The organism is Salinispora sp. CH2A1_6 (genome assembly GCF_056820975.1).
Genome location: NZ_JBXEDG010000003.1, coordinates 740,326 through 853,205, shown reverse-complemented (window position 1 = coordinate 853,205; position 112,880 = coordinate 740,326). Strand labels below are relative to the sequence as shown.

Sequence of the window (112,880 nt, the reverse complement as noted above, 5' to 3'; positions counted from 1 at the left end):
CGGCGGCGGCATCCTCAACAGCGGCGGAACGGTGAACCTGAACACCGCCACTGGCACCGTCGTCATCAAGAACCGGCCCAACAACTGCGTAAGCGTTCCCGGGTGCGCGGGCTAGCCCAGCGCCTGACCGTCACGAGGGGTTCCGCCCGGCCGCTGTTGGCGGCAGGGCGGAACCCCTCGCCCTCCTCCCCCAATCCACCGGCCGTGCTCAGGTGGTCTGTACAAGCTGGATCAGATTGCCGCAGGTGTCGTCCAGGACCGCCGTGGTGACAGCACCCATCTGCAGGGGCTCCTGGGTAAACCGGACCCCCAAGCCGTGAAGTCGTTCGACTTCTGCGCGGACATCCTCGACGGCGAAAGACGCGGCCGGAATCCCATCGTTGACCAGCGCCTCCTTCCACGGCTTGGCCGCGGGGTGGGCCTCCGGTTCGAGCAGCAGCTCGCAGCCGCCCGGATCCTCCGGCGAGACGACCGTGAGCCAGCGATAGTCGCCGAGCGGAACCTCCGTCTTCTGCACGAATCCCAGCACCTCGGTGTAGAACCGCAGTGCCACCTCCTGGTCGTGCACCAGAACGCTGGTGAGATAGATGCGCATCAGCTCTCCTTCGCTTCGCGGTTGCGCCATCGATCGGTAAGGCGCTCCAAGGGCTCGGTGTTGAGGTGGTGAAACTTGTAACGACCCGCCCGCCGGCTGACGACCAGGTCCGCCCTGATCAGCACCTCCAGGTGCTGTGAGATCGCCTGGCGGGACGAACCGAGCTGGTGCTTCATGGCCAGTCGTGAGCAGATCTCGAACAACGTCTGGCCATCCCGCTCCGCCAGCTCGTCGAGGATCTTCCGGCGGGTCGGGTCGGCCAACGCCTTGAAGACGTCGCCCGTTGCCGCCGGATGGCCTTTGTCTGCGCCAGCATCACTCACCCGCCAATGATAGGCAAGCAGATACTTGCCTATCAAGCCGCCACCGTCAACCGCGCACAGCCACGGGAGTCAGCCCCCGCCACCTCGCCCCCGCACCCTGCGACGCCACGCGCTCTATGTCGATCTATCGATCCCGTGAGAACCTGAAACCCTCGCGCGATCGCACGGCTACCTACGGCTACCTCCGCTGGAGGCGCGCATGGTCCAGATGTCACTCTTCGGTCCCAGTGGGGCCGACCCCGGCCCGAAGCCGGCCGACGACCGCATCGTTCGACTACAACTTCTGATCACGGTGAAGGCTGCACCGAACCCCTCAGAAAAGTATGGAGAGACCGTCTGTGTGGCGGGGCTGCGGACGAACATGTGGAGACCGACATGGGTCCGCCTCTACCCGATCAACTTCCGGCACCTCGACAGCGACGAGGCGTTCAGGAAATACGACATCATCTCCGTGGACGCCAAACCCGCGCGGCAGGATCAGCGGCGTGAGAGCTGGAAGCCGATCATGGACAGGATCCAGAAAGAGCGCCATCTCCACGGCTGGAGGTCGCGACAGCCGTTGCTTGACCCGGCTGTCGAGGATTCGATGTGTCGCCTCAACCGCGAGGCTCAGGATCACGCAGACGCGCAATCTCTGGCCCTCGTGCGCCCCAAGGAGGTTCGCGCTCTCAAGGTCACACCGCACCCCGGCTGGGACGCTGACGAGCAACGCAAGACCGAGGCGTACGCAAGCCAGCCAGACCTGTTCAGCGGCCGAAGCAGGACCCCACTGGAGGCTCCCCGCTTCAGGGCTGCGTACCACTACCGCTGCCACGAGCGCGGTTGCAAAGGACACAAGCAGCACGTCATCGACTGGGAGTTGGTAGCGCTACAACGCCGACTCGCTGGCTACTCGGATGCCGCTCTACAGGAAGCGCTGGAAGCCAAGTTTCTGGCAGAGATGTGCGCGCCGAACCGTGACGTCGCCTTCTACGTCGGCAACCAGGCCAAGCGCGTGCGCGCCTTCAGCGTGCTGGGCGTGTACTGGCCGAGGCGATAGGGATCCGCTCTTCGAGTGCGCGCATCACGACCTGGCGGTGACACCGACTTTCATCCGCCTCGAAACAGAGCAGCGCTACCAGTTCGCGTTGCGCCGTCTCGGCGAGCGCGTCGAGCACTGCCAGAGACTCGGCGTGGTGCAGCCGAGAGGCGTACACCGCCCGCGCAGATCGCAACTCCTCGGGGTTGCCACCGAATCCGGGACGGTTTTCTTTCGGGTTACCGAGTTCCCGGCGATGCTCGTAAACGATGCCCTGCGCCGCGAGCGCCTGACTGAGGGCCGACTTGCTGAAGCCCCGCTTGCGGGAGATCGGCGTCATCCGGACATCCACCAGGCGTGTAACACCTATGTCCGCGAGGTCCGTCACAAACTCATCGATGGAGCGGCCCTCGTAGCCGACACCCAGGACGCCGGCCCGGTTACCCACAGCTGAGGTGACGCTCATCGGGACACCCTTTCACGACTGGCCTGCCAAGACCATCGGGACAGCCGAGGAAAGTGCCGCCCTATACGCACAGTGCCGCTACCACTACGAATGAGGTAGAGGAGCACGCACGACCGCGATCCCCCGCGTATGCATCATCCGAACTCCTCCACATCAGACGCTCCCGTCGATGCAAGGATCTCCGGCGCGCGGCCGCGCGGATCTTACCGATTGCCTACGGCTGCGTGCCGGTGATCAGGTCGGCGGCGCGTTCGGCGACGGCCAGCACGGTGGCGTTGGTGTTGGCCGACACCTGACCCGGCAGCACCGAGGCGTCCGCGATCCGCAGCCCGTCGAGGCCGTGCACGCGGAGGTCGAGGCCGACCACCGTGTCGTCGCCGGTGCCGAGGCGGCACGTGCCGATCGGGTGGAAGTAGGTCATCGCCGAGACTGGGACGTAGTCGTCGAGGGCCGCGTCGGTGGTCACGCCGGCGCCGGGCAGCGCCTCGTCGCCGCGCCACGGGTCCAGGCTCGGGCGCAGGGCCACGTCGCGGGCGATCCGCAGCCCGTGCCGGAGCCGGGCCACGTCGCGGCGGTCGGTGAGCATGCCGGGGTTGATCAGCGGCGCCGCCGTCGGGTCGGCGCTCGCCAGTTCGACCGAGCCGTGACTGTACGGCGTGACGAGTCCCACCGCGATCGAGAACCCGGCCGGCGGTCCGGTGAGCTCCGGCGGGTGGTAGGGCAGATGGGCCACCATCAGTTGCAGGGCCGGCTCGCCCGGTTGGTCCGGGGACACCGTGGCCGACACCGACGCCACGCCGTAAACCGTCGTGGGCAGTTCCCGGCCGGCCGCGAAGGTGATCGTGCTGTGCACGTGGTCGCGCAGGTTGGCGCCGACGGCGGGCCGGTCGGCGACCACCTCGATCCGGTGCGCCCGCAGCTGATCGGCCGGCCCGATGCCGGAGCGCAGCAGCAGGTGTGGCGAGCCGATGGCCCCGGCGGCCAGCACCACCTCGCGGTTCGCGGCGATCCGGCCGGCGGGCACTTCCACCCCGGTGACGCGCCCTCGATCGACGGTGAGACGCAGCACCGGGGTGTCGGCCCGGATGGTCAGGTTGGACCGGTCGCGCGTCCTGGAGTCGAGGTACGCGTCAGCCGCGCTCTGCCGCTCTCCCCCAGCCATGGCGATCTGGTGGAAGGCGACCTGTTCCAGGCGGGGATCGGCACGCATCGCGGCGACGGCGGCGTGCTCGAAGGACGTGCCCGCGGACCTCGGCAGGGCGAACTTCGCCTCGGCCCGCTCGACGTACGGCAGCAGGTCGGCCGCGCCCCACCCCTTGGCTCCGGCGGCTGCCCAGGCGTTGAAGTTGGCCGGGGGGGCCCGCAGGTGGGTGAGGCCGTTGATGGCGCTCGACCCGCCGATCGCCCGGCCGCGCGGGTAGTACAGCACCCGGCCGCCCAGGCCCGGCTGCGCGACGGTGCTGAACCGCCAGTCGACCTCGGTGCCGAGCAGGAACGGCCAGCGACCCGGGACGACCATGTCCGGGGGCCGTTCGTCCGGACCGGCCTCCAGCAGCAGCACGGTGGTTGCCGGGTCGGCGGACAGTCGGTGGGCCAGCACCGACCCCGCGGTCCCGCCACCGACGACGAGGAAGTCGAACCCCATCGGTCAGGCACCGGCCGGGTCGGCGGCGGGCTGCTTGACCACTTCGGGGGCGGGCTCGCCGGCCGGGAAACGGTACGGCCCGGCGAACTGCAACGCCACGGCGGCGAGCACGGCGCCCACGGCGGCGACGGTGATGATCGGGTCGTAGCTGCCGAACAGGTCGTAGGTCGCCGAGAAGACGATCGCGCCGAGCAGCCCGCCGATGAAGTAGGCCGAGTACAGGACGGCGAACACCCCGGTGAAGTGCCGGGAGCCGAAGTAGCGCCGGGCCAGGTAGGGCATCAGGTCACCCTCGCCGCCGATGGACAGGCCGACCAGCACCGCCGAGATGGTCACCGTGGTCAGGCTCACCGGAAGGAGGACCAGGATCGCGTACCCCGACGCGCCGAACGCGATGAAGGTCCCGCCGACGACGGCGGCGTGGATCCGGTCCATCACCAGACCGGCGGTGAGCCGGCCGAGGAGCAGGCCGAGCCCGGCCGCGGTGGCCGCGCCGGCCGCCTGCTGCAGGGTGAGCCCGTTGTCCTGGCTGAACGCGGCGGCGTTGACCGAGAAGCCCAGCCCGAGCGCGTAGGCCACGAACAGCACGCCCCACAGCAGCAGGAACTTACCGCTGCGGATCGCCTCACGCACGGTCTGCCCGGCGCCGACCAGCGCCGTGGTCACCTTCGGCTCCGGGCCGCCGGTGCCCTTGGGGAAGCCGATCACCACGCTGAGCAGGCCACCGGTGGCGGCGATGACGGCGAGCACGACGTACGCGTTGCGCCAGCCGACGCCGGTAATCAGCGCGCCGGTGAGGATCGGGATCAGCGACGCGCCGACACCGACACCGGTCATCGTGATGCCCAGGGCCAGGCCGAGGCGCTGGTCGAAGTAGCGCGGCATCAGCGACAGGTAGGCGACGGCCGACGAGCCACCGGCCACCGCGCCCATCAGCAACGCCAGGATCAGGAAGTACTCGGTGCGGGCGGGGGCCGCGGCCATCAGCAGCATGCCGAGCGACACCAGCAGGACCGAGCCCAGCACCGTCCAGCGGGCACCGAGCCGGGCGATCACCCGGCCGACCAGCAGGGTGGCGACGGCCGCGCCGAGCAGGGACAGCGCGCCGGCCGAGGCGAGTTGGGTGCGGTTCCAGCCGAAGTCGTCGGTGATCGGCACCAGAAACAGCGCCAGGGTACTGAAGTAGACCGGGGTGAATCCGGTGCTCAGCCCGAGCACGGCTCCGAGGACGATACGGATCTGGTGGCTCCGTGGTGCCGGCGTCGTCGACATCGTGGCATTCTCCTCGGCCTTTCTATCAGTGTCAATAACATTGACATACGTCATTGCAAAATGGTCAGGAATGGCGACTGCGCGTCAGGATCTCTGACGCATGGGCGGATCATTCGTGGCGACCGCATAGGACGCGCACGTGACGGCGGCCCGGGCGGCGGCCAGGGCCTCCTGCCGGTGGGCCCGGGCATCACCCGGTTCGGTCACCGCCCGCGCCGACTCCAGGGCGCACTCGATCAGGCAGAGCAGCGTCTCGCCGGCCGGGTCGGAGCGGTCGCCGCCCTCGCCGAGGCGTCGGGCGGCCGCCTCCAGCAACGCCCGCGCCTCGGTCACCTCGTCCACGGCCCGCCCGTCCGATCGTGCAGATCCGTCGCGTACCGGCGGATGAGGTCGCTGGTCAGGTGCGGTATCTCCCCGGCCACCGCCCGGAAGCGCTCCGACGGCAGGGCCGACCCGGGCACCGCCGGCTCCGGTTCGCGGAAGGCGTGCAGCAGCGGCAGGACCGAGTGCTGCCGGTGCGTCTCGGGCAGCGCGCGCAGGGCGGCCTCGGCGCGGGCGAGCCAGTCGGCGTGCTCCGGGATCCGCTCGATGCGGCGGCCGTCCTCGATCAGCCACGTCACCACGGTGTCCAGGGAGATGCCGTCGTCGTGCGGGTTCACCACGTGCCGGGTCCGGAATCCGGGTGCGCCGGAACCCAGGCCGACGATCGCGGCCGCGGTGAAGTCGACCGGCAGCCCGTCGTAGTGTGCGCGACCGGGCTGATAGAAAGACTCCGGTGCCATCCCGGTGGCGAGGACGCTGAACACCAGGCGGCTGAACAGGTCGCCCGCGTTCAGTTGCCCGGCGTACCTACGGTGGGCCAGGAGCATGCTGGCCCGGAAGACCGTGACCGGCAACGCGAACCGGTCGTGCGCCTCCCGCAGCAGCACCTCGCCGGCCCACTTGCTGGTCGCGTACCCGCTCGCGTAGCCGCCGTCGACCGGCTGCACCGGCAGGGCGACCCGCACGTCGGCGTCCTCGTCGAGCGGCGGCCCGGTCCCGGCCGCGAGCGGAGCGGCGGCGACGGCCACGCTGGAGACGTAGGTGACCGGCTTGATCCGGGTGGTCAGGGCCAACCGGATCACCTCGGCGGTCCCGGCCACGTTGGCCTCGAACAGGTGCGGGTACGGCAGCACGTGGTTGACCAGCGCGCCGGCGTGCACAATCAGATCCACTTCGGACGCGAGCCGGGCCCAGGTCGCCTCGTCCAGGCCCAGCCGGGGTTCGGCCAGGTCGCCGGCCACCACCTCCAGGTGCTTGGCCGCCTCCGGTTCCGGATCGACGCCCGCGAAGGCGTCGGCCAGTCGCTGCCCGGCGGCCTCGGCGTCCCGGCCGCGGACCACGGCGATCAGCCGGCCGCCGTCCGGGGCCAGCCGGCGCAGCCACTCCAGGGCGAGGAAGCGGCCCAGGTAGCCGGCCGCCCCGGTGAGCAGAACGCAGTGGGGCACCCCGGCCGGGCCAGGGAGTCGGGCGGCGGTCTCGCGGATCCCGGCGTCCAGGAACCGATCGAGGGTCAGATCCCGGGCGTACGCCTGGGCAGCGCCCGCTCCGTGCACCGACCCGAAGGTGGGCCGTCCGGTCGTACCATCGCGTTTGGACTCGATGAACCCGGCCAGCTGCCGCAGATCGTGACCGGGCCGCAGCACGACGTCGACCGGCACCGGCACGGCGAAGATGTCGTGCAGCAGGTTGGCCAGGGTCACCGCCGACAGCGAATCGCCGCCCAGGTCCCGGAAGCACGTGTCCGGGCGCATCTCGGCCGCCGTCCCGCCGAGCAGCGCCCGCACCGCCCGCTGGACCGTCTCCAGCGCCGGCCGGTCACCGCCGGTCCGGCGCAGATCGAGCAGCTCCTGCTCCGCGCGGGCGGCGATCCGGTCGTACAGCTGGTCGAGCTCCGCCCGGTAACGCTCGACCAGCCGGGGGCGCAGCAGCTTGCGATTGTCCGAGAGCAGGCCGTTGCGGTGACTGAACGGCTCGGTCTCGATCAGCTGCCCGCGCGGGATCTCGTAGGAGTTCAGGCCGGCGTCCCGGGCCACCCGCCGCAACGACTCGCCCAGCAACTGGTCCAGCCGGTCCGGGTCGTCCCCGTGCGCGGCCAGCGCCTCCGGGGTGGGCACCACGACGGCCAGCAGGTGGGAGCGTTCGCTGTCGCCGTAGACGAAGATCTGCCGCACCAACGGGCCGGCGCCGAGCACCGATTCCACCCGGGAGGCGGCCACGAACTCGCCCTGGGACAGCTTCAGCACGCTGGTGCGGCGGTCCACGAAGGCGATCCGGCGGGGGCCGAGCTCGGCGACGATGTCACCGGTCCGGTAGTAGCCGTCCGCGTCGAACAGTTCTGCGGTCAGCTCGGGATGCCGGTAGTAGCCGGGGATGCCGGTCGCCCGTAGCAGCAGCTCGCCGCGCGGGTACGGGACGTCGGTGCCGAAGTAGCCGAGTTCGGGCACGTCGACCAGCCGGTAGTCGAGCACCGGCGGGTTCATCAGGGTCCCGTTGACGGCGATGCCGGCCACCTCGGTGGAGCCGTACATGTCGTGCAGCGGGACGCCGAGCAGCGTTTCCATGAAGCCGGTCAGCGCGGCCGACAGCGGCGCGGAGCCGCACGTGGCGAACGCGACCCGCCCGCCGAGAGCCTCGGCCCGGGCCCGCTCGTCCGGCTCGCCCCGATAGCGCTGGTGCAGCATCTCGCAGACCCGCGGCACCAGCGACATCTCGGTCGGCCGGACCAGCGCGAGGTCCTCGAACAGGGTGGACAGGTCGGCGGCGGCGGTGAAGCAGCTGAGTCCACCGCGGGCCAGGGTGTTCATCAGCGTGAAGTGGCCGCCGATGTGGCTCAGCGGCATGTAGTGCACAGTGCTCAGCCCCCCGTCCGGCGTCCGCCGCGCCCGGTCCTCCCACATCACCCGGGCCAGCCACTCGGGATACATCGCGCCCTTGGGTGTGCCGGAGCTGCCCGAGGTGTATACCAGCATGGCGAGCGGGTCCTCATCGTCACCGGGCACGTACGGCGGCGCCTCGGGGAGAGTCACGCCCAGGTCGAGGAGATCGGACAGGGCGACCACCCCGACGTCCCGGGCGGCGGCGAACCGATCCGCCTGGTCGTCGTCGCGCGGGTCGTAGTCGAACACCACCACCCGCCGGATCGAGGACGACCCACGGGCCAGCTCGGCCGCCACATCCAGACGATCGATGGCGGTGGCGAGCAGGACCGGCTCGGTCTCAGTCAGGATGGCGGCCAGGTTCGCCGGCGACACGCTGGTCTGCAGCGGCACGCTGACGACGCCGAGATAGCCGCACGTCAGCTTCAGGGTCGCGTAGTCCCGGCTGGTGAAGCCGAGCAGCGCCACCCGATCCCCGGCGGCCAGAGGGTGCTCCGGGTGGTGGTGCCACTCGGCCGCCACCGCGCCGACCCGGCCCCACAGTTCGCGATAGGTGATCGTCTCGAAGCGGGGCAGCAGCCGGGCCGAGACCCGCCCGGTGCGGTCGTCCCGGATGTACTCCCGGGCGCGCTCCCCGACGGCGGGCCGATCGCCGAAGCGGGCGAAGACATCTGCCATTACCTGCGCGAGTCGCAATGTATTCATTTACCGACACATGCTAGCAGGAACCCGTTCCGGCAGTCACGGCCACAAATCGATGACTAGGGGTTTTGATAACAGAATTGCCGGGCCCGGAGGCAGTTGATAACAATTTATGGGTGCCGATCGAACTGGACGAGGCGTTCGTGCAGGATCCCTACGCGGTGTACGAGAGGTTGCGCGCCGAGGGCCCGGCGCACCGGGTCCGGATGCCGCCCGGGGTCCCGCTGATCGGCGGGCTGCCGGTCTGGCTGATCACCGGGTACGACGCCGTGCGGGCCGCGCTGGCCGATTCCCGGCTGAGCACCGACCTGCACCGGATCGACGGGCTGTTCGCGCAGAAGGACCCCGACCGCAGCCACCGCGGCGGCTTCTCGTCGGCCCTGGCCAGCCACATGATGCACACCGATCCGCCGGACCACACCCGACTGCGCAAGCTGGTCAGCCAGGCCTTCACCCGGCGGGCCATCGAGGCGCTCCGGCCGCGGATCCAGCAGACCACCGACGAACTGATCGCGGACCTGGCCGGACACGACACGGTGGACCTGCTGGACGCCTTCGCGTTCCCGCTGCCGATCCGGGTGATCTGCCTGCTGCTCGGCGTGCCGGTCGCGGAGCAGGAGAACTTCCGGTCCTGGTCCCGGGCACTCGTCTCGGGCCACTCCCCCGAGGCGGCGGCCACCGCCGCGACCGAGGTGGCCGCCTACCTCGGCGACCTGGTCGAACGCAAACGCCAGGCCACCACCGACGACGTCCTCACCGCGCTGGTCACGGCGCACGACGTGGACGACCGGCTGACCCACACCGAACTCGTCTCGACCGCCTACCTGCTGTTCATCGCCGGGTTCGAGACCACCTTGAACGCCCTGGGCAACGGCACCCTGCACCTGATGCTCCACCGGGACCAGTGGACGGCGCTGCGGGCCGACCGGGCGCTGCTCGACAACGCGGTCGAGGAGTTCCTGCGGTTGGAGAGCCCGCTCAAGCACGCCACCTTCCGGTGTGCCACCGAATCGCTGCGGATCGGCGACGCCGAGATCGCGGCCGGCGACTTCGTCCTGCTGGCCATCGCCTCGGCTAACCGGGACCCGCGCCGGTTCCCCGATCCGCACACGCTGGACGTCCGCCGACCGGCCGCCGGCCATCTCGCCTTCGGCCACGGCATCCACCACTGCCTCGGCGCGCCGCTGGCCCGGGTCGAGGTGCGGATGGCGTTCGACGCGCTGCTCGACGCGTTCCCGGACCTGCGGCTCGCCACCGACCCGGCCGGCCTGCGCTGGCGCAACAGCACGATCATCCGCGGGCTCGACTCCCTCCCGGTCCATCTGAACAACTAGAGAGGTGCGGCGCGATGCGCATTTGCGGGATCAAGGCCTCACACGACGGCGGCGTCGCCGTCATCGAGGACGGCCGCCTGCTGTTCAGCTACGAGATCGAGAAGCTGGGCAACAGCGAACGGTACAGCTCGCTCGGTGACCTGGACCGGGTGTCCGCGATCCTGGCGATGGAGGGCCTGTCGCCGGCCGGCATCGACCAGTTCGTGGTCGACGGGTGGTACACCACGGACGCCGCCGGCGACCCCGCCGTCGCGGTCGACGCGGGCGGGCGGCCGGTTCAGCTCCGGGTCGCGCCGTACGTGGAGCACCCCGGCCCCCTGCAACGGCATTCGTTCCACACACCCGGGCTCGGCAACTACGTCAGCTATTCGCACGTCGCCAACCACCTCATCGGCACGTACTGCGCGAGCCCATTCGCCGCCCGGGGCGAGGACGCGTTCGTGCTGGTCTGGGACGGCATCATCCACCCGCGCCTCTATCGGGTGCGGGCCGCGACCCAGGAGGTGAGCCTGGTCGAGGTCCTGCTGCCGGTCTTCGGCGGGAGCTTCGCGGCCTTCTGCGCGCGGTTCGAGCCGTACCTGCGGCCGACCGAGGACATGGCGTCCGAGCGGGCCATTCGGCACCACCTGTCGGTGGCCGGCAAGGCGATGGCGTACGCGGCCAAGGGCCGGGTCGAGACCGGCGCGTTCGCGGTCTTCGACGACCTGGTGACCGAATACCGCGACTATCCGGTCGACCGGGTCGGCATGCTGGGCGACAAGGTGGCCGTCAACCGGGACGAGCTGCTGCCCGGCCTGACCAACGCCGACCTGATCGCCACCTATCAGGCCTACCTCGGCGACCGGCTGCTGGTGCGGCTCGTCTCGGCGATCCGCAGCCGGTTCCCGGACGGACGGCACAACCTGGTGATGGGCGGCGGCTGCGCGCTGAACATCAAGTGGAACACCGCGATCCGGGCCACCGGGATGTTCCGGGAGGTCTTCATCCCGCCCTTCCCGAACGACGCAGGGGCGGCGATCGGAACGGCGGCCTGCGAGATGTTCCGGGGCGGCCGCACCGCCCTGGAGTGGGACGTCTATCGCGGGCCCCGGATCACCACCGGCGAGCTGCCCGCCGGGTGGACGGCCCGGCCCTGCAACGAACGGGAGCTGGCCGCGCTGCTGCACACCGAGGACGAGCCGGTGGTGGTGCTATCCGGCCGGGCCGAGCTGGGCCCGCGGGCGCTGGGCAACCGGAGCATCCTCGCGGCGGCCACCAGCACCCGGATGAAGGACCGGCTCAACGACATCAAGAACCGGGCCGGATACCGTCCGGTGGCGCCGATCTGCCTGGCGGACCGGGCACCCGAGGTGTTCGAGCCGGGCACCCCCGACCCGTACATGATCTTTGAGCACCGGATGCGGTCGGGCTGGGCCGAGCGGGTGCCGGCCATCGTGCACCTGGACGGCACGGCTCGTCTGCAGACCATTGAATCCACTCAGGACACCACGACGGTGCGCATTCTCCGGGCGTATGCCGAGATCAGTGGCATTCCGGTGCTGTGCAACACCAGCGCCAACCTGGAGGGGCGGGGATTCTTCCCGGACGTCGAGTCGGCCGCCCGGTGGGGTGGCACGCGCTACATCTGGTCGGAGGGGACCCTTTACACGCGCTGACCCTCACACCGAGAAAGGGGCAGGGCAGCCAGGGCCTTTGCGTGGTCGATTAAGGTGCGTCTGACCTGGCCTGACTAGGTGGCGTGGCCCGTGTGGAGGGTGACGTGGAACGGGTGTGGTACCGGCACCGGACCCGCCGTCGCGGCCGTCCTGCGCAACACCACCATCGGATTCCACCGCGGCAACGGCGAGACCAACATCGCCAGGGCCAACCGCCGCCCCCACGACCTCATCACCACCGTGACCAGCGGCTACCCAACTACGCAATGACCCTGGCAGGGCGCCCGATCGGCGCCTTGCCCCCTTCGTACGCGATCAGCTGAGCAACCCGGCGACCAGCGCCGCCAGCACGATCCAGCCGAAATAGGTGTTGGCCACGAAGGCGTCCCAGCACGACTTCGGCTTGTCCAGGTCGACCCGGGCGATCAGATAGGCCAGGTATCCGCCGGCCAGCGCGGCGACCGGATAGAAGGCCCAGTCGGTGGCCACCAGGGAACCGGCCCACAGCACGCCGCCGACGCTCAGGACGGCGAAGACCGCGAGCCACACCTTGGTGGCGTCGCCGAACAGCAGGGCGGACGACCGGACCCCGATCCGCCGGTCGAACTCCTTGTCCTGATGGGAATAGATGGCGTCGTGGATCAGGGTCCAAAACGCGCCCCCGGCGTAGAGGGCATAGACCGCGAGCGGATAGTCCGCGCTGCCGGTCACCGCCGTCCAGCCGACGAACACGTAGATGCTCATCACCAGGGCCAGGAACGCCGACGGCCAGACGAAGATGCGCTTCATGTACGGGTACGCGAAGATCAGCGGGTACGAGGCCGCCACCACCACGGCCGTCGCCACGTTGGCCACCGCCAGGACCAGCAGCGCCACCACTCCCTGGGCGACGGCGAACAGCAACGCGTTCCGGACACCGATCGCGCCCGACGCGACCGGCCGTGACACGGTGCGCGCGACCCGGGAGTCCACCTCGCGGTCGACCACGTCGTTGATCGCGCAGGCGGCGCCGCGCACCAGCACCGCGGCCACGGCGAGCACCACCAGGGCCCGGACGTCCGGGCGGTTCCCGGAGGCGAGCACCACCGCCCACAGCCCGGGCAGCAGGTACAGCACGTACCCGGTCGGCCGGTCCAGGCGCATCAGCAGCAGGTAGTCGCGGATCGAGTCGGGGCTCCGGGTGACCACACCTGCAGAAAGTTTGTGCAGCATCAGGATCCCATCACCGGTGGACGACGCGATTGAAAAGTGCGGCCAGTCCGGCCGATGCCGCCGGGTCCAGTTCGGCCCTTGCGAGGTGGTCCAGGGCCTCGTCGAGGTGCCGTCGGGAGCGTTCCTCGGCGGCACGCCGGCCACCGGACTCCTCGATCAGGGCGGCCATCTCGGCCAGGTATGCCGCCGTCGTCCCGTCGCCCGCCCACAGCCCGCACAGGCGCTCGCCGGCCGGGTTACCGGCGGTCAGCCCGGCCAGCACCGGGAAGGACGGGTTCCGCCGTTCCAGGTCACCCCGCACCGGCTTGCCGGTCACCGCCGGGTCACCCCAGATGTCCTCGACGTCATTGGCGATCTGGAAGGCCAGACCCAGATGGCGGCCGGCCCCACGCAGGGCGTCCCGGACCGGCTCCGGCCGACCGGCCCGCAACGCCGGGGTCACCAGCGCGCACTCCAGCAACGCGGAGGTCTTCTCGGTCACGATTCGGTTGTACTCGGCGACCCCCGTTCCGGCGCCGAGCCGGACGGTGAGCTCGCGGGACTGGCCGGCCAGGACCAGCCGGAGCGCCTCGGCGAACGCGGCGGCGATCTCGGCCCGCCCGGCGCCCGGGTCGTCGACGACCATCTGCAGACTGAGCGCCTGCAACGCGTCCCCGGCCAGGATGGCCGGGCCGGCGCCGAACACCTGCCACGCCGCCGGGCGGCCGCGGCGCAGCTCGTCGGCGTCGATGATGTCGTCGTGGATCAGGGTCGAGTTGTGCAGCAGCTCCAGGGCGACGGCCGGGGACCGGACGTCCTCGGGCCACAGACCCAGCCCCTCGGCCGCCAGCGTCATGAGGCCGGCGCGGGTCAGCTTGCCACCGGTTTCGTGATCACTGGTGAACCCCAGGTGGTAGGCGCAGATCCGGGCCAGGGTCGGCTCCAGGGCGGACACACGCTGCCGGATGACGGACGACACCGCCCCCGGCGATGTTTCGAGTGTGCTCATCGACGATTCCCCTCCGGGGGTCGCGAAATGGAATTCCCCAGTCCTGAGGCTCACCTGCGTTTCCGGACTTGTCAAACGATTCCGTCGCACCTTAGGAAAAACCTCAAAGCTTCTCTTCAGATGCGCCCATGTGGACTATTGTTCAGCCGAACAGGGAGGTGGCTAAATGCCTATCTCGGCTGATTCCGAGCAGGTGCAGGGCAGACCATTCGACCCGTACGGCGCGCATCGCGACGACCCGTACGCCTTCTTGGCCGGCCTCGGCGTCTTTTATGCCCCACTGCTGGATGCCTGGTGCGTCACCCGGCGCGAAGACATGGTGGCGGTACTGCGTGACGATCGGAGTTTCTCGGCCCGCGACCACAATCCGCGTCCCGCGGTGGCCCTGCCAGACGACGTGAATCAGATGTTCCGCACCTGGCGCGGCGCCGGCGCGGTGGCCGTCGGATCCCTCGACCCGCCCGCCCACGCCAAGATCAGGGACGTCCTCAACATCGGCTTCACGCCGGCCCGGGTCCGCGCCTTCGAACCGACCATGCGGGCGGTCGCCACCGATCTCGCCGACCGCATCGGCGACGCGCCGGAGTTCGATTTCATCGCCGACTTCGCGGTGCCGTTCGCCCTGGAGGTGATCGGCCGCCGCCTCGGCGTCCCGGACGATTATCTCGACCGGTGCCGCACCTGGTCGGAGCAACGCATCGAATTGATGATGGCGCAGGGCGACGCCGACCACGACCGGCTCCGGGAATTCGCCCGCGGGCTGATGGAATTCGGAGAATTCGCCCGGTCCCTGGTCCAGGACCGGGTGGCCGACCCGCGCGACGACCTGATCAGCGAACTGCTGCACGACGGCAAGGCGGGCCGCACGCTCACCGCCGACGAGGTCGCGGTGCAGATACCCACCCTGATCTTCGCCGGCCACATGACCTGCGCCGAGGCACTGGGCACGATCTTCTATCAGCAGCTGCGGTCACCGGGCGGCTGGGCCCGGGTGGTCGACCGGACGATCCCGGTCGGGGACCTGGTCGAGGAGGGGCTGCGGTTCGACAGCCCGCTGGCCGGCATGTACCGGACCGCGACCCGGGACGTGACGGTCGGCGGCATCCGGCTGACCGCCGGGAGCCGGCTCCTGCTGCTGTACGGTGCGGCTGGCCGGGACAGTCGCGCCCATGCCTGCCCGGCCGCGTTCCGCCCGGGCGACGGCTCGTCCGGGCATCTGGCGTTCGGCCACGGGATCCACTTCTGCCTGGGCGCCGGTTTCGCCCGCGCCGAACTGCGGGTCGCGGTGGAGGTCCTCGCCGCCCGGATGCCCGACCTGGGGCTGGCCCCGGGCCGGCCACCACGGTTCCGGCCGGTGTTCCCGTTGCGGGCCCTGACCGAGTTGCGGGTCACGCGATCCGGCGGAGGCTGCGGACCGTAAGCCGGACTGGCGCACCTGGTGGTGCTCGGCGCTGCCCTCAGGGCCGAGTCGGCGCCGCACCGGACGCCGTCTGTAGCGGGCGGGTCCCGGACCGTAACGGTGGTGACCACCGTGCCGTCGGCCTGCCGGACCTCCTTGGTCAGCACCCAGCCGCCGGCCAGATCGCCCTGGCCGTCGTCACCGCTCGCGATCGGCCGCTCGTCGGTGACCGGCGCCATGTAGTACGGCCCGGCCAGCAGCGCGGTGGCCAAGGCGCCGACCCCTGGCCGCCCCTCGACGAGACCTTCGAGCTCCAGCTCGCGGTAGGCCTTCGACACCGTGTTCGGGTTGATCGCCAGCGACCGGGCGACGTCACGCACCTTGGGCAACCGGTCGCCCGCAAGGCCGAACCGGCCCGGTCCACGCCAAGGGGCGCGAGCCGGGCTGGCTGGCTGGCTGGCTGGCTGGCTGGGGGGACGATCAGGCGCGGGTGGCGGTCAGGATGAGGTAGCCGCTCTCCGCCGCCGCCGCGGCTCGCCGCATGAAGTCGAGCAGCGAGGCGGTCTGCTCCTCGCCGACCAGGGCGACGAGATCGGCGCGCCGGGTCTCGACGGTGTCGGCCATCAGCGCCGTGGTCCGGGCGCAGTTGTCGGTGATGTCGCGAATCTCGACGTCGACGAAGCCGTTGGCGGCCAACGCGTTCCGGTACTCCTCGATGGTGCCCAGCGACTTGACCGCGTAGTTCTCGCAGATGTGGTCCAGGACCTTGCGACCCTCCTCGCTGACCGGGCCGCGCTCGATCACGTCGGCCACGGCAAGCCGGCCGCCGGGGCGCAGCACGCGGGCGGCCTCGGCGAGCACCCGGCCGCGGTCGGGCATGTGCCACATCGACTCGAACGCCCAGGCCGCATCGAACGAGCCGTCCGGGAAGGGCATGTTCATCGCGTCGGTGAACTGGAAGGTGGCCTGCCCGGCCAGCCCGGCCGCGTCCGCCCGGCCGTTGGCTTCGGCCACCTGGACGTGGCTGACCGAGATGCCCAGGACGTGCGCGCCGGTCGTTCGGGCGAGGCGCAGCGCGGGATGGCCGATGCCGCAGCCGATGTCCAGCACCCGCTGCCCCGGCGTCGCCGCCAGCCCCGCGATCATCATGTCGGTCAGCCGGTCGGTGGCGACCTCGATGGAGCTCTGGTCAGCGTCGTCGTCCCAGTAGCCGTAGTGGAAGTTGGGGCCCCAGGTGGACCCGTAGATCTGACCGATCCCGTCGTACACGTCGGCGACGTCGCCGGGGGCGGGAGACTGCTCGAGCGTCACGCGGAACTCCTCATAAGAACGGGCCGGACGTCACGTCAGTTCGAAACGCAGGAAGGACAGGCGCAGGCCGCCGGCTCTCCACTCGGTGCCCTGGGCCTGATTCGCCATCAGCGAGATCCGCAGGTGCCGGCGGTCCACCGGGGACAGGCTGGTGTCGGTGTCCAGCACCGCCTTGGTCCAGGCGGCGCTGGCGTCCCAGAACGGCGCCGTCTCAGCCGTCGCGTCGACCTCGTCCACCAGCCGGAAACCCGCGGACGCGGCGGCCTCGGTGTAGTCGTGCACCGTGGCCGGTTTGCAGTAGAAGTATTCGGTCCACACGTCGGCGCCGTGCGGGCGGGCGGTGAACACGTCTTCGATGCACACGCTCGCGCCCGGGCGCAGCACCTGGGCCAGCCGCTGGAACCAGCGCGGCCGGTCGAAATAGCCGCTGCTCTCGATGGCGACCGCCGCGTCGTAGGGTGCCTCCACCGGCAGGTCCATGGCATCGCAGACGAGCGCCCGGACCCGGTCGTCGACGCCGCACTCCCGGGCGAATTCCGTCACGATCGGCGCGTGGTCCGGCGCGTTGGTCACCGCGGTCACGTCGGCACCGTACTCCTGGGCCCAGAACAACGAGCCGCCGCCGAGACCGCAGCCGACGTCCAGGATCCGCCCGGACAGCCGGCTCTCGGCTCCCCAGGCCTCGGCCGCGAACCGCAGCAGACCCTCCTGGTGCCGCCGGATGCCGGCACGGATGGCGTCCGGCGTCAGGTCCTCGAGCACCGGCGCCGATCCGGACGGGTAGTAGCCCACGTGGTAGTGGATCTTGGGACCGGGGCCGTACTTGCGAACCAGTCTCGTGGTCTTGTCGTCGTAATACTGGCCGACAATTCTGACCTCATCCGGAAAGACCGATGCTTCTTTCGGGGAAATTGACATAGTCACTTCTCCAGGGGCCGATGCCGACGACGTAACTTTCATCGTCGTGGACCTTCTACGACCATGTCAACGAACCTGATCGGCTTTAGGAAAAACCCCAGAGAAGCGTCAATCAACGGTTTCGGCGGGCCACTCGCGGTGGCCACGTATCCGTCCGCAGAATCTCGAGGACGAACGCTCTGGACACCAGCGCGACCCGATTCGGCGCCTGCAGCTTGTCGGACATGACGCGGACGTGATAGTCGATGGTCTTGGGACTGAGATACAGCGCCCGGGACAGCCGATCGCTGGAGAAACCGGCCGCCACGCCCTCCAGGATCTGTGCCTGCAGGGAACTCAGCCACCAGCAACAGCCGTGCCGGCGGGCGCAGCCCGGGTGATACTCGCAATCGCGCACGTGGTTCGGCCGGTCCTCGGTCATCACCCTCACCCCACCCGATTCCGCCTGGTCGCCCGGACCTTCTCGGGCTCACAGATCAGCAGCTCGGCCGGGTTGCAGTCGAGGACCGCGCAGATCACCTCCAGGTCATCCAGGCGGATCGTCGTCGGGGTGCCGGCCCACAGCCCCGACATCTTCCCAGCGCTGATCTCCAGCCCGGCCTCGGCCAGCAACCGGCGCATGTCGGCCGACTTCCAGATCCCCATCTCGGCCGCACGCAGCCGCAGGTTCCACCGCACCGGTTCAGCCCTCCGTCGATTCGGGACTTCGACCCCCTATCGCGAACCCTGGAGTTTGTTCATGAATCCTGAATTTCCGCGTCCCCATCACCGGCACCGGCACCGAGCCATTCTCCCCGCGTCGTTCCGATCCACCCAACCCGTGAGTAACCCTATCCCCATCCCGTCGCACCCGCGATATGTGATGACGTAAATAAATTGGTCGTTGACACCGTAGCCGGAGATCCCGCAGGATGAAACCGGCATATGCAAGGGTGCCCTCGAAGACATCCCGAAAGTGTACCTTCTCACCACGTACGGGAGGTCGCCCGTGAACACCGTCGCCCAGTTGCCCTTCACGCAGACGCACGTGCTGGACGTCGCGCCGGCGCTGCGCCTGCTCCAGTCGCGCGGGAAAGTGCACCGGGTTCGTACCCCCGAAGGGGTGCCCGCGTGGCTGGTCACCGGTCATGCGGAGGTCCAGCAGCTGCTCGACGACGACCGGCTGAGCCGGTCCGATCCGGGCGGCCGGGACGGCGGCACCGCGTTGCTCAACAAGCTGCTGGGCCCGCTGGCCGACGACCACCCCCGGCTGCGGAGCCTGCTGGAACCGCAGTTCACCCCCGAACGGCTGGAACCGTTGCGGGCGATCGTCGAGAAGCTCACCGAGCAGCACCTGGACGAGCTGGCCACCCGGACCCCACCGGTCGACCTGCGCCCGGCCCTGGCCATGTCGCTGCCGATCCTGGTGCTGTGCGAGTGGCTCGGCGTGCCGGCCGAGGACAAGGACCGGTTCAGCGCCTGGACCCAGGACGCGGCCGGCGTCCAGGATCCGGAGCGGTCCCAGCGCGGCCTGGCCGAGTTGTTCGGCTACTGCCGGCAGCTGGTCGCGGCCAAGCGGCAGGACCCCGGCGACGACGTGATCTCCCGGCTGATCGCGACCGCGGGCATCGGCGACACGGAGGTTGTGGCGCTCACCGCACTGCTGCTGTTCGGGGGGTACGAGACGACGGTGGCCCGGATCGGCACCGGCGTCCTGCTGCTGCTGACCAACCCGGACCAGTGGGCCGCCGTGCGCGCCGACCCGGCCCTCATGCCAGCCACAGTGGACGAACTGCTGCGCCGGTCGATGCCGAACCCGCACAACGGCGGGATGCCCCGGTTCGCGCTGACCGGGTTCGAGATCGACGGCGCCGCCATCCGGGCCGGTGATCTGGTGCTGCTGAACATCATCGCGGCCAATCATGACGAGACCGCCTTCCCCGACCCGGACCGGCTCGACGTCACCCGCCCGACCGCGGGGAGTCTCGCCTTCGGGTACGGGCGGCACTCCTGTGTCGGCGCCCCGCTGGCCCGGATGGTGCTGCGGGTGACGCTGTCCCGGCTCATCACCCGCTTCCCGGACCTGTGCCTGGCGGTCGGCGTTGACGAGCTGAAGCTGCGCCACGAGACCCTGGTCGGCGGGCTGGTCGAGCTGCCGGTGACCTGGGGACCGCGATGACCGGCACCCGCTGGCAGGGCGACGCCGTCGACCTCGATGCCTACCTGGCCCGGATCGGGCACCACGGCGACGTGGCGCCGGACCTCGCCACGTTGCGCCGCCTGCACGCCGCGCACGTCGACGCGATCGCCTTCGACAACCTGGACGCGCTGCTCGGCCGGACCACCGTGCCGCTCGACCTGGACCGGGTCCAGGACAAGATCGTGCGGCAGGGTCGCGGCGGCTGGTGCCTGGAACAGGTCGTCCTGGCAGCGGCGGTGCTGGACCGCATCGGGTTCCGCGTCTCCGCGTTCGCGGCCCGGTCCCGCGTCCGCACCGGCAACCGGCACGGGCCCGCCGTGCACGTCGCCCTCCGCGTCGACCTGGCCGGCGACAGCTGGCTGTTCGACATCTCCTTCGGGGGGTACGGCCCGCACGAGCCGATCCGCCTGGCCGACGGGGCCCGGCTGGACGGCGACTGGTCGTTCGACCTGACCCGGGAACCGCACGGCGAGTACCGGCTGCGGTTCCTACACCCGGAGGGGCCGGCCGAGCTGTACGGCTTCACCACCGACCCGCGTTACCCGGCCGACTTCGAGGTGCTCAACCACTGGTGCCTGACGCACCCGAAGTCCCCGTTCAACCGGCAGATCGTGCTGCAGCGCACCCGACCCAAGGTGCGGCACCTGCTGATCGGCACCGCCCTCACCGAGCTGCGGCCCGGGCAACCGGGCACCGTCCGCGACCTCAGCCGCGACGACGCGCTCGCGGCGATCTGGGACGTCTTCGGAGTGTCCCTCGCGCCGAACGACCTCCGTGCCCTGCGCCGCACCATGGCCGGTGCCGCATGACGCGCACCCTGCTGGTCGACAACCACGACTCGTACACCTACAACCTGTTCCAGCTGATCACCGGGATCAGCGGCACGGAACCGACCGTCGTCGTCAACGACGATCCGGCCCTGCCCCGTCTGCGGCCGGCCGACTTCGACAACATCGTCGTCTCACCCGGACCGGGACGGCCGCAGAAGCCTCGCGACGTCGGCTTCGCCGGTGACCTGTTGGGCCGCACCACGTTGCCCGTGCTCGGGGTCTGTCTCGGCCACCAGATGATCGGGTACCTGGCCGGTGCCACGGTCGCTGCCGCCCCCGAGCCCCGGCACGGCCACCTGGCCCGGATCTTCCACGACGTGGACCCACTGTTCGCCGGGGTGCCCCGCGAGTTCACCGCGGTCCGGTACCACTCGCTGTGCGTCCGGGAGCCGCTGCCCGATGAGCTGATCGCGACGGCGTGGGCGGACGACGGCGTACTCATGGCATTGCGCCACCGCGACCGGCCGCAGTGGGGGGTGCAGTTCCACCCGGAGTCGGTCGCGTCGCGCTATGGCCGGGAAATCATCGGGAACTTCATCGAGCTGACCCCACGGCGCCGCCGTTTCTCGCGACCGCCCGCCCCCGCTGCGCCCATCTCCCCTGGTTCGCCGGCCGAACTCGGGATCGTCAGCACCGTGGTGCCGACCGCGGCCGATGCCGAGGCCGTCTTCCTCGACCTCTTCGGCGACAGCCCATACTCCTTCTGGCTGGACAGCAGCCGCGTGCAGGAGGGCCTGTCCCGGTTCTCGTTCCTCGGCGACACGTCCGGACCGCTCAGCGAGGTGCTGACCTACCGCGTCGGAAGCGGTGGCGTACACGTACGCGATGGCAGCGGCACCCGCACGGAGAGCGGCAGCGTGTTCGACGTCCTGGCCGAACGGCTGCGCCGGCGCCGGCTGCCCGCGGACGATCTGCCGTTCGACCTCACCGGCGGTTACGTCGGCTACTTCGGGTACGAGCTGAAGGCCGAGTGCGGCGCCACCGCCCGCCACACGGCCGAGACACCGGACGCGGTCTGGATGTTCGCCGACCGGATCGTCGCGGTCGACCATCAGGAGGGGCTGACCTATCTGGTCGCCGTGCACGACGAGAAAGGCCGGCCGGAGGCGCAGGCGTGGCTGGACCGGACGGCGGCGCGGCTTCGCCCTCTGCGCATCGCTGATACGGATGTTTCCGGCTTATCGGATGAGTTCGAAGATCATCTGACTCGGGACCGGAGTCGATACCTGGCCGACATCGCGGAGTGCCGGCGCCAACTGGCCCTCGGCGAGAGCTACGAGATCTGCCTGACCAACCGGCTGCACCTGCCCTTCCACGACGACGACACCGCCTTCTACCGCCGCCTCCGGAGGGCCAACCCGGCCCCGTACGCCGCCCTGCTGCGCCTCGGCGACGTGACCGTGTTCAGCTCCTCGCCGGAACGGTTCCTGCGCATCGAACGGGACCACACCGTCACCAGCAAGCCGATCAAGGGCACCGCACCCCGCGACGCCGACCCGGTCCGCGACGCCCGCAACGCGGCCGGGCTGGCCGCCGGAGCCAAGACCCAGGCCGAGAACCTGATGATCGTCGACCTGCTGCGCAACGACCTTGGCCAGGTCTGCGAGACAGGCAGCATCCGGGTCGACCCGTACCTGGCGGTGGAGAGCTACCAGACCGTGCACCAGCTGGTCTCCACCGTGCACGGGCGGCTCCGCGACGGGGTGAGCGCGATCGACTGCGTCCGGCAGTGCTTCCCGGGCGGCTCGATGACCGGCGCCCCGAAACTCCGCACGATGGAGATCATCGACCGGCTGGAGACCGAGGCCAGGGGCGTCTATTCGGGAGCGCTCGGCTACTTCGGACTGTCCGGCGGCACCGACCTGAACATCGTCATCCGCACCGCGGTCCGGGTCGGCGACCGGCTGTCGATCGGCGCCGGCGGGGCGATCGTGCTGGGCTCCGACCCTGCCGAGGAGTACGACGAGATGCTGCTCAAGGCGGCAGCGTCCCTGCGGGCGTGGCGGGCGCCGGCGGTGTCGGACGTGGGCGGGGCACCTCGATGACCGTCACCATCGAACCGGGAAGCCGCCGGTGGTGGGACGCCGACGGCGGTTGGACATCGGCGCCCGGGGCGGTGGCCGGGACGGTGCTGGTCGTCGACTCCTGGCTGGTGGAGGACGGACGAGTGCGAGGGCTCGACCGGCACGCCCGGCGATTCGGGGCGTCCTGCGCCCGGTTCGGCGTGCCCGTGGACGCATTCATCCGGGCGGTGGCCTCGGAGTCATGGCGCCCAGATACGACAACTTTCGGGACCTTTCCACCGACCCAGCTGCGACTGTGGCTGCGACCAGCACCACCCCGCACCGCCGCCGTCCGGCTCTGGACCGCCCCGCACCCCGACCGCCGACGCCACCCCGCCATCAAGGGCCCCGATCTCGACCACCTGGCCGCCCTCCGCGCCGCCGCCATCCAGGCCGGCGCCGACGAGGCCCTCCTCCTGACCCGCTCCGGCCACGTCCTGGAGGGCTCCACCACAAGCATCGTCTGGTGGCGCGGCGAAACCCTCTGCACTTCTCCGGCCGCGCTGCCCGGAGTCACCCTTTCGCTGCTGACCGACCTGGCCACCGCAGCTGGCCACCCGGTGGTCCTCGAGTCCGCCACGCCGGCCGATCTCAGCAACTGTCCGGTTTGGGGCGCTCAACGCGCTGCGCGGCATCCGACCGGTCGCCGAAGGGCTGGGCCGATTCCAAAGAGCCGATCGATGGCAGTCCGGGCTGGAGGCGCTGGCTCTACCCGTACGACCGGGAGGAGCGCACCCTGATGTCCGCGCCTGACTACGAGCGTGACCTGCTGGTCCAGCTGACCCGCCGGTGGGGCCGCCGGGTGGCCGTCAAGAAGAACGAACTCGACCTGGACGGGCACTTCGACGTGACCCGGCCGGACTTCCCCGAGCATCTGGTCCCGGTGCTGAACCTGCCCGGCGCCGAGCGGCTCGACCGGGACGCCCGGGAGCGGATCCTGTCGGCCGCCTGGATCGCCTACAACGCCAAGACGGCGGCGATCGAGGACGAGATCATCCTGCCCGCCTGCCGGCTGATGCTGCTCGACCGGATCCCGGTGCGCCGGGACGACGTCGCGGTCGCGGCGTTGCACCAGACCATCATCGATGAGCACTACCACATTCTGATGTGCCACAACGCGGTCGGCGTGACCCGACGGCGGCGGGATCTGGGCGACGTCCGGTTCGCGCCGGACGTCTGGTCGGTGGTGCGGGGGCGGGCGGCGGCCCGGTCCGGGCTGTCCGGAATCGATCGGGACATCGTCGACATCGCCTTCTCACTGGCCGCCGAGACGACGATCAGCGGGTTTTTGTCAGCATTGTCCACCGCGGCCGACATCCAGCCGATGAACCGGATCACCACCGATCTGCACCGGCGGGACGAGAGCGGGCACGCGGTGGTGTTCCGCGAGTTGTGCGGGTCGCTCTACCGGAGTCTGAACGACGGACGGCAGCGGATGTTCCGGGAGGCGCTGGTCCACGGGCTGGCCGCGTTCCGGTCGGCCGACCTGGACCCGTGGGTGACGGTGGCGGCCCAGGGCGGTTTCGCGGTCGGCGCCGACCAGCTGCGCGAGTGGGCGGCGTCCCGGCCGGTCCCGCCGCGGGACACCGGGCCGTTGCAGCTTCTCCTCGACGATCTGGGCATCAGCCGGGATCTGGCCGAGCCGCTCCGGGTGCACCCGGCGGGCTGAGAGGATCCGATGACAGAGCCAGCGGCATCGTGGCGCGCCCGCACCGTCCATCAGCGTCCACAGTGGCCAGCACGCGAGCTCGAGGTGGTCGTCGACCGGCTCGCGACCGCACCGGCCCTGGTCGCGCCGCGCGAATGCGACGCGCTCACCGAGCGGTTGGCCGCGGTGGCCGAGGGCCGGGCATTCCTGGTGCAGGGTGGCGACTGCGCCGAGCGCCTCGGCGAGATCCCGGCGGTGCGCGGCAAGCTGCGGCTGCTCCGCGAGATGGCCCGGATCATCGCGTACGCCGTGCGGGTCCCGGTCGTCCCGGTGGGCCGGATGGCGGGTCAGTACGCCAAGCCACGCTCCCGGCCGACGGAGACGGTGGCCGGCCGCACCCTGCCGGCGTATCGGGGCGACGCGGTCAACGGCACCGGTTGCGGCCCGGGCGACCGCCGGCCGGACCCGGCCCGCCTACACCGGATCTACGAGGCGTCCCGGGCGACCCGCGGTGTCATGCGGACGTACGCCCCGGAGGTCTACGCCAGCCACGAGGGCCTGCTGCTCGACTACGAGGAGGCGCTGACCCGCACCGACGAGCAGGGCCGGCGGTACGCGACCAGCGGGCACCTGCTGTGGATCGGCGACCGGACCCGGCAGCTCGACGGCGCGCACGTGGCCTGGTTCGCCACCGTGGCCAACCCGATCGCGGTGAAGCTGGGCCCGGCCACGACCCCGGAGCAGGCGCTGGCCCTGATCGACCGGCTGGACCCGGACCGACGGCCGGGACGGCTTACCTTCGTCGTCCGGTTTGGGGCGCGCGGCGTCCGCGATCTGCTGCCGGAGCTGGTGGCCAAGGTAACCGCTTCGGGCGCCCCGGTGTCGTGGGTTTGCGATCCGATGCACGGCAACACGTTCGCGGCGCCGACCGGGCACAAGACCCGGCGCTTGGCCGACATCATGGCCGAAACGGCCGCCTTCGTCGAGGTGCACCGCGCGCTGGGCACCCAGGTCGGCGGGCTGCACGTGGAGATGACCGGCGAGAACGTGACCGAGTGCGTCGGCGGCGGAGTGGGTTTCGCCGACCTGCCCCGCCGCTACGAGTCGGCCTGCGACCCGCGCCTCAACCGGGGCCAGGCGCTCGAGCTGGCCACCGCCCTGGCCGACCTGCTCCCGCAAGGGGTACGCGATGCGACCGACTGACCTACGCCCCCGACCCGGCCGCGGGGTTTCCGCGGACGCGCCCGGGGTCGGCCACGCGCACGGCAAGGCGATCCTGCTCGGCGAGCACGCCGTGGTGTACGGCGCCCCGGCACTGGTCCTCCCGCTCCCCCGGCTGACCGTCACGGCGACCGCGACCCGGTTCCCCGGCACGAATTCCGGCCCCGACCGGATCACGGTGGCCGTCGGTGAACCCGGCCGGGCGGCGGTGACCCCGGTGGCTGTCGGCGGGCCAGGCCGGGCGGCGGTGACTCCGGTGGCCACGGACGGCCTGCGGCACCTGGTGACCGAGTTCAAGAAGCTGGCCGGGCGGACCGGCGGGCTGTGCGCCGACATCGTCATCGAGTCGGCGGTCCCGCCCTCCCGCGGGCTCGGGTCCAGCGCCGCCTGCGGACGGGCAGCCGCCCTGGCGCTGGCCGAGGCGTACGGCTATCGGCTCGACCCGGGCCAGGTGTACGACCTGGTGCAGTCGTCGGAGCGGGTGGCACACGGCCGGGCGAGCGGCATCGACGCCGTCGCCACCGGCGCGGCATCGCTCCTGGTGTTCCGGTCCGGCACCGCCGGCGAACTCCCCCTCGGCCATCCGCGAGCCACCTTCGTGATCGGGGACAGCGGCGCCCCGGGCAACACCAAGGAGGCGGTCGCCCTGGTAGCCCGCCGCCCGAGCAGGCGTGACTCCTTTACGGACGAGGTGGCCGCGCTGACCACCAGAGCCCTGGGCGACCTCGACCGCGGCGACCTGCCCGGGTTTGGCAGCCGCCTGACCGAGAATCACCGGCTGCTGCATGAACTCGGGGTCAGCACCCCTCGAATCGACAGTTTGGTGGGAGCAGCGCTGAACTCCGGCGCCCTGGGCGCCAAACTCACCGGCGGTGGCCTCGGCGGCTGCATGCTCGCGATGACCGATGAACCAACGGCAGCCGAGGACGTGGCGGCCGCCCTACGCGCGGCCGGCGCCGAACGCACCTGGATCGTCCGGATGCCGGGGACGGCGAGCCATGGCTGAGGCGGCGACCGCGATCGCGCACCCGAACATCGCCCTCATCAAGTACTGGGGCAAGGCCGACGAGCGGCTGATGATCCCGGCGGTGGACAGCCTGTCGATGACCCTGGACGTCTTCCCGACCACGACCACCGTCCGGCTCACCCCGGGTGCAGGCACCGACACGGTGCTGCTCGACGGCCGCCCGGCCGACGGTGCGACGACCAAGCGGGTGGCGACCTTTCTGGACCTGCTGCGGGAACGCTCCGACCGGCCGGCCCCGGCGGTGGTCGACACCCGCAACACCGTCCCCACCGGGGCCGGGCTAGCCTCCTCGGCGAGCGGGTTCGCCGCGCTGGCCGTCGCCGGGGCGGCCGCCTTCGGCCTCGACCTCGACCGCACCGAGCTGTCCCGGCTGGCCCGGCGCGGTTCGGTGTCGGCCGCCCGGTCGGTCATCGGCGGCTGGGCGATCTGCCATCGAGGCACGGGCGCCTTCGCCGAGCCGCTCCCGGTGAGCGGGATCGACCCGGCCATGGTCATCGTGGTGCTGAACGCCGGGCCCAAGGCCATCTCCAGCCGGGGCGCCATGCGCCGGACCACCGAGACATCACCGCTCTATCAGGCGTGGGCCGAATCCAGCCGGGCCGACCTGGCCGAGATGCGGGCCGCCCTGGACTCCGGCGACCTCGACCGGGTGGGTGAGATCGCCGAACGCAACGCCCTCGGGATGCACGCCACGATGCTGGCCGCCCGGCCGGCCGTGCGCTATCTCGCGCCAGCCACCCTGACCGTGCTCGACCGGGTGCTGCAGCTGCGCGGGGCGGGTGTCCCGGCGTACGCCACGATGGACGCCGGCCCGAACGTGAAGATCCTCTGCCGCAGCGCGGACGCCCAAAAAGTCGCCGAAGCGTTGCGCGCCACGGCTCCCGGCTGCCCGATCGTCACCGCCCACTGCGGACCGGCAGCACGACTGGCGGCGCAGCGATGATCCGGCGGAGCGCGCCCGGCAAGTTGTTCATCGCCGGCGAGTACGCGGTGATGGAGCCGGGCCACCCGGCCATCCTGATCGCGGTCGACCGGCGGGTCACCGTCACCGTGTCGGAGTCCCGTGGCGAGACTCCCGGCTCACCCCATGTGGAGTCGGCGATCGCCGTGGCCCGCGAGTTGCTGGCCGCCCGAGGCGCCGAGGTGCCGCCGTTCCAGGTGACCGTCCAGAGCGACCTGCACCACCACGGGACCAAGCTGGGGCTGGGATCCAGCGGAGCGGTGACCGTGGCCACGGTGGCCGCCGTGGCCGCGTACGCCGGGATCGAGCTGACCCGATCGGAACAGTTCCGGCTGGCCCTGCTGGCGACGGCCCGGATCGACGCCCGCGCCTCCGGTGGTGACCTCGCGGCGAGCATCTGGGGTGGCTGGATCGCCTACCGGGCACCGGACCGCACGGCCGTCCTCGCGCTGGCCGAGCATCAGGGCATCGAGGCGATGCTGCGTGCCCCATGGCCGGACCACGCCGTGCGCCCGCTGCCGCCGCCGCGCGGACTCACCCTGGCGGTCGGCTGGACCAGCGAACCGGCCGGCACCCCGGCGTTGACCGGCAGGCCACAAGACTTTCTCGCCCGCAGCGACGACTGTGTGCGGGCCGCCATCCGCGCCCTCGATCGGGGGTCGGACGGCGACGTGATGGAGCAGATCCGCGTGGCCCGGCTGGTGCTCGCCGAACTGGACGAACACGCCCGGCTGGGCATCTTCACCGATCGCCTGACCGCGCTGTGCGAGATCGCCGAAACCGCCGGTGCCGCGGCCAAGCCATCCGGCGCCGGTGGCGGCGACTGCGGGATCGCCCTGCTGGACGCCGCCGCGCCACGGGAGCAGTTGTACGCCGGGTGGACCGCCGCCGGGGTACGGCCCCTGTCGATCCGAGTCGAGCCGACGAACGGGAGCGCGCCATGATCGCCGAACGCAAGGACGACCACGTCCGGTTCGCCCACGAGCAGCAACGCCGGCCCGCCGGCGCCAACGAGTTCGACGACGTGACGTTCATCCATCACGCGCTGGCCGGCATCGACCGGGCCGAGGTGTCGCTGGCCACCCGGTTCGGCGGCATAGAGTGGCCGGTTCCGTTGTACATCAACGCGATGACCGGCGGCAGCGAGATGACCGGCCGGATCAACCGGGACCTGGCGACCGCGGCCCGGGAGACCGGGGTGCCGATCGCCGCGGGGTCGATGAGCGCCTATTTCGCCGATGAGTCCACGGCGGACACCTTCCGGGTGATGCGGCGCCAGAACCCGGACGGCTTCATCATGGCCAACGTCAACGCGAACGCCACTGTGGACAAGGCGCGCCGTGCGATCGACCTGCTACAGGCGGACGCCCTGCAGATCCACGTCAACTGCGTGCAGGAAACCGTGATGCCCGAGGGCGACCGATCGTTCGGCGCGTGGGCGACCGCGATCGAGAAGATCGCCGCCGGGGTCGACGTCCCGGTGATCGTCAAGGAGGTCGGCTTCGGGCTCAGCCGGGAGACCCTGCTCCGGCTCGGTGATCTGGGCGTACGCGTGGCCGACGTCGCCGGCCGGGGCGGCACCGACTTCGCCCGGATCGAGAACGACCGGCGTGACCGGGCCGACTACTCATACCTGCTCGGCTGGGGCCAGTCCACCCCGGCCTGCCTACTCGACGCCCGGGGCGCCGGCCTGCCCGTGCTGGCCTCGGGTGGTGTCCGCAACCCGCTCGACGTGCTGCGCGCACTGGCCCTGGGCGCCGCCGCGGCCGGTGCGTCCGGGCTGTTCCTGCGGACCGTCCTGGAGCACGGGGTGCCCGGCCTGGTCGCGCTGATCGCCACCTGGCTCGACCAACTGGCCGCCCTGATGACCGTCCTCGGCGCGCGGACACCGGCCGACCTGGCCCGCTGCGACGTGCTGATCGGCGGGAGCCTGGCCACGTTCTGCACCCGGCGCGACATCTCCCTGACCCGGTTTGGCACCCGGTCCGGGGTCACTGCGGACAGCGAAGGAGACATGCGATGACACTCGTCGCCGGGGTACCGATGAACTGGGTCGGGCCGATGCGGATCACGGGCAACGTGGCCGAGATCGAGACCGAGGTCCCGCTGGCCACCTACGAGACACCGCTCTGGCCCTCGGTCCGGCGCGGCGCCCGCATCTCCATGACGGTTCCCCGCGGCATCGTCGCCACCTTGGTCGACGAGCGGATGACCCGCTCGGTGCTGGTCCGGGCGGACGACGCGCACACCGCGCACCAGGCCGTGCGGCAGGTCGACGCGCGCCTGGACGAGCTGCGCGAGGTGGTCCGCAAGTGCGGCCGGTTCGTCGAGCTGCTCGGCTTCCACCACGAGATCACCGCCAACCTGCTGTTCCTGCGGTTCGACTTCCGCACCGGCGACGCCTCCGGGCACAACATGGCCACGCTGGCCGCCGACGCGCTGCTCACCCACCTGCTGGCCACCGTCCCGGGCATCGCCTACGGCTCGATCTCGGCCAACTACTGCACCGACAAGAAGGCCACCGCGGTCAACGGCATCCTGGGCCGGGGCAAGAACGTGGTCACCGAGCTCGTCGTCCCCCGGGACACCGTGCGGGCCCGGCTGCACACCACGGCGGCCGCGATCGCCGAGCTGAACGTCCGCAAGAACCTGATCGGCACCCTGCTGGCCGGTGGCATCCGGTCGGCCAACGCCCACTACGCCAACATGCTGCTCGGTTTCTATCTGGCCACCGGGCAGGACGCGGCCAACATCGTCGAGGGATCGCAGGGCGTCACCGTGGCCGAGGACCGCGACGGCGACCTCTACTTCTCCTGCACCGTCCCGAACCTGATCGTCGGCACCGTCGGCAACGGCAAGGACCTCGGATTCGTCGACGACAACCTGACCCGGCTCGGCTGTCGCGCCGACCGGGCACCCGGCGAGAACGCCCGCCGCCTCGCCGTCATCTGCGCCGCCACGGTGCTCTGCGGCGAGCTGTCGCTGCTGGCCGCCCAGACCAACCCGGGCGAGCTGATGCGGGCCCACGTCCGCCTGGAGCGCCCCACCACGATCGGAGCTGACGATGTCCAGTGAACTCGCGGTCGGAATCCACGACCTCGCCTTCGCGACGACACTGGGCGGTGGACAACCGAACACCTTCCGGCTGGCTGGGCGCGCCAACATCGCCCACGCCCGCCGCGACCTCCACGACCACGCCGACACCCTCGCCGTCTACGACATCTAACAAACCCTGATCGGACCGGGCATAGAAGAACAACGCCGGGGCTGTGACCAGCACCCCAGTTCCAGGAGCCATTTGTGAGTCCTGTATAGACTTAACCGTACGATGGTGTGGCAGCAACTACTGAACCGCCGTAAGGGAAGTTACCATGCGCAATAGTGCTATCCCGCACCTTTTGGGTGCGGTTGCGGCCTGGTCGATATTCGTCGCACAGGGGGTAGTTGTCTACTTCGGGCTGATCGCCTTCGCGCTGTGGACCAATGCACCGCTAGGTGGTCCGCTCGGCGGACTAATGATGGTGTTGCTTGCGGCCCAGCTGGGCGCCATCTTAGTGCCATTGCTGTTCTTCCCAGCCAGCTTGGTCGGCGAGGTCGCGACGAAGCACGCACGCCTCTTCCTGAAGTTGCTGACCACATTCGCCGTCGCCGCCGCGCTGGCCACGATCTATGCTGCCGTCGTGGCCGTGGCGACCGACGTGTCGGCAACCGGCACAATGTTGGCGAGTCTCGGCAGTGTGGTCGCTGTGCTCATCCCCACCGTGATCCAGGTCGTCGTTACTCAGGCCATTTTGAGGGCGAATTCAATGCGGCGTCATGTCCAGTCGCCAGCACTCGCCTCGGTTAGCACCTAACCCCATCTGGGTGGGGCGCATGTCGTGAAACTGCGGCGAGACGATATCGCCGCAGCCGCCGGTATGGCATCGGCCCGGCTATACCAGATCCTCAACGGGCACCGATGGGCACGGACGAAGCGGCCCCCGTCCTACAGATCGGAGCGCTCGCGTTGCAGGTCGGCGTCGGCCGGGACGTCACCGGCGGTACCGCATCGACGACCCTACCCGGCGTGTGCTGCATGGTGGCGTCGGTGAGCCGCTGCCGTGCGATCTGGGCGTAATGGTTGGTGGTCTCGATCCCGATGAACGGGTGGCCAGCGGCGGCGACGCCGGTGGAGCCGGAGCCGGCGAAAGGGTATCGGGTGTGGCTGGGTCGGCAGGACTTGCCCCAGAACTTCCGACGGTAGTAGCCGGAAACCGACCGGCTACCCCGCTGCGGGGCCGAAGTAGTAGCCGCCCGGCAGGGGGAACGCCACCGGTGATCCCGGAGCCGGCACGCCGAGCGTATGGGAAAGCGGCTGTTCGGAACGCCAGGTACACCCTGATCTTGGCATACGCCAGCTTTTACCTGGTGGGCCGGAGGTACCACCATGCGAACCACACCGCCACGATCGCCGGTGACCCGCTACCGCTGACTTTGCCCAGCTCACGGGCACCAGGCGGCACCCGATGAACCCGGGCCACCCGACCGAGCCGCCGGTGCGGTTCGCCGATGCGAAAGAGATTAACCCGTTCCAACTCCTTCTCGATCTTCATGACCATGCCGTCGCTCTGACCCCGGAATCCGGACTCGATGACGTCCTGGCGGAGCTGGCGTTGCCCGCTGCGGTGGTGTCCTGGTGGACTCGCTGGCAACCCTCGACGATCCACTCCGCTTTACGGGCGGGCGCGGACCTGACGGACATCACGAAGCGACCGGTCTCGACGCGGGTCACGCCGTCCGGCGGTGGCGTCGATGGGCTGATATCCAGACGCGGCTGGACATCGGCGAATGTCCGTCAATGGACCCCGGACTGACGAGTCCGGGGTTGCCCGTATTCGAGTTGGCGACGCCGGCACGTTTCGGGTAGAGGAAAGGTCGACCCGGTCGATTTTTCCCGGTAGCGCCTGCGTCTGCTGAACCTTCTCCAGACTGAACCTTTTCCAAGCTGGTCTTGCAGCTTAGGCTGAGTGCGATGGGCCCGGTGACCGATGAGCGCAAAGCCCCAGTCAGGACAGCGTTGACCAATACTCAAGGCCTGTCCGGGAGCCCTGCCATGCTTTCCTACCCGCCACGGCCCCATTGTCCAGCCGCACTCTGAACTACCTCGCCGAACGCATTCGGGCCACCGCACCCAGCACGGGTGGGTCTGCTGCACCGATTGGTGACAGTTTCAGTCACGCGGCCTGGCTGGCCGGTGGGTCATGATGGTCTCGTACTCGATAGGGGTCAACCGGGACAGAGAGTGTTGTCGTCGGCGGCGGTAGGTCCGCTCGATCCAGGTCACGATCGCGGTCCTGAGCTGCTGGCGGGTGGTCCAGGTCCGCCGGTCGAGGACGTTGTTCTGCAGCAACCCGAAGAACGATTCCATGGCGGCGTTGTCGCCGGCGGCGCCGACTCTGCCCATCAACCCGGTCAGGTGATGCTGGTGCAGGGCGTGGACGAACTTTTCGGCTGCGAAACCTGCCTGGGTTCAACCGGTCGGTGTGCAGCACGCAGCCGGCCACGTCACCGCGGCGGGCTACAGCGTTGTGCAACGCGTTGACGGCCAGCCGGGACTTCATCCGTGAGTCGATGGAGTAGCCGACGATCCGCCTCGACCACACGTCCTTGATCGCGCACAGGTAGAACTTGCCCTCGCCGGTGCGGTGTTCGGTGATGTCAGCCAGCCACAACCGGTTCGGGCCGTCGGCGGTGAAGTCCCGTTGCACGAGGTCGTCGTGAACCGGTGGACCGACCTTGCCACCCTTGCCGCGCTTCTTGCGCTTACCGAAGGCGCTCCACCAGCCATTGTCCGAGCAGATCTTCCACCCGGTGCGCTCCGCCATCGCCTGGCCGGCGGCGCGGGCCTCATCGACCAGGAACCGGTACCCGAACTCCGGGTCATCGCGGTGGGCATCGACCAGGGCGTTCGCGCGATGAGCGGCGACGAGTTCGGCGTCACCGACGCCGCCGGCCGAGCCACCGATAGTAGGGCTGACGAGCGATGTTCAATACCCGGCACGTCACCGCCACAGGGATCCCATCGGCGGCCAGCTCACTCACGAGCGGATAGAGCCTCTTCCCGGCAGATGCGCCTGCGACAAGTCAGCAACGGCCCGACGCAGGACCTCGTTCTCCTGCTCCAACAACCGGACCCGCTTGCGGGCCTCGCGCAGCTCGGCTGACTCGCCACTGGGCGTGCCAGGCTTCGCGCCGGCGTCGATGTCGGCCTGACGCAGCCACGTGAACAGCGTCATCGGGTGGACCCCGAAGTCCTTCGCGATCTGCTCGACCGTCACGCCTGGCTCGCGATCACGAGCCACCCGCACGACGTCATCACGCAACTCTCGGGGTAGGGCTTGGGCACAGCGACATCCTTCCAGCCCGCCCACAGGGCAAGCCAACTCAGATGTCACCTACTGCTGCAGCAGACCCGCCGCGGCCATCGGGCTTCATCTTGTCGGGCTTGCACGGGCCCTTGCTCCGCACACACCACCAGATTTTACTCAGATTCGCCCTTAAAGCACATGCTGATTCCCTCCACAGTCACCGAACTGCGCCAGATTCGGGCATGATCTAGAATTCCCTGCAGCTGACGGTTCGCTCTGACTGGTCGGATAGCCGCGCCCGCAGGACGTCGATGCTGTCAGCCCGGCACACCTTTCACGACACCTGAGCTCCCAGCCCCGCGCTCTGACGGGTAGCCCGACCTCCCACCAACTACTGCCATGTTGACGATCTCGAAGTCCTCGAACCTGACTACGGAGCGGCCATGAGAGCCTCCACCGGCTTGGAAAATCCTAAATTGACTTGGTGGCGTAGCACGTCGCACCGAGGCTTACTTATCGGACTAGTCATTCTGTCCCTGCTGGCAAGCTTGCTGCCAGCCAATCCGGCGCGAGCTGAGGAACTATCACCTCCTACTGTTGATCGGTCGCCAGTGGTGCAGGCGTGGCTGGCCGGGGGTTCTCAGGTCCGCACTGCGGCGGAGCGGGCCCTGATCGGTTCGGATGAGGACGTACAAACGTTCCTCGATGAGGGTTGGGGGCAGGCGCAGCGGCTGGACGAGCGTGATGCGTTGGTGGCGGTGATCGCTGAAGGTGGGCCGTCGCTCCGGAGGGCCGCGCAACAGGCGCTAGCCGCTGCCGACGACGGTGATCACTACGCTATACAGACATTTCTGGACTCGGGCTGGGAACAGCCGTCGAACATCGATGCGCGGATACGTGTGAACCAGATGATGGCGGCTGGTGGGGATACGGTGAAGGCTGGCGCGGAGGAAGCGCTGAAATCGCTGGATCCGTCCATATGGCACGAATTTCTGGAATCAGGTTGGCAGTCGCGGTGGCTGTTAGATCAGCGGATTCGGGTCAACCAGGCGATGGCCGCAGGTGGGCCGCAGGTGAAAGCAGCAGCTGAGAAGGCGCTGAGGGCCGGGACACCCGAGGCGTTCGAGATGTTCCTGGGCTATGGATGGTCAGTGGCGGCGGCCCGGGACCAGGAGACCGACACGCTGACGTCGCTGCAGGCGCAGGCACAGGCGCAAGGTGATTTGGCCGAGCAGGAGACGCAGCGAGCCACGGAAGAGGCGGCGCGGGCGAAGGAAGCCGCGGAAGCGGCTCGTCGGTCGGCTCAGGAGGCTGCTGCGGCGACGGACGCGGCGAGGCAGGACACGGCTGAGGCAGCGGCGCAGGCGAAGCGGGCCGCGGTGGCCGCGCAGAAGGCGGCGGCCGCGGCGAAGGTGGCGGTGCAGGCGGCGGCGTCGGCGAACCGGGCGGCGCGGGCGGCCGCGGCCGCGGCACAGCGTGCGGCATCGGCGGCAGTGCAAGCGGATCGGGCGGCGGCGAAGGCGTACAAGGCCGCGGCGCAAGCAGCGATCGATGAATCGGACGCCGACGCGGCGCGGGAAGCTGCGCAGGACGCGCGGAGCAAGGCCAAGCTGACGCGGGACCTGGCCACAAGTGCCAATCTGGCTGGTCAGGCCATCCAGGCGAGTATTGAAGCGGTGGACGCTGTCGAGGCGGCGGCGGAACAGGCGGAGCTGGCAGCCAAGGCCAACGATGAGGCAGCCCAGTATGCCAACGCCGCCGGCGCGAACGCCTCGGCGGCGGTGGCGGCGGCCAAGCAGGCGCGGGCAGACGCGGACCGGGCGCTGCGCGCGGCGAGGGCGGCACAGAAGTACCTGAACGTGGCGGTGCAGGCGGCCTTCGCTGCGCGGGACGCGGCGAATCGGGCGGCGCAGCATGCCGAAGATGCAGCCGACGCCGCGATCGACGCGGCGAACCATGCCGGTGACGCGGCGACGGCAGCCCAACGCTCAAGTGAGGCGGCGAACGCAGCGAGCGTAGCGGCACAGGCGGCAGTGGAGACCGCCAGCCAGGCGATCGAGGTGTACGAAGCGGCGCGGGAGGCGGACACCGAGCGGCTCACCGTTTTTCAGGACGAACGTGTCGAGACGGCCCGGGAAGCCGCCGCGCTGTACGACGAGGCACAGGCCGCGGCCAAGTGGGACGCGCTGCAGGCCGAGCAACGGGGCGCGGAAACCGACCAGCTGATCGCCGAAGCTCTGGATCCAGCCACCGATCCCGCAGCCGCGTTAACCGCGGCTCGTAAGGTCGCAGTGAACCTCATGCACGCCTCCGGCGTCTGGACGCGGCAAGCCGCGCAGGCCGCGCTGGGTGGCAGTGACGCCCAGGTCATGGAGTTCGTTCGGACTGGCATCACAGAGGCAGCCGGGCAGGACGACCGGATTGTGGTTGCCGAACTGGCGATTAGCGAGAACACGTCGCTGGGTGACGCGGCCCTCGCGGCATTAGAGGGCAGTGACGCGGAGGTGTCGCAGTTCCTGCTTACGCAGGACTACCCCGGGCGATACATCCAGGACCGGATCAAGGTCAACCAGATCATGGCCGCGGCGCGGAACTCCGGCGATACCCACCTGATGCAGAAAGCGCAGGAGGCCCTCCAAGACGGGGACGGGCAGGTACTGCGCACGTTCATCGCATCCGGCCAGTACAACGCGGTCGCCATCGGTCAGCGGATCAAGGTCAACCAGGTCATGGCCGCCTCAGAAAGCGGCCCGGAGGTCAAGACTGCCGCACAGATTGCCCTCACTGGGCCGCCGCCCGGGCTCCACAAGTTCCTCACCGAGGGGCGCTACGCGGCCGCTGAGCGGGACCAAAGCACCGCCGCGCACCTGGCGGTTGTCGCCAGCCTCGTGGAGCGGATCAACGAGGTGGCCCAGAGCGCGCTGCAGGACGCGATGAACGCGCAGGCTGTCGCGGCCGAAGCTCGCGACGACGCGGCAGCCGCGGCGGACTACGCGAATCAGGCCACCGAGTCGGCGCAGGCCGCGGCCAACTACGCCACGCAGGCGTCGCAGTACGCCGATCAGGCGAATAAGTCGGTGGCCAAGGCCGAAGCTGCGGTCCAGACCGCCAAGCTGGCGGCTAATCAGGCAGTCGGCTCGGCACGCAGCGCGATCCGCTCTGCTTCTTGGGCGATTCGTTCTCATGAATGGGCAGTCCAGTCCGCCAGGGAAGCGCAAGCCTCCAAGCAAGCTGCGTTCGACTCCGCCATCGCCGCTGGCGAAAGCGCCGAGAAGGCGATCGACGCAGCGACGGAGGCATACAAGAAGTACCAGGCCAACCTAGCTAGCGATATATCGATATGTATTGCTGAATACACCTCAGCTGGGGAGGGTTGGGACAAGCTCCTGACCGGCGAATCGGGTGACGCCGCCGAAAATTGCGCCCGCAACGCCGTCGGCGACCCGGCCGAGTTGGCCCGTCGGGCGTACATGAACTCCGGATACTGCAGCGTTTACATAGAGGGCAGTATATATCAAAAGAACTGCCTTGCCTCGGTGCTGTCCCCTGATTTCAAGGGTGACCAGATCCTGACCGTTATTACCGATATCCTTAATGGGGTCACCGCCACCCTGGTCCCAGCAGTTGGGGCCCTCGCGATCGGCTGCCTAGCGACGGTCGTCTGCGGCGTGGTAGCCGGCACCCTATATGGCATCGGCGCAGCCGGATACAACATCCACCAATACATAAACGGTGACCAGGACCTAGCCGAAACCCTCCTGAACCTGGGCGTCCTGGCAGCAGAAGCCCTGGCCTTCGCCGGAGCCGCAAAGCTGGTCAGCATCGGCTTCCAAGCCGCCAAACAACTCTATACCATCAGCCGCGCCGCCAAGCAAGCCGAGTTGCAAATCTCCCTGACCACACTCGCCTCTGCGAAACTCAAGGGCTTGACATCGTGTTTGACTGACAGCAACAGCTTCGCTCCAGCCACCCCGGTCCTGCTGGCCGACGGCACAAGCAAAGCCATCGCCGACATCCGCGTAGGCGATCAAGTACTAGCCACCGACACGCTAACCGGCAAAAATCACGCCCAGCCAGTTACCAACTTAATTGTCAATACCGACACCGAGCTAACCAACCTGACAATCCAGCAAGCATCAGGTGAGCTTGCCGTTCTAGAAACCACCCCTGCACACCCCTTCTGGACACCAGACCTCCAACGCTGGACGGATGCTGCCGAACTCACTCCTGGCACCGTCCTACATACCACTGAAAACGACAGCGCGCGCGTCGTTGAGGTTCACTCATTCCCGGGCCACCGGACGATGCACAATCTCACCGTCCATCGCACCCACACGTACTATGTGCTCGCCGGCAACACACCGGTCCTCGTACACAATTCCGGCCCCTGTGGCATCTTCGAGAACCAGCTTCCAAAGGCGCTGGACAGGGAATTGGCTGCGGCTGAAAACCTCGGCGTCGTCGTTTCTACGCCGGGCAGCGCAGCCTTCGACGCCGCGATATCAGGTGGAAGGGTTAAGTGGGCAGTGCTTAAAGATGGAAGCCTTGTAATTCAGCCGAAACACGTGGACGGTATTGAAATATCACATGCTGTTTTGAGCCGTGGAAATCCCGTTCGCGCAGCGGGCGAGGCCGATATTGCTGGATCATCGTCGTCGGGATACTTTGGTCTGGATATTAACAATCACAGCGGACATTTCCTGCCATCCGCGGAAAGCCTGCAAGTTGGCCTCGACGCATTCGCGAAAGCGGGGATCATATTCTAATGATCAATTTGGAAGAGTTGGACAAGCTTAGTGTCCACGATCTCTCCACGTTTCTTGTCGAGCAAACGCCTACCTGGACCAGCATTCAGCCTTCTGAATGGCGTTCTATTCTCGAATTATTCACCTCACGGCTGACGTATGCTGCCGATCGGCAGGCAGTGATCCGAGACTTGCCACTGTTCCGTCGTGCATATGAAACCCTGATCGAAGCCGCCTGTGACGGTGGTGCTATAAACCAGCGCGAGAGTGTTTTGCACCTTGTCAACCTGCTCGTGGCTTTTGCTACAAATTCAGACTCTGACGAGCAGGTTGACGACTTGGCCGCGGAGGCTAAGCGTGTCGCCCTAGAGAACATGCCAATGTCGCTTGAGTCTGCTCAGGTTAAAGTTCGGGACTGGCGCGCGTTACCGATAGAAGAGATTCGAGATATGCGGTACGCGAAGAACCTATTGACTCCGCTCGGCTCAATCGCGAATCGAGGTCGCCACGAAACATGTTCGATAAACTTCGAAGCTTGGATGGACCTACTGCCATCCCTTCCGTAGTTGCGCCTCGTGGCCGGGTTTTCCAGATTACCCACGAAGGCAGGACACATACCCAACTGTGGCCCCAGGCGAACGCCGCCCAAAGCAAGGGTATCGCCTACCGACTCGAGGTGTTGTTCCAAAATGTTCAGCACGTATGCGCACCCTTCATGCTGCGTGGCCTCTCGCTCCGAAGGGCCACACACGACGAGTCGAACCGCCTGATCAAACTACATGGGCTGGAGGTCGATCCCAGCTATGGCCTCTATCTACTATCCCGCAGCCACGACTGGTTCATCGTCTCCGCCAAGCCGATTTGGGCCGAGGTAGACCTTGATTATAATGACAAACCAGTATTCTGGTCGTATACAGGCCGGGAGGATATCGTAATCTCCATGGGGACAATAGAATAGCTTACTCGAACCCCGGTCAACCTACCCGCCGAGCAATAGCCGGCGGGTAGGTTGCGTTTGCGATCTTGATTCAGAAGCTCCTTGGTGGGTCAACGAAGTTGGCTGACGCCGTTGGTCTGTCCGGGGTGGACCCTAAGGGACGTCTCGTAACTCGGTGGAGGCGTTGTGTGACAATGGCGCTGGTGTCACCCGGCGAGGATGATGTTGTGGAGGTGGGCGATGCCGGATGCGGTGTCGGTCAATGTGTGGGCGGCGCGGCGGTAGTCGCGCAGGATCGTGAAGGTCTTCATGCGGGCCAGGGCGTGTTCGACCTGGGCTCGGACGGTGCGGTGGTGCCTGTTCAGGTCCTTCTTCCAGTCGGGTAGTTCGCTGCCGTCGGCGGGTTTGCGGTACGGGATGATCACGTCGGGGTTGCCGCGGTAGGCGCCGTCGGCCATGACCGGCCGCCCTGCCAGCTTCTGGTCGATGCCCGAGGTGCGGTAGACGATGGTGTCGTTGCGGTTGCCGGGTCGCGGGTCACCCAGGGCCACGACAAGGCGGGTGTGGGCGTCGATAGCGACCTGCAGGTTCGTCGAGTAGCGGTAGTTCTTACTCGGGGCGGCCAGACGGTGGTCGCGAGTCGGGACGAGGGTGCCATCGACGATCGCGATCTGATCAACCCGGCGTCGTCGGACCGGCGCCAGGGCCAGCAGCGGGCCGAGGGTGTCGATGACCCGGTGCGCCGCGGAGTGCGACACCCCGAACAGCGGACCGATCTGGCGCATCGTCAGGTTCGTGCGCCAGTACACGGCCACCAGCAACACCCGATCGGCGAGGTCAAGAGACCACTGCCGGCCCGGCCGCCCGTCCGCGATCGCGTCACCGCCCCGCTCGGCGACCAGCCGGACCACCTGAGTTGGCTCACGGTTTACGGATCTTGAGGGCGGCACGGCTGTGAACTGCGGCGATGCGCTCGGGGCGGGTCGTTTTCACGCACTAACTTGATCTTTAACCTGGATCGATTTGTAGTGACCCTGGCTGATCATCCCGCAGCCCTTGGTTGATCATTCTTCTTGTCGGAGGAAGAGGATCAGGACCAAGGGCTGCGGGATGATCAGTGTGCATGAGGCCGGGCGCGTGAGCGCGGTGGGGGACCTCGCGACGTTTCGTATGGAGTTGCATCGGTGTCTGACTGCCAGGGCTGATGCGTTGTTCGAGTTGGCTGATGCGGTGTTGTGCGCGGATGGGCCGGTGCGGTCGTTGCCGGCGTTGTCGCTGGTGGCGGAGCCCCGTCGAGGTCACGGCGCGTTGTACGACGCGTTGGGTGCTGGTCGGATCGATGTGCAGCGGTTGCGGACCGTGGTGGCGTCGACGCCGATTCCACGGGCCGCTGACGGGCGGATCGTTCTGGCGGTGGATGTGACCTGCTGGCTGCGGCCGGAGGCGCACACGGTGCCGCAGCGGATCCTGTGTCACACCTACGGGCGTGGCAAGGACCAGCACATCGGGGTGCCGGGCTAGCCGTACTCGTTTGTGGTGGCCCTGGAGTCAGGGCGTAGTTCGTGGACCGCGCCGCTGGACGCCATCCGCCTCAGCCCGGGTGCGGACCTGGCCGCGGTCACCGCCGAGCAGGTGCGCGCGGTGGTGGACCGGCTGATCGCCGCGGGGCACTGGGAGCCTGGTGACCCGGCGGTCTGGGTGGTGATGGATCCGGCTACGACGCCGCCCGGGGTGGCCTGGCTGCTACGCGACCTGCCGGTACGCGTGCTGGCTCGGATGCGATCCGACCGGGTGCTACGCCGCCGGCCAGGGCCATGGATAGCGGGCCCCAAGTGCGGCGGGGATCCGGGCCGACGTGGAGCACCGTGCTGGTGCGCCGCTGACCTCCGACTATGCGGCGTTCCTCGCAACGTCCGTTGTTCTCGGCATCTCCGCCGTGGCTGCCGCCCTTACGTGGCTGATCGTGTTCCATGTGGACCGGCGCGCTAGGGAGGTCGATGAGATCCGTGCGTACTACGAGGCTCGACAGGAGCGGGCCATCCGGCAGGCGATGGAGCTTTTCCTGGCGGAAGGCGACGCGACCGCCCGCACCCTGATGGAACAGGTCCAGACTGTGACCAGCGGCACCACGGACGGAGCGACGGTCTCCCGGCTTCCGTCGCGGGGCTCGGGCCGCAGCTAGCCCGCTTCACAGTTTTGGGGGTGCGACCGCGTTGACGCGCCCCCAAAATTTTTGGGCCTCGTGCACCTGCGGTGCACCTGGACACCAGTTCTAGCGATCTTTGCTCGCCTGTTCTACCTGGTGGGGCGGGCGGGACTTGAACCCGCGACCGAGGGATTATGAGTCCCCTGCTCTGACCAGCTGAGCTACCGCCCCGGTACCGCGCTGGATCGTACCCGCCTGGTTGATCATTGGCCAGCTTGAACCAGCTTCCCCCTCGGTCACGGCGTCAGGCGCTGTAGCACGATGGGCAACGCGAGGATAACAGTGCGCTCCCGGCCTACTCGGCCGAGGAGCCGTCAGGCCGCCGACCGCAGGTACGCGAGGACCGCGCCGGCGGTCCGCCAGCCGCTGGCCAGCGCCCCCTGGATCGACGGGCTGTCCCGGTGGTCGCCCGCGACGAAGAGGCCGTCTCCGAGTGCGACCGGCCGCCGCAGCCGACCCTGCGGGGGTGGTGCGGCGGGGAGCGCCCCGGCGATGGTGACGGTGCTCAGGTGCGCCCAGTCGACGGTGGACTGTCCGTAGAGGCGGGCCAGCTCGGTTCGGATCACCGGCTCCGGCGGTACGGTCGGACCCACCACCGAGGTGGCGATGAGGTGCTGGCCCTTCGGCGCGTACGTCGGGGAAGCCTGGCTGACCACAACGGAGTTGGTGATCAGTTCGCGGCGGTCACCGTCAACGAGCAGAATCGGCTCCGTCAGCGGCGCTGTCTCGGTGGCGTGGTACCAGGTCGTGTAGCTGTGCATGCGGACCGTGGGGAGCCCCGGCAGCAGGGTGGTCGCCGTGGGTGGGTCGACCGCGACCACGACGGCCCGGGCGGTGATGGCACCGGCCGGGGTCCGCACCCAACCGGGCGCGACGTGGTCGACCGGGGTGTCCAGGTTGATCAGGTCGGCGGGGAGCGGGGCGGCGATCGCGTATGGCAGCGCGGCCATTCCCTCGGCGGGCAGGCCGATGCGACCCCGGACGAAGGAGCGCAGCACCAGCGCGAAGACGTGACTGGAGGTCTCCAGCTCGCGTTCCAGGAACACACCGGAGAGAAACGGCCGCAGCAGCTGTTCGATGATGGTGTCGGAGAGGCCGGCGCGACGCAGGGCCGCCTCGGTGGTGGTCTCCGGGGCGTTGAGTAGCTGCCGCGCGGGCAGCGTGGCGGCGCCGGTGGCGAGTGCGGCGAAGCGGAGTCGGTCGCGCAGCGACCCGACTCCGGCGAGCAGGGTGGCGGGCGCACCGACGGGCTCGCGGAGCGGGTTGACCAGTCTGCTGCGGGTGTCGCCGTGGCGCACCAGCACCCCGGGGACGAGGTACCCGAGGTCGAGCTGGTTGACGTCCAGCAGGGTGCCGAGCCGCGGGTAGGCCGTGTTGAGTACCTGGAAGCCCCGGTCGAGCCGGAATCCGTCAACGAGGTCGGTGCCGACTCGGCCGCCGAGCCGACCGCTCGCCTCGAGGAGCCGCCAGGGTACCCCGGCGCGGTGCAGCCGGCGCGCCGTCGCCAGCCCGGCCAGGCCACCACCGACGATCACCACGTCGGTATCAACCGGCATCGCGCGACTCCCGCTCTCCGTCGGTCCGGGCCAGCCGGCTCGGCCACCAGATCTTCGACCCGATGTCGTACGCGAGGGCGGGCACCAGCAGCGAACGGACGACGATCGTGTCGATCAGGACTCCCACGGCGACCGCCACCCCCAGTTCGATGAGCACCACCAGCGGGAGTACGGCCAGTGCGCTGAACGTCGCGGCGAGCACGATGCCGGCGGAGGTGATGACGCCGCCGGTGACGACGAGCCCGTACCGCACTCCGGAGCGGGTACCCCGCCGCACCGCTTCCTGCCGGATCCGGCTCATCAGGAAGATGTTGTAGTCGATGCCGAGGGCGACCAGGAAGACGAAGGCGAACAGCGGGAAGGAGGCGTCCACCCCGGGGAAGTCGAAGAGGTACTTGAAGATCAGCGCGCAGAGGCCAAGCGTGGCGCCGTACGAGAGCAGCACGGTGGCGACGAGCAGCAGCGGGGCGAGCAGGGCGCGCAGCAGCAGCGCCAGGATGACGGCGATGACACTGAGGACCACCGGGATGATGACGTTGCGGTCCCGGGTGGAGGCGTCGGCGGTGTCGATGTTGATCGCGGTGAGGCCGCCGACGACCGCGTCGGCGTCGGGTACGGCGTGGACCGCCACCCGTAGGTCGCGAATCGTCTCTTCGGCGCCGTCGGAGTCGGGTGCGTCGGCGAGGGTCGCTTCGAGCTGCACGATGCCGTCGACGACTTTCGGCGGCGCGGTCGGTGCTGCACCGCCGTCCGAATCCGAGCCGGCACCGGGACGGTCGGTGACCGGTCGTACCGCAACGACGCCGGGCGTCTCCTGGGCGACAGCGGCGACCTGCTCGGCGGTCTGCTGCCGGGTCAGGATGACGGCGGGGCTACCGGTGCCGGCCGGGTAGTGGCGGGCGATCGCCTCCTGGCCCGCGACCGAGTCCGTCTGCTCGGTAAACAGGTCGCTCTCGCCCAGGGTGGTCGCCCCCAGCTGGGTGAGGCCGAAGGAGAGCGCGGCCAGCGCGAGCGCGGTGACCAGCCATACCGGTCGGGACCGGCGGGCTACGAACCCCGCGACGCGGCCCCAGATGCCGTGTTCGGTCTGCGGCTCGGCGTGGTCGAGTCGCGGCTGGCGCGGCCAGAACACCCGGCGCCCGCCGAGCACGAGCAGCGCGGGTAGGAGGGTGAGCATCACCAGCAGGGTCGCGCCGATACCGATGGCGGCGACCGGCCCGAGTGCCTGGTTGGAGCTCAGGCTGGAGAGCAGCAGGCAGAGCAGGCTGGCGATGGTGGTGCCGGCGGAGGCGGCGATCGCTGGGGCGGCGCCGCGCCAGGCCGCCAGCATGGCGGCGGCGGGCTTGTCGTGCCGGTGTAGCTCCTCCCGGTACCGGGCGACCAGGAGCAGGGCATAGTCGGTGCCGGCGCCGAAGACCAGCACGGTGAGGATGCCCTGTGCCTGCCCGTCGAGGGTCAGGATGCCGGCCTCGGCGAGTCGGTAGACGATCGCCGTGGCCAGCGAGAAGGACATCCCGGCGGCGAGCAGCGGGAAGATCCACAGCACCGGGCTGCGGTAGACGACCAGCAGGATGAGGAGCACCACGCAGAGGGTGACCAGCAGCAGCGTGCCGTCGATCGCCGAGAAGACATCGATCAGGTCGGCGAGCAGGCCGGCCGGCCCGGTGACGTTGACGGTGAGCCCGTCTCGATCCGTATCGACGATGGCGCGCAGCTCCGCCACGACGGTGGCGATCTCCTCGCCCCGCTCGTCGTCGACCGGGACGATCAGCTGGACCGCCTGCCCGTCCGCGCTGGGGATCGGCGGCGGCAGCGGGCCGACCACGCCGGGCAGTTCGGCGATCTCGGCCGTGTCCGCGGCGATCTGCTGCTGGTCGGCCTCGGTGATGCCGCTGGTGCATTCGTAGACGATGAGCGCCGGGGTGGTCGGTTGGTCCACGAAGAGTTCGGAGAGGTCCTGGGCCCGGGTCGCCTCGGCCTCGGTAGGGAGGAAGGCGGCGTTGTCGTTGGTGCTGACCTCACCGAGTCTTCCGCTGTATGGGCCGGCGAGGCCGCCGACCACCAGCCAGGCGAGCGCGATAAGCAGGGCGACCAGCGTGCCCCGGCCGGCGGCACCTTTCCCGGACATCCGCACCCACCCGATGCGCCTTCCGACGCGTTAGGGATCTTGGTCAACGTCTCCCATCCTGCCCTCCGGCTCCGGTTCCGGTTCCAAAACCACCGGCAAGGGCCACTGTGAGGTGATGCGCCGGGCTGATCGGCCGGGCGCCGAAAGCGCAGGAAGCCCACCGGCACGGTCCGGGTGTTGAAAGTAAAGAAAGCCCACCGACCTGGGGCCGGTGGGCTTGATGGGGAGGGAGCTCCCCCGTTTGGACTCGAACCAAAAACCTGCCGGTTAACAGCCGGCTGCTCTGCCAATTGAGCTACGGGGGACCGCGCCGTCGCCCGACCTCCCGGGAGCTCCGGTTCGCCGTGCGACGGGACAAGAGTACAGGACTACCGGCGGTCGCAGTCGAGGGGGTTACCGCGCTGTTGTAGGTGCTACCGCCGGTAATCCCACCCAATATTCAGGATGTTCCGAATAAATCAGTGTCAGGGCACCCGGAGAGCAGCGCGAAGAGCAGGATGGGGAGTTAGCACGTTAGGCACGGAAGGAGCCGCTATGCGCGGAAAGATCATGTTCCTTGGTGGGATGGCGCTGGGGTTCGTCCTGGGCGCCCGCGCCGGTCGGGAAGCGTACGAGGAGCTGGTGGTGTGGGGTCGCAAGATCGTCGACCACCCGACTGTTCAGGAGGCGGCGGGGGTGGCACAGGCACAGGCGAACCGGTTCTACAGCGAGAGCCGCGACAGGCTCGGGCAGTCCAAGCTGGGCGAACCCTTCGGCGGAAACGGCCAGCGACGGGGCCCGGCAGCCGCGGACGACCCCTTCGCCGGCACACCGGTTACCGGTAGAGCAACCGGCTCATCCGGCGGGACGCGATAAAGAGGCCGATGGCCAGGACCACCAGCAGGTAGCCGATGTCGAGCAGCCAGGTCCAGCCACCGCCGCCGAGGGTGATCCCCCGGACCAGGTGCACCGCGCGGTAGAGCGGGGTGACCTCGACCAACCAGCGCAGCAGCGTCGGGTAGGCCTGCGCCGGGACGAACGTGCCGGAGAAGAGGAAGAGCACGAACTGCGCCGACGCCAACACGTCGAAGTCCTGCCAGCTCCGCATGAAGGTGGCGATCGTCATACCGATCGCCCCGAACGTGAAACCGACCAACACCGCCGCCGGGAAGGCGACCGCCGCCCGGGCGGCGGTGGTCAGATCCATCACGACCATCACCACGAGGAACGCGCCGGAGTAGGCGCTGCCCCGGAGCATCGCCCAGGCCAACTCCCCGAGGGCGATCTCGAACGGCTGCACCGGAGTGGCGATCACCCCGTCGTACAGCTTCATGTACTTCATCTTGCCGAAGAAGTTGAAGGTGGTCTCCGCGAATGATCCGGTCATCGCCGACGAGGCGAGCATCGCGGGCGCGACGAACGCCGCGTAGCTGACGACGGCCCCACTCGACAGCGTCAGGTCACCGACCAACGCCCCCACCCCGACCCCGATGGAGAAGAGGTAGAGCAGCGGCTCGATGAAGCCGGAGACCAACAACAGCCAGTAGATCGACTTCAGGGCCGAGACGTTCCGTTCGGCCACTGCGGCCGACCGTCGCGACGCCGCCGACACCTCCATCAGCCGGGGCAGCACCAGAGCGACCATGACGCCCCTTCCTAGACGACGAGCTTGCGGCGCAGGGCACGGTGGGCGAGCAACCACCCACCGACCGCCCAGGCGGCGAGGTAGAGCAGGTGGCCGGTAACCGACCAGACCGGCGCGGTGCCGAGCGTGGCTGCCCGGCTCAGGTCAACCGCGTGCCAGAGCGGCGTCGCGTACGCCAGCCAGCGCAGCCCCACCGGCAGCGACTCGACCGGGAAGAAGACCCCGGCGAAGAGCGTCATCGGGATCACCGCGAACCGGAACAGCAGGGCGAGCCAGCTGTCGCTGGAGGCCGTTGCCGCGTACGCGTAGGTGGGCGCGGCAACGGCCAGGCCGAGCAGCACCGCCACCGGTAGCGCCAGCACCGCCCACGGCGAGCGCAGGGCCCCCAACACCCCGGTCACCAGCAGAAAAGCCGCGGCCGAGGTCAGCACCCGGAACAGCACGAACGCCAGCTGACCAGCCATGATGTCCGCTACCCGCAGCGGTGCCGCGTACTGGGCGAAGTAGATTTTGGTCCACTGAAGGCTGCTGTAGACCGGCCAGGTGGACTCGGCGATCGCCACCTGCAACGCGGTTGACGCGAGCAGTCCGCCGACGATCCACTCCAGATAGGAGACGCCATCGACACCCTGGTCGATGAAGCCCCCGACTCCCACGCCGAAGCCGAGCACGGTCAGTGTGGGGAGCAGGAACGACGAGAGCACCCCGCCCCGCCAGGTGCGCCGGTAACCGACCAGGTGGTATTGCAGCACCGCCAATGCCGGCGCCCGGGCCGGGCCCGGTCGGGGCCGCTTGGCCGCGATCTGTGTCATGCCTTCGCTCCCCATCTGCCCGGCTCTCCGGCCCGACTGCTCGCGACCTCAGTCGATCAAAGTGCGACCGGTGAGGTGCAGGAAGACGTCCTCCAGGCCGCTGCGCCGCACCAGCACGTTGATCGGGTGCAGGCCGAGCGCGGTCACCTGGGCCACCGCCGCGTCGCCGTCGGGCACATAGAGCAGGATCCGGTCGGGCAACACCTCGACCCGTTCGCCGAGCTGGGCGAGTTTGCTGGCGAACGGCTCCTGCGACTCGCCCGCGAAGCGCAGCTCGACCACCTCGCGAGTGGAGTGCTGCTCGATCAGCACGCGGGGGGAGCCTTCGGCGACGATCCGCCCGCCGTCCATCACCACCAGCCGGTCGCAGAGCTGCTCGGCCTCGTCCATGTAGTGCGTGGTGAGCACCAACGTGACACCTTGCTGCTTGAGCTGGAACAGCCGCTCCCAGACCAGGTGCCGGGCCTGCGGGTCGAGACCGGTGGTCGGCTCGTCCAGGAGCACGATCTCGGGCTCGTTGACGAGCGCACGGGCGATGGTGAGCCGTCGCTTCATGCCGCCGGAGAGCGGCTCCACCTTGCTGTCGGCCCGCTCGCTGAGCTGCACGAAATCGAGCAACTCGGCGGCGCGCAACCGAGCTACCCGGCGGGCGATGCCAAAGTAGCGGGCATAGGTGACCAGATTCTCCCGGACGGTCAGCTCCGGGTCGAGTGTGTCGAGCTGCGGGCAGACCCCGAGGCGGGCCCGGATCGCCGGCCCGTCTCGCACCGGATCCATGCCGAGGATGCGTAGCTCTCCGCCGCTGGGCGGCGAGACACAACCGATCATGCGCATAGTGGACGACTTGCCGGCACCGTTGGGCCCAAGGAAGCCGAATGCCTCCCCGGCCCGGACCGCAACGTCGATGGCGTCGACCGCGGTGAAGCTGCCAAACCGCTTCACCAGCCCCCGCGCCTGGATGAGTGGTTGAGCCGTGGTCACCCCCTGACCCTAGCCACCCGGTCCGACACTCCCCACCGGATTTTCGTCCAGCCGGCCGGTCCCATGGCGGGCCCCGCCGCCCCGGGCCGTGTTGTCACGCCTCCGGGGCGGTGGTCGCGGCGCGGGCCGCGGCAACCAGGCGCTCGGTCTCCGCACGGACCGCCGGATCGTCAACCGGGGTGCCCGGCTCGTACCGGACGGTCCAGGTCAGCCCGTCAACCCCCGGCACCCGCCGGGCGACCACCCGGCCCGCACCGCCCGGCATCGGGTGCGCCTCAGTGAATGCCACCGAGCGGGTCACCCGTTCCCGCACCTGGTGCGGCAGTTCCCCCGGGTCCAGCAACGGGTAGGTCTCGGTGGGGCGGTCGGCCACCACCAGGTAGCTGTCCCGCTCCACGACGGGCTCGGCGGCGGTGACCACCAGCTCCTGCCCAGACCAGACCGCCCGGAGGATGTCGTGCCAGCCCAGTCGTTCCCCACGCCGGGGTAGCCAGAGCCCGAGGTTGGTGGCGACCAGTACGGTGCCCTCCGCACAACCACCGGCGGCGGCCCAGGCGAGCACACGTTCCCCGGCGACGAGCGGTGGACGGTCTGCCGGCGACAGTTTCGGCCGGCGACGGAACAACCCCATCTAGCACCCTCCCACGGCTACCGGTCTCCGCACCTGCCGGCGGTCGGTCTCACAGCCCACCCGCGGCCTGCTCCCGCAACGCTCGGGCATGTTGCTCCAGGGACAGCAATTCACCGAAGGCGGCAAAGTACTCGTCCTTGGTGCTAACCGGATTTATCCGCTGAATTCTCGACTTGAGTTCCCGGATCCGGCCGGTCACCGCCCCCCACTGGAGGCGGGCCATCGTCACCGACACATAGCGCGGATCGAGTTCCCCGTCGATTCGCAACGGCTCGACGGCCAGCTCACCGACGAGCGCTTGGGCGGCGAGGTCCGTGCAGGCGTGGCGGACCGACTCGATCCAGACCGCACCGCCGGTGGCCGCCGCCGCTCCCCCGGCCGCCGCCACCGCCGCGCGGACCGCGACGTGCACCGGATGGCGGTACTCCGTGGCCTCCACGGCGTCGAACATCGGCCCGGCGAGTACCGGCGCCTGCAGGGCCAGCTTCAGGGCCTCCCGCTCGACAGCCGCCTGCGGGCTCTCCGCCGGTGACGGCGGTTGCGCCGGAGCCCCACCGGGCGCGGTGTTGGCTTTGCCGGAGACGGTGTTGGCCTTGCCGGGGGCGTGGGCGGCAGCCAGCACGGCCCGCTGCACCGGCTCGATCTCCATGCCGAGGTCCCCGGCGAGCTTGCGGACATACTCCGGGCGCTTCTCCCGGTCCTTGATCTTGGCGACCAGCGGGGCCGCCCGACGCATCGCCTCCACCCGACCATCGACGGTGTCGAGGTCGTGCCGACCGATCACGTGCCGCAGCGCAAAGTCGACCAGCGGTTCACGGCGCGCGACCAGGTCCCGAACGGCCAGCTCCCCCTTGGCCAACCGCAGCTCACAGGGGTCCATGCCGTCCGGGCTGACGGCGATGAAGGTGCGCCCGACGAAGCGCTGATCATCGTCGAAGGCGCGCAGCGCCGCCTTCTGCCCGGCCGCGTCCCCGTCGAAGGTGAAGATGATCTCTCCAGCGACTGCTTCGGTGTCCAGCAGCAGCCGGCGCAGCACCCCGATGTGGTCACCGCCGAAAGCGGTGCCACAGGTCGCCACCGCGGTCGGCACCCCGGCCAGGTGACAGGCCATCACGTCGGTGTAGCCCTCGACCACGACCACCTTGCCCTGCTTGGCGATCTCGCGCTTGGCCTGGTCGATGCCGTAGAGGACGTGGGACTTCTTGTAGATCGGGGTCTCGGGGGTGTTCAGATATTTCGGGCTGTCGTCGTCGTCAAAGAGCTTGCGGGCGCCGAAGCCGACGACGTCACCGGTCAGATCCCGAATGGGCCAGAGCAATCGGCGACGGAACCGGTCGATCAGGCTGCCCGACCGGGCCGGCCGGGACAGCCCGGCGGTAACCAGCTCGTCGTGACTGAAACCCTGCTGGCGCAGGTGACGGGTCAACAGGTCCCACCCGTCGGGCGCGAACCCGCAGGCATACCGCTCGGCGGCGGCCTTGTCGAAGCCGCGTTGGGCGAGGAACTCGCGGGCCGGCCGGGCTCCGGCGGTGGTCAACTGCGCCCGGTAGAACTCGACCGCGGCGGCGTGCGCGGCGATCAACCGCTGCTTCTGCCCCTGCTGCGGCCGGACACGGGGGGTGGTGTGGTCGTTGGCCACATAGCGGAGCTGAAGGCCGGCGCGGCCGGCCAATCGCTCGACAGACTCGACGAAGCTGAGGTGCTCGGCATCCATCAGGAACTTGATGGCGTCCCCGCCGGCACCACAGCCGAAGCAATACCAGACGTTACGGGCCGGTGACACGTTGAACGACGGGCTCTTCTCGTCGTGGAACGGACAGAGCCCCTTGAGGTTGCCCCCACCCGCGGACCGCAGAGTGACCGTCTCCGAGATGATCTCCGCGATCGAGGTGCGCTCACGGACCAACGCGATGTCCTCGTCCCGGATCCGCCCCGTCATCTCCGCCACCTCCTCGCCGTACATCCTGCCCTGTCCGACCGACGTCCCGGTGGCCGGGGGACGCGGGCACGGCGACCACTACCGAATCCCCACCGCGGGACCCATGGCGCGCGACCAGGATGGGCGGGGGTCTACTCCTCCGCTTCCCTGGTCGAGCGGGCGTGGCGGCCCTCTTCCCTGGTCGAGCGGGCGTGGCGGCCCTCTTCCTTGGTCGAGCGGGCACGGTCGAGGGCTTCGGCCAGCCCGTGCTGGTGGGGCGGGCGGGCCCGCACCGCCGGATCCTGGAGCATCTCCTTGACCAGCGACACGGCGAGGCCGAGCATCACCACCACGAACGGCAACGCAACCATGATCGTCGCCTGTTGGAGCGCGCTCAGCCCGCCGGCCAGCAGCAGCACCGCGGCGGTTCCACCGATGAGTACACCCCAGATGATGACGATCACCTGGCGCGGGCGCAGGGCGCCACGGGAGGTCAGCGACGCGAGCACGAGGGAGGCGGAGTCGGCGCTGGTGACGAAGTAGAGCGTCACCAGCACCATGGCCAGCACGCTGGCCACCACACCCAGCGGCAGCGCCTCGAGCAGCCCGAAGAGCGCGTTCTCGGTGCCGGCGGCGGTCTCGGCGACCAGGTCCGCGGCGCCGGTGGCCTGCACCCGTAGCGCGCTGCCCCCCAGGACCGCGAACCAGACCACACTGGCCCCGCTGGGCACCAGCAGCACGCCGATCAGGAACTGACGCACCGTACGGCCACGGGAGATACGGGCGATGAAGGTGCCGACGAACGGCGCCCAGGAGATCCACCACGCCCAGTAGAAGATTGTCCAGGAACCCAACCAGGACGACTCGGAGAACGCCCCGGTCCGGGTCGACATGAAGATCAGGTTGCTGAGGTAGTCGCCGATCGAGGCGGGCAACACGTCAAGGATATAGACAGTCGGACCGACCACGAAGACGAAGACCATCAGTAACACCGCCAGCACCACGTTGGTGGTGGACAGCCACTTGATGCCCCGGTGCAGCCCGGAGAAGGCCGAGACGACGAAGGCCAGGGTCAGCGCGCCGATCACCACCAGCTCCACCGCCCTGCTGCGGGGGATACCGGCGACCCGGTCCAGGCCCGCGGCGACCTGGAGCGCGCCGAGGCCGAGGCTGGTCGCCGAGCCGAAGACCGTGGCGAAGACCGACAGCAGGTCGATCACCCGCCCGACCGTGCCATCGGCCTGGGAGCCGAGCACCGGGCGAAACACCGCCGAGATCCGGTTCTCCCGCCCCTTACGAAAGGTCGAGTACGCCAGGGCGAGCGCCACCACCGCGTAGATCGCCCACGGGTGCAGCGTCCAGTGGAAGAGGGTGAACTGCATGGCGACCGAGGCGGCGGCCCCGGTCTCCGGCTCCGCCGCGGTGGCCGGCGGCGGCGAGGCATAGTGCTGGATCGGCTCGGCAACGGCGAAGAACACCAGGCCGATCCCCATGCCGGCGCTGAACATCATGGCGACCCAGGCCAGGGTGGTGAACTCCGGCCGCTCGGTCTCGGCCCCCAGCCGAATAGTGCCGAACCGGGAGAACGCCAGCACGAAGGTCAGTACCAGGAAGACGTTCGCCGCGACGACGAACAACCAGCCGAACGTGGTGATGACCCAACTCAGCCCGGACCCACCGACATGGGAGACCGAGTCGGGTGCCAGGACGCCCCAGACCACGACGGCCAGCACAACGCCCACGGCGAGGCCCAGCAAAGGGCGGTCCACACTCCCGCTGTGGGGCCGTTGCCCAGTCGCCTCACCCATCTTCGCCCCTTCCGCTGCCCGCCGGTCCACCGATGACCCTCTGTCATCCTGCGGGTGGTGGCGGCGGTGCCGGGGCGAAACGGGAACAGTCGTCAGGTTCAGGTGGCGGCGAACTCCTCGGCCTCGACTTGACGGTTCCACTCCGCCTTGCCGGCCCGCCAGCCCTCGTCGTCCACGCCGCGACGCCAGTAGCCGGAGATGGAGAGCCGCTCGCGCGGGACCTTCCGCTCCACCCGCAGCAGCCGGCGCAGCTCCCGGACGAAGGTCGCCTCACCGTGCACGAAGGCGTGCACCCCGGGTGGGAAGTCCAGCGCCCGGACCGCCGCGACCAGCGCCGCGCCAACCGGCCGGTCACCCCGGTGCAGCCAGGTCAGCCGTACCTGCCCCGGGCTGGGCAGCGGCTGCTCCTCGGCCGGTCCGCTGATCTCGACGAGGACGGTGGCCGGCGCGCCGGCGGGCAGCCGTTCCAGGGCGACCGCGATGGCCGGCAGGGCGCTCTCGTCGCCGACCAGCAGGTGCCAGTCGGCATCGGGGCTCGGGGCGTACGCCCCACCCGGGCCGGTGAAGTGCACCGGGTCACCGGGGCGCAACGTCGCGGCCCATGGTCCGGCCAGCCCCTCATCGCCGTGGTACACGACGTCCACGGTCAGCTCGCCGGCGTGGGCGTCGAAGGCCCGTACGGTGTACGCGCGCAGCCGCGGCCACTGCGCGGCCGGCAGGTCCCGGCGGATCGTGGCCAGGTCAATCGGTTCGGGGTACACCGCCCCGGGCACCGGGAAGAGAATCTTGATGTAATGGTCGGTGAACTCGCCGACCGGCAGGCCGGCCAGTTCGTCGCCGCCGAGGACCAACCGAACGACGTGCGGAGTGGGCCGTCCGATCCGGACGACGCGGGTGGACGTGACCTTCTTCGGACGATCCGTCATACAGTTAGGTTAACCTAAGTCAGCCGACCCCGACGGCACCGGTCGGGCCACCGAAGAGCCGGGCATGCCACTGCACCGCCGCCGGATCCGTCAACGACGCCACCTGATCGACCACCACCCGCAGCCGGGCCGCGTCGTCTCCGGCAGCCCGCCACAACGGGGCGAACACCGCGTCCAGTGCATCAGGAGCCCGATCGACCAGGCCCGTTACCAGGCCGGCGAGAATCTGCCGCTGCCGCTCGTGCCGGGCAGCGGAGCCAGGACGACGTAGCACGTACCGCAGGGCGATCCCCTTGAGTAGTGCGCAGCGGGCCCGGACCTCGCGCGGCACAACCAGGTCGGCGGCGTACCGCCGGTGCGGGCCGGGCCCGAACCGGCACCGGCTGGCGGCCACGGCGGCGGCGACGAAGCGACCGGTCAGCACGCTGGTGGTCGCCTTCAGCGCAGCCTGCGCCCGGTGACTCCCGTCGTAGCCGGCCAGCGCCGTGAGCAGCGGATCAGCCATCAGGTCAACCAGCGCCTCAGCGAGGTCGGACGGGGACTCGCTGGAGTAGGTCGCCGCGACATCGGCACCCAGCGCCGCCCGCTCGTCGGCGTCGACCAGCAGCGGACCCAGCGTCACATACCCACCGTGGATACCGTCCTCGACGTCGTGCACCGAGTACGCGACGTCGTCGGCCCAGTCCATCACCTGCGCCTCCAGACACCGCCGCCCGTCCGGCACGTCGACGCGCAGCCACTCGAAGACCGGGCGATCGTCGGCGTACACGCCGAACTTGCGCTCTCCCGGCCGGCGCGGCCACGGATACTTGCTGACCGCGTCGAGGGTGGCCCGGGTGAGGTTCAGCCCGGCGGAGGCGCCGGCCGGGCCGATCACCTTCGCCTCCAGGCGGGTGAGCACGCGCAGCGTCTGCGCGTTGCCCTCGAAGCCACCGCAGGTCGCGGCGAGGGCGTCCAGCGCCTCCTCGCCGCTGTGCCCGAACGGCGGGTGCCCGAGGTCGTGGGCGAGCCCGGCGGTGTCCACCAGGTCGGGGTCGCAGCCGAGCCGGCTGCCCATCTCACGGGCAACCTGGGCGACCTCCAAGGAGTGTGTCAACCGGGTGCGGAGGAAGTCGTCGGTGCCGGCCGTGTGCACCTGGGTCTTGGCGGCGAGCCGCCGGAAGGCCGCCGAGTGCAGCACCCGGGCGCGGTCTCGCTCGAACGCCGACCGGCCCTGCCCGGTGTCCTTCGCGGGCTCGTCCACCCACCGCCGCTGGTCCGGGCCGACCGGATTCATGCCGTCAGGCTACGCCGGCCGTCAGGTGACCGGCGGCGGGCGGTAGCCGACCACCACACCGCCCACCACGTCAGCGGCTGTCCGACCCGGCGGTCTCCACGGCGGCCCGCCCCGCCTCCAACCGGGCGACCGGCACCCGAAACGGCGAGCACGAGACGTAGTCCAGCCCCACCTCGTGGAAGAAGTGCACCGAGTCGGGGTCACCGCCGTGCTCGCCGCAGACGCCGAGCTTCAGCTCCGACCGGGCGGCCCGCCCCTCCTCGGCGGCGATCCGCACCAGCCGGCCCACCCCGTCCCGGTCGATCGACTCGAACGGCGAGATGCCGAAGATACCCAGCTCGAGATAGCGCCAGAAGAAGGCTCCCTCCACGTCGTCGCGGGAGAAGCCCCACGCCATCTGGGTCAGGTCGTTGGTGCCGAACGAGAAGAACTGCGCCGCCTCGGCGATCTCGCCGGCGGTCAACGCCGCCCGCGGCACCTCGATCATTGTGCCGATCAACACCTCGACACCGCTGCCGCCGACCACCTCGGCGATGATCTTCTCGGCTTCGGTGCGTACCGTCTCCAGCTCCTGCACCGCACCGACCAGCGGGACCATGATCTCCGGGAAGGCGGACCCACCGGACTCGGTGACCGCGACGGCGGCCTCCGTAATCGCGCGGACCTGCATGGCGAAGAGGCCGGGAACAACCAGGCCGAGCCGGACCCCGCGCAGGCCGAGCATCGGGTTCTCCTCGTGCATCCGCCGGACGGCGGCCAGCAACGCCTCCTCCCGGGCCGCGGCCTCGCCCCGCTCCTGGGCCACCGCCACGTTGACCGCCAACTGCTCCAGCGGGGGCAGGAACTCGTGCAGCGGCGGGTCGATCAACCGCACCGTGACCGGCAGCCCGTCCATCTCGCGGAAGATCTCGATGAAGTCCGCCCGTTGCAACGGCAGCAACGCGGCCAGCGCCTGCTCCCGCTCGGCGTCGGTGGAGGCGAGGATGAGCCGCTCGACCAGTTCGCGCCGGTCGCCGAGGAACATGTGCTCGGTGCGGCACAGGCCGATCCCCTGCGCGCCGAAGCGTCGGGCCCGCGCCGCGTCCGCCTTGGTGTCCGCGTTCGTCCGCACGGCCAACCGCCGCCGGTCGTCGGCGTGGGTCATGATCCGGTGTACGGCCCGCACCAGTACGTCGTCGGCCTGCTCCGGGTCGAGGGTGCCCTCGAAGTACCGCACCACCTCGGACGGCATCACCGGCACCTCACCCAGGAAGATCTTTCCGGTGGTGCCGTCGATCGACACCACGTCGCCCTCGTTGACGGTCTCTCCGGCCACGGTGAACCGCTTCGCCGGGATGTCCACACCGATGTGGTCGGCACCGGAGACACAGGTCTTGCCCATGCCGCGGGCCACCACCGCGGCGTGGCTGGTCTTACCGCCCCGCGAGGTGAGGATGCCCTGCGCGGCGATCATGCCGTTGAGGTCGTCCGGGTTGGTCTCCCGGCGGACCAGGATCACCGCCTCGCCCTGGCCGGCCAGCTCCACCGCGCGGGCAGAGGTGAAGACCACCTTGCCGACGGCCGCGCCCGGTGAGGCGCCGATACCGGTGGCGACCGGCTGGAACTCGTGGTCCAGGTTGAAGCGCGGGAACATCAGCTGGGCGAGCTGGGCCCCGTTGACCCGGTGCAGCGCCTCGTCCAGGTCGATGAGGCCCTCGTCCACGAGTTGCCCGGCGATGTTGAACGCGGCGGCGGCGGTGCGCTTACCGACCCGGGTCTGGAGCATCCACAGCTTGCCCCGCTCGATGGTGAACTCGATGTCGCAGAGATCCTTGTAGTGCCGCTCGAGCCGGGCCATGTAGTCGAGCAGTTCGTCGTAGGACTTCTTGTCGATCCGCTCGAGCTCCTGCAGTGGCACGGTGTTGCGGATCCCGGAGACGACATCCTCGCCCTGCGCGTTGGCCAGGTAGTCGCCGTAGATGCCCTGGGCCCCGCTGGCCGGGTCACGGGTGAAGGCGACGCCGGTCCCCGAGTCCGTACCGAGGTTGCCGAAGACCATGGCGACCACGTTCACCGCGGTGCCCGCCTCGGCGGGAAGTCGCTCCTGGCGACGGTAGATCACCGCCCGCTCGGCGTTCCACGACTCGAAGACCGCCCGGATCGCGAGGTCCAACTGCTCCCGCGGCTCCTGCGGGAAGTCCCGGCCGGTGTGCCGGCGGAAGATTTCCTTGTAGGTGTCGACCAATGCGCGGAGATCGTCGGCGGTCAGGTCCAGGTCCAGGTCGCTGTCCTTGGCCCGCTTGGCGTCGTCGAGGGCGTGCGCGAAGTCCTCCCCCGGCACATCGCAGACGGTCTTGCCGAACATCTGGATCAGGCGACGGTAGGAGTCCCAGGCGAACCGGTCGCTGTCGCTGGTGGAGTCGGGGCCCGCCGAACCGCCGGCCTGTCGGGCCAGCCCCACGACGCTCCGGTCGTTGAGGCCGACGTTGAGGACGGTCTCCATCATGCCCGGCATCGAGAACCTGGCGCCGGAGCGCACCGAGACCAGCAGCGGGTCCTCCGGGTCACCGAGGGTTCGCCCCATCGCCTGTTCCAGGGCGTCGAGGTGGGAGCCGACCTGGTCGGCGAGGCCGGCCGGCTCGCTACCGGTGGCGAGGTACGCCTGACACGCCGAGGTGGTGATCGTGAATCCGGGCGGCACCGGCAGGCCGAGGTTGGTCATCTCAGCCAGGTTGGCGCCCTTGCCGCCGAGGAGTTCCTTCTGGTCTTTGTTCCCCTCGGCGAAGTCATAGACGTACTTGTGATCGACTGTCTCCTGCGCTGCCACCAGAGCCTCCCACGCACGTCGAATGTGTCACTTGACGAAGGTTCAGCTGCCACCGGGCCGACCCGGTCGCCGCCGGTCCGTGGCCACGCTGCCGACCGTGGGGCGAAGGTTAGGCGAACATCGGACCCCCAGGGACCGTTCGGTGACAATCGGCACAGCCGTCCCCACTTTCCGTGTTTGTACCCGAGTTTGGAAACGCTTCCACGCGCACGATCACGCATCCGTCGGACCGCCGTACCCTTGATGCAACGCTCCGGTGAAGGCTTGCCACAACCGCCGCGAATACACCCCCGAAAGCGCCGCGAAGACACCCTGCGAAAGGCAGCTCCGTGCACCCCACCCCCGCCACATCGCCGCAGCAGCCGGAACACCGGCTCGCCCCCGCGACCTCGGGCGCGACGGGCACCGTGCCGGCCACCGACGGCGACGCGAACACCCCGACGACATCCATCCCAGCACCCGTCCAGCCAGCAGTGACCCAGCCGGCGGCGGGCGAGCTGGCCCGACTGGCGGCCCACGAAGCCGGCACCCGACTCGCCCCCGCCCCGGTTCGGCTGGACGACGTGGTGCCCGCACCCGAACAGGTACGCCCGGAGCCCCGCGGCGACTTCACGCTGACAGCCGACACGGCGGTGCGGGTCAGCCCCGACCCCGCCGCGCGGGCCGTCGCCGAACGCCTCGCCGACCTGCTCCGGCCGGCCACCGGATATCGGCTCCCGATCGCCGAGGCCCCGCACCCCGAGCTGGCCGACGGCATCGCGCTCGTCCTCGCCGAGCAGCCCGACCTCGGCACCGAGGGCTACCGACTCGACGTGACACCCTCCGGCGTCCGGATCAGCGCCGCCACCGCGACCGGGCTCCACCACGGCACCCAAACCCTGCGCCAGCTGCTCCCGGCCGCGATCGAGAGCGGCACGCCGGTCCGCGCCACCTGGACGTTGCCCGGTGGATCGATCCTCGACCGGCCGCGCTTCCCGTACCGGGGCGCCATGCTCGACGTGGCCCGGCACTTCTTCGGGGTGGACGACGTGCTGCGGGTGATCGACCACCTCGCCCGCTACAAGCTCAACCACCTACACCTGCACCTCACCGATGACCAGGGGTGGCGGATCGGGATCGAGTCCCGACCGCGACTGACCACGATCGGCGGAAACACGGCGGTCGGTGGCGCCCCCGGCGGGTGGTACACCCCGGCCGACTATCAACGGATCGTGACGTACGCGGCCGAGCGGCACCTCACCGTCGTCCCGGAGATCGACCTACCGGGGCACACCAACGCCGCGCTGACCGCCTACCCGGAGCTGGCCCCGGACGGGAGCACACCGGTGCCCTACACCGGCACCGAGGTCGGCTTCAGCTACCTGGACCCCGCCAACGCGCAGACGTACGAGTTCGTCGCCGACGTGCTGGGAGAGGTCGCCGCGCGCACCCCCGGGCCATTCCTGCACATCGGCGGGGATGAGGCCTTCAAGGTGAAGGGAGCGGCATACACCGGATTCGTCGAACGGGCGCAGCGCATCGTGGCCACGCTCGGCAAGACGGTGGTGGGCTGGCACCAGTTGGCTCCGGCCGCCCACATCGAGGGACGGGTACTCCAGTGGTGGGGCACCGACGGCGTCGACCCGACCACCGCCGACGCGGTCCGCCGCGGCGCTCGACTGATCCTCTCCCCTGGTAACCACGCGTATCTGGACATGAAGTACGCCTCCGACACCCCGATCGGACATGACTGGGCGGGCCTGATCGACGTACGGCAGGCGTACGACTGGGATCCGGCAACGCAGGTGACGGAGGTGCCGGCGGAGTCGGTGTTGGGGGTGGAGGCCCCGCTCTGGACCGAGTCGGTCACCTCGCTGGCGGAGATCGAGTTCATGCTCCTGCCCCGGTTGCCCGCCATCGCGGAGCTGGGCTGGTCACCGCGGGCCACTCACGACTGGGCGGCGTTTCGTACCCGGTTGGCCGGGCAGGGCCCCCGTTGGATGGCGGCCGGTATCGCCTTCCACCGCTCCGCTGAGGTCCCCTGGCCCGCGATGCCCGCTGACCGGCCGACGGCGCAGGTCGCGAGCTCCGCACCACGCCCCAGGACGACATAGCGGAGCGGGCGGGGCCGGGGTCGCGGTGTCACCGACCCGCCGGTCTGGGTCGGTGGTCCGGTTGCGCCGCACGCCTGAGCGGGGAGATGCCGACCCGATCGACCACCCTGGGTGAATTGTCGGGTGGTGTGGGTCACAGTTGGCGGGGAATCGGCGCCGGGGCCCGGTGGTTATACCCGGCGTAACCATGCGGGGCAGCCGCGAGCGCCCCGCCGCACCGCCGGCAGCCGGTGGTCGCCCGCCCCGGAATGCCGTGGGGTCGGCGTTGGTTACACCCCCCGGGCCGCCCGAGTAGCACCCCCGGGCCGGGCGGACCCCCCGTTTTTCGATCTCTTCTCGAACCACCTCGTGCGACCCGCTGGCGCGCCCCCCCTTGCGTCCGCGGCACCCCCGAGCGGAAGGCTTCGATCATCATGCGTACCGACATCCTTCGTAAGACCGCCCTGACCGCTGCTGGCCTGATCGCCACCGGTGGCGCCATCGCCGCCCCCGCGACCGCCGCCTTCGCCGCCCCCACCGCGCAGCCCACCGCGCAGAGCGAGCGCGACGACACCCGCGTCCTCCCGGTCGACTACGAGGCCCAGCCGAACTTCTACTACTGCGGCCCCGCCGCCGCCCGCAACGCCCTGTCCGTGCAGGACAAGGACATCGACGTCTACTCGATGGCCGAGCGGATGGGCACCACCGAGTCTGGCACCGACTCCATCAACGACATCACCCCGGTGCTGAACACCGAGACCGGCCGCGACGTGTACCGCAGCGTCGAGATCTCCACCCCCGAGGCCGACGACAAGCAGACCGACACCCTGCGCGAAGACATCATCCGCACCGTCGATGACGGCCGCGCCGTCGTCGCCAACATCGCCGGCACCGCCACCGACACCAACGGCGAAAGCCACTCCTTCGCCGGCGGCCACTACATCGCCGTCAACGGCTACCGCGACGCCGGCAACCAGGTGAAGATCGCCGACTCGGCGAACCCGAACACCGCCGAGTACTGGATCACCACCGAAGCCCTCGCCGACTGGATCGCCACCCGCGGCTACTCCACCAGCTGACCACCAACCACACGACCAGGGCCGGCCCCCACCACGGGGCCGGCCCTCGTCGTCGTCTTCGACGCCTGGTTCAGCCGCCCGAGTCGGCCAACTCCGCGCCCTGCGGAACCGTGTCGTCGTCCCGGCTGTCCAGCCACCCGTTCGGCAGGAAGACCTTGCCCGGGGAGTTGGTCCGGCCACGGGGCTGGCCCAGCGTCTCCACCGGGAACGGCGCCGCCGGGTCCAGCTTGCCGAGCAGATCGTCGAGCTGCGCCAAGCTGTCAATCATCGCGAGCGACCGACGCAGCTCGCTGCCGACCGGAAATCCCTTCAGGTACCAGGCGACGTGCTTCCGGAAGTCGGTGCAGCCGTCCCGTTCACCGCGCGCCGCGTCCCGGGCGCCGACGGTGAACTGCTCGACCAACAGCTCCGCGTGCCGGCGCATGGTCGTGGCCACCTCCCCCAACGTGGGCAACCGCCGGTGCGGCAAACCGGTGAAGGCCGCCTCCAGATCGGCGAAGAGCCACGGCCGGCCCAGGCAGCCCCGCCCCACCACGACCCCGTCGACTCCGGTGTGCGCCACCATCCGCAGCGCGTCGTCCGCCTCCCAGATGTCGCCGTTGCCCAGCACCGGGACGTCCAGCGCCGCCTTCAGCGTCGCGATGGCGTCCCAGTCGGCGGTCCCCGAATACCGTTGGGCAGCCGTACGCCCGTGCAGCGCCACCGCCGCAACCCCAGCATCCTGGGCGGCGAGGCCCGCCTCCACGTACGTCAGGTGATCGTCATCGATGCCCTTGCGCATCTTCACCGTTACCGGCACCCCGGCGGGTGACGCGGCATCCACCGCGGCCCGCACCAGCCGGGCGAAGAGCCGACGCCGCCACGGCAGGGCGGCACCACCGCCCCTGCGGGTCACCTTCGGGACCGGGCAACCGAAGTTCAGGTCGATATGGTCGGCGAGGTCCCGCTCGACGACGATCCGCACAGCGGCGGCGGTGGTGTCAGGGTCGGTCCCGTAGAGCTGGAGGCTGCGTGGTGACTCCCCGGAGCCGAAGGCGATCATGCGCAGCGTCTTGGGGTTCCGCTCGACCAGCGCGACCGTCGTGATCATCTCGCAGACGTAGATGCCACCGCCCTGTTCCCGACAGAGCTGGCGGAAGCCAACGTTGGTGATGCCCGCCATCGGCGCCAGGACCACCGGCGGCCACACCTGGTGCCGCCCGATGGTCAGCGGGCGGGGCGGGACGGCCTTCGTCGTGGTCACCGCTCCAGTGTAAGGAGGCCCTGGCCCTCCCTCCGCTGGCCTACCAGCGGAGGGAGGAGCCCCACAGCTCAGCAGCCGGGGAGGCGCTCGATCAGGTACCGCTCGACCTGGTCCAGGGAGATCCGCTCCTGGGCCATCGTGTCCCGGTTCCGCACGGTCACCGCGTCGTCATCGAGGGTGTCGAAGTCGACCGTCACGCAGTACGGCGTGCCGATCTCGTCCTGCCGGCGGTAACGGCGACCGATGGCCTGCGAGTCGTCGAACTCCACCACCCAGCGCTTGCGCAGGTCGGCGGCGAGCTTCCGGGCCTTCGGCGAGAGCGCCTCGTTACGGGACAGCGGCAGCACCGCCACCTTCACCGGCGCGAGCCGCGGATCGAAGCGCATCACCGTGCGCTTGTCCACGCCACCCTTGGTGTTCGGCGCCTCGTCCTCGTCGTACGCCTCGAGCAGGAACGCCAGCACCGCCCGGGTGAGACCGGCCGCCGGCTCGATCACGTACGGGACCCAGCGCTCGCCCTTGGCCTGGTCGAAGTAGGACAGGTCGACACCGGAGTGCTTGCTGTGCGTGGCGAGGTCGAAGTCGGTGCGGTTGGCGACGCCCTCCAGCTCCGCGAACTCGGTGCCCCCGAACTGGAACCGATACTCGATGTCAACCGTGCGCTTCGAGTAGTGGGAGAGCTTCTCCTGCGGGTGTTCGTAGCGACGCAGGTTGCGCTCGCTCAGGCCGAGATCGAGGTACCAGTTCCAGCGCTCGGTGAGCCAGTACTCGTGCCAGCCCTCGTCGGTGCCCGGTTCGACGAAGAACTCCATCTCCATCTGCTCGAACTCGCGGGTCCGGAAGATGAAGTTCCCCGGGGTGATCTCGTTGCGGAACGACTTGCCGGTCTGGGCGATGCCGAACGGCGGCTTCTTACGCGCCACCGTCTCGACGTTCTTGTAGTTGACGAAGATGCCCTGCGCGGTCTCCGGTCGCAGGTAGTGCAGGCCCTCATCGCTCTCCACCGGGCCCAGGTGGGTCTTCATCAGACCGTTGAACATCCGCGGTTCGGTGAAGGTGCCCCTGTTCCCGCAGTTCGGGCAGTTCAGCTCGGTCAACGAGGCCGGCGGACGACCATGCTTGGCCTCGTACGCCTCCTCCAGGTGGTCGGCCCGGAACCGCTTGTGACAGGACTGACACTCGGTCAGCGGGTCCACGAACGCGTCCAGGTGGCCGGAGGCGGCCCAGACATCACGGGCCAGAATCACCGCGGAGTCGAGGCCCACCACGTCGTCGCGCTGCTGGACCATGCTCCGCCACCACTGCCGGCGGACGTTCTCCTTCAGCTCCACACCGAGCGGGCCGTAGTCCCACGCCGAACGGGTACCCCCGTAGATCTCGCTGGACGGGAAGACGAAACCCCGACGCTTGGCGAGGCTGACGACGGAGTCGATACGGTCTGCAGGCATTTTTCCTCCTACGCCGGCTGGCGGTCGGCGGGGACAGTACGGGATGGAGCGAGGCTCGGGACAACGGTACGACCGGCGATGTCCTGAGCCCAGGAGAATACCGGGAGCGGTTTAGCTGACCCCGCACACCTCCAGTGCGCCGGTCTGCTCGTTCTGCTCGAGGTTCACCAGCTGGCGTTCACGGTCGCCGCCACCGAAGGTGACCTCGACCGGCACGGTCAGACTGGCCTGGTTGAGCTCGCCGACCTGGAACGAGTTCACCTGCGGCCCGCTGGCGGCCCGCCGTTCGAAACCCCGCCGCGACTCCTGCTGCCGCACCCGCGCACAGAGCTGGTCGTACGCGGCACCGTACTCTCGTTCCACCAGCGCCTGGTAGTAGTTGGTGGAGACGGCGCGCCCCTGCTCGTCGAACGCCTCCGCGCCGGCCACCAGCAGCCCGAATACCGCCGCACCCCCGCCGCCGCAGCAGAGCGTCAGTGCGAGCGCCCCGGCGCCCAGCCCCAGCCAGAGCCGGGTGCGACGGCCCTCGACCGGCGGCGCCGCGAACGGTGGTGCGACACCGGGGCCGGCGGGCGGATTCGGCACTCCCGGCCCCGGAGGCGGGCCGGGCACGGCAGGGGGTGCGGCGCCGTCGCGCGGGCCGGGTGCGGCATTGTCTGGCGGGCCGGGCACGGCAGGGGGTGCGGCGCCGTCTGGCGGGCCGGGCACCGACGGGTGCGGCGAGGGAGCGGCCGGTCCGGGAGCGGTCATGGGATCAATGTAGTGCGTATCGCTCACCGGTACGGATCGGCTGCCCGATCGCTCGCCGCCACCACCACGTCGGCGCCGGGCGCGGCGGTGGCGAGGGCCTCGTAGGCCGACGGTTCGTCGACCGACTCGGCGAGCAGCGGAACCGCGGTGATCTTGACGTCGAAGCCGCCGAGCGCTCGCCGGTAGGTGCCGACCGACTCCCACTCGGTGAGCAGACACCAGTAACGCGGGTCGTCCAACGCGCGGACGAGTTGCCCACGCAGGTATCCGGGGCGGGCCGCGAGCGCCGCGAGCGCGGCGTGCGCCCGCGCGGTGAAGTCGTCAACGACATCGACCTCGACCACGAACCGGTTGGTGACCAACACCGGCAACCTCCTCGTAGAGTCTGTGGGATGCAGCGTACGCAGCGCCGGACAACGAGCCGGTTGGCCCGGGCAAACCCGACGGCAGTCTTCCTGATCACCCTGGTGGTGGTGCTGGTCGCTCTCTTCACTCCGGGGGTGCTCGGCGGGCTACTCACCCTCGCCCTCGCGGCGGTCGTGGCCACGCTGGTGGTCACCACGGGGGCGAGCCAGCCGGCACGGCTCCGAGTGGTCCGGCTCCTGGTGCTGACGCTGCTGATCACCGCCGGGCTGGTCAAGCTGCTCTGACATGCACTCATGCGTTTTTGACAATCATTGTCATTGTTGCGGACAGTTGCCCTCATGAACAACCGCCGCGCTCCCCGCGCCCTGGCCGCCGCTTCCACCGTCCTGCTCGCCCTCGGCGCCACCGCCTGCTCCGACGAGCCCACCGATGCCGACCCACAGCGGGTTGAGGTCGTCACCGCCTTCTACCCGCTCCAGTTCCTGACCCAACAGATCGGCGGAGACGCTGTAACCGTCAGTAACCTGGTCAAGCCCGGCGCCGAGCCCCACGACATCGAGTTGAGCCCCAGCCAGGTCGGGGACGTGGCCGGGGCCGAGCTGATCGTCTACCTCAAGGGTTTCCAGCCACAGGTGGACGAGGCCGTGCAGCAGAACGCCGCCGACCGGGCGTTCGACGTCACCACCGTCGAGCCGCTGCTCGACGCCACCGCCGACGGCCACGACCACGGTCACGAGGGCGAAGCCGGACCCGACGACGACCACGGACACGAGGGCGACCACGGACACGAGGGCGAAGCCGGACCCGACGGTGCAGGCGGGGCCGAGACTCCGGCGGACCCGGACCACGCGGCGGAGGCCGGCAGCAAGGACCCGCACCTGTGGCTGGACCCCACCCGGCTCGCCACCGTCGGTGACCAGCTCGCCGACCGGCTCGCCCAGGCCGACCCCGAGCACGCCGACGACTACACCGCCCGCGCGACCGAACTCCGGGGCAAGCTGGAGCAGCTCGACGCAGAGTTCACCGCCGGCTTGGAGACCTGCCAACGGCGGGAGATCGTGGTCAGCCACACCGCCTTCGGCTACCTGACCACGCGCTACCAGCTGGAGCAGATCGGCATCACCGGACTGAGCCCGGAGCACGAGCCGTCGCCGCAGCGGCTGGCCGAGGTGATCGAGGAGGCGAAGGAGCACCAGGCCACCACGATCTTCTTCGAGACGCTGGTCAGCCCGAAGGTCGCCGAGACCATCGCGGCCCAGGTCGGGGCCGAGACCGCGGTACTCGACCCGCTCGAGGGGCTCGCCGCCGACAACAACGGGGACTACTTCTCGGTGATGCAGGCCAACCTCGCGACGCTGCGAACCGCGCTGGACTGCACATGAGCACACCCGTCATCACCGTCACGCGGGCGGCGATCGGTTACGAGGGCCGCGCCGTACTGCGAGACATCTCACTGACCGTGACCACCGGAGAGGTGGTGGCCGTACTCGGCGCCAACGGCTCCGGCAAGTCCACCCTGACCCGGGCCGTGCTCGGGCTCGTCCCGCTCAGCTCCGGCTCGGTCGAGCTCTTCGACCAGCCGGCGCGGCGATTCCGTCAGTGGCACCGCATCGGGTACGTCCCGCAACGCCTCGGCGCTGGCGGTGGCGTACCCGCGACCGTCCGCGAGGTGGTCGCGGCGGGGCGGCTGGCCCGCCGCGGCATCCTGCGGCCCCCCGGCCGCGCGGACCGGAGGGCGGTGGAGACCGCCCTGGCGGCGGTCGGTCTCGCCGACCGGACCGGGGACCCGGTCTCCACTCTCTCCGGCGGCCAGCAGCAGCGCGTCCTCATCGCTCGGGCCCTGGCCGGTGAGCCGGAGCTGCTGATCCTCGACGAGCCGACCGCCGGTGTCGACGCGGCGAGCCAGGAGGCGTTCGCCGGCGCGCTCCAGAAATTCGTCGCTGGCGGTGGCACCGTCCTGCTGGTCGCACACGAGCTGGGACCGCTGCGGCCGTTGATCTCCCGAGCCGTCGTCGTGCACGCCGGAGGGATCGTTCACGACGGCCCGGTACCCGAGCCGGCCGGCCACCACGCCGACCCCGACCACGACCACGTGCACCCGCACGGTCCCACCGAACCCGCCGGTCTCTGGAGCGCGTGAGATGGAACTCTTCCAGTACCCGTACATGCAGCGTGCGCTGGTCGGCGCGTTGGTTATCGGCCTGGCCGCCCCGGCGCTCGGCATCTACCTGGTACAGCGGCGCCTGGCACTGATCGGCGATGGCGTCGGGCACATGGCGCTCACCGGCGTCGGCGCCGGCCTGCTGCTGAACCGCTCCCCGGTCCTGGTGGCGGTGATCGTGGCGAGCCTCGGCGCGATCACCGTCGAGTTGGTCCGGGCCCGCGGTCGCACCTCCGGTGACCTGGCGCTCGCCCTGCTCTTCTACGGGGGTATCGCCGGCGGTGTGATGCTCGTCGGGCTCTCCGACAGCACCAGCACGAGCCTCAACGCGTACCTCTTCGGCTCGCTCTCCACCATCGCCCCCACCGACCTGACCACGATCGCGGTGCTCGGCGCGGCGATCCTGGTCACCATGCTGGCGCTGCGCCCAGCACTCTTCGCGATCTGCCACGACGAGGAGTACGCCCGGGTCTCCGGGCTGCCCGTCCGCGCCCTCAACCTGCTCCTCGCGGTCGCCACCGCGGTCACCGTCACCATCGCGATGCGCGCGGTGGGCGTCCTACTGATCAGCGCGCTGATGGTGGTGCCGGTCGCCGCCGCCCAGCAGGTCACCCGCGGCTTCCGCAGCACGATGACGGCCGCCATGGCGCTCGGCCTCTTCGCCGCCGGCTCGGGTGTCTACGTGGCGGCCAACGCCGACACCGCCCCCGGCGCGTCGGTGGTGCTGATGGCGATCGCCTCGTTCGCGGTGGTGGCGCTCGGCGGCGTGGGCTGGCGGATGCTACGACGACGGCGGGTCGCCGCACCGGACACACCGGCCGTAGAGCCGCACGAGGTGGTGCTCAGCCGGTCCTGACCAACTCCGCAACCCTGGGATTGGTTACCGTTACCCGGTGAGCAGCGAGTCCGGGTACGACACCTTCGAGGGGGCGAGCGAGCTGCTGCGCGCCCTCTCCGCCCCGATCCGGCTGGCCATCGTCAGCCAACTCGCCGAGGGTGAACGGTGCGTACACGAGCTGGTTGACCAGCTCGGTGCGGCGCAGCCGCTGGTCTCCCAACACCTACGGGTGCTCCGCGGGGCCGGGGTGGTGCGCGGTTCCCGGCGCGGGCGGGAGATTGCCTACACGCTGGTTGACGAGCACGTCGCACACATCGTGGCGGACGCGGTCAGCCACGCCGGCGAGCACACCACCCCCGCCTGAGGGCTCACTTCGGGTCCCGGACCCGGGCCAGAATCGCGTCGGCGAGCGGCGCTGGCGCCCGGTCCGGAATCCAGTGGCTCACCCCGGTCAGCTCGACGAAGCGGTAGTCCCCGGTCACGTGGGCGGCACAGGCTGCGGCGGCGGTGCGGCCGATCGCGATGTCCCGGTCGCTCCAGACGTACGTCGTCGGCACCGACACCGGCCCGACGGCCGCCAGGTCCCCCCAGGACATCGCCCGGTACCAGTTCAGGGCGGCACTCAACGCGCCCGGAGCGCGCATCGGTTCGACGTATGCGGCCACCCGGTCGGCGTCGCCGGCTCCGGCCAGCATCCGGCGCAGCCCGGTCGCCCGCAGGGCCAGCAACACCGCCTCCGCCGTCCTTTCCCGCCGAAACAGCCGCATGTACGCCGAGCGGGCCCGCTGGGACCGATCGGTGCGCAGGGCGTGGGCCATGGCCCCCGGATGCGGCACGGAGACCGCGGTCAGCGAGCGCACCCGGGCCGGATGCCCGGCAGCGAGCGCCCAGCTGACCACCGCACCCCAGTCATGCCCGACCACGTGCGCAGCGGCGACGCCGAGGTGGTCCAGCACCGCCACCGCATCACCGACCAGCTCACCGAGGCGGTACGCGGAAACCAGCGCCGGACGGGCGCCGGGCGAGTAGCCGCGCTGGTCGAGTGCGTACGTGCGCAGCCCGGCAGCGTGCAGGAGCGGCACCACGTCGGCCCACTCCCCACTGTGCTGGGGAAAGCCGTGCAGCAGAAGCACCGGCGGGCCGGCCGCCGGGCCACCGACGCGGACATCGAAGGCAAAACCACGGACATCGACACCCATAATCGCAGCCTACCCGGATTCGGCCGAGGGAACCCCGGTCAACCTGCACCGATGTCACTTTGTTGAAAGATCTTCGGAGGTGCTAGCGTCGGTGACACATTTTCACCTCCGACAGGGGAGCGCACAGCGCTGAGAGTGTGGGCAACGCCCACAGACCCTCGAACCTGATCTGGGTAATGCCAGCGCAGGGAGTTCGGTCGGCCTCCAGTCGCGCCGTCGTCCGGCCGGGCCGGAATGGACGTGCCCTCCCCTGGTCTCCTGAAGCAGACAGGGAAAGACCGATGAGCAAAGTCACAACAACGACCAACCGCTGGCGCACCGTCGATGTGGTCGTCGCCGCCGTCATCGCCGTCACCTTCGGCGTCATCTTCTGGGCCTGGGGGCTACTCTGGAGCGTCGCCACCCCGGTGTTCGCCTTCTTCCCGCCGGCCCAGGCCATCATGTACGGCGTCTGGCTGATCCCAGCGGTGCTCGGCGGCCTGGTGATCCGCCGCCCCGGTGCGGCGCTCTTCTGCGAACTGGTGGCCGCGATCGTCTCCACCCTGCTCGGCTCCGAGTGGGGCAGCATCACCCTCCTCCAGGGTCTGGCCCAGGGGATCGGCGCCGAGCTGGCTTTCGCCGCCTTCCGCTACCGCTCCTTCCGGCTACCCACGGCACTGCTGGCGGGTGCGCTGACCGGCCTCGGCGCGGCCCTCTTCGACTTCTTCGTCTGGAACGGCGAGTACGCGCTGGGCAGCTACCGGATCCCGTACGCGCTGCTGACGATCGCCAGCGCCACCGCCATCGCCGGGTTCGGCGCCGAGAGGCTGACCCGGGCCCTGGCCCGGACGGGCGTGCTGGACCTGTTCCCCGCCGGCCGCGAACGCACCACCATCTGAGCGCCGTGTCGACCGAGGCGTTGGGACCGCAGACCGCGGGTCAGCATCCAGCTTTGGGGCGGCGTCGGTGAGCGCGGTCCGGTTGCGGGACTTCGGGTGGCGGCACGCGGGGCGGAAACGGTGGGCCGTACGCGGGCTCGACCTGCAGATCGAGCACGGCGAACGGGTCCTCCTGTTGGGGGCCTCCGGGGCGGGTAAGAGCACCCTGCTCGCCGCGCTGGCCGGACTGCTACCGGAGGACTCCGGCGAGCAGGAAGGCACGGTCGAGGTTGACGGCCGGGACCCACGCCGGGCTCGAGAAGAGGTCGGCCTGCTCTTCCAGGACCCGGAGACGCAGCTGGTGATGGCGCGCTGCGGCGACGATGTCGCCTTCGGCCCCGAGAACCGCGGGCTACCCGCCGCGCAGATCTGGCCCCGAGTGGACGAGGCCCTGCGTCGGGTTGGCTTCCGCTACGGCCGGGACCGGCCGACCGCCGCCCTCTCCGGCGGCGAACAGCAGCGCCTCGCCTTCGCCGGGGTGCTCGCGCTCCGCCCGCGCCTGCTGCTGCTCGACGAGCCGACCGCCAACCTGGACCCGGCCGGTGCGGTGCTGATCCGCGACGCGGTCGCCGCGGCGCTCGATGCCGACACCACCCTGCTCCTCGTCGAGCACCGGCTCGCGGAGGCGCTGCCGCTGGTCGACCGGGTGGTCGTGCTGGCACCCGGCGGCGGTGTCCAAGCCGACGGCACCCCGCAGGCGGTCTTCGCCGCGCACGGCGAGGCGCTCGCCGCCGAGGGGGTCTGGGTGCCGGGCCATCCGGTGCCGTCGCGACCGGCCACCACCACCGCCGGGGAGACGTTGCTCACCGCCGACCAGCTCGCTCTGCCGCCCCGGCTGGCCAGCGTCTCCCTCACCGTACGGGCCGGCGAGGCGCTCGCGGTCCACGGACCCAACGGGGCCGGGAAGTCCACCCTGGCTCTCCTGCTGGGTGGGCTGCTCGCACCGGCGGCGGGCCGGGTCACCGCGACGGCGGAGCTGGCCGGCGGGGACGCCCGCACCCCACCGCACCGGTGGCGGGCGCCGGCGCTGGTGGGCCGGATCGGTACGGTCTTCCAGGACCCGGAACACCAGTTCGTCACCGCCGCCGTCGCCGACGAGTTGGCACTGGGACCACGCCGCACCGGCCGAACCGAGGCGCAGGTCCGCGCCACCGTGGACACGCTGCTCGACCGGCTCCGCCTGACGGCGCTCGCCGAGGCCAACCCGTACACCCTCTCCGGTGGCGAGGCGCGGCGGCTGAGCGTCGCGACGGCCCTGGCCACCGCGCCCCGCCTGCTCGTCTGCGATGAACCCACCTTCGGCCAGGACCGGCGGACCTGGCGGGAGCTGGTGGAGCTCTTCGCCGAGCTGCGCGACAACGGGCACGGGCTGGTCACGGTGACCCACGACCCGGAGTTCATCGCCGCACTCGCCGACCGCCAGGTACGGCTCGACCAGCCGCGGAGCGCACCGTGATCAACCTCGAACCGGTGACCCGACCAGACGCCCCACTGGCCCGGCGCAACCCGGTGGCGAAGCTGGCGGCGGCGCTGCTCTGCTCGGTCATCCTGATCGCCACCCTCGACCCGGTGGCGCCGGCCATCGCCATCGCCTTCGAGCTGGCCCTGCTGCCGCTGTTCGGCGTACGGCTCCGGGTGCTCGCCCGCCGGGCCATGCCGCTGCTGGTCGGCGCGGTCGGCGTCCTCGTCACGCTGGTGCTCTTCGCCGCCGAACGCTCCGGGCGGATCCTGGTCGAGGCCGGCCCGTTCCTGGTCACCTCCGGCGTGCTGATCACCGCGCTCGGTCTGGTGTTGCGCATGTTCGCGGTAGCCCTGCCGGGATTGATCGTGGTGGCGACCACCGACCCGACCGACCTGGCCGACGCGCTGGTGCAGAACGCCAGACTGTCCGCCCGCTTCGCCTACGGGGCGCTGGCGGCGTTCCGGTTGGTGCCGCTGCTCGCCCAGGAGTGGCAGATGATCAGCATGGCGCGACGGGCCCGGGGCGTCGACGCCGGCCGTAACCCGCTGGCCCGGCTGCGGCTCTTCGGGTCGACCGCGTTCACCCTGTTGGTCGGCGCAATCCGCCGCGGGACCCGACTCGCGGTGGCGATGGACGCCCGAGGCTTCGACGCCACGACCCCCCGATCGATGGCCCGCCGCCAACACTTCGGCCACGCCGACGGTCTCCTGATCGCCGGTGCGGCGGTACTGGCCGGTGCCGCGCTCACGGTCAGCGTCGCCGTCGGCACGTTCCGCCCCCTGATCGGCTGACTGCCGGACCAGAACACCACCGGGTGGACTGGCTGCAGACCAGCGGAACATGGAGCGCGATACGGTCACAGGCGGAGTTCGAGGCGGAGGTGGCAGGGATGAGCGGGCAGGCACAGATCGGCGTTACCGGGCTGGCGGTGATGGGTCGCAATCTCGCCCGGAACCTGGCCCGCAACGGCTTCGTCGTGGCGGTGCACAACCGCTCTCCAGAACGGACCCGCCGGCTGGTCGCCGAGCACGGCGAGGAGGGGCGGTTCGTCCCCACCGACTCGCTGGCCGACTTCGTCGCCGCGCTGGAGCGCCCCCGGGCGGTCATCACGATGGTCAAGGCCGGCGCCCCGACCGACGCCGTCATTGACGAGTTGGTGCCGCTGCTCGATGCCGGCGACATCATCGTCGACTGCGGCAACGCCCACTTCGCCGACAGCCGGCGACGCGAGGAGGCGCTGCGCAGGCAGGGACTGCACTTCGTCGGCACCGGTGTCTCCGGTGGCGAGGAGGGCGCGTTGTGGGGGCCGAGCATCATGCCGGGCGGCTCCGCCGAGTCCTACCTGAAGCTGGGGCCGATCTTCGAACGGATCGCGGCGCAGGTGGACGGCGAGCCCTGCTGCCGGCACATCGGGCCGGACGGCGCCGGCCACTTCGTCAAGATGGTCCACAACGGCATCGAGTACGCCGACATGCAGCTCATCGCCGAGGCTTACGACCTGCTGCGGGTTGGACTGAACGCGACCCCGGCCGAGTTGGCGGAGATCTTCCGACAGTGGAACTCCAGCGAGCTGGAGTCGTACCTCATCGAGATCACCGCTGACGTGCTCGGGCACACCGACGCCGGCACCGGGCGGGCCTTCGTGGACATCGTGCTCGACCAGGCGGAGCAGAAGGGCACCGGACGCTGGACCGTGCAGAACGCCCTGGACCTCGGCATCCCGATCACCGGCATCGCCGAGGCGACGTTCGTGCGTTCCCTCTCCGGACACGCCGACCAGCGCGCGGCCGTCCGCCACGCCTTCGCCGAGCCGGGCCCGACCTGGCAGGTCCAGGACCGGGACGCCTTTGTCGAGGACGTCCGGCGCGCGCTGCTGGCCACCAAGATCATCGCGTATGCGCAGGGCTTCGACCAGATTCGGGCCGGCAGCCAGGAGTACGACTGGGACATCGACCTCGGCGGCACCGCCACGATCTGGCGCGGCGGATGCATCATCCGGGCCCGCTTCCTCGACCGGATCCGGCAGGCCTACGACGACCAACCCGACCTGCCCACGCTGCTGGTGGCGCCGTGGTTCGCCGACGCCGTACGCGCCGGTTTGTCGGGGTGGCGGCGCGTGGTCGCCGAGGCTGCCCACGCCGGTGTGCCCACCCCCGCGTTCGCCTCGTCCCTGTCCTACTTCGACGCGCTGCGCGCGGACCGGCTACCGGCGGCCCTGATCCAGGGCCTGCGGGACAACTTCGGCGCCCACACCTACCGCCGGGTTGACCGCGACGGTTCCTACCACACCCTCTGGGCCGGCGACCGCGGTGAGGTCGAAGCCTGACCCCGGGCGCTCGGGGTCAGGTGGTCGGCGCCACCGGGTTCGGTAGCGCTCCGCCAAACCGGCGGTCCCGCTGGGCATAGAGCTCACAGGCGTACCAGAGATGCCGGCGGTCAAAGTCCGGCCAGAGCGTGTCCAGGAAGACCAGTTCGGCGTAGGCGCTCTGCCAGAGCAGGAAGTTCGAGGTGCGTTGCTCTCCGGAGGGGCGCAGGAAGAGATCCACGTCGGGGACCTCCGGGTGGTAGAGGTGGCGGGCCAGGGTCTTCTCGGTGACCTTGGCCGGGTCGAGCCGGCCGGCAGCCACCTCCCGGGCAATCGCGGCGGCGGCGTCGGCGATCTCGGCCTGCCCACCATAGTTGACGCAGAACTGCAGGGTGAGCGTGGAGTTGCCGCGGGACATCTCCTCGGCCGCCTGCAACTCCGAGATGACGCTCTTCCACAGCCGCCCGGACCGGCCCGACCAGACAACCCGTACGCCCAGGTCGACAAGCTGGTCACGGCGGCGGCGGAGCACATCCCGGTTGAAGCCCATCAGGAAGCGCACCTCGTCCGGCGAACGCCGCCAGTTCTCCGTCGAGAACGCGTACGCCGACAGGTACGGGATGCCCAGCTCGATCGCGCCCTCAACGGCGTCGAAGAGGGAGAACTCTCCCGCCTCATGCCCTTTCGTACGCGCAAGCCCGCGCTCCTTGGCCCACCGGCCGTTGCCGTCCATCACCACCGCGACGTGCCGCGGCAACGCCTCGGCGGGCAGCGCCGGTGGCCGGGCACCGGACGGGTGGGGGGTGGGCGGCACCGGCGTACGGCCGGGGCGCCTGATCGATCGGATCACTCGGTCTACTCCCTGTCCACGCCGGCCGCGGCCGGCCCGACTCCGCCGGCCGGCGTCCCGACCGCGCCGGCGGCCGGACCGCCCCGGTCCACCAGCGGCAGCGAGCGTAGCGCGCGCTCCAGATGCCACTGCAGGTGCGCCGCGACCAGCCCGCTGCACTCTCGACGAACGCCGTTCTCGGCGGCGTCGGCAACCCGCCAGTCACCGCTGGTGAGCGCGGCCATCAGGTCAATGGTGGCCGGTGCGGGGTGGGCCGCGCCGGGCGGCCGACAGTCGAGGCAGACGGCACCGCCGGCCGGGACGGAGAAGGCCCGGTGCCGCCCTGGCGTGCCGCAGACCGCGCAGCCGGCCAGCGCCGGCGCCCACCCAGCCAGGGCCATGCCACGCAGCAGGTACGCGTCCAGCACCAGAGTCGCCGCATGCTCCCCGTCGGCCAGCGCACGCAGCGCCCCCAGGGTGAGTTGGAACAACCGCAGCGACGGTTCCCGCTCGACCGGGGTGAGCCGCTCCGCGGTCTCGCAGACCGCACTCGCCGCCGTGTAGCGGGGGTAGTCGCCGAGGAGGCGCTTGCCGTACAGGTCAATGCCCTCGACCTGGCTGACCGTGTGCAGCGAGCTGCCCTGCTGGCCCTTCGGGTCGCCGGCGAGTTGCAGGTCGATGTGGCCGAAGGGCTCCAGCCGGGCGCCGAACTTGCTGGTGATCCGGCGCACCCCGCGGGCCACCGCGCGCAGCCGCCCGTGCCGACGGCTGAGCAGGGTGATGATGCGATCCGACTCGCCGAGCTTCTGCACGCGCAGCACCACCGCGTCGTCACGGTAGAGCTGTCGGCGGTACCCGGCCATCGGATCATTCTCCCTCAGGGTGACAGCTCCGGGCCGGCTCGGGGTGGACGCGGCGCCGGATGGTCATCGTGCGTTGCTCTCCACGCTCCCGGTCTGTACGCGCTCGCTCTCCGCCGACCGGGGCGCCGGCACCACCGGCTGCTTCCGCGCCGTCCCGGCCTGGTCCGCCGCATCGACTGCGGCCTGCGTCGCCGCCCCCTCGGGCGTGGCCGCCGCCCCCTCAGACGTAGCCGCCGCCCCCTCGGGCGTGGTTGTCGTTCGCCGTCCGAAACCGGGGATCAACTCGGGCCGGCGCCGGGCCGCGATGTCCTCAACCCAGCCGACAAGCATGATGACGACCCCGAGCAGGGCGAATACCAGCACGACCCGGATGGCCAGGCCGAGCAGATTCTGGTGGGACCAACCCACCACGTCCACCAGCGGGGTGAGCGCTGCCACGAAGGCCATGTGCCACAGGTACACGGTGAGTGCGCGCCGGTTGACCAGGGTGACCACCCGACCGAAGAACGCGTTGCGGTCGATCCACGCTGTTCTCGCCGGCTCCCGCCCGAGCACGACCAGGATGACACCGGCCGACCAGAGGGCGTTGGCGAGCGGATTTCCGTTGAGGTCAAGCCCCTTGGTACCGGGCTGGGTCAGGTTCCACCAGCCGCCGAGGGCGACCAGAGCGATCGCGGTCGGCCACAGGACGCGGTTGGCGAGTCGGCGCAGCATCCCCGCCTGGTGGGCGAAGCCCAACATCCACGCTCCGAGGTACAGGCCGAACTGCTGCACCACCATCGGCGGATTCGGGTACAGCCCCAGTTCGATCGCCACCGTCAGCGCGTACGGGGCGATCAGGGTGGGCAGCGGGAACCGACGGAACAACCACAACGCCAGCGGGGAGGCGAGGACAAACCAGAGGTAGTTGCGCAGATACCAGATCGGGCCCAGCACCGGTATTCCCCAGTCGTTCCGCGGTGGGTCGGCTACCGGGAAGAGCCAGAGCAGGAGCTCTGGGGTGAACGACAGGCCGCTGAGCAGCATCGCGGGCACCAAGATCGCGCCGAGCACCCAGAACGACGGCAGCAGCCGCCGCAACCGACGACCGACCGCCGCCGTCCCGAACCGATGCAGGGACGCCGCCATCAGCGATCCGGCCAGCGCGAACATCACCGACATCGCGGGAAAGACCAGCGTCATGGTGGCCCACCCAGTTACGTGGTAGACCACGACCCGGACAACAGCGAGGGCACGCAGCAGGTCTAGGTAACGATTTCGCATCAGCTCGCTACTGGTTTCGGACGAGGGGAGGGAAACACAATCCCCTACCCTCCGCCCGAGACCTGGAAAGCGCGAGACCCGCCGGAGGAAAAGTGAAATTCCTCATCAGTCCCGCCCGAAGGCTGACAAGCCACTCGGAACACTCAGCTACCAGCCGAGCGCCCCGGGCTAGAAGCCGAGCTTACGAAGCTGTTTCGGGTCCCGCTGCCAGTCCTTCGCCACCCGCACGTGCAGGTCGAGGTAGACCCGGCTGCCGAGCAGCTCCTCGATCTGCCGCCGCGCCCGGATGCCGACATCCCGAAGCCGGCTGGCCCGGTGCCCGATCACGATCGCCTTCTGGCTCGGCCGCTCGACGTACACATCGGCGTAGATCTTGATGACCCGTTCCGCGGGGATCATCTCCTCCACCACCACCGCGATGGAGTGCGGCAACTCGTCGCGCACACCCTCCAGCGCCGCCTCCCGGATCAGCTCGGCCACCAGCACCTGCTCCGGTTCCTCGGTGAGCATGTCGTCCGGGTAGAGCTGCGGTGACTCCGGCAGGTAGCGGGTCATCACGTCCACCAGCGTGTCAACCTGATGCCCGGAGACCGCACTGACCGGCACGACCTCCGCGAAGTCCGCCAGTTCACTCACCGCGACCAGCTGCTTGGCCAGCTGCTCCCGGTCGACCAGGTCGGTCTTCGTCACCACCGCGAGCACGGTCGCCTTCAGCTCGGCCAACTCGCCGGAGATGAAGCGGTCACCCCGGCCGATCGGCTCGTCCGCCGGGATACAGAGGCCGATCACGTCAACCTCGCTCCACGTCTGCCGCACCAGATCGTTGAGGCGCTCGCCGAGCAGCGTCCGGGGCCGGTGCAGGCCCGGCGTGTCCACCAGCACGAGCTGCGAGTCGGGCCGGTGCAGCACCGCCCGAATAACGTGCCGGGTTGTCTGCGGCTTACTCGAGGTGATGGCGATCTTCTGCCCGACGATCGCGTTGGTCAACGTCGACTTGCCGGCGTTCGGCCGTCCCACGAAGCAGCCAAAGCCCGCCCGGTACGGCTGCCGAGGGTTCGCGGAGGTCACTCGGCCACCGTCCCGAGGAGCGTGCCGTCCGGGGCCGCCACATGGATCGGTGCGTCGGCGGCGAGGTCACGGACCGCCGCGTGGCCAGCACCGTCCAGCGTTGACGCCTCGGTCACCACCGCGGCGGCCTCCAGCCGGGTACAGCCAGCCGCCGCCGCCGAACCCACCGCGAGCTGAAGCGCGGTCAACGCCAGCGAAGGCAGCGAGACGCTCGCCGCGGCGTACGTCCGACCGTCCTGGTCCCGGACCGCGGCACCTTCGACGGCACCGATCCGGCCACGCGCCCCCCGGGCCAGGACGACCAGCTTGGCGTCCTCGGCGGTCAGCTCCACCGGGGTGGCCCCAGTAGTCGGTACGGCGGGTGACTCAGGCATCGGCGGGTTGCCTCTCCTCGGCGTGGTCGGTGTCGCCCGGGGCGTCGGCGGGTTCACCACGTCCCGGATCGTGCTGTTGGTCGGCCGGTTCCACCCGACGCACCAGGACCGTGTCGATCCGGTTGCGCCGCCCGGTGGTGCCCTCAGCGAGCAGCCGCAGACCGGCCACCTCGACCTGGGCGCCGGGGATCGGAACCCGGCCCAGGGACTGCGCGAGCAGGCCGCCCACCGTCTCTACCTCATCGCTGGGCAGCTCGGTGTCGAACAACTCGCCGAGGTCCTCCACGGGTAGCCGCGCGGTGACCCGCACCGCGTCGTCGTCGAGGTGCTCGACCGGCGGACGCTCAACATCGTACTCGTCGGTGATCTCGCCGACGATCTCCTCCAGGATGTCCTCGATGGTGACCAGCCCGCCGGTCCCGCCGTACTCGTCAACGACGATCACCAGGTGGTTCCGGGCAGCCTGCATCTCCGAGAGGAGGTCATCAACCGGCTTGGACTCCGGCACGAAGGTGGCCGGGCGCATCAGCTCGGCCACCGGGAGGCGCCGATCCTCCGGGGCACCGCCCTGCGTACGCCGAATCAGATCTTTCAGATAGAGCACCCCAAGCACATCGTCAACGCTCTCGCCGATGACCGGGATGCGGGAGAAACCGGACCGCAGAAAGAGCGCCAGGGCCTGGGAGAGCGTCTTGTGCCGCTCGATCCAGACCATCTCGGTACGCGGCACCATCACCTCGCGGACGATGGTGTCACCGAGCGCGAAAACCGAGTGGATCATCTGCCGCTCGCCATGCTCCACCACGCCGCGCTGCTCGGCCAGATCGACCAGCTCGCGCAGCTCCACCTGGGTGGCGAAGGGACCCTCCCGGAAACCGCGCCCCGGGGTGACCGCGTTACCGATCAGAATCAACAAGGAAGCGAGGGGGTTGAGTGCCCGACCCAGCCAACGCACCAGCGGCGCCACCCCACGACCCACCGCGTAGGCATGCTGCCGGCCGATGGTGCGCGGTCCGACGCCGACCACCACGAAGCTGACCACGGTCATCGCCCCGGCGGTCACCACCGCGGCCAGCCAGCCGGCGCCGAGCGAGTCGACCGCAACCAGCGCTACCAGCGTGGTCGCGCTCAACTCGGCGAGCAACCGCAACAGCAGCAGCAGGTTGAGGTGCCGGACCACGTCCCCGGCGACAGACTGTAACGCTCGGGCGCCCCGGGCTCCGTCGCGGACCAACTCGGCCGCCCGGGCCGGCGAGACGGCGGCGAGCGCCGCCTCGGTCATCGCGATCAGGCCGGCGAGGACCACCAGCCCAGCCGCGAGGAGAACCAACTGCACGTCGGGGAGGCCGGACGTACCGGCCGTCGCTGCGGCAAGAGAGGCCATCATCGTGACCGGGTCGACCGCCAGCTCACCAGCAGCCGGGCTTGGAGGGCGAACATCTCCCGCTCCTCCTCCGGCTCGGCATGGTCGTAGCCGAGCAGGTGCAACACCCCGTGCACGGTGAGTAGGTGCAGCTCATCGGCGGTGGAGTGACCCGCGGTGGCCGCCTGCTTCGCGGCCACCTCGGGGCAGAGCACGATGTCACCGAGCAATGCCGGCTCGGCGCCGACGGTGCCGCTCTCCCCCGGCCCGTGGTCAACGCTGCCCTCGTCCATCGGGAAGGCGAGGACATCGGTCGGGCCGTCCCCACCCATCCAGCGGTGGTTCAACTCGGCCATGTAGTCGATATCGACAAGCAGCACGGACAGCTCGGCGAGCTGGTTGACCCCCATCTCGTCGAGGGCGTGCCGGGCGACGGCGAGTATCGCGTCGGTGTCGACGTCAACCCCGGACTCATTGGCAATCTCGATGGACACTGTCTTCCTTCGCCTCGTTAGCGACGCCGACCGGCGCGGCCACCCTGGGTGGGCCGCCCGGGCACCGCTTGCACGCTCTTCGCCTGCTGATTCTCCCGCGCCACGTCCCAGCGGGCGTACGCGTCAACGATCTCCCCGACCAGCCGGTGTCGGACCACGTCCGAGCTGGAGAGCTGGGCGAAGTGCACGTCCGCCACGTCGGTGAGGATCTCCCGGACGACCCGCAGGCCACTGGTCGTCCCGCCGGGAAGGTCCACCTGAGTGATGTCACCGGTAACAACGATCTTGGAACCGAAGCCGAGCCGGGTGAGGAACATCTTCATCTGCTCAGGCGTGGTGTTCTGCGCCTCGTCCAGGATGATGAACGCGTCATTGAGCGTACGACCCCGCATGTACGCCAACGGCGCCACCTCGATCGTGCCCGCCGCCATCAGCTTCGGGATCGACTCCGGGTCGAGCATGTCGTGCAACGCGTCGTACAGCGGCCGCAGATACGGATCGATCTTCTCGTTCAGGGTGCCGGGCAGGAAGCCCAGCCGCTCGCCTGCCTCGACCGCTGGCCGGGTAAGAATGATCCGGTTGACCTGCTTGGCCTGCAGCGCCTGGACCGCCTTCGCCATCGCCAGGTAGGTCTTGCCGGTGCCGGCGGGACCGATGCCGAAGACGATGGTGTGCGCGTCGATGGCGTCCACGTAGCGCTTCTGCCCGAGGGTCTTGGGACGAATGGTGCGACCACGCCGGGAGAGGATGTTGAGCGTCAGGACCTCGGCGGGCCGCTCGGCGCTGCCCTGCTCGAGCATGCCGACGGTGCGCCGAACGGCGTCGGTGGTCAGCGTCTCACCTTTCTCGATGAGTTCGATCAATTCGCCGAAGAGCCGCTCGGCGAGAGCGTTGTCCGCGGGCGCGCCGGTGATCGTGATCTCGTTACCCCGGACATGCACGTCACTGCTCACGGAGCGCTCGACCAGTCGCAGGATCTCGTCCCCCGCACCGAGGAGATTGACCATAATCTTCGGTTCCGGGACGGTGATCCTGGTTTGGACCTGGGGCGGGCCGGGAGGCGGGGTGCTGGTCATAGGTTGGGCCGAGTGGCCCTGAGCCACCTGCTCTCGATCTCGGCGCCGGGCCGATCGCCGCGGCGTGCTGGGCGTTGCCCCCATCGTATCGGGTCAACCGCCACGGCACCTCGCCCAATTCCCCTGTCGGCCGGCTCGCACCGCCGTCAGCCGACGTTACCGGTCAGCATCGGCCCGAGCGGCGCACCACCGAGCAGGTGGGCGTGGACGTGGAAGACCTCCTGGCCGCCGTACGCCCCGGTGTTGAAGAGCAGCCGGAAGCCGTCACCGAGCAGCCCCTCCTCCTCGGCCACCGCGGCGGCGGTGGCGAGCACCTCAGCGGCGAGCCCCGGGTCCCCCTCCGCCAGGGTGGCCACGTCGGCATAGTGCTCCTTCGGGATCACCAGCACGTGCACCGGAGCCTTCGGACCGATGTCACGGAACGCGAGGGTTGTCCGAGTTTCTCGGACAACGGTGGCGGGAATCTCACCGGCGACGATCCGGCAGAACAGACAGTCAGTTGTGCTCACCGGGGCAGTGTAGGGAAAGGCTCCGGTCACCGCCGCCCAGAGCGGGAGAACCGGCGCTACCAACGGCCAAGACGGGCGGCGAGCACCGAAAGCGCCGCCACTCCGGCGGTGGAGGTACGCAGCACCGACGGGCCCAGCCGCACCGTCCGGGCTCCGGCTTCGGTGAAGGCGGCCAGCTCGGCCGGGGCAACGCCGCCCTCGGGGCCGACCACCAGCATGATCTCGCCGCGGTCTGGCAGCTCCGCGGTGACCAGACGCTCCTCCGCCTGCTCGTGCAGGACGAACGCCGCCGCAGCGCCGGCGATCCGGCGAGCCACCTCGGAGGTCGCTTCGGCCGGTGCGCCGGTCACCACCGGCAGCCAGGCCCGCCGGGCCTGCTTGGCGGCCTCCCGCGCGGTGGCGACCCACTTCCCCCGGGCACGTGCCCCCCGGTCGCCCCGCCACTGGGTGACCGAGCGCGCGGCCGTCCAGGGCACGATCGCATCCACCCCGACCTCGGTCATCGCCTGCACGGCCAGCTCACCCCGCTCCCCCTTGGCCAGCCCCTGAACGACGACGAGCTGGTGGGCGGGGGCGGCCCGATGGTCCCGGGAGGTGATCCGAAGGTCAAGCACGCCCTTTCCCACCGCCGTGACCACGGCGGCGGCCGTGCCACCACGGCCGTCAGCGAGCAGCAACTCCTCGCCGGCTCGCAACCGCTGCACAGTCGCGGCGTGATGCCCCTCCGGCCCGTCCAGGGTCGCCGTCTCGGCGGTGGGCAACGACTCGACCAGGAACAGCGGCGCGGACACGGTGCCAGGCTAGCGGCCGTCCCGGCGTCCCGGCCCGATGGCCTGGGACACCGGGACGGGTCGAGTCAGGCGTGGCCGTTGAAGGCGTCCCGCATCCGAGAGAAGAAGCCGCCCTGCTTGGTCAGCTCGGCGACCTCCTCGCCCCGGGTCTGGGCGAACTCGCGCAGCATCTGTTCCTGATCGGCGTCCAGCTTGGTCGGCGTCCGCACGTCCAGGTGGACGAGCAGATCACCCCGGCCGGTCCCACGCAGGTGCGGCACGCCGCGGGCGCGGAGCCGCAGCATGCTGCCGGGCTGGGTACCGGGCTTGACGTCCACCGGCTCCTCGCTGTCCAGTGTCTTGATGGTCAGACGGGTGCCGAGCGCCGCCGTCGTCATCGGGACAGCCACCCGGCAGTGCAGATCATCGCCCTTGCGGGAGAAGACATCGTGCGGGCGTTCGTGGATCTCCACGTAGAGATCACCCGCGGTGCCACCGCCGGGGCCCACCTCGCCCTGCTGGGCCAGCCGAATCCGCATCCCGTCCTCGACCCCGGCGGGAATCTTGACGGTCAGCGAACGCCGGGTCCGCACCCGGCCGTCCCCGGCACAGGTGGGGCAGGGGTGCGGAATTGTGGTGCCGTAGCCCTGGCAGGCGGTACACGGGCGAGCCGAAACCACCTGCCCGAGGAAGGTGCGTTGCACCGACTGCACCTCGCCCCGCCCGCCACACGCCTCGCAGCTCTCCGGATGGGTGCCGGCTGCGGTGCCCGCACCGGAGCAGGTGGTGCAGAGCACGGCGGTGTCGACCGTGATCGGCGCCTCCACGCCGAACGCGGTCTCGGGCAGGTCCAGTTCGAGGCGCAGGATCGCGTCGGAGCCCGGCCGGGTGCGGGGGCGCGGCCCTCGCCCACCGCCGCTGGCGGCCCCGCCGAAGAAGGCGTCCATGATGTCCTGGAAGCCCACGAATGGACCGGCTTCGCCGGGTCCACCCGGTCCGCCGCCCCCGCCGCCGGGGGCGAGCGGATCGCCACCGAGGTCAACGATCTGCCGCTTCCGGTCGTCGGAGAGGACCTCGTACGCGGCGTTGATGTCCTTGAACTTCTCTTGCGCCTCCACGTCCGGATTCACGTCCGGGTGGTACTTGCGCGCGAGCTTGCGGTAGGCGCGCTTGATCTCGTCGTCGGAGGCTTCCCGGCTCACGCCGAGGATGCCGTAGTAGTCCTTGGCCACTGCGTTCGGTGTCCTCATGTTCGTCTCGCTTGCGCCGACCGCCGGCCCGATCCGGCCGGACGGTAATGCCTAGTTCTGGGCCAGCAGGTCGCCCACGTAGCGTGCCACGGCCCGAACCGTGGCGATGGTGCTGGGATAGTCCATCCGAGTCGGCCCGACCACTCCGAGACCACCCAGGATGGTCACCCCTGGTCCGTACCCGGTGCTCACCACGGAGGTAGCGCGGAGATTGTCGATTTCGTTCTCGTCGCCGATCCGGACGCGCATCGCGCTCGGCTCGGCCTCCCCGATGAGTTTGAGGAGGACCACCTCCTCCTCCAGTGCCTCCAGGATGGGGCGCAACGACCCCTGGAAGTCGAGCAGGCCACCGCGGGTGAGATTGGCGGTGCCGGCGAGGGCGATGCGCTCCTCGTGCCGCTCGACCAACGTCTCCAGCAGGACGGTGGAGAGAGTGATCATGGCCGGTCGCAGCTCCCCGCTCACCTCGTCAACCAACGCCTGCACCAGTGGTGGCGTGTCGGCGAGCCGGGTACCGACCAGCCTCTCGTTGACCAGCTGACGCAGATCGATCACGTCGTCTGGGGGGATCGGCCCGGGTAGCTCGACGAGCCGCTGCTCGACCCGACCCGTGTCGGCGATCATGACAAGCATCAGCCGGGTGGTGGAGATCGGCACCAGCTCCAGGTGCCGAACCGAGGACCGGGCCAGCGACGGGTACTGCACGACAGCGACCTGCCGGGTCAGCTGGGCCAGCAGCCGGACCGTGCGGTGCACCACGTCATCGAGGTCGACCGCGCCGACCAGGAAGCGCTCGATCGCCCGGCGCTCGGCCGGGGTGAGCGGCTTCACCCGGGACAGCCGGTCCACGAAGAGCCGATAGCCACGGTCAGTGGGCACCCGGCCCGCGCTGGTGTGCGGCTGCCGAATGTAGCCCTCCTCCTCCAGGACCGCCATGTCGTTGCGGACGGTCGCTGGGGAGACCCCGAGTTGGTGGCGCTCGACCAGCATCTTGCTGCCGACGGGCTCCTGCGTGGCGACGTAGTCCTCGACGATCGCGCGCAGCACCGCTAGTTTGCGGTCGTCGAGACCCATCCTTCCCCCCTCCTCCCACAGTGCGTCGGCCGTCGAGGCGCTTCCTGGCACTCGACTCTAGCGAGTGCCAGTCTACGTCGGCACGCCCGGCAACGCGATGATCAACAAATATCGAGTGCCGTCAGCGAATAATGGCGCTGGGCCTGCTGCCCGATCCGACGACCCCGACCTAACATGATCATCTGGACAGCCGGGGCGGTGCACTGGGGCTCGTGGTCCGCTGCGCCTACGGTGACCTCATGACGGAACCACCTCGCCCTCCCACCGGCGGAGAGCCTGGGCCACCCGGTCCGGGCCCCAACGACCCCACCACCCCGATGCCCGGAACACCCGACCCGGGTAGCTATCCGCCACCGGGCAGCTACCCGCCCCCCGGTGCCGTGCCGCCGCCCGGCGGCTACCCACCCGATGGTGGATACGGCCCACCCAGCGGTGGGTACGGCCCACCCAGCGGTGGATACGGCCCACCCAGCGGTTACGGAAACAGCGAGGACCGGATGTGGGTCCTCGTCGCGCACCTCGGCGGCGCGGTCGGCGCACTGATCAGCTTTGGTCTGTTCGGGTTCATCGCCCCACTGGTCGCCTACCTGGCCCGCGGCAACCAGTCACCGACCGTCCGCGCGCACGCCCAGGCGGCGCTCAACTTCCAGATCACCTGGTCCCTGATCGCCTTCGTTCTACTCTTCGTGGGCTGGTGCCTGCTGTTCCTGCCGAACATCGCCGTCGTGGCAATCCAGATTCTGTTCGGTATCATCGCCGCCCTGCGGGCGAATGAAGGCCGGCAGTACCGCTACCCGATGTCGGTCAGCCTCATCAAGTGAAGCCCGACTGGCCGGATCCCGATTGACCGGGCTCCGGCCGGCCGGCTCCGCTGCTGCCCGGTGTCATCGCCGTCGCGGTCCACGCCGGCGCCGATCAACCGAGCAGGTCCCGCACCACCGCATCCGCGAGCAGCCGACCGCGCAGGGTCAACACCGCCCGACCGTCGCCGTACGCCGCCTCGGCCAGCAGACCCGCCGCCCGCGCCCGATCGGCACCGGCGCGACCGGCGGGGTCCAACACGTCCAGCGGCAGACCCGCGGCGAGCCGGAGCCGCAGCATGACATCCTCCAGGTGCGCCTCGTCGGCGGTCAGCACCTCCCGGGCCAAGCCCGGCGACGCCCCCGCCGCGAGCCGCTGCGCGTACGCCGTGGGGTGTTTGACGTTCCACCAGCGCACCCCACCGACGTGGCTGTGCGCCCCCGGGCCGAGGCCCCACCAGTTGCCACCGGTCCAGTACAAGAGGTTGTGCCGGCACCGGGCAGCCGGTGTCCGCGCCCAGTTGGAGACCTCGTACCAGAAGAACCCGGCGGCGTCGAGGGCCGCCTCCGCGGCCAGGTAACGGTCCGCGGCAACGTCGTCGCTGGGCTGCGCCAACTCGCCCCGCCGCACCCGGGCCGCGAGCCGGGTCCCCTCCTCCACGATCAGGGAGTACGCGCTGACGTGGTCCACTCCCGCGGCGACCACCTCGTCGAGCGAGGCGGCGAAGTCGGCCGCGCTCTCCCCCGGCGTCCCGTAGATCAGATCCAGGTTGACGTGGTCGAACCCGGCCTCCCGGGCCTCCCGGGCGGCGGCGACGGCCCGGCCGGCGCTGTGCCGCCGGTCCAGGATCGCGAGCACCCCGGGCGACGCGGACTGCATGCCCAGCGAGATCCTCGTGTAGCCGGCAGCCCGCAGCGCGGCAAGGGATCGCGGGGTGACCGACTCCGGGTTGGCCTCCGTGGTGATCTCCGCGTCGGCCGCCAGCCCCCAGGTGCGGTCGATGGCGTCGAGGATCCGGGCGAGGTCCGCGGCGGGCAACAGGGTGGGGGTGCCACCGCCGACGAAAACCGTGTCGACCCGGGGCGGAGGGTTCTCACGCAGCACCCGGGCGGCCAGCGCGAGTTCGGCAAGTACGGTGTCGGCGTACTCCTCCCGGCTGGCGCCACCTCCCAACTCGGTGGACGTGTAGGTGTTGAAGTCGCAGTAGCCGCACCGGCTGGCGCAGAAGGGGACGTGTACGTACACGCCGAACCCCCGCGTTCCCACCGAGGTCAGGGCGGCTGTGGGCAGCGATCCATCCACCGGGATGCGCTCGCCTTCTGGTAGGACACCGGGCATGGCCACTAGTGTGCCCGCATGACCTCTCCCGACGCGCTGGTGCGGGCCGCCACGGCCGGCGGGGTGACCACCCTCACCCTGAACAGCCCACACAACCGCAACGCGCTCTCCACCCCGCTGATGACCCAGCTGCTCGACGGACTCGCCGCGGCGGTCGCCGACGACGCCGTACGCGCGCTCGTGCTGGACCACTCCGGGCCGGTCTTCTGCTCCGGTGCCGACCTGAAGGAGACCGCCGCCGCGTACGCCAGCGGCACGGTGCCGGCCGGGATGCTCGGTGACGTGCTCGCGGCCGTAGCGGAATGCCCGAAGCCGGTGGTGGCGCGGGTGGCCGGGCCGGCACGGGCCGGCGGGCTGGGCCTGATCGCCGCGGCCGATCTGGCGATCTGCGCCCGGGAGGCGACGTTCGCCTTCACCGAGGTCCGAATCGGGGTGATCCCGGCGGTGATCTCGGCGACGGTGCTGCCCCGACTGCGGCCCCGCGCCGCGGCCGAGCTCTACCTGACCGGGGACACCTTCGACGGGCAGCGGGCCGCCGAAGTCGGTTTGGTCACCACGGCCGTGCCGCTGGCGGAGTTGGACGCCGTCGTCGCCGGCTACTGCGACTCGCTGGTCCGGGGCGCACCCGGCGCACTGGCCGGAGCCAAACAGCTGCTCCGCCGCCCCACCGTGACCGATCTGCGGGGCGAACTCGCCGACCTGGCCGCCCTCTCCACCGACTACTTTCTCTCCGCGGAGGGGCTGGAGGGCGTGTCGGCGTTCCGGGAAAAACGGCCAGCGAGCTGGGTACCGGGCGAGTAACCGGGTTGCTGGCCGGCCCGGCACGGGCGGTAGCCCCGGGTTTCTGGGCGCCTCGGCACGGGAAGTCGCTGGCGCCCACCGCCGCCTCGACCGACCGGCAGCCGACCGACCACACGCCCGGGCAGCGCCGCCCCGGCTGCCCGGCGGCTCACCGGGACACGGGGCTTACGCTTGTCGGACTCGTTGAAACAGGGGGTGCAGGTGCGAATTCGGGCAGTCGTAGCGACTGGCATCGTTCTGGCGCTCGTCGCCATGGTCGGGCTCTTCGTCACCTTCCGGCACATCGCGGATGGGCTTCGGCTCCCGTTCGCCGGACGGAGCTGCACTGTGCAGGCAGACGGCCAGGTCGAGCTGGATGCCGGCCAGATGGCCAATGCGGCAACGATCGCGGCCATCGGGGCGCAGCGCGGCATGCCGGAACGGGCGGTGGTGGTGGCGCTGGCGACCGCGTACCAGGAGTCGGGGCTGCGTAACCTGGCCGGCGGCGACCGGGACTCGGTGGGCCTGTTCCAGCAACGGCCCAGCCAGGGCTGGGGCTCGCCAGCCGAGATCCGGGACCCGCGGTACGCGACGAACACCTTCTACGCCGCGCTGGCGAAGGTGCGCGACTGGGAAGAGATGCGGGTGACCGACGCCGCCCAGACAGTACAGCGCTCGGCCTTCCCGGAGGCATACCAGAAGTGGGCCGACGAGTCGGAGGTGCTGAGCCGCGCCCTGCTCGGTCAGGCCAGCGGAGCGGTGGCCTGCGCCGTCAACGACGATCCGCAGCACCGCGGGGCCGCGGCGACCGCGGCGCTGGCCCAGGGGCTCGCCCTGGACTGGGGGCTCGCCCCCGAGTCCGCGGCGGCCGGCCCGACCCGGTTGACCGTGACCGTGGACGACGAACAGGGCGGCTGGCGGTACGCGCACTGGTTGGTGTCACACGCCCAGGACAACGGGGTCCAGCTGGTCCACTTCCAAGGGCTTCGGTGGACCGCGGAGGAGGGAGTCTGGACCCCGATAGCCGGCAAACAGAGCCCCACCCGGGTGGTAGCCGAGGTCCTCGGCGTCTCCTGAGGACGCCGGATCACCGGCGGGCGCTGCCACGGTGCCAGCCCAGGCGCGCCACCACGGCCACCGCGATGGCGGCGAAGACAACCTGGAGCAGCAGCTCACGCCAATCGAATCCGTCGGCTTCGGCGAAGCCAACGGAGCGAGCGACGATCGCCCCGAGCAGCGCGGCACCGACACCGATCAACAGGTGTAGCCAGCCCGGCATGTCCTGCCGGCCCGGCACGACCAACCGGCCCAGCGCCCCGACGACAAGACCGACGAGCAGCGTGATGAGGATGCCGGAGACGGTCAGCTCCACGGTCGTTCTCCTCTGCCGGGAAGGGCGAGTCCGGTGTGACCGGCGGCGGTGTGCACCGTTCCCGACCTGAGGAGCCCCAAACCGCCGCCTACGGCCAGACGCCGGGTGCCCGCTCCGCCGCGGCAGCCGTACTCACTTCTTACCGGACGTCTTGCCGCCGCCCCCGGAGTCCGAGGAGAGCGCGGCGATGAATGCCTCCTGCGGCACCTCGACCCGGCCCACCATCTTCATCCGCTTCTTGCCTTCCTTCTGCTTCTCCAGCAACTTGCGCTTCCGGCTGATGTCACCGCCGTAGCACTTCGCCAGGACGTCCTTGCGGATCGCGCGAATCGTCTCCCGGGCGATCACCCGACTGCCGATCGCCGCCTGGATGGGCACCTCGAACTGCTGACGGGGGATCAGGGAGCGCAGCTTCGCGGCGATGGTGGTGCCGTAGGCGTACGCCTTGTCCTTGTGCACGATCGCGCTGAACGCGTCGACCGGCTCGCCGTGCAGCAGGATGTCCACCTTGACCAGGTCGGAGGCCTGCTCGCCGGAGGGCTCGTAGTCCAACGACGCGTACCCCTTGGTGCGGCTCTTGAGCTGGTCGAAGAAGTCGAAAATGATCTCCGCCAACGGCAGCGTGTAGCGCAGCTCCACCCGGTCGGCGGAGAGGTAGTCCATGCCGAGCAGCGTGCCCCGGCGGCCCTGACAGAGCTCCATGACCGCGCCGACGAAGTCGTTCGGGGTCAACACGGTGGCGCGCACCACCGGCTCATACACTTCGGCGATCTTGCCGGTCGGGTACTCGCTCGGGTTGGTGACCACGACCTCCTCGCCCTCCTCGCTGATGGCCCGGTAGACCACGTTCGGCGCGGTGGAGATCAGGTCGAGGTTGAACTCCCGCTCCAGCCGCTCCCGGATGATCTCCAGGTGCAGCAGGCCGAGGAAGCCGCAGCGAAAGCCGAAGCCGAGCGCACCGGAGGTCTCCGGCTCGTAGGTCAGCGCCGCGTCATTGAGCTTGAGCTTGTCCAAGGCGTCCCGCAGGTTCGGGTAGTCCGACCCGTCGATCGGGTAGAGGCCGGAGTAGACCATCGGCTTCGGATCCTTGTACCCGCCGAGCGGCTCGCCCGCCGGCCGCGCGTTGATGGTGACAGTGTCACCGACCCGCGACTGCCGGACATCCTTCACACCGGTGATCAGATATCCAACCTCGCCGACACCGAGGGCGTCCGCCTTGACCATCTCCGGGGAGATCACACCGATCTCCAGCAGCTCGTGGACCGCACCGGTGGACATCATCTTGATCCGGTCCCGGGCGTTGATCTGCCCGTCAACCACCCGGACGTAGGTGACCACGCCCCGGTAGACGTCGTACACCGAATCGAAGATCATTGCCCGGGCCGACGACTCCGCCACACCGACCGGCGGGGTGAACTGCCGGACGATCTCGTCGAGCAGATGCGGCACGCCGTCGCCGGTCTTGCCGGAGACCCGGATGCAGTCCGCCGGATCGCCACCGATCAGGTGGGCCAGCTCCTCGGCGTACTTCTCCGGCTGCGCCGCCGGCAGGTCGATCTTGTTGAGCACCGGGATGATGTGCAGATCGTTCTCGAGCGCCAGGTAGAGGTTGGCCAGGGTCTGCGCCTCGATACCCTGGGCGGCGTCGACCAACAGGATTGCGCCCTCGCAGGCCGCCAGGGAGCGGGAGACCTCGTAGCTGAAGTCAACGTGCCCGGGGGTGTCGATCATGTTGAGCACGGCGCTCTCGCCGGCCCGCTCCCCCTCCCGAATCGCCCACGGCATCCGGACGGCCTGACTCTTGATGGTGATCCCGCGCTCCCGCTCGATGTCCATCCGATCGAGGTATTGCGCCCGCATCTGCCGGGGGTCGACCACCCCGGTGAGCTGCAACATCCGGTCGGCCAGGGTCGACTTCCCATGATCGATGTGGGCGATGATGCAGAAGTTCCGGATACGCGCCGGTTCGGTGGCACCAGGAGTGTTCGCGCCGGAATCGAGCGTCGGTGGCACAGCGGTCCGTTCTGGTCGACTGACGTTGAGCGGGCCGGCGCGGCACCGGCCCCCTCTATGCTCCCACGCCACGCTCGCGGGTCCGCTGTGCGGGCAAACCCGAGCCCGCCCGCCGACGAACCAGGCCTCCTCAGCGGCCGGCCGGGTTGTTCGCCCGACAGCCCAACGGATCCGTGGTAAATGGGCGAATCCGAATTATTCGCCTGGCGGCTCGACGAAGAGGGCGGCGAGCTTCGGAAGCCGGTGGCGAGCCTCATCCGCGTCGTCGAAATCCCAGAAGTCATTCAGGTCCGGCACCGGAACCGGGTCCCGGTCCGCCGGCAGCTCGGCCGCGGTCGCCTTCCGGTAGGCCTCCCACGGCACAGCCAGCATTCGGGCACAGGCGAACTCCTCACCCGACAACGACGCGCTCCGTACCGGCGACAGATCGGCCAGCGAGTCCGGCTCGGCGACGGCACGCGCGAACACCTCGCGCCCCTGGGTCATCAGCCAGCCGCGGAAGTCGTGGAAGCCGTCGTCGGAGATCCCTCCGTTGATCAGGTACGCCGCACCCCAGAGGTCCACCCGATGCGAGGCGGCCAGCACCCGGGCCTGATGGCGGGTGTATCCGAGGATCTCCTCCGGCTCCCGCGCCGCGAGCAGGGCCACGGCCCGAACGGCGACCGCGTCCGGCGCTCCCCCGCCCCCGGTCCGGGCCTCGTCAATCAGCTGCCAGAAGTCGTCGGTCCGCATGGCCCGCCAGTCTTCCAGACCCGCCGGGCAGAGACGTCCCACCACCTTCCCGAACCCGCGGGTCACGGCTGGCCGACGACATCGGCCGTTCCGACGTCGACACGTTGCCCACTTTGCCCGGTGGGCTGGCAAATCCGTACGACACTGGAAAGATGCCGAGTTCACCCCCGCGCCCCGTGACCACCCGCCGGCCCGGCTGGTCCGACCTGCCAGTGGGTCTGCGGGCAGCCCTCGCCGACCGCCTCGGCGCCCCCGTGGTCGCCACCCGCATCGCGACCGCCGGCTTCACCCGAGGCTTCGCCGGAGTGCTCTCCGCCGCCGACGGTGGCCGGGTTTTCGTCAAGGCCGCGCCCCGCGACTCCCACCTGGCCAACTGGTACTGGCGAGAGGCCACGGTCCTGGACCGGCTCCCACCCGGGCTGCCGGCACCCCGAACCCGCTGGACACTGGCGGAGTCCGGCTGGTTCGCCGTCGCCCTCGACGTGGTTGACGGCTATCCACCCGGACACCCCTGGGAGCCGTCGGAGCTGACCACCACCCTGACCGCGTACGCGGATGTCGCCGCCGCCCTGGACCCACCGCCCAGCGACCTCGCCGCGCTCAACCCGCCGCACCTGGCCGAGCTGGCCCAAGCCGACATCCTCCGCTGGGATGACGTGGCAGCGGGCCGGGAGCCTTCTCCGCCACTGCCGGCCGGGCTCGAGCAGCGGCTACCCGAACTGGTCGGGCTCGAGTCCCGACTCCCGGGGTACCTCGCCCCGGCGTCCGGATTGATCCATGGTGACCTGCGGCCGGACAACGTGCTCCTCACCGCACACGGGCAGGTGTGGTTCTGTGACTGGACCTGGCTCTGCCGCGGTCCGGCCTGGTTCGACCTGGTCACGCTCCTCCTCGGGGGGCAGACCGTGGAGCAGCAGGAGGTCACCGTCGCGGCGCTGGCCGGGACCGGCGGCGCGAGCTCCCCGACCGAGCCCACGAGCTCCCCCTTCCCGGAGGCCGCCGTCGGACCGGCGCCCGACCTGACCACCGATTGGCTGGACGCCGCCTTCGCGGCCCACCCGACTACCGCCGATGCCCCGCCGGATGCCCTGGATGTCACGCTGGCGGCGCTGGCCGGCTACTTCCTCACCACCGCGGCCACGGTTCCGGAGACCGCGACCGAGCAGCTCGCGGCCCACCAGCGCCGCAGCGGCGAGTACGCGCTCGACTGGCTCGCCCGCCGGCAGGGCTGGAGCTGAGCCCCGCCGGAGGGAAGGCTCCACCGCCCCCGCACCGGGACCGTCGGTGGTTGGGAGGCGGCTTTTGGCGCTGCCCGAGCCACCTGGTAGCCTGGCACTTCGCGCGACGATGACGCATGCTCGCCGCGCGGATGCAGACCAACCCGAGCTATCAGACGAGGCTGTCGCGTGGCGAACATCAAGTCCCAGATCAAGCGCAACCGGCAGAACGAGAAGCGCCGGCTGCGTAACAAGTCGGTCAAGTCGTCGCTGAAGACCGCGATCCGCAAGTTCCACGAGGCCGCCGAGACCGGCGACGTGGAGAAGGCGACGGTTCTCATGCGCGATGCCGCTCGCAAGCTGGACAAGGCGGCCAGCAAGGGCGTCATCCACGCCAACCAGGCCGCGAACCGCAAGTCGGCTATCGCCAAGCGCGTGGCGTCGTTCTCCGCCTGACCCCGGTCACACCGGGTTAGGACGAAACCCCGGCCCGATCCGGTCCGGGGTTTTGTGCTGCCCGCCACAAGCCTCTGATGCTGATCTCGGCAGCGGTCGCGCCGCCGAGATCAACGCTCGGCTGGGGACGCTCCGGGCGGGGGCAACTCCCGCGCTGCGGCCGAAGCCAGTTCCCCGGGACGCCCGGGAGTGGACGGTACGACGACGCCGGGCACGCTGTGCCAGATCCAGCCAACCCGCGCGGTGCCGACCACCGGCTCCATCTGGTGGCGAAAGCGGTCCCGCTCCTGGTCGGGCACAAGCGCCGCGGAGCGGACGACCCGCGCCGCCACCACGTCGTTGATTTTCACCATCACCGCAACCATCGCCGGCAGCACCAGCACGGACCACCAGCTGACCAGTTCGGCGAGCGCCAGTAGCGCCGCCAGCGCGACAGCCCCCTCGAAGAAGACGAAGCAGAGCACCCCTCCGGGGTTGACGAACCGCAACCCCAGGAGGCGCGCGTACAACGGCCGGTAGCGCTCCTCCTCCGCCACCAAGGTGGCCCAGGACCTCGGTCCGGTCACCGGCCGCCGCCCTGCCGCGCCGCTGCCACCGAGAAGACGGCCCGCTCCAGCGCGTACGCCCGGTCGTCCGAGCCCCCCTTCACGGCCGCGTTGCACTCGGCCGCGGCCCGCATGGCCTGCACCAGCCCCTCCGGCGTCCAACCGCGGCTCTGCCGCTGCGCCCGCTCAATCTTCCAGGCCGGCATGCCGAGGGTGCTGGCCAGTTGGTAGGGGCTCCCCCGCCCGGCGGAGGCGACCCGGGCCACGGTACGGACGCCGTCGGCGAGCGCATCAGCAATGGGCACCGGGTCGACACCGACGTGCAGCGCCCAACGCAGGGCCTCCAACGCAGCCGGCACGTCGCCCACCATCGTGGCATCGGCGACGGTGAAGCCAGACACCTCGACCCGCCCCCGGTAGTACCGGGCCACCGTCTCCGGGCTGACCTTCCCGTCGGTGTCCGCCAACAACTGCGAGCAGGCGGCGGCGAGTTCGCGCAGGTCATTACCGACCGCCGCGATGAGCGCCTCGGCGGCGGAGTCGGTACACCGACCACCGGCCCGCCGAAACTCGTCGCGGACGAACGCCACCCGCTCCCGGTGCCCCTTCAGTCGGGCAGCCGGAACCACGGTCGCGCCGGCCGCCTTCAGCCCGTCCGCGAACGCCTTGCCCTTCGCCGCACCGAGGTGGAGCACGACCAGCTGCACCTCGGGGTCGGGGTTCTTCGCGTAAGCGAGCAGGGCCGCCGCCAGATCCTTACGCGCGTCCTGGCCGGACCGCAGGATCAGCAACCGCCGTCCGCCGAAGAGCGACGGACTGAGCATCTCCGCGATCTCACCGACGGTGAGGGAGCCGGCTTGATATTCGCGGACGTCCACCTCCGGATCCACACTCCGACTCTGGGCGACCGCCTCGGTGACCGCTCGCGTAGCGAGAAGTTCCTCGTCACCGAGGACGAGCAGAATCGGGGCGAGGCTGGCGGCGGTCACGCCGCCCATATTCGCATGGTCAGCCGAGCACGCCAGCCCGGTCGTCCGCCCTCCGATGTCAGAGCCCGCACTCAGCGCAAATCACGACTTTTACGGCTGTTACACCTTGAAAACTGACATAACGAGTGCCTGGGTGGCGCGATGCTGCAGGTCGAGGCCGGCGAGGTCGCCGAACATGATGGGATTCTGCTGATCTCGGACAAGGGCTTCGCTTCCACGCCGTTCGAGCGGCAGCTGGCCGATCAGGGCATCGAGCGACCTGGCACAACAACAAGACCGGCGCCCCCGTCACCCAGTCACTGCTCGCCTACGACCGCTGAAGGACTTCGGAACTACTCGTCTAGCGTCTGATCGGGTCCTCGGCGCCGCGGGTGACGACGGCCAGCCCGGACGGTCGGGTCACCACGGCAAGGTCCCCATCGAGGTCGGTGCGAAGGATCCGGGCTCCGCCGCGGGCAAGACGACCCAACACCGAGGCATCCGGATGCCCATAGGTGTTCTCCCGGCCGACCGGGACCACCGCCACCAGCGGACGGACCGCGTCAAGGAAGGCAGGGTCCTGATACGCCGAACCGTGATGGGCGACCTTCAACACGTGCGCGCGGAGGCCGCCTTCCGGCACCCGGTCGAGCAGAGCCTGCTGCTCCTCGATCTCGGCATCTCCGGTCAACAGGATCCGCACCCCGTTGACGGTGGCCACCAGGACCAGCGAGTTGTTGTTCGGATCGGAACGGGTACCCCGCAGCGGAACCGAGGGACCGATCACCGTCAACTCCACCGCACCGGCTCGGTAGCCCCAACCGGCCGGCGCAGAAAACATCTCGACGGAGCCCGCCGCCGCCGCAAACTCGACCAGATCCCGACCGAACGCCGGCTCTGACCACGACGGAGCAAGCACCGCCGCGACCCGCCGCCCCCGGAAGACACCGGCGACCCCACCCACATGATCGTGATGGAAGTGGCTGATCACCAGCAGCGGCACCTCCCCGATACCGATCCGACGTAGGCAACGATCCACCAACCCCGGCTCCGCCCCGGCATCCACCACCACACCCCGCCCCGGACCAGCCGACAGGACCAGCGCATCACCCTGACCAACCGCACACGCCACAACCACCCAACCCGCCGGCGGCCAACCAGCAGCCACCAGGCGCACCGGCAACGCACCGAGCACGGCCGCAACCGCGGTCACCGCCACCAGCCGCCGCACCACCCGGCGACGGACCGCCACCAGCAACGCCAGAGTCAACCCCGCCAACAGCAACGCACCCCCGACCCCCGCCGGCCAGGGCAACGCCCCCGCCGGCGCCCGCGCCCCGTAGTGCGCCACAGTGACCAGCCACCACGCCGGCCAACTGGCCAGCCAGGCCAAAAGCTCCGCACCCGTCGACCACAGCGGCGACAGCCCCGCCGCCACGACACCAAGCACCGTGGCCGGCGCGATCGCCGGCGCCACCAACAGATTCGCCGGCACCGCGACCAGACTGACCGTGCCCGAAATCCCCGCGACGACCGGCGCGCAGGCCACCTGCGCAGCCGCCGGCACCGCCAGCGCCTCAGCAACCCCCACCGGCACCCGACGACGACGCAACGCATCCCGCCACCGCGGCGCCAACAGCAACAACCCGCCCGTAGCGAGCACAGAGAGCGCGAAACCGAAGTCCCCCGCCAGCTCAGGATCGACAAGCACCAGCACAGTGACCGCCACGGCCAAAGCCGGCAACGCCGCCCGCGGCCGGCCCACGGCGAGCGCGGCCAGCCCAATCGCGCCCATCGCCGCCGCCCGCACCACACTCGGCGACGGACGGACCAAGATCACAAAACCCACCAACGCCACCACACAGAGCCCCGCGGCGAACCAGGGACCAGCCCGACCCCAACGAGCAAGCAGCAACACCGCACCAACGACGATCGCTACGTTGGACCCAGATACCGCTGTCAGGTGGGTCATCCCGGTGTCGAGAAAGTCCTCCCGCACTGAATCGGGCAGCCGGCTCGTGTCGCCCACCACCAGACCGGGCAGCAGGCCACCCCGCTCGTCCGGTAGCGGCTCGCAGGCGTCCTGGAGGCCGGCGCGGAGCGTGCCGGCGGCACGCTGCAAGCCCGGCGGCGGCCCGTGTGGGACCGGGGCCCGGGTGGACCACAGGACCGCAGCGGTCAGATCGCCGCCCCGCGGAGCAGCGAGCCGACCTTCGGCGGTCAGCCGCTGCCCCGGCAGCAGCGCTCGCCAGGCCGGGTCGGTGGCGAGGACCAGCACCCGGACCTGTGCCTCGACCCGGTGCCCGTCAAGGCCACTGATGCGGATCGACTCCGCTGCCACCAAGAGCGTGGTGGGTCGCCCGGAACCGGACCGGACCAGCCGGGGGTCGTCCCGGACGACCAGGTCGACGGTTACGGTGGCCCGCTCCTCAACGAGGGCACGCACCGGGCTGGCGTCCCGCACGGCTACCCGGGCGGCGGTGACGCTCGCTCCGCACACCACCCCGAGCAGGACGGCGATGGCCGCCCAGCCGTGCCGGCGGACAGATGCAGGTGGCCGGCCAAGAAGTCCAGACAGGTAGACCCCACCCCCGATGGCCGCCACAGCGGCGATTACGGCGACGAGCAGCGACCCCCTGGCGGGCAGGTACAGGCCGGCCAACGCGGCCAGCCACGCGGCGACGGCCAAGCCAGCCAGCCGCAGGTCCGGCGGGTCGGATGCGCTCGGCGCCCCACGAACGGGCCCGGGGTGCCGCCCGTCGCGATACTTTCTCACACCGTCACCAGTTCCTTGAGCTGCTCGTACCGGGTGTCGCCGATGCCGCCGACCTGGCGCAGGTCGCTCACCGACCGGAAACCGCCATGCTCCGCACGGTGGTCGAGGATGCGCTGCGCGAGCACCGGGCCGACTCCGGGCAGCGTGTCGAGCTGCGCCAGGGTGGCGGTGTTGAGGTTGACCTTGCCGCCGCCGGGCACCACTCCTGCCTCCCCACCGGCGGGGGCCGCCCCCGGTGGCGCGGTGACACCGATCAGGATGAGTTCCCCATCGGCTACCTTCCGGGCCGGATTGAACAGGGCGACGTCAACGCCGGGCAGCGCCCCGCCGGCCGCCTGTACCGCGTCGGCGACCCGGGCACCGGCCGGCACCCGGACAAGTCCCGGCCGGCGGACCTTGCCAGCGACCGCCACCACCAGCTCACCGTCCGCCTCCGTCGGGTCAACGGAGGCGGACGGAGCGACCGGTGTCACCGCTGCGACCGACTCGACCGGCTCAACCTGAGGCCGGGACTGCCACGCCCAGAAGCCCGCCCCGAGCACCACCAGCACGGCGACGAGAGCCAATGCCCGCACCCCCCGCCGCCCCGGATCGAATGCGCCCGGCCCCGACAAGGCCCGACTCGATGGCTCTCCGTCCAGTTGGGCGGACGACACCGGCACCCCCTCCGACCTGTCCGGTGGGGTGTGTCGCGGACCGTCCGGCGCCTCCGGGCCCGCCATCACCGCCGGTCGCGTCACCACCATTGGGGCCGCCGCCATCGGCTCGCCGGCGCCGGACAGCTCGCCTGCCGGCAGCACCACCCGGTGCAGGCGGTCTCGGACCGCCCTCTCCTCGTCGTATGACACGGCGCGACGCTAGGCCGACGGGCGGAATGAGCGCCCTCCGCACAAGGCTCCGCTGTGGATGAGAGCGGGCTTGTGGACAGCCCCCTGACCATGGTCGCGATGTGCTACCGATCGCGGCTGCGACAGCCCAGCCGCCGGAGCGGGCGGTAGCTGGGTCAGCCGTCGGCAGGCGGACGGCGGTACACGACCACGCACGCGAGGCCGGGCCCCGCATGCGCGGCAACCACCGCACCGGCCTCAGAGACGTACGTACTCCGCAGGCGGTCACCGAGCCGTGCCGCCAACGCCACCTGGAGTGCCTCGGCGCGCTGCGGCGCGGCGAGGTGATGCAGAGCCAGGTCAACGTCGGCGTCCCCGGCGGCCTCGACCGCGAGGTCGACCAGCCGGGCGACGCCCCGGCTGGCGGTACGCACCCGGTCCCGGAGGACGATCAGGCCATCGGGCATATGCATGATCGGCTTTACCGAGAGAGCAGTGCCGAGCAACGCCGAGGCGGCGTTGATCCGGCCGCCCCGACGGAGGAACTCCAGCGTGTCGACGTAGAAGTAGATGGTGGTCCGCGCCACGGCCTGCTGGGCGGCAGCATGAGCCGCGGTCAGGTCAGCCCCGGCTGCCGCGGCCTCGGCAGCGACCACCGCGGGGAATCCGATGCCCATGCCGCAGGAGCGGCTGTCCAACACCGCCACTCGGTCACCGAACTCCGCGGCGGCCAGGCGCGCGGACTCGACCGTGCCGGAGAGCCCTGCGGACAGGTGCACCGAAACGATGCCATCGGCGCCGCCGTCGAGAAGCAGGCGGTACGTGCGGACGAACTGCGCGGGGGCCGGCCGGGAGGTACTGACTGACACTCGCCGCGCACTCAAGGCCCGGGTAGCGTCGGCGGGAAAGGTCTCCACCCCCTCACGCCCTTCCCTGCCGTTGAGCACGACGGTCAGGGGCACCACCGTTAGCTGGTGCGTGGCCAGCAGCCCAGGGGGAAGGTAGGCGGTGGAGTCGGTGACAACCGCGATGGGCATGCCGGAACGCTAACCGATCCTGACCGGCGCCGCAGAGGCAGAATCAGGTCAGAAACCGCCGGAGACGGCTGTTGGCCGGCACCCGAACCGGGTGCCGGCCAACAGTTTCTTTCCCCCTTGGTTGGGTCAGGTCTGTGGGCGGGGGGTGTGGTGCTGCGGTGGGGTCAGTTGGTCCAGTGCGCGGCGACGAGGTCGGCGGCCTGGGTCTCCCACTGGGCGTAGTGGAACGGGTAGGCCGACACCTGGACCTTCTGGGCGGCTTCGGTCAACGGCAGTTCCTGCCAGCCGTCGACCTGCTTGAGCCCGTTGAGGAAGGCGGTGGTGGAGTACTCGGGGTCGGTGATCTGCTCCACGCTGCCCCAACCGGAGGAGGGGCGCTGCTGGAACAGGCCCTGCGAGTCGTGGTCGTTACGCGCACCCAGGTGACCCAGGTTCTCCAGCTTCGACTCCTGCAAGCTGGTAGCGATCGCCACCACGGCGGCGCGTTCGTCCATGCCGGCCTTCTTGGTGGCCTCGATGATCGCCTTCACATTCGATACCTGCTCGTCGCCCAGGTCGATGCGGGACTGCTTGCCCTGGGTGCCGTGCGGGATCAGCGTGCTGGTGTCGGGCTTCTCCGCCTGCACGGCAGCGGCGGCGGGGGTGGTGTCGGTGAGGGTGGCCAGGGGGCCGGCGACGACACCGGTGGACAGGGCCAGACCAGCGATACCAAGCACACTACGACGCAGAATCGTGTTCATGAGGGTTGCTCCATTCGGGGGTCGACGCCCACGCCCGAAAGGGGGTTCAGGGTGGGTGCGAGCACCGTCCGGCGCTCAACAGAACAAGAAAGAGATCCTCAGGCGACCGCGGCCCTGCGGGGCTCTTACGGTGCCGGGTCCAGGTGTAACGACCGGGGGGCCGCCACCATTCCGGGGCTCACGCACGGGCGGCACCCGCCATCGGCGGGGCGCCTCCTCGGCCGTACGCGGGCTGTAACGCCCCGCCGCCCGCCGAGATTCCACCACCACGCCCCCGATCACACCCCACACAGGCATCAACCAGACACAGATGACGTCGAGAGCGGCCCGCGGCGAAGTGAGGAAGGCAGGGTCGTCGAACGGCAGATGCCAGCCGAGGAACTGGTGCTCGCCGGTCAGCCGTTGCAGGGTCCGAGTAGATGCAGTACGTGGCTGTCATTACCATCGCAAGGTGCATACTGAGCCGTACGCCGTCGCAGTGCCGGAGGCGGTTCTGGACGATCTCCGGGAGCGCATCCGACGCACCCGTTGGCCGGACCCGGCGCCCGGGGAACGTTGGGGCCAGGGCGCCGACCTGGATTACCTGCGTGGCCTGCTGGCCTACTGGGCGGACGGTTTCGATTGGCGGGCACGGGAGCGGCAGCTCAACCGATACGAGCACCGCGTGGCCGAGGTGGAGGGCGTACGCATCCACTTCGTCCACCACCGCGGTGCCGGCGGTGGGGTACCGCTGGTCCTCACCCACGGCTGGCCCAGCATGTTCGTGGAGCTACTCCCGTTGGTGGACCGCCTCGGCGGCGACCAGTTCGACTTGGTCGTGCCGTCCCTGCCGGGTTACGCCTTCTCGCAGCGCCCTCCGCGCACGGGCGTTGACCGGGCGTTCGTCGCCCGCTTGTGGCACCGGCTCATGCAGGGCCTGGGGTACAAGCGGTACGGCGCGCATGGTGGCGACTTCGGCGCCGGGGTCGCCACCCAGATGGCGCTGTCACAGCCCGATCGGATGATCGGCATCCATCTCAGCACGCCGGAGATCTGGCCGTACACCGGGCCGGACACGCCGCCGCTGTCGGTCGAGGAGCAGGCGTACGTCGACCACGTCGCGCGTTGGGACGAGACTGAGCGCGGCTACAGCGCCGTGCAGTCCACCCGGCCGCAAACCTTGGGGTACGGGCTGAACGACTCTCCCGCCGGGCTCGCGGCGTGGGTGCTGGACAAGTGGCGCTCGTGGTCGGACAGCGGCGGCGACCTTGACGCCCGGTTCGGCCGCGACGCCCTCCTGACGATGTTGACCATTTGGTGGGCTTCCGGGTCGATCACTTCATCGATGCGGGACTACTACGACAACCGCTGGCACGGCACGCCGATCGGGCCGGCGGACGTCGTCCGGGTACCGACCGCGATGGCGGTTTTCGCCAACGAGTTCGTGCCCGAAGGTGAACCGCCACGCTCTTGGTACGAGCGGCTCTATCAGATCCGGCGCTGGACGGTCTTCCCGCGCGGCGGCCATTTCGCTGCGGCCGAAGAGCCGGACTTGCTGGCCGGCGACATCACCGACTTCTTCGCCGACCTGCGATAGGCATGGCAGGAGCAGCGCGAGCAGTCACCTTCGGCCTGCACGACTGGACCAGCGCCCTGGAGCTGATGCAGGCAGCGGGCGCAACCGAGCTGATCCGCCAGGTACGTGGCGCTGAGCGGAGTGACCCGGACGGGATTCGATGGCCTCGTAATAAGCGCAGCGACGACGCCACGGCCGTGTTCGGGCTACTCACGCAGCGCGTTTGACTGCGGTGTCTATCGCGCGGTGAAGGTCGGCCACGCGGATGGTGACGGTTTCCTCTTTGCCGCTGTCGGCGGTGCTGAGTCCGGCCTCGACGTACTCGCGGATGAGTTCACTGGGGGTCACGTCGTGTCGCTGCGCTTCGGCGAACAGCCGCTCGGTGAGGTGGTGGCTCATGCGGGTGGAGTGCACGATGCTGACGCCGCGAGGTCGGGCGGTATCGATCTGGGCGGTGGACCAGTCGCGGCTTTCCAGTGCGGCGTTGGCCTCATCGAACGTGCTCACGGCTGGTCCCCTTTCATACGGGTGATCGCGTTGATCTCGTTGCTGTCGAGCTGGCGGGCGCCGGTAACGATGTAGTGGTCGTCGCCACCGCGTTCGATCAGCGCGACGCCGATCCAGGCGCCGGCCCGGTCCTGACCGGCGATTGCAGTGCCGCGCCGAGGTGTACGAAATCTCCGCGCTCAACGACCTCACCACCTGCCTCGACGACCTGATCCGCCGGCTAGCTGCACGCGGCCCGCCCACCTGCGGCAGGCACGGCTGCTGGCACCGACCGGGAAACATTCGTACACATGTGCTATCCACATGCTGTGGATAGGGAGCCGAGGTACGGGCCGTCAACACCCGTTGGCGTGCTTGCCGCCATCGCGGGTGCTACCGAAGTAGGGTTTTCGGTATGACTGAGTTCCGTAAGTTGTCGATCAGCGTGCCTCCGGATGTGGCCGAGACCCTGGAGAGCCAGGGCAAGGGGCGGGCGAGCGCCTATGTGACGGGGGCGGTGCGTGCGCAGCGGGCGTGGGAGCAGTTCCGCGCCGAGCAGGCTCGGCGGGGCGTCGCTATCACTGAGGAAGGGATGGCGGCAGCTCGCGCGCGCCGGTACGGGGTGCAGGCCGAGTGGACGCCCGAGCGGTACGCCGCGCTGCAGCAGCAGGTGCGTGAGCACATGGAGCGCGGGTTGTCCGACGGCGACCAGCAGGCACCGGCCGCGTGAGCGCCGAGGACCAGGGGGCTCCGATCACCCTGGTGTTGGACCGGTCAGCGGTGCTGGCGTACGTGGCCGGGTCGATCCACGCTGTCGAGCCGGTAGCGGAGGTGGTCACCGACCGGCAGCGGGTAGGCGTCACCAGCGTCACCGTCGCCGAGGCCCTGGCGCTGCTGGCCGATCCGAAAGGCCGCGAAGACCTGCACGCGCTGCTGGGTATGGATGCCTGCGTGGTACTGCCGACCTGGGGTGAAGACTGGCTGGAGCTGGCCTACTGGCGCCAGGTCACCAGCCGCGCCGACCTGGCCACGACGGTACGGGCAGCGCTGGAACATCAAGCGTCGATCCTGACCAGCGAGGGGCACCGCTACGGCGACGGCCTACCCGTGATCCACATGCCCGGATAGGTCCTGCGGATGGACAGCGGGGTACAGCGCATCACCCATCCTGCCGCGTTAGGGCAGCGTCGATCAGTTGGATAGATCGGGGCTGGGCGGACAGTGGGCTGCTGTTCCTCACTGGCTGAGGCGACCTCGGTGACCGCCGAGATCGTTGACTGCGGAAACGCGGACGCGGCCACCGCTGCCGGCTCGGTGCCGTGTCGGCTCTGCATCCGCACTGTGCCGAGATCAACGGTGTCGTCGAGCTGGTCTTGCACCACCCGGCACGCGTAGGCGGCTGGCCGCTGGGCCCGGTCCACGAACCTGGACACGCCGCGTAGAAGCTGCTGCACGTCGTGGCCAGTGTGCTGCGCCTGGTCCAGGGTGTATGCCAGGGCACCCCACGCCTCGCACCCGATCACCGTGTCGGCTCGCTGCCCAGGCCATGCCTTGTGCACCTCAGCGGCCATCCGCTCGTGCCTGTCGCTCACCGCCTCGGCGGACATCGGCAGCCGCTGAGACTGTTCCGTGTCCTCGGACACCGCACGGTCGACGGCATCAGACAGCGCCTCAATGCCGTCCGGTTCCGCTGCGGGCTTGTGTGTCTCGGGCCCCACCCGGCCCGCCCGTTTGGCGAGTTAGTCGACGACCATCTGCCGCGCCTGCCGCGCCCGGGGGTCGACGTGGTGCCACGTGGATGCGGCACGCCACACCCGGGCGATGTCCTCCGTCCCCGCAGTGCGCCACCACCCCGTCCGCATCGCTGGCCGCCACACCGCCGCGTCGGCCTGCTGCGCGGCACGGGTTTGGGCGCGTATCCGGCGGGCCTGCTCGTCGCTGGCACGCGCCGCGCGCTGCAGCTGCATGATGCGGGCCTCGATGATTCGCCGGCGGCCTGGATCATGGCGGTGACCGCCGCGGTAGCCCGCTGGTGGATCTCGGCCATCTCGTTGTCGGGCACTACCTCGTCCTCCTCATCGCTGCGCTTCCCCGCCCCCGCTCAGATCTCGGGGTCGGACCAGGCCGGGCACGGTGTGGGGCTGCTTGTCGGGGTGATGGCGGCAGCGCTGCCGGGCCCTGGGGATGGTTGGACTGCCAGGTCCGCTCGTCGGCCCAGCCGCGGTAGTCGGCGGCGAGCTGACTGATGAAGTCAGGAAGCCAGGCTTCGTCCCAGACCCGCATCTCAGCGCCCATTTCGGCGTGTAGGCCCTGTGCGCGGGCTTCCACCGCGAACTAGATGCCGTATTCGTCGGGAAAACTCAAGGAGACCGTCGCCCGTCATGACCTCGGTACCGGAACGTTCGTGCTCCTCGCCGGCAAGTCGGATGCTAGCCGGACAGACCGATCATGGCCGGCCGTTCGGTGTGCGCGTGCTCCGTCTCCACCAGGTGGCCAGCGTAGGCCCGCAGTAGCGCGTGCATGCCGTAGCGGCACCCCGGGCCGCGCTGCACGAGGTGGGCGCGGGCCAGCAGGTCCAGCAGTCGCCACGCCTCCGTGACGGTGGTGCCGAGGATTCCGGCCGCGGCCTGCGGCTCCACATCCGGGTCGCAGTGCCGGCCCAGCAGCCGGAACGCGCGGGCGGCATCCGCCGGCAGCCGCCGGTAAGACCAGGAGAGCACCGCCCGCACCCCGGTTCGCCGGTCACCACCGGCGTCGAGCAGGTCCAGTCGATGGCGCTGGTCAGCCAGTTCCTGGACCAGTTCGGTCAACGGTGCGCCCGGTCGGCTGTCGATCATCTCGGCCGCCAGTCGCAGCGCCAACGGCAGTCGGGCGCACTGCGTGGCGAGCGCCGCCGTCGCGCCCGGCTCGTCGGTGAGCCGGGGGTCGGTCAACCGACGGATCAGCACCACGGCGTCGTCCTGCGGCAGCACGTCCAACTCGATGCGCCGGGCACCGTGCCGTGCCACCAGGGCCGCGAGTGAGTCTCGGCTGGTCACCAGGACGAAGCAGGACGGCGAGCCCGGTAGCAGCGGACGGATCTGCTCGGCGGAGACGGCATTGTCGAGCACCACAAGCATCCGCCGGCCATCCAGGTGGCTGCGGTACGCCGTGGCCCGCTCCTCCGTACCGGGTGGAAGGTCGGCACCGGTGACACCGAGCCCGCGGAGGAACCCGGCGAGGGCCTGCCGGGCCGCCACCGGCGGGTCCGCGTCGTGCCCCCGCAGATCCACATAGAGCTGGCCGTCGGGGAACCAACGGCGTACCCGGTGGGCCCAGCGAACGGCCAGGGCGGTCTTGCCCACCCCGGCCGTACCGGAGACGGTGACGAGCGCGGCCGGAGCCGCACCGGCGGAGGTCGGCTCCGGCCGTGCGGGCCGTTCGGCGAGGAGTCGGTCCAGGTGGTGTAGTTCGGCGCCGCGCCCGGTGAAGTCGGGAATGTCGGCGGGTAGCTGGGCTGGCACGACGAAGACGTCGCCAGTGGCTTCCGTGGGTGCTGCCGGGACGGTTGCGGGACCGGGCTCGGCTGGTGCCGCCGGTGGCGCCTCGTCGTGCAGCAGCGCGGTGGCCAGCTGTGGTCCCGGCCGCGTTCATGCACCGTGCGTCGGGGAGCGGATGCCGCTGCTACCACCCCGGTCATCGACAGCGGCCAGCCCGCGCGCGGTGGCCCACCCTCGACAGGTGTACGTCTGTTCACTAAGGTAAACGAATATGCATCGACTCGTGTGAACTTGGAGATGCCCATGACAGCTCCCACGCCCCTGCCGCGACGTGCCACCGTGCGGCTCAACGACCTGCTCATCGCCCCCGGCGCCACCCGAGTGGAGGTGTGGCTCAGCTATCTCACCGCGGTCGTCGGCGCCGGCGTCGCCGCCGCCATCGGCGCCGCGGCGGGCTACCCGCCCCCGATCGTGGTGGTGCTGGCGGTCCTCGGATTCGACCTCTTCGGTGGGGCCGTGGTCAATGCCACCGCGTCGGTGTCGCGCCGGTTCCACACCGGCGGGACAGCCGCTCGCCGGCAGGTGCTCTTCGTGGCGGCCCACGTCCACCTGCCCGTCCTGGCGCTGATCCTGCCCACGTACCCGTGGTCGACCGCGATCGCGCTCTACCTTGGCACCCTCGCCGCCGCCGTGTTGGTCGCCGCCGCCGCTCCGACAGCCAAACGCCCGTTGGCGTTCGCCGCCGCGGCCGGGCTACTGGTCGCGGCGGTCACGCTCCTACCCGCCCCACCAGCACTCGCCTGGCTGGCGCCGCTGCTGATCCTGAAGCTGCTTCTCGGGCACCTGCTGCCCGGTCCCCGGTCGACGTGAACCCAACCCCCGAGGCAGCGCCGCCGGTCAGCCGAGGTCAACCACGAGGGGCCGGTGATCGGAGATCACCGACAGTGGGGTCCGCACGGCCGTCACCGGTGGGAGTCGATGGTCGTCCTGCCGGTCGGCGAGGACGTGGTCGAGTTGGATGCGGGGTTGCCCAGCCGGATAGGTGGGTTGACGGCCAAGGGGACGCCATCCGGTCAGGAGTCGGGCCGCCCCCGCGGGCAGGTTGAGGTCGCCGAGCAGGATCCGTGGTGCGGGCAGGGCCCGCAACGCACGGACGGTCTGGCGTAGCTGGCGTGCGTTCCAACCGGGGACGAACGACAGGTGGGTGACGGCGACCGTCAAGGGACCGTGCGGGGTGCGTAGGACCGCCGCGAGTACGACGCGGGGTTCGTCCCGGAGCAGCACGAGGCCACCGCGGGATCCGGGGACGTAGATCGGTGCGCGGACCGGGGCCGGTTTCAGCCGGATGACCTGCCAGGAGAGGACCGGGTGACGGCTGACCAAGCCAACGCCGTAGCGGGGTTCGTCCTGGCCGTCGTCGTCGTGGGTCAGGGGGCGGACCTTTCCGCCGGGCTCACCGACGACGGCGGCGGCGAAGCGGTGTTCGTCGGCGGCGAGGGCCTGGGCGGCGAGGGCGGTCTGATCCAGGTTGCCGCTGCGGCCCTGACCCCGGTCGACCTCTTGGAGGGCGAGAACATCGGCGTCAAGAGCGGCGACGGCAGCGGTGAGCCGGTGCGACTCGACCAGCCCGTCGGTGAGCGACCGCCCGTGCAGCAGGTTGAAGGTGGCCAGGCGCACCAGGTCAGCGTAGGGCGTGGCATGGTGAGCCGGTGGTGAAGGTGTTCATGTGCTCTGTGCTGGTGTTCGTGGCGATCGGGTCACTCGGCCTGTTGCTGCGGCAGCGTCGAGGGCGATGAGGTGAGCGCGGCCAACCGGTAGGTGCCCCGGCGAGGGCCGGCAGTCACCGGCTACGCGGCGCGTAACTGCCGGCGCGGATCTCCCGCAGGGCCCGGCGGCGGGTCTCCCCGCGCAACGTGTCCACGTAGAGGCGACCGGCGAGGTGGTCGGTCTCGTGTTGCAGAGCGCGGGCGAGGAAGCCGGTGCCGGTGATGGTCAACGGTTGCCCGTACTGGTCCACACCGCGTGCGGTGGCGCGCAGGGCTCGCGGGGTCGGAAAATACAGGCCGGGAATCGACAGGCAGCCCTCATCGTCGTCCTGGCGGTCCTCGCCGAGTTCCAGCGTGGGGTTGATCAGGTGGCCGCGGTGGCCGTCGGCGTCGTAGACGAACACCTGGGCGGAGACGCCGATCTGCGGAGCGGCCACCCCGGCGCGGCCAGGGGCGCCGAGCAGCGTGTCCATCAGGTCGGCGACCAGCGCGCGCAGCTCGGCGTCGAAGCTGGTGACCGGTGCGGCGGGAGTGCGAAGCACCGGGTCGCCGATGATCCGGATCGGGCGCATCGTCATGGCCCAGAGACTATCGCCCCACGCCGGGCGGGGAGGGCGGCCCGGCACCGGCGCGGGCAGCGAGGCGCCCCGGCGGTAGCCGCCGGGGCGCCTCGAGTCGGCCGGTCAGCCGAAGCAGGTGGGTACGGGGTTGGGGCTGCCGGTGCAGTTGGTGGGTCGGTTGTTGATGATGATGACCTTTCCGAAGACGTTGATCACGCCGCCGTTGTAGACGCCGCCGGGTTCGTTCTGGGCGAGGTTGTCGGTGACGCGGACGTCGGTGAGGGTAAGGATGGTGGTCGGGTCGGACGGGTCGAAGAAGATACCGCCGGCGGCTTCCCCGGCCTGGTTGCCGGAGACGGTGGTGCGGCGCAGGGCCACCACGGCATCGCCGACGATGGCGATGCCGCCGCCGTCGCCGGTGGTGGCGGTGTTGTAAACGATCTTGCTGTCCTCAATGGTGGCGCCGATGTCCTCCACGAGGTAGAGCCCCCCGCCGGTGGTGGCGGTGTTCTCGGCGACCTTGACGTGCTGGAGCAGGAGGGATTCGTTGCCGTTGTCGTAGATGCCGCCGCCGAGGCCGCTGGCGGTGTTACGGGCGATGGTGCTGTGGACGATCTCGGAGAGGTTGCCGTCGTTGTCCACGCCCCCACCGTCGGTGGCGGTGTTGTCGCTGATCAGCGTGTGGCTGATGGTGGCGGAGCCCTGGTCGTTGGAGAACCCGCCGCCGGTGGTGCCGGAGGTGTTGTGGGTCAGCTTCGACTTGCTGATCGTGAAGGTGCCGTTGTCGCTGGAGACGCCGCCGCCCTCGTCGGTGGCGGTGTTGCGGGTGATGGTGCTCTTGGTGATCGTGACCTTGCTCCGGTCACCGGAGATGCCGCCGCCATCGCCGTTGTTGCCGAGGGTCATGTTGTCCCGGACGGTTACCCGTTCGAGGGTTAGCCGGGTGCCTTCGCCGGCGAAGATGCCGCCGCCGTCGTCGTTGCCGCCCACGAGCCTTCCGCCGGCGACGGTGAGGTCTTTGAGGGTGAGGTCGCCGCCGGTGACGACCTCGAAGATGCGGAAGTTGTCGGCGGCGGCGGCCCGGATGATGGTGGCGCCCTGGCCGTGGATCGTGATGGGCTGGAAGACCTGGGGTAGTCCGTTGTCGTCCTGGTTGACGGTGAGGGTGTAGGTGCACTTCTCGGCCAGGCGGAGCGTGCCGCCGCCGGCCTGGTTCGCCGCGGTGATCGCGGCGATCAGCGCGTTGGGGTCGCAGGGCACCGGGGTGCCCTTGTCCTTCCCGTCGTCATGCGCATCCCGCTGCCAACCCGAGTGGCCGGCCTTTCCCCAGTGGCCACCCCACTCGCCGTCAACCTTCGACCATTCCCGGTGTGGTTGGCCGTCAGCGACGGCGCGCTCCGGCGAGGGCTGGGATGCGGTGGCGGGTCCGGCGCCGGCCAGACCCGCGACTCCGGTGAGGGCCACGGCGCTGACCGCCGCGACAGCCTGCGGGACGCGGCGCCGACCGCGCCCCCCGGACGGGCGGGGGGGTCTCCTGCTCTGCAACATCGTTCATCGCTTTCTGTGCGGACGGTCCGGGTGCGGTGGCAGCGGTGCTGACGCCACAGCAGGAGTTAAGAACACGAAGACTCACAAACAACCCAGAGAGCGAAAAAAGGAACCAGACGTGTGAACACCCCCCATATTTTCGATGTTTCTGGTGGTCTTGTCACCGGTGCCAGCTGATCGCCGCCGCTCTCCCAACGCCGACGTGGAGGCTCGGCGCCGGTGACGGGGGGTGCCCATCGACGGCGGCCCCGCCCCTCCTGCGACCACGCGGCAGACTCGCGCACCGCGATCGACAACTCCACGAAGGGGCGTCCTCCAGGGCCGGTGGAAGGTGACGCGTGCTGCCCTGATCTGCAAGCACGTCGGTCTGCCCGCGGGCAATATCCGGCATTCCCTGACAGCGACCGGGAGTTCGCTCCGACAGCGTGACGTACGCGGGTTTGCCGCCTAGCCTGTCCTCTATGGAGAGAAGGAAGCTGTTCGCAATCGGTGCCGGATCGGCGGCCGCGGTAGTCACCGGCGCCGGCGCACACGCCGCGCCAGCGGAAGGACAGGCCAGAAGAGGGCCATCGTCGAGCTATCTCGCGGCCAGTCTTTCTGGATCGTTCACCAGCGGGCACGTGTGGACCAATGGCGTACGCCTGCACTATGTTGCCGGCGGTCGCGGAGCACCCCTGATCTTGCTGCACGGCTGGCCGCAGACGTGGTGGGAGTATCGCACGGTTATGCCCGATCTCGCCGAGCAGTACCGTGTCATCGCCGTGGATTTACGTGGCGGTGGCGATTCCAGCAAGCCCCAGTCCGGTTACGACAAGAAGACGATGGCCGCCGACATCGCGGGGTTGATCACCGCGCTCGGCTACACCAAGGCGCATGTCGCCGGTCACGATATCGGGGCCATGGTCGCCTTCAGTCTCGCGGTGAACATGCCCCAGTTCGTGGACAAGCTGGTGATGCTGGATGTCACCCACCCGAACAGTGGATACTACGAATTCCGCATGCTGCCCGCACCGGGCGGTGGGTTGCATCCGTGGTGGTGGGCTTTCAACCAGGTGAACAGCCTGCCCGAGCAGCTCGTCACCGGCCGCTCCCGCATCCTCGTCGACTGGATGTTCGACAGCTTCCTGGTGAACCGGGATGCGATCAGCGATACCGACCGCGCTATCTTCGCCCATGCGTACGCGACGCCGGACGCGATCCGGGGTGGCAACGGCTGGTACAAGACGTTCGGTCAAGACATCATCGACAACGACACGTACGGGCAGATTGACACCCCGACTCTGGGACTGGCATCCCCGGCGTTCTACCCCAGCCTGGTCGCGACCCTCAGCGAGCAGGCGACCAACCTTCAGACCGCGCAGATCGATGACACCGGCCACTACTTCATCGACGAACAGCCGGCGGCCGTCGTCCAGCACCTGAAGGCGTTCCTCGGCTGAGGCCCCTTCGGACGTGGGCTGGGCTCTCGTCGGAGAGCCCAGCCAACGCGCTACCAGGGGTGCTGGTAACGAACGTGGCACCAGCCGCCACATAGTTGATCTTGATTGGCGGTGCGGCCGCGGCCGAGGGGTGTTCGTGCTGGTGTCCCGTTTAGGGGTCCTCCACCGGGCGGCTGTGCCGTGGATTGCGGATGTCGGAGTCCGAACTCCTGTGCACGAACCGCCGAGGTGGCGCCGGGTTGGTGCAGTCGCGTTCATACCTTTGGCCGGACCGGATTCGTATGCACTAATACGACCGGAGGGCGAGGTCGCTGATCGGGCGGATGAGGCAATGTTGATCAGGGGCGGACCTCGATGACCGTGAGCTTGATCAGTCCGCTGTCGGCCGGGTCCTGGCAGGCGGCGTCGCGGTATTCATCGGCAGCCGCGGCGCAGATCGGCCACCTCGTCTGACGGCGTGAAGCCGGCCGAGGCGTAGGTAGCTACGGCGCCGACGTTGGAACTCTCCACGCACACACTCGCGCTGGACGAACCCATGTCGCGAAGGGCCGCAGCGGCGGCAAGCGTGATCGCCGTGCCGTACCCATGGCCTCGGTGACTGCGGTGGACGCCCATCGGTTCCAGCAGTCCTGGTCGCCCCGGGCCGGCTGACCACACAGCCGCGACTGCCACGGCGTCGTCAAACTGATCGAATGCGGCGAGGCAGCGTGCGTCAGCGTAGAACGGGCCAGCGGCCATGGCGAGCCAACGCCCGACCGTGCGGCGCCGGTCGGCATCGGTGAAGGGTGAGCCGCGGAACGCGGACCAGTGGACACCGACCCACACCTCGGCGCGATCGGGCTCGATCGTCTCGATGCGTCCACCGCAGTCCTTCACCGGCTCCGAGAGACTGCGGTGGAACGTTGTCCACGGCTCATCCCGCTCCCAACCCCGCTCCAGCAGCAACTGGGTGAGACGCTCCGCACCTCGGGCTTCGACGGTCGCACCGTCGGAATCCAGGACACGCCCTGGGTCGTCCAGGTCAGCGGCGAGCCGGCGGGCCAGCGCCTCGTCATCACGCCAGTCGGGAGCGACGGCCATGCGCACCAGTTCGGGGCCGTTCAGCAGCCCGATCGCGAGAACCTCCCCGTCGCGCAACCACATCCGGACGGCAGCCGCCGTAGCCTCGGCACCACGTAACGAGTGCCACCCGAGATCGCCGGAATGCAGATGCGGCGGTCCCCCGTCGTGCTGCCACCGCTTGAGCGTGTCCACCGCTGGTGACAGCTCCTCAACGCTCGGGGTAC

104 protein-coding genes, 2 tRNA genes, 10 pseudogenes and 1 riboswitch (2 of these 117 only partly in view) are annotated in these 112,880 nt (G+C 70.0%); of the genes and pseudogenes, 49 read left to right on the top strand and 67 right to left on the bottom strand.

The window, feature by feature from the left end:
• A protein-coding gene (locus tag AC1UKG_RS08900) for a right-handed parallel beta-helix repeat-containing protein (protein ID WP_482642294.1) crosses the window boundary here: on the top strand, positions 1–115 show its 3' end. The gene continues 1,265 nt to the left of window position 1, outside the view; only the last 115 of its 1,380 coding nucleotides appear in the window; the start codon falls outside the window, past its left edge; it ends in the stop codon at positions 113–115.
• 93 nt (positions 116–208) lie between these two features.
• Here the strand turns inward: AC1UKG_RS08900 and AC1UKG_RS08895 are convergent, their stop codons facing one another.
• Both AC1UKG_RS08895 and AC1UKG_RS08890 read right to left on the bottom strand, forming a co-directional pair.
• Entirely contained in the window at positions 209–595 is a 387-nt protein-coding gene (locus AC1UKG_RS08895) for a VOC family protein (protein WP_018744765.1), read from the bottom strand.
• The gene (locus tag AC1UKG_RS08890; RefSeq protein ID WP_018744766.1) at positions 595–918 is read right to left on the bottom strand and encodes a metalloregulator ArsR/SmtB family transcription factor; all 324 of its coding nucleotides are present in this window, start codon (positions 916–918) and stop codon (positions 595–597) included. The genes AC1UKG_RS08895 and AC1UKG_RS08890 overlap by 1 nt, the downstream gene beginning before the upstream one ends.
• A 199-nt stretch (positions 919–1,117) precedes the next feature.
• Here AC1UKG_RS08890 and AC1UKG_RS08885 point away from each other — a divergent pair, with 199 nt between their 5' ends.
• Positions 1,118–1,957 carry a hypothetical protein gene (locus AC1UKG_RS08885; protein WP_018814938.1) on the top strand — a complete coding sequence of 280 codons (840 nt, stop codon included), beginning with the start codon at positions 1,118–1,120 and terminating at the stop codon, positions 1,955–1,957.
• On the opposite strand, the gene AC1UKG_RS08880 is transcribed toward AC1UKG_RS08885, so the two are convergent.
• From AC1UKG_RS08880 to car, 5 genes are all read right to left on the bottom strand, one after another.
• Positions 1,923–2,402, bottom strand: coding sequence for a DUF488 family protein, N3 subclade (locus AC1UKG_RS08880; RefSeq protein WP_018744768.1), 480 nt, complete (start codon positions 2,400–2,402; stop codon positions 1,923–1,925). The two genes, AC1UKG_RS08885 and AC1UKG_RS08880, sit on opposite strands and share 35 nt — an antisense overlap.
• A gap of 214 nt (positions 2,403–2,616) precedes the next feature.
• On the bottom strand, positions 2,617–4,047 hold the full coding sequence (locus tag AC1UKG_RS08875; RefSeq protein ID WP_482642293.1) for a GMC family oxidoreductase: 1,431 nt from the start codon (positions 4,045–4,047) through the stop codon (positions 2,617–2,619).
• Positions 4,048–4,050: 3 nt separating this feature from the next.
• Positions 4,051–5,373, bottom strand: a complete 1,323-nt coding sequence (locus tag AC1UKG_RS08870) for an MFS transporter (protein WP_475889943.1) — start codon at positions 5,371–5,373, stop codon at positions 4,051–4,053.
• 30 nt (positions 5,374–5,403) lie between these two features.
• Positions 5,404–5,661: a hypothetical protein gene (locus AC1UKG_RS08865; RefSeq protein WP_018744771.1), complete on the bottom strand. Its 258-nt coding sequence runs from the start codon at positions 5,659–5,661 to the stop codon at positions 5,404–5,406.
• The gene (gene car, locus AC1UKG_RS08860) at positions 5,649–8,942 is read right to left on the bottom strand and encodes a carboxylic acid reductase (protein WP_482642292.1); all 3,294 of its coding nucleotides are present in this window, start codon (positions 8,940–8,942) and stop codon (positions 5,649–5,651) included. Before car ends, AC1UKG_RS08865 begins: the two co-directional genes overlap by 13 nt.
• Before the next feature lie 113 nt (positions 8,943–9,055).
• On the opposite strand from car, the gene AC1UKG_RS08855 reads away from it, so the two are divergent.
• From AC1UKG_RS08855 to AC1UKG_RS08845, 3 genes are all read left to right on the top strand, one after another.
• Positions 9,056–10,273, top strand: coding sequence for a cytochrome P450 (locus tag AC1UKG_RS08855; RefSeq protein ID WP_018744773.1), 1,218 nt, complete (start codon positions 9,056–9,058; stop codon positions 10,271–10,273).
• Positions 10,274–10,287: 14 nt separating this feature from the next.
• Positions 10,288–11,928, top strand: a complete 1,641-nt coding sequence (locus tag AC1UKG_RS08850) for a carbamoyltransferase N-terminal domain-containing protein (RefSeq protein ID WP_018814935.1) — start codon at positions 10,288–10,290, stop codon at positions 11,926–11,928.
• A gap of 99 nt (positions 11,929–12,027) precedes the next feature.
• Positions 12,028–12,198 carry a hypothetical protein gene (locus AC1UKG_RS08845; protein ID WP_018814934.1) on the top strand — a complete coding sequence of 57 codons (171 nt, stop codon included), beginning with the start codon at positions 12,028–12,030 and terminating at the stop codon, positions 12,196–12,198.
• Between the two features lie 45 nt (positions 12,199–12,243).
• Here the strand turns inward: AC1UKG_RS08845 and AC1UKG_RS08840 are convergent, their stop codons facing one another.
• Together AC1UKG_RS08840 and AC1UKG_RS08835 are read right to left on the bottom strand one after the other, a co-directional pair.
• Positions 12,244–13,140, bottom strand: a complete 897-nt coding sequence (locus AC1UKG_RS08840; RefSeq protein WP_080641958.1) for a UbiA family prenyltransferase — start codon at positions 13,138–13,140, stop codon at positions 12,244–12,246.
• 10 nt (positions 13,141–13,150) lie between these two features.
• Entirely contained in the window at positions 13,151–14,128 is a 978-nt protein-coding gene (locus AC1UKG_RS08835; RefSeq protein ID WP_033662861.1) for a polyprenyl synthetase family protein, read from the bottom strand.
• Between the two features lie 166 nt (positions 14,129–14,294).
• Between AC1UKG_RS08835 and AC1UKG_RS08830 the strand changes: the two genes are divergently transcribed.
• Positions 14,295–15,548, top strand: a complete 1,254-nt coding sequence (locus AC1UKG_RS08830) for a cytochrome P450 (RefSeq protein ID WP_482642291.1) — start codon at positions 14,295–14,297, stop codon at positions 15,546–15,548.
• Positions 15,549–15,775: 227 nt separating this feature from the next.
• On the opposite strand, the pseudogene AC1UKG_RS08825 reads toward AC1UKG_RS08830, so the two are convergent.
• The 5 genes and pseudogenes from AC1UKG_RS08825 to AC1UKG_RS08805 all read right to left on the bottom strand — a co-directional run.
• Positions 15,776–15,925: pseudogene (locus AC1UKG_RS08825) on the bottom strand (GntR family transcriptional regulator); the annotation flags it as partial.
• Between the two features lie 82 nt (positions 15,926–16,007).
• Positions 16,008–16,838: a methyltransferase domain-containing protein gene (locus tag AC1UKG_RS08820; RefSeq protein ID WP_018814931.1), complete on the bottom strand. Its 831-nt coding sequence runs from the start codon at positions 16,836–16,838 to the stop codon at positions 16,008–16,010.
• Between the two features lie 30 nt (positions 16,839–16,868).
• Positions 16,869–17,756, bottom strand: coding sequence for a methyltransferase domain-containing protein (locus AC1UKG_RS08815; RefSeq protein ID WP_018744779.1), 888 nt, complete (start codon positions 17,754–17,756; stop codon positions 16,869–16,871).
• A gap of 112 nt (positions 17,757–17,868) precedes the next feature.
• Positions 17,869–18,177 (bottom strand): LuxR C-terminal-related transcriptional regulator, encoded by a 309-nt coding sequence (locus AC1UKG_RS08810; RefSeq protein WP_018744780.1) that lies wholly within the window; start codon positions 18,175–18,177, stop codon positions 17,869–17,871.
• Between the two features lie 23 nt (positions 18,178–18,200).
• Positions 18,201–18,434, bottom strand: a pseudogene (locus AC1UKG_RS08805) (helix-turn-helix domain-containing protein); the annotation flags it as partial.
• 310 nt (positions 18,435–18,744) lie between these two features.
• Here AC1UKG_RS08805 and AC1UKG_RS08800 point away from each other — a divergent pair.
• The 14 genes from AC1UKG_RS08800 to AC1UKG_RS08735 all read left to right on the top strand — a co-directional run bounded on the left by AC1UKG_RS08800 (position 18,745) and on the right by AC1UKG_RS08735 (position 31,802).
• On the top strand, positions 18,745–19,914 hold the full coding sequence (locus tag AC1UKG_RS08800) for a cytochrome P450 (RefSeq protein WP_018814930.1): 1,170 nt from the start codon (positions 18,745–18,747) through the stop codon (positions 19,912–19,914).
• The gene (locus AC1UKG_RS08795; RefSeq protein WP_018814929.1) at positions 19,911–20,744 is read left to right on the top strand and encodes an arylamine N-acetyltransferase; all 834 of its coding nucleotides are present in this window, start codon (positions 19,911–19,913) and stop codon (positions 20,742–20,744) included. The genes AC1UKG_RS08800 and AC1UKG_RS08795 overlap by 4 nt, the downstream gene beginning before the upstream one ends.
• Positions 20,741–22,810 carry an aminodeoxychorismate synthase component I gene (pabB, locus tag AC1UKG_RS08790; RefSeq protein WP_018814928.1) on the top strand — a complete coding sequence of 690 codons (2,070 nt, stop codon included), beginning with the start codon at positions 20,741–20,743 and terminating at the stop codon, positions 22,808–22,810. Before AC1UKG_RS08795 ends, pabB begins: the two co-directional genes overlap by 4 nt.
• Positions 22,807–23,568, top strand: a complete 762-nt coding sequence (locus AC1UKG_RS08785; RefSeq protein ID WP_482642290.1) for an aminotransferase class IV — start codon at positions 22,807–22,809, stop codon at positions 23,566–23,568. Before pabB ends, AC1UKG_RS08785 begins: the two co-directional genes overlap by 4 nt.
• A complete protein-coding gene (locus tag AC1UKG_RS08780; RefSeq protein WP_018744784.1) occupies positions 23,568–24,497 on the top strand; it encodes an AurF N-oxygenase family protein in 930 nt (309 codons plus the stop codon). The genes AC1UKG_RS08785 and AC1UKG_RS08780 overlap by 1 nt, the downstream gene beginning before the upstream one ends.
• Positions 24,498–24,506: 9 nt before the next feature.
• On the top strand, positions 24,507–25,679 hold the full coding sequence (locus AC1UKG_RS08775) for a 3-deoxy-7-phosphoheptulonate synthase (protein WP_482642289.1): 1,173 nt from the start codon (positions 24,507–24,509) through the stop codon (positions 25,677–25,679).
• Positions 25,666–26,703 carry a mevalonate kinase gene (gene mvk, locus AC1UKG_RS08770; protein ID WP_482642288.1) on the top strand — a complete coding sequence of 346 codons (1,038 nt, stop codon included), beginning with the start codon at positions 25,666–25,668 and terminating at the stop codon, positions 26,701–26,703. The genes AC1UKG_RS08775 and mvk overlap by 14 nt, the downstream gene beginning before the upstream one ends.
• Positions 26,696–27,667 carry a diphosphomevalonate decarboxylase gene (mvaD, locus tag AC1UKG_RS08765; RefSeq protein ID WP_482642287.1) on the top strand — a complete coding sequence of 324 codons (972 nt, stop codon included), beginning with the start codon at positions 26,696–26,698 and terminating at the stop codon, positions 27,665–27,667. Before mvk ends, mvaD begins: the two co-directional genes overlap by 8 nt.
• Positions 27,664–28,629 (top strand): phosphomevalonate kinase, encoded by a 966-nt coding sequence (locus AC1UKG_RS08760; RefSeq protein WP_482642286.1) that lies wholly within the window; start codon positions 27,664–27,666, stop codon positions 28,627–28,629. Before mvaD ends, AC1UKG_RS08760 begins: the two co-directional genes overlap by 4 nt.
• Entirely contained in the window at positions 28,626–29,708 is a 1,083-nt protein-coding gene (fni, locus tag AC1UKG_RS08755) for a type 2 isopentenyl-diphosphate Delta-isomerase (RefSeq protein ID WP_018814924.1), read from the top strand. The genes AC1UKG_RS08760 and fni overlap by 4 nt, the downstream gene beginning before the upstream one ends.
• Entirely contained in the window at positions 29,705–30,760 is a 1,056-nt protein-coding gene (locus tag AC1UKG_RS08750; protein ID WP_018814923.1) for a hydroxymethylglutaryl-CoA reductase, read from the top strand. The genes fni and AC1UKG_RS08750 overlap by 4 nt, the downstream gene beginning before the upstream one ends.
• Complete coding sequence (locus AC1UKG_RS08745; protein WP_018744791.1) at positions 30,750–30,911, top strand: hypothetical protein; 162 nt, start codon at positions 30,750–30,752, stop codon at positions 30,909–30,911. Before AC1UKG_RS08750 ends, AC1UKG_RS08745 begins: the two co-directional genes overlap by 11 nt.
• A 145-nt stretch (positions 30,912–31,056) precedes the next feature.
• Complete coding sequence (locus tag AC1UKG_RS08740) at positions 31,057–31,539, top strand: hypothetical protein (protein ID WP_482642285.1); 483 nt, start codon at positions 31,057–31,059, stop codon at positions 31,537–31,539.
• A gap of 104 nt (positions 31,540–31,643) precedes the next feature.
• Entirely contained in the window at positions 31,644–31,802 is a 159-nt protein-coding gene (locus AC1UKG_RS08735; protein ID WP_482642335.1) for a hypothetical protein, read from the top strand.
• On the opposite strand, the pseudogene AC1UKG_RS08730 reads toward AC1UKG_RS08735, so the two are convergent.
• Both AC1UKG_RS08730 and AC1UKG_RS08725 read right to left on the bottom strand, forming a co-directional pair.
• Positions 31,745–31,879 (bottom strand): annotated as a pseudogene (locus AC1UKG_RS08730) (site-specific DNA-methyltransferase); the annotation flags it as partial. The gene AC1UKG_RS08735 and the pseudogene AC1UKG_RS08730 sit on opposite strands and share 58 nt — an antisense overlap.
• 15 nt (positions 31,880–31,894) lie before the next feature.
• Positions 31,895–32,021, bottom strand: a pseudogene (locus AC1UKG_RS08725) (peptidoglycan-binding protein); the annotation flags it as partial.
• A 169-nt stretch (positions 32,022–32,190) separates the two neighbouring features.
• Here AC1UKG_RS08725 and AC1UKG_RS08720 point away from each other — a divergent pair.
• Positions 32,191–32,591, top strand: a pseudogene (locus AC1UKG_RS08720) (hypothetical protein).
• 303 nt (positions 32,592–32,894) lie between these two features.
• Here the strand turns inward: AC1UKG_RS08720 and AC1UKG_RS08715 are convergent.
• A pseudogene (locus tag AC1UKG_RS08715) lies at positions 32,895–34,086 on the bottom strand (IS3 family transposase).
• A gap of 557 nt (positions 34,087–34,643) precedes the next feature.
• Between AC1UKG_RS08715 and AC1UKG_RS08710 the strand changes: the two are divergent.
• The gene (locus AC1UKG_RS08710; RefSeq protein WP_482642284.1) at positions 34,644–38,798 is read left to right on the top strand and encodes a polymorphic toxin-type HINT domain-containing protein; all 4,155 of its coding nucleotides are present in this window, start codon (positions 34,644–34,646) and stop codon (positions 38,796–38,798) included.
• A complete protein-coding gene (locus AC1UKG_RS08705; RefSeq protein WP_080644755.1) occupies positions 38,798–39,343 on the top strand; it encodes a hypothetical protein in 546 nt (181 codons plus the stop codon). The genes AC1UKG_RS08710 and AC1UKG_RS08705 overlap by 1 nt, the downstream gene beginning before the upstream one ends.
• A gap of 577 nt (positions 39,344–39,920) precedes the next feature.
• On the opposite strand, the gene AC1UKG_RS08700 is transcribed toward AC1UKG_RS08705, so the two are convergent.
• On the bottom strand, positions 39,921–40,664 hold the full coding sequence (locus AC1UKG_RS08700; protein WP_482642283.1) for a transposase family protein: 744 nt from the start codon (positions 40,662–40,664) through the stop codon (positions 39,921–39,923).
• A 160-nt stretch (positions 40,665–40,824) separates the two neighbouring features.
• On the opposite strand from AC1UKG_RS08700, the pseudogene AC1UKG_RS08695 reads away from it, so the two are divergent.
• Positions 40,825–41,703 (top strand): annotated as a pseudogene (locus tag AC1UKG_RS08695) (transposase).
• Positions 41,594–41,896 carry a hypothetical protein gene (locus AC1UKG_RS08690; RefSeq protein ID WP_482642332.1) on the top strand — a complete coding sequence of 101 codons (303 nt, stop codon included), beginning with the start codon at positions 41,594–41,596 and terminating at the stop codon, positions 41,894–41,896. Before AC1UKG_RS08695 ends, AC1UKG_RS08690 begins: the two are co-directional and overlap by 110 nt.
• A gap of 118 nt (positions 41,897–42,014) precedes the next feature.
• Here AC1UKG_RS08690 and AC1UKG_RS08685 read toward each other — a convergent pair.
• The 4 genes from AC1UKG_RS08685 to AC1UKG_RS08670 form a co-directional block, all read right to left on the bottom strand.
• Positions 42,015–42,091: transfer RNA gene (locus AC1UKG_RS08685), tRNA-Ile, on the bottom strand.
• A gap of 143 nt (positions 42,092–42,234) precedes the next feature.
• On the bottom strand, positions 42,235–43,476 hold the full coding sequence (locus AC1UKG_RS08680; protein WP_018815529.1) for an NAD(P)/FAD-dependent oxidoreductase: 1,242 nt from the start codon (positions 43,474–43,476) through the stop codon (positions 42,235–42,237).
• On the bottom strand, positions 43,466–45,604 hold the full coding sequence (locus tag AC1UKG_RS08675; protein WP_482642282.1) for an MMPL family transporter: 2,139 nt from the start codon (positions 45,602–45,604) through the stop codon (positions 43,466–43,468). Before AC1UKG_RS08675 ends, AC1UKG_RS08680 begins: the two co-directional genes overlap by 11 nt.
• A gap of 232 nt (positions 45,605–45,836) precedes the next feature.
• Positions 45,837–45,909 (bottom strand) — tRNA-Asn (locus AC1UKG_RS08670).
• Positions 45,910–46,138: 229 nt separating this feature from the next.
• Between AC1UKG_RS08670 and AC1UKG_RS08665 the strand changes: the two genes are divergently transcribed.
• Positions 46,139–46,459: a hypothetical protein gene (locus AC1UKG_RS08665; protein WP_018744805.1), complete on the top strand. Its 321-nt coding sequence runs from the start codon at positions 46,139–46,141 to the stop codon at positions 46,457–46,459.
• Here AC1UKG_RS08665 and AC1UKG_RS08660 read toward each other — a convergent pair.
• The 9 genes from AC1UKG_RS08660 to ppdK form a co-directional block, all read right to left on the bottom strand.
• On the bottom strand, positions 46,419–47,228 hold the full coding sequence (locus tag AC1UKG_RS08660) for an ABC transporter permease (RefSeq protein ID WP_018744806.1): 810 nt from the start codon (positions 47,226–47,228) through the stop codon (positions 46,419–46,421). The genes AC1UKG_RS08665 and AC1UKG_RS08660 overlap by 41 nt on opposite strands.
• Before the next feature lie 11 nt (positions 47,229–47,239).
• Positions 47,240–48,040, bottom strand: a complete 801-nt coding sequence (locus AC1UKG_RS08655; protein ID WP_018744807.1) for an ABC transporter permease — start codon at positions 48,038–48,040, stop codon at positions 47,240–47,242.
• Positions 48,041–48,088: 48 nt separating this feature from the next.
• Complete coding sequence (locus AC1UKG_RS08650; RefSeq protein WP_018815530.1) at positions 48,089–49,021, bottom strand: ABC transporter ATP-binding protein; 933 nt, start codon at positions 49,019–49,021, stop codon at positions 48,089–48,091.
• Between the two features lie 94 nt (positions 49,022–49,115).
• Positions 49,116–49,652: a hypothetical protein gene (locus AC1UKG_RS08645; RefSeq protein ID WP_018744809.1), complete on the bottom strand. Its 537-nt coding sequence runs from the start codon at positions 49,650–49,652 to the stop codon at positions 49,116–49,118.
• 49 nt (positions 49,653–49,701) lie between these two features.
• The gene (gene dnaG, locus AC1UKG_RS08640; RefSeq protein ID WP_482642281.1) at positions 49,702–51,615 is read right to left on the bottom strand and encodes a DNA primase; all 1,914 of its coding nucleotides are present in this window, start codon (positions 51,613–51,615) and stop codon (positions 49,702–49,704) included.
• 107 nt (positions 51,616–51,722) lie between these two features.
• Positions 51,723–53,378 (bottom strand): BCCT family transporter, encoded by a 1,656-nt coding sequence (locus tag AC1UKG_RS08635; RefSeq protein WP_026271779.1) that lies wholly within the window; start codon positions 53,376–53,378, stop codon positions 51,723–51,725.
• 98 nt (positions 53,379–53,476) lie between these two features.
• Positions 53,477–54,304, bottom strand: a complete 828-nt coding sequence (locus AC1UKG_RS08630) for a siderophore-interacting protein (protein WP_018815531.1) — start codon at positions 54,302–54,304, stop codon at positions 53,477–53,479.
• Between the two features lie 19 nt (positions 54,305–54,323).
• Positions 54,324–55,580, bottom strand: a complete 1,257-nt coding sequence (locus tag AC1UKG_RS08625; protein WP_018815532.1) for a deoxyguanosinetriphosphate triphosphohydrolase — start codon at positions 55,578–55,580, stop codon at positions 54,324–54,326.
• A gap of 70 nt (positions 55,581–55,650) precedes the next feature.
• On the bottom strand, positions 55,651–58,386 hold the full coding sequence (gene ppdK, locus AC1UKG_RS08620; protein WP_018744814.1) for a pyruvate, phosphate dikinase: 2,736 nt from the start codon (positions 58,384–58,386) through the stop codon (positions 55,651–55,653).
• Between the two features lie 329 nt (positions 58,387–58,715).
• Between ppdK and AC1UKG_RS08615 the strand changes: the two genes are divergently transcribed.
• Both AC1UKG_RS08615 and AC1UKG_RS08610 read left to right on the top strand, forming a co-directional pair.
• Positions 58,716–60,479 (top strand): beta-N-acetylhexosaminidase, encoded by a 1,764-nt coding sequence (locus AC1UKG_RS08615; protein WP_482642280.1) that lies wholly within the window; start codon positions 58,716–58,718, stop codon positions 60,477–60,479.
• 413 nt (positions 60,480–60,892) lie between these two features.
• A complete protein-coding gene (locus AC1UKG_RS08610) occupies positions 60,893–61,537 on the top strand; it encodes a C39 family peptidase (protein ID WP_018744816.1) in 645 nt (214 codons plus the stop codon).
• A gap of 70 nt (positions 61,538–61,607) precedes the next feature.
• On the opposite strand, the gene dusB is transcribed toward AC1UKG_RS08610, so the two are convergent.
• The 4 genes from dusB to AC1UKG_RS08590 form a co-directional block, all read right to left on the bottom strand.
• Positions 61,608–62,780 carry a tRNA dihydrouridine synthase DusB gene (dusB, locus tag AC1UKG_RS08605; protein WP_482642279.1) on the bottom strand — a complete coding sequence of 391 codons (1,173 nt, stop codon included), beginning with the start codon at positions 62,778–62,780 and terminating at the stop codon, positions 61,608–61,610.
• Positions 62,781–62,848: 68 nt separating this feature from the next.
• On the bottom strand, positions 62,849–64,228 hold the full coding sequence (locus AC1UKG_RS08600; RefSeq protein ID WP_018746004.1) for a glycine--tRNA ligase: 1,380 nt from the start codon (positions 64,226–64,228) through the stop codon (positions 62,849–62,851).
• 111 nt (positions 64,229–64,339) lie between these two features.
• Entirely contained in the window at positions 64,340–64,813 is a 474-nt protein-coding gene (locus AC1UKG_RS08595) for a hypothetical protein (RefSeq protein WP_018746005.1), read from the bottom strand.
• A gap of 188 nt (positions 64,814–65,001) precedes the next feature.
• Positions 65,002–65,343: an antibiotic biosynthesis monooxygenase gene (locus tag AC1UKG_RS08590; protein ID WP_018746006.1), complete on the bottom strand. Its 342-nt coding sequence runs from the start codon at positions 65,341–65,343 to the stop codon at positions 65,002–65,004.
• Between the two features lie 27 nt (positions 65,344–65,370).
• On the opposite strand from AC1UKG_RS08590, the gene AC1UKG_RS08585 reads away from it, so the two are divergent.
• From AC1UKG_RS08585 to AC1UKG_RS08565, 5 genes are read left to right on the top strand one after another with little or no spacing between them, the layout of a single operon-like run.
• On the top strand, positions 65,371–65,628 hold the full coding sequence (locus AC1UKG_RS08585) for a hypothetical protein (RefSeq protein ID WP_026271750.1): 258 nt from the start codon (positions 65,371–65,373) through the stop codon (positions 65,626–65,628).
• Positions 65,629–65,682: 54 nt separating this feature from the next.
• Positions 65,683–66,726, top strand: a complete 1,044-nt coding sequence (locus AC1UKG_RS08580; RefSeq protein WP_018815423.1) for a metal ABC transporter substrate-binding protein — start codon at positions 65,683–65,685, stop codon at positions 66,724–66,726.
• Positions 66,723–67,484: a metal ABC transporter ATP-binding protein gene (locus AC1UKG_RS08575; RefSeq protein WP_018746009.1), complete on the top strand. Its 762-nt coding sequence runs from the start codon at positions 66,723–66,725 to the stop codon at positions 67,482–67,484. Before AC1UKG_RS08580 ends, AC1UKG_RS08575 begins: the two co-directional genes overlap by 4 nt.
• A 1-nt stretch (position 67,485) precedes the next feature.
• Entirely contained in the window at positions 67,486–68,361 is an 876-nt protein-coding gene (locus AC1UKG_RS08570) for a metal ABC transporter permease (RefSeq protein ID WP_018746010.1), read from the top strand.
• Between the two features lie 37 nt (positions 68,362–68,398).
• The gene (locus AC1UKG_RS08565) at positions 68,399–68,707 is read left to right on the top strand and encodes a metalloregulator ArsR/SmtB family transcription factor (protein ID WP_018746011.1); all 309 of its coding nucleotides are present in this window, start codon (positions 68,399–68,401) and stop codon (positions 68,705–68,707) included.
• 4 nt (positions 68,708–68,711) lie between these two features.
• Here AC1UKG_RS08565 and AC1UKG_RS08560 read toward each other — a convergent pair whose 3' ends face one another.
• Complete coding sequence (locus tag AC1UKG_RS08560) at positions 68,712–69,542, bottom strand: alpha/beta fold hydrolase (protein WP_018746012.1); 831 nt, start codon at positions 69,540–69,542, stop codon at positions 68,712–68,714.
• Between the two features lie 103 nt (positions 69,543–69,645).
• Positions 69,646–69,751: riboswitch (TPP riboswitch) on the top strand.
• A gap of 72 nt (positions 69,752–69,823) precedes the next feature.
• On the opposite strand from AC1UKG_RS08560, the gene AC1UKG_RS08555 reads away from it, so the two are divergent.
• The 4 genes from AC1UKG_RS08555 (at position 69,824) to gndA (ending at position 74,247) form a co-directional block, all read left to right on the top strand.
• A complete protein-coding gene (locus AC1UKG_RS08555) occupies positions 69,824–70,420 on the top strand; it encodes an ECF transporter S component (RefSeq protein ID WP_018815422.1) in 597 nt (198 codons plus the stop codon).
• A gap of 67 nt (positions 70,421–70,487) precedes the next feature.
• Positions 70,488–71,915 (top strand): ABC transporter ATP-binding protein, encoded by a 1,428-nt coding sequence (locus tag AC1UKG_RS08550; protein WP_018746014.1) that lies wholly within the window; start codon positions 70,488–70,490, stop codon positions 71,913–71,915.
• Positions 71,912–72,712 (top strand): CbiQ family ECF transporter T component, encoded by an 801-nt coding sequence (locus AC1UKG_RS08545; protein WP_018746015.1) that lies wholly within the window; start codon positions 71,912–71,914, stop codon positions 72,710–72,712. Before AC1UKG_RS08550 ends, AC1UKG_RS08545 begins: the two co-directional genes overlap by 4 nt.
• A gap of 98 nt (positions 72,713–72,810) precedes the next feature.
• Positions 72,811–74,247 (top strand): NADP-dependent phosphogluconate dehydrogenase, encoded by a 1,437-nt coding sequence (gene gndA, locus AC1UKG_RS08540; protein WP_482642278.1) that lies wholly within the window; start codon positions 72,811–72,813, stop codon positions 74,245–74,247.
• A 16-nt stretch (positions 74,248–74,263) separates the two neighbouring features.
• Here the strand turns inward: gndA and AC1UKG_RS08535 are convergent, their stop codons facing one another.
• The 12 genes from AC1UKG_RS08535 to hrcA all read right to left on the bottom strand — a co-directional run bounded on the left by AC1UKG_RS08535 (position 74,264) and on the right by hrcA (position 85,159).
• Complete coding sequence (locus AC1UKG_RS08535; protein ID WP_018746017.1) at positions 74,264–75,040, bottom strand: isoprenyl transferase; 777 nt, start codon at positions 75,038–75,040, stop codon at positions 74,264–74,266.
• 41 nt (positions 75,041–75,081) lie between these two features.
• Positions 75,082–75,918 carry a DNA repair protein RecO gene (gene recO / locus AC1UKG_RS08530; RefSeq protein ID WP_018746018.1) on the bottom strand — a complete coding sequence of 279 codons (837 nt, stop codon included), beginning with the start codon at positions 75,916–75,918 and terminating at the stop codon, positions 75,082–75,084.
• A 63-nt stretch (positions 75,919–75,981) separates the two neighbouring features.
• Positions 75,982–77,181: an acyltransferase family protein gene (locus AC1UKG_RS08525; RefSeq protein ID WP_018746019.1), complete on the bottom strand. Its 1,200-nt coding sequence runs from the start codon at positions 77,179–77,181 to the stop codon at positions 75,982–75,984.
• A 168-nt stretch (positions 77,182–77,349) separates the two neighbouring features.
• Positions 77,350–78,249 (bottom strand): GTPase Era, encoded by a 900-nt coding sequence (gene era / locus AC1UKG_RS08520; RefSeq protein ID WP_018746020.1) that lies wholly within the window; start codon positions 78,247–78,249, stop codon positions 77,350–77,352.
• On the bottom strand, positions 78,246–78,623 hold the full coding sequence (locus AC1UKG_RS08515; RefSeq protein ID WP_018741536.1) for a cytidine/deoxycytidylate deaminase family protein: 378 nt from the start codon (positions 78,621–78,623) through the stop codon (positions 78,246–78,248). The genes era and AC1UKG_RS08515 overlap by 4 nt, the downstream gene beginning before the upstream one ends.
• Positions 78,616–80,031 carry a hemolysin family protein gene (locus AC1UKG_RS08510; RefSeq protein WP_026271748.1) on the bottom strand — a complete coding sequence of 472 codons (1,416 nt, stop codon included), beginning with the start codon at positions 80,029–80,031 and terminating at the stop codon, positions 78,616–78,618. Before AC1UKG_RS08510 ends, AC1UKG_RS08515 begins: the two co-directional genes overlap by 8 nt.
• The gene (ybeY, locus tag AC1UKG_RS08505) at positions 80,007–80,480 is read right to left on the bottom strand and encodes an rRNA maturation RNase YbeY (RefSeq protein WP_018746022.1); all 474 of its coding nucleotides are present in this window, start codon (positions 80,478–80,480) and stop codon (positions 80,007–80,009) included. The genes AC1UKG_RS08510 and ybeY overlap by 25 nt, the downstream gene beginning before the upstream one ends.
• A gap of 17 nt (positions 80,481–80,497) precedes the next feature.
• Positions 80,498–81,556 carry a PhoH family protein gene (locus AC1UKG_RS08500; RefSeq protein WP_026271747.1) on the bottom strand — a complete coding sequence of 353 codons (1,059 nt, stop codon included), beginning with the start codon at positions 81,554–81,556 and terminating at the stop codon, positions 80,498–80,500.
• Between the two features lie 146 nt (positions 81,557–81,702).
• Positions 81,703–82,065, bottom strand: coding sequence for a histidine triad nucleotide-binding protein (locus tag AC1UKG_RS08495; protein ID WP_018815419.1), 363 nt, complete (start codon positions 82,063–82,065; stop codon positions 81,703–81,705).
• A gap of 56 nt (positions 82,066–82,121) precedes the next feature.
• Positions 82,122–82,856 (bottom strand): 16S rRNA (uracil(1498)-N(3))-methyltransferase, encoded by a 735-nt coding sequence (locus AC1UKG_RS08490; protein ID WP_018746025.1) that lies wholly within the window; start codon positions 82,854–82,856, stop codon positions 82,122–82,124.
• 65 nt (positions 82,857–82,921) lie between these two features.
• On the bottom strand, positions 82,922–84,067 hold the full coding sequence (gene dnaJ, locus AC1UKG_RS08485; protein ID WP_018746026.1) for a molecular chaperone DnaJ: 1,146 nt from the start codon (positions 84,065–84,067) through the stop codon (positions 82,922–82,924).
• 69 nt (positions 84,068–84,136) lie between these two features.
• A complete protein-coding gene (gene hrcA, locus AC1UKG_RS08480; protein WP_018746027.1) occupies positions 84,137–85,159 on the bottom strand; it encodes a heat-inducible transcriptional repressor HrcA in 1,023 nt (340 codons plus the stop codon).
• A 239-nt stretch (positions 85,160–85,398) separates the two neighbouring features.
• Here hrcA and AC1UKG_RS08475 point away from each other — a divergent pair, with 239 nt between their 5' ends.
• Positions 85,399–85,980, top strand: coding sequence for a magnetosome magnetite crystal formation protein family (locus tag AC1UKG_RS08475; protein WP_475891035.1), 582 nt, complete (start codon positions 85,399–85,401; stop codon positions 85,978–85,980).
• Between the two features lie 94 nt (positions 85,981–86,074).
• On the opposite strand, the gene hemW is transcribed toward AC1UKG_RS08475, so the two are convergent.
• Positions 86,075–87,298 carry a radical SAM family heme chaperone HemW gene (gene hemW / locus AC1UKG_RS08470; protein ID WP_018815418.1) on the bottom strand — a complete coding sequence of 408 codons (1,224 nt, stop codon included), beginning with the start codon at positions 87,296–87,298 and terminating at the stop codon, positions 86,075–86,077.
• A gap of 18 nt (positions 87,299–87,316) precedes the next feature.
• Between hemW and AC1UKG_RS08465 the strand changes: the two genes are divergently transcribed.
• Together AC1UKG_RS08465 and AC1UKG_RS08460 are read left to right on the top strand one after the other, a co-directional pair.
• A complete protein-coding gene (locus AC1UKG_RS08465) occupies positions 87,317–88,099 on the top strand; it encodes an enoyl-CoA hydratase-related protein (RefSeq protein WP_018815417.1) in 783 nt (260 codons plus the stop codon).
• 195 nt (positions 88,100–88,294) lie between these two features.
• A complete protein-coding gene (locus AC1UKG_RS08460) occupies positions 88,295–89,155 on the top strand; it encodes a hypothetical protein (protein ID WP_018746031.1) in 861 nt (286 codons plus the stop codon).
• A gap of 10 nt (positions 89,156–89,165) precedes the next feature.
• Here AC1UKG_RS08460 and AC1UKG_RS08455 read toward each other — a convergent pair whose 3' ends face one another.
• From AC1UKG_RS08455 to AC1UKG_RS08445, 3 genes are all read right to left on the bottom strand, one after another.
• The gene (locus tag AC1UKG_RS08455; protein ID WP_018815416.1) at positions 89,166–89,450 is read right to left on the bottom strand and encodes a hypothetical protein; all 285 of its coding nucleotides are present in this window, start codon (positions 89,448–89,450) and stop codon (positions 89,166–89,168) included.
• 132 nt (positions 89,451–89,582) lie between these two features.
• Positions 89,583–91,463, bottom strand: a complete 1,881-nt coding sequence (gene lepA / locus AC1UKG_RS08450) for a translation elongation factor 4 (RefSeq protein ID WP_018746033.1) — start codon at positions 91,461–91,463, stop codon at positions 89,583–89,585.
• A 195-nt stretch (positions 91,464–91,658) separates the two neighbouring features.
• Positions 91,659–92,195 (bottom strand): DUF4240 domain-containing protein, encoded by a 537-nt coding sequence (locus AC1UKG_RS08445; protein ID WP_018746034.1) that lies wholly within the window; start codon positions 92,193–92,195, stop codon positions 91,659–91,661.
• Between the two features lie 176 nt (positions 92,196–92,371).
• Between AC1UKG_RS08445 and AC1UKG_RS08440 the strand changes: the two genes are divergently transcribed.
• Positions 92,372–93,433: a phosphotransferase gene (locus tag AC1UKG_RS08440; RefSeq protein WP_018815414.1), complete on the top strand. Its 1,062-nt coding sequence runs from the start codon at positions 92,372–92,374 to the stop codon at positions 93,431–93,433.
• 168 nt (positions 93,434–93,601) lie between these two features.
• Positions 93,602–93,868 (top strand): 30S ribosomal protein S20, encoded by a 267-nt coding sequence (gene rpsT, locus AC1UKG_RS08435; protein ID WP_012014671.1) that lies wholly within the window; start codon positions 93,602–93,604, stop codon positions 93,866–93,868.
• A 110-nt stretch (positions 93,869–93,978) separates the two neighbouring features.
• Here rpsT and AC1UKG_RS08430 read toward each other — a convergent pair whose 3' ends face one another.
• Together AC1UKG_RS08430 and holA are read right to left on the bottom strand one after the other, a co-directional pair.
• Entirely contained in the window at positions 93,979–94,434 is a 456-nt protein-coding gene (locus tag AC1UKG_RS08430; RefSeq protein WP_026271745.1) for a hypothetical protein, read from the bottom strand.
• A complete protein-coding gene (holA, locus tag AC1UKG_RS08425; RefSeq protein ID WP_018746037.1) occupies positions 94,431–95,411 on the bottom strand; it encodes a DNA polymerase III subunit delta in 981 nt (326 codons plus the stop codon). Before holA ends, AC1UKG_RS08430 begins: the two co-directional genes overlap by 4 nt.
• Positions 95,412–95,540: 129 nt before the next feature.
• Here holA and AC1UKG_RS08420 point away from each other — a divergent pair.
• Positions 95,541–95,657: pseudogene (locus tag AC1UKG_RS08420) on the top strand (IS982 family transposase); the annotation flags it as partial.
• 85 nt (positions 95,658–95,742) lie between these two features.
• On the opposite strand, the gene AC1UKG_RS08415 reads toward AC1UKG_RS08420, so the two are convergent.
• The 4 genes from AC1UKG_RS08415 to AC1UKG_RS08400 all read right to left on the bottom strand — a co-directional run bounded on the left by AC1UKG_RS08415 (position 95,743) and on the right by AC1UKG_RS08400 (position 100,761).
• The gene (locus AC1UKG_RS08415) at positions 95,743–98,157 is read right to left on the bottom strand and encodes a ComEC/Rec2 family competence protein (protein WP_018815412.1); all 2,415 of its coding nucleotides are present in this window, start codon (positions 98,155–98,157) and stop codon (positions 95,743–95,745) included.
• Positions 98,154–99,005: a helix-hairpin-helix domain-containing protein gene (locus AC1UKG_RS08410; RefSeq protein ID WP_475891376.1), complete on the bottom strand. Its 852-nt coding sequence runs from the start codon at positions 99,003–99,005 to the stop codon at positions 98,154–98,156. Before AC1UKG_RS08410 ends, AC1UKG_RS08415 begins: the two co-directional genes overlap by 4 nt.
• A gap of 155 nt (positions 99,006–99,160) precedes the next feature.
• Positions 99,161–100,021 (bottom strand): DegV family protein, encoded by an 861-nt coding sequence (locus tag AC1UKG_RS08405; protein WP_018746040.1) that lies wholly within the window; start codon positions 100,019–100,021, stop codon positions 99,161–99,163.
• A gap of 164 nt (positions 100,022–100,185) precedes the next feature.
• Positions 100,186–100,761, bottom strand: coding sequence for a hypothetical protein (locus tag AC1UKG_RS08400; RefSeq protein ID WP_482643194.1), 576 nt, complete (start codon positions 100,759–100,761; stop codon positions 100,186–100,188).
• Between the two features lie 478 nt (positions 100,762–101,239).
• Here AC1UKG_RS08400 and AC1UKG_RS08395 point away from each other — a divergent pair, with 478 nt between their 5' ends.
• Positions 101,240–102,337 (top strand): alpha/beta fold hydrolase, encoded by a 1,098-nt coding sequence (locus AC1UKG_RS08395; RefSeq protein WP_018742486.1) that lies wholly within the window; start codon positions 101,240–101,242, stop codon positions 102,335–102,337.
• A gap of 2 nt (positions 102,338–102,339) precedes the next feature.
• Positions 102,340–102,543, top strand: coding sequence for a hypothetical protein (locus AC1UKG_RS08390; RefSeq protein ID WP_482642575.1), 204 nt, complete (start codon positions 102,340–102,342; stop codon positions 102,541–102,543).
• On the opposite strand, the gene AC1UKG_RS08385 is transcribed toward AC1UKG_RS08390, so the two are convergent.
• Entirely contained in the window at positions 102,527–102,823 is a 297-nt protein-coding gene (locus AC1UKG_RS08385; RefSeq protein ID WP_482642576.1) for a hypothetical protein, read from the bottom strand. The two genes, AC1UKG_RS08390 and AC1UKG_RS08385, sit on opposite strands and share 17 nt — an antisense overlap.
• 394 nt (positions 102,824–103,217) lie before the next feature.
• Between AC1UKG_RS08385 and AC1UKG_RS08380 the strand changes: the two genes are divergently transcribed.
• Positions 103,218–103,532 carry a hypothetical protein gene (locus AC1UKG_RS08380; protein ID WP_018255992.1) on the top strand — a complete coding sequence of 105 codons (315 nt, stop codon included), beginning with the start codon at positions 103,218–103,220 and terminating at the stop codon, positions 103,530–103,532.
• On the top strand, positions 103,529–103,930 hold the full coding sequence (locus tag AC1UKG_RS08375; protein WP_018252742.1) for a hypothetical protein: 402 nt from the start codon (positions 103,529–103,531) through the stop codon (positions 103,928–103,930). The genes AC1UKG_RS08380 and AC1UKG_RS08375 overlap by 4 nt, the downstream gene beginning before the upstream one ends.
• On the opposite strand, the gene AC1UKG_RS08370 is transcribed toward AC1UKG_RS08375, so the two are convergent.
• The 4 genes and pseudogenes from AC1UKG_RS08370 to AC1UKG_RS08355 all read right to left on the bottom strand — a co-directional run.
• Positions 103,891–104,445, bottom strand: a complete 555-nt coding sequence (locus AC1UKG_RS08370; RefSeq protein ID WP_482642577.1) for a hypothetical protein — start codon at positions 104,443–104,445, stop codon at positions 103,891–103,893. The two genes, AC1UKG_RS08375 and AC1UKG_RS08370, sit on opposite strands and share 40 nt — an antisense overlap.
• A 96-nt stretch (positions 104,446–104,541) precedes the next feature.
• Positions 104,542–104,769, bottom strand: coding sequence for a hypothetical protein (locus tag AC1UKG_RS08365; protein ID WP_482642578.1), 228 nt, complete (start codon positions 104,767–104,769; stop codon positions 104,542–104,544).
• Between the two features lie 217 nt (positions 104,770–104,986).
• Positions 104,987–105,130: pseudogene (locus AC1UKG_RS08360) on the bottom strand (DUF6228 family protein); the annotation flags it as partial.
• Between the two features lie 101 nt (positions 105,131–105,231).
• Positions 105,232–106,425, bottom strand: a pseudogene (locus AC1UKG_RS08355) (NB-ARC domain-containing protein); the annotation flags it as partial.
• 159 nt (positions 106,426–106,584) lie between these two features.
• Here AC1UKG_RS08355 and AC1UKG_RS08350 point away from each other — a divergent pair.
• Entirely contained in the window at positions 106,585–107,151 is a 567-nt protein-coding gene (locus tag AC1UKG_RS08350) for a hypothetical protein (RefSeq protein WP_026325116.1), read from the top strand.
• Between the two features lie 27 nt (positions 107,152–107,178).
• On the opposite strand, the gene AC1UKG_RS08345 is transcribed toward AC1UKG_RS08350, so the two are convergent.
• The 3 genes from AC1UKG_RS08345 to AC1UKG_RS08335 form a co-directional block, all read right to left on the bottom strand.
• Positions 107,179–107,958 (bottom strand): endonuclease/exonuclease/phosphatase family protein, encoded by a 780-nt coding sequence (locus AC1UKG_RS08345; protein ID WP_482642579.1) that lies wholly within the window; start codon positions 107,956–107,958, stop codon positions 107,179–107,181.
• Positions 107,959–108,121: 163 nt separating this feature from the next.
• The gene (locus tag AC1UKG_RS08340; protein WP_018813263.1) at positions 108,122–108,625 is read right to left on the bottom strand and encodes a peptide deformylase; all 504 of its coding nucleotides are present in this window, start codon (positions 108,623–108,625) and stop codon (positions 108,122–108,124) included.
• A 105-nt stretch (positions 108,626–108,730) separates the two neighbouring features.
• Positions 108,731–110,155, bottom strand: a complete 1,425-nt coding sequence (locus AC1UKG_RS08335) for a right-handed parallel beta-helix repeat-containing protein (RefSeq protein WP_482642580.1) — start codon at positions 110,153–110,155, stop codon at positions 108,731–108,733.
• Positions 110,156–110,616: 461 nt separating this feature from the next.
• On the opposite strand from AC1UKG_RS08335, the gene AC1UKG_RS08330 reads away from it, so the two are divergent.
• Positions 110,617–111,594 carry an alpha/beta fold hydrolase gene (locus tag AC1UKG_RS08330; protein ID WP_482642581.1) on the top strand — a complete coding sequence of 326 codons (978 nt, stop codon included), beginning with the start codon at positions 110,617–110,619 and terminating at the stop codon, positions 111,592–111,594.
• Positions 111,595–112,008: 414 nt separating this feature from the next.
• Here the strand turns inward: AC1UKG_RS08330 and AC1UKG_RS08325 are convergent, their stop codons facing one another.
• Positions 112,009–112,880, bottom strand: the 3' portion of a protein-coding gene (locus AC1UKG_RS08325) for a GNAT family N-acetyltransferase (protein ID WP_029124549.1). Its footprint extends 16 nt past the window's final position; only the last 872 of its 888 coding nucleotides appear in the window; its start codon lies beyond the right edge, outside the window; its stop codon occupies positions 112,009–112,011.

Coding starts and splice junctions, on each gene's coding strand:
- AC1UKG_RS08895 (WP_018744765.1), bottom strand. CDS start 595: ATGCGCATCTATCTCACCAGCGTTCTGGTGCACGACCAGGAGGTGGCA.
- AC1UKG_RS08885 (WP_018814938.1), top strand. CDS start 1,118: ATGGTCCAGATGTCACTCTTCGGTCCCAGTGGGGCCGACCCCGGCCCG.
- AC1UKG_RS08880 (WP_018744768.1), bottom strand. CDS start 2,402: ATGAGCGTCACCTCAGCTGTGGGTAACCGGGCCGGCGTCCTGGGTGTC.
- AC1UKG_RS08875 (WP_482642293.1), bottom strand. CDS start 4,047: ATGGGGTTCGACTTCCTCGTCGTCGGTGGCGGGACCGCGGGGTCGGTG.
- AC1UKG_RS08870 (WP_475889943.1), bottom strand. CDS start 5,373: ATGACGTATGTCAATGTTATTGACACTGATAGAAAGGCCGAGGAGAAT.
- car (WP_482642292.1), bottom strand. CDS start 8,942: ATGAATACATTGCGACTCGCGCAGGTAATGGCAGATGTCTTCGCCCGC.
- AC1UKG_RS08850 (WP_018814935.1), top strand. CDS start 10,288: ATGCGCATTTGCGGGATCAAGGCCTCACACGACGGCGGCGTCGCCGTC.
- AC1UKG_RS08840 (WP_080641958.1), bottom strand. CDS start 13,140: ATGCTGCACAAACTTTCTGCAGGTGTGGTCACCCGGAGCCCCGACTCG.
- AC1UKG_RS08835 (WP_033662861.1), bottom strand. CDS start 14,128: ATGAGCACACTCGAAACATCGCCGGGGGCGGTGTCGTCCGTCATCCGG.
- AC1UKG_RS08830 (WP_482642291.1), top strand. CDS start 14,295: ATGCCTATCTCGGCTGATTCCGAGCAGGTGCAGGGCAGACCATTCGAC.
- AC1UKG_RS08815 (WP_018744779.1), bottom strand. CDS start 17,756: ATGTCAATTTCCCCGAAAGAAGCATCGGTCTTTCCGGATGAGGTCAGA.
- AC1UKG_RS08810 (WP_018744780.1), bottom strand. CDS start 18,177: ATGACCGAGGACCGGCCGAACCACGTGCGCGATTGCGAGTATCACCCG.
- AC1UKG_RS08795 (WP_018814929.1), top strand. CDS start 19,911: ATGACCGGCACCCGCTGGCAGGGCGACGCCGTCGACCTCGATGCCTAC.
- pabB (WP_018814928.1), top strand. CDS start 20,741: ATGACGCGCACCCTGCTGGTCGACAACCACGACTCGTACACCTACAAC.
- AC1UKG_RS08785 (WP_482642290.1), top strand. CDS start 22,807: ATGACCGTCACCATCGAACCGGGAAGCCGCCGGTGGTGGGACGCCGAC.
- AC1UKG_RS08780 (WP_018744784.1), top strand. CDS start 23,568: ATGTCCGCGCCTGACTACGAGCGTGACCTGCTGGTCCAGCTGACCCGC.
- AC1UKG_RS08775 (WP_482642289.1), top strand. CDS start 24,507: ATGACAGAGCCAGCGGCATCGTGGCGCGCCCGCACCGTCCATCAGCGT.
- mvk (WP_482642288.1), top strand. CDS start 25,666: ATGCGACCGACTGACCTACGCCCCCGACCCGGCCGCGGGGTTTCCGCG.
- mvaD (WP_482642287.1), top strand. CDS start 26,696: ATGGCTGAGGCGGCGACCGCGATCGCGCACCCGAACATCGCCCTCATC.
- AC1UKG_RS08760 (WP_482642286.1), top strand. CDS start 27,664: ATGATCCGGCGGAGCGCGCCCGGCAAGTTGTTCATCGCCGGCGAGTAC.
- fni (WP_018814924.1), top strand. CDS start 28,626: ATGATCGCCGAACGCAAGGACGACCACGTCCGGTTCGCCCACGAGCAG.
- AC1UKG_RS08750 (WP_018814923.1), top strand. CDS start 29,705: ATGACACTCGTCGCCGGGGTACCGATGAACTGGGTCGGGCCGATGCGG.
- AC1UKG_RS08745 (WP_018744791.1), top strand. CDS start 30,750: ATGTCCAGTGAACTCGCGGTCGGAATCCACGACCTCGCCTTCGCGACG.
- AC1UKG_RS08740 (WP_482642285.1), top strand. CDS start 31,057: ATGCGCAATAGTGCTATCCCGCACCTTTTGGGTGCGGTTGCGGCCTGG.
- AC1UKG_RS08735 (WP_482642335.1), top strand. CDS start 31,644: ATGGGCACGGACGAAGCGGCCCCCGTCCTACAGATCGGAGCGCTCGCG.
- AC1UKG_RS08705 (WP_080644755.1), top strand. CDS start 38,798: ATGATCAATTTGGAAGAGTTGGACAAGCTTAGTGTCCACGATCTCTCC.
- AC1UKG_RS08680 (WP_018815529.1), bottom strand. CDS start 43,476: ATGCCGGTTGATACCGACGTGGTGATCGTCGGTGGTGGCCTGGCCGGG.
- AC1UKG_RS08675 (WP_482642282.1), bottom strand. CDS start 45,604: ATGTCCGGGAAAGGTGCCGCCGGCCGGGGCACGCTGGTCGCCCTGCTT.
- AC1UKG_RS08665 (WP_018744805.1), top strand. CDS start 46,139: ATGCGCGGAAAGATCATGTTCCTTGGTGGGATGGCGCTGGGGTTCGTC.
- AC1UKG_RS08660 (WP_018744806.1), bottom strand. CDS start 47,228: ATGGTCGCTCTGGTGCTGCCCCGGCTGATGGAGGTGTCGGCGGCGTCG.
- AC1UKG_RS08655 (WP_018744807.1), bottom strand. CDS start 48,040: ATGACACAGATCGCGGCCAAGCGGCCCCGACCGGGCCCGGCCCGGGCG.
- AC1UKG_RS08645 (WP_018744809.1), bottom strand. CDS start 49,652: ATGGGGTTGTTCCGTCGCCGGCCGAAACTGTCGCCGGCAGACCGTCCA.
- dnaG (WP_482642281.1), bottom strand. CDS start 51,615: ATGTACGGCGAGGAGGTGGCGGAGATGACGGGGCGGATCCGGGACGAG.
- AC1UKG_RS08635 (WP_026271779.1), bottom strand. CDS start 53,378: ATGGGTGAGGCGACTGGGCAACGGCCCCACAGCGGGAGTGTGGACCGC.
- AC1UKG_RS08630 (WP_018815531.1), bottom strand. CDS start 54,304: ATGACGGATCGTCCGAAGAAGGTCACGTCCACCCGCGTCGTCCGGATC.
- AC1UKG_RS08625 (WP_018815532.1), bottom strand. CDS start 55,580: ATGAATCCGGTCGGCCCGGACCAGCGGCGGTGGGTGGACGAGCCCGCG.
- AC1UKG_RS08610 (WP_018744816.1), top strand. CDS start 60,893: ATGCGTACCGACATCCTTCGTAAGACCGCCCTGACCGCTGCTGGCCTG.
- AC1UKG_RS08600 (WP_018746004.1), bottom strand. CDS start 64,228: ATGCCTGCAGACCGTATCGACTCCGTCGTCAGCCTCGCCAAGCGTCGG.
- AC1UKG_RS08585 (WP_026271750.1), top strand. CDS start 65,371: ATGCAGCGTACGCAGCGCCGGACAACGAGCCGGTTGGCCCGGGCAAAC.
- AC1UKG_RS08580 (WP_018815423.1), top strand. CDS start 65,683: ATGAACAACCGCCGCGCTCCCCGCGCCCTGGCCGCCGCTTCCACCGTC.
- AC1UKG_RS08575 (WP_018746009.1), top strand. CDS start 66,723: ATGAGCACACCCGTCATCACCGTCACGCGGGCGGCGATCGGTTACGAG.
- AC1UKG_RS08570 (WP_018746010.1), top strand. CDS start 67,486: ATGGAACTCTTCCAGTACCCGTACATGCAGCGTGCGCTGGTCGGCGCG.
- AC1UKG_RS08560 (WP_018746012.1), bottom strand. CDS start 69,542: ATGGGTGTCGATGTCCGTGGTTTTGCCTTCGATGTCCGCGTCGGTGGC.
- AC1UKG_RS08555 (WP_018815422.1), top strand. CDS start 69,824: ATGAGCAAAGTCACAACAACGACCAACCGCTGGCGCACCGTCGATGTG.
- gndA (WP_482642278.1), top strand. CDS start 72,811: ATGAGCGGGCAGGCACAGATCGGCGTTACCGGGCTGGCGGTGATGGGT.
- recO (WP_018746018.1), bottom strand. CDS start 75,918: ATGGCCGGGTACCGCCGACAGCTCTACCGTGACGACGCGGTGGTGCTG.
- AC1UKG_RS08525 (WP_018746019.1), bottom strand. CDS start 77,181: ATGCGAAATCGTTACCTAGACCTGCTGCGTGCCCTCGCTGTTGTCCGG.
- AC1UKG_RS08515 (WP_018741536.1), bottom strand. CDS start 78,623: ATGCCTGAGTCACCCGCCGTACCGACTACTGGGGCCACCCCGGTGGAG.
- AC1UKG_RS08500 (WP_026271747.1), bottom strand. CDS start 81,556: ATGACCAGCACCCCGCCTCCCGGCCCGCCCCAGGTCCAAACCAGGATC.
- hrcA (WP_018746027.1), bottom strand. CDS start 85,159: ATGGGTCTCGACGACCGCAAACTAGCGGTGCTGCGCGCGATCGTCGAG.
- AC1UKG_RS08475 (WP_475891035.1), top strand. CDS start 85,399: ATGACGGAACCACCTCGCCCTCCCACCGGCGGAGAGCCTGGGCCACCC.
- hemW (WP_018815418.1), bottom strand. CDS start 87,298: ATGCCCGGTGTCCTACCAGAAGGCGAGCGCATCCCGGTGGATGGATCG.
- AC1UKG_RS08465 (WP_018815417.1), top strand. CDS start 87,317: ATGACCTCTCCCGACGCGCTGGTGCGGGCCGCCACGGCCGGCGGGGTG.
- AC1UKG_RS08445 (WP_018746034.1), bottom strand. CDS start 92,195: ATGCGGACCGACGACTTCTGGCAGCTGATTGACGAGGCCCGGACCGGG.
- holA (WP_018746037.1), bottom strand. CDS start 95,411: ATGGGCGGCGTGACCGCCGCCAGCCTCGCCCCGATTCTGCTCGTCCTC.
- AC1UKG_RS08405 (WP_018746040.1), bottom strand. CDS start 100,021: ATGCCCATCGCGGTTGTCACCGACTCCACCGCCTACCTTCCCCCTGGG.
- AC1UKG_RS08400 (WP_482643194.1), bottom strand. CDS start 100,761: ATGAACACGATTCTGCGTCGTAGTGTGCTTGGTATCGCTGGTCTGGCC.
- AC1UKG_RS08390 (WP_482642575.1), top strand. CDS start 102,340: ATGGCAGGAGCAGCGCGAGCAGTCACCTTCGGCCTGCACGACTGGACC.
- AC1UKG_RS08380 (WP_018255992.1), top strand. CDS start 103,218: ATGACTGAGTTCCGTAAGTTGTCGATCAGCGTGCCTCCGGATGTGGCC.
- AC1UKG_RS08365 (WP_482642578.1), bottom strand. CDS start 104,769: ATGCAGCTGCAGCGCGCGGCGCGTGCCAGCGACGAGCAGGCCCGCCGG.
- AC1UKG_RS08350 (WP_026325116.1), top strand. CDS start 106,585: ATGACAGCTCCCACGCCCCTGCCGCGACGTGCCACCGTGCGGCTCAAC.
- AC1UKG_RS08340 (WP_018813263.1), bottom strand. CDS start 108,625: ATGACGATGCGCCCGATCCGGATCATCGGCGACCCGGTGCTTCGCACT.
- AC1UKG_RS08335 (WP_482642580.1), bottom strand. CDS start 110,155: ATGTTGCAGAGCAGGAGACCCCCCCGCCCGTCCGGGGGGCGCGGTCGG.
- AC1UKG_RS08330 (WP_482642581.1), top strand. CDS start 110,617: ATGGAGAGAAGGAAGCTGTTCGCAATCGGTGCCGGATCGGCGGCCGCG.